This window comes from Neorhodopirellula pilleata (assembly GCF_007859915.1).
GTDB lineage: Bacteria > Planctomycetota > Planctomycetia > Pirellulales > Pirellulaceae > Rhodopirellula > Rhodopirellula pilleata.
On sequence record NZ_SJPM01000008.1, the window covers coordinates 34,188 to 149,530 of the forward strand.

General features: G+C 56.1%; 72 protein-coding genes and 1 tRNA gene (1 of these 73 only partly in view). 38 read left to right on the forward strand and 35 right to left on the reverse strand.

Features of this window, described 5'->3' with window-relative positions; translation table 11 throughout:
- The first annotated feature begins 467 nt into the window (after positions 1-467).
- The gene (locus Pla100_RS18155) at positions 468-2,864 is read left to right on the forward strand and encodes a sulfatase-like hydrolase/transferase (RefSeq protein WP_146579123.1); all 2,397 of its coding nucleotides are present in this window, start codon (positions 468-470) and stop codon (positions 2,862-2,864) included.
- Positions 2,865-2,903: 39 nt separating this feature from the next.
- Complete coding sequence (locus Pla100_RS18160) at positions 2,904-4,058, forward strand: sialate O-acetylesterase (protein ID WP_146579124.1); 1,155 nt, start codon at positions 2,904-2,906, stop codon at positions 4,056-4,058.
- Between the two features lie 324 nt (positions 4,059-4,382).
- Here the strand turns inward: Pla100_RS18160 and Pla100_RS18165 are convergent, their stop codons facing one another.
- Positions 4,383-5,459 carry a sialate O-acetylesterase gene (locus Pla100_RS18165; RefSeq protein WP_197168048.1) on the reverse strand — a complete coding sequence of 359 codons (1,077 nt, stop codon included), beginning with the start codon at positions 5,457-5,459 and terminating at the stop codon, positions 4,383-4,385.
- A gap of 176 nt (positions 5,460-5,635) precedes the next feature.
- Here Pla100_RS18165 and Pla100_RS18170 point away from each other — a divergent pair, with 176 nt between their 5' ends.
- Positions 5,636-7,795 (forward strand): FAD-dependent oxidoreductase, encoded by a 2,160-nt coding sequence (locus Pla100_RS18170; protein WP_231603187.1) that lies wholly within the window; start codon positions 5,636-5,638, stop codon positions 7,793-7,795.
- A gap of 453 nt (positions 7,796-8,248) precedes the next feature.
- On the opposite strand, the gene Pla100_RS18175 is transcribed toward Pla100_RS18170, so the two are convergent.
- Positions 8,249-8,334 (reverse strand) — tRNA-Leu (locus tag Pla100_RS18175).
- Between the two features lie 441 nt (positions 8,335-8,775).
- Positions 8,776-9,039 carry a hypothetical protein gene (locus tag Pla100_RS18180; protein WP_146579125.1) on the reverse strand — a complete coding sequence of 88 codons (264 nt, stop codon included), beginning with the start codon at positions 9,037-9,039 and terminating at the stop codon, positions 8,776-8,778.
- Positions 9,040-9,665: 626 nt separating this feature from the next.
- Here Pla100_RS18180 and Pla100_RS18185 point away from each other — a divergent pair.
- From Pla100_RS18185 to Pla100_RS18195, 3 genes are all read left to right on the forward strand, one after another.
- A complete protein-coding gene (locus Pla100_RS18185; RefSeq protein ID WP_146579126.1) occupies positions 9,666-10,676 on the forward strand; it encodes a DUF1559 family PulG-like putative transporter in 1,011 nt (336 codons plus the stop codon).
- Between the two features lie 339 nt (positions 10,677-11,015).
- A complete protein-coding gene (locus tag Pla100_RS18190) occupies positions 11,016-12,527 on the forward strand; it encodes a sensor histidine kinase (protein WP_197168049.1) in 1,512 nt (503 codons plus the stop codon).
- Positions 12,512-13,939, forward strand: coding sequence for a sigma-54-dependent transcriptional regulator (locus Pla100_RS18195; protein WP_146579128.1), 1,428 nt, complete (start codon positions 12,512-12,514; stop codon positions 13,937-13,939). The genes Pla100_RS18190 and Pla100_RS18195 overlap by 16 nt, the downstream gene beginning before the upstream one ends.
- Before the next feature lie 218 nt (positions 13,940-14,157).
- On the opposite strand, the gene Pla100_RS18200 is transcribed toward Pla100_RS18195, so the two are convergent.
- The 5 genes from Pla100_RS18200 to Pla100_RS18220 all read right to left on the reverse strand — a co-directional run bounded on the left by Pla100_RS18200 (position 14,158) and on the right by Pla100_RS18220 (position 23,510).
- Positions 14,158-14,580 (reverse strand): VIT1/CCC1 transporter family protein, encoded by a 423-nt coding sequence (locus Pla100_RS18200; protein ID WP_146579129.1) that lies wholly within the window; start codon positions 14,578-14,580, stop codon positions 14,158-14,160.
- Positions 14,581-14,704: 124 nt separating this feature from the next.
- Positions 14,705-17,815, reverse strand: coding sequence for an efflux RND transporter permease subunit (locus Pla100_RS18205; RefSeq protein WP_146579130.1), 3,111 nt, complete (start codon positions 17,813-17,815; stop codon positions 14,705-14,707).
- Positions 17,816-17,928: 113 nt separating this feature from the next.
- Positions 17,929-19,464 (reverse strand): efflux RND transporter periplasmic adaptor subunit, encoded by a 1,536-nt coding sequence (locus Pla100_RS18210; protein WP_146579131.1) that lies wholly within the window; start codon positions 19,462-19,464, stop codon positions 17,929-17,931.
- Between the two features lie 617 nt (positions 19,465-20,081).
- Positions 20,082-21,161, reverse strand: coding sequence for a fatty acid desaturase family protein (locus tag Pla100_RS18215; RefSeq protein WP_146579132.1), 1,080 nt, complete (start codon positions 21,159-21,161; stop codon positions 20,082-20,084).
- 786 nt (positions 21,162-21,947) lie between these two features.
- Positions 21,948-23,510 carry a BBP7 family outer membrane beta-barrel protein gene (locus Pla100_RS18220; protein ID WP_231603188.1) on the reverse strand — a complete coding sequence of 521 codons (1,563 nt, stop codon included), beginning with the start codon at positions 23,508-23,510 and terminating at the stop codon, positions 21,948-21,950.
- A gap of 439 nt (positions 23,511-23,949) precedes the next feature.
- Between Pla100_RS18220 and Pla100_RS18225 the strand changes: the two genes are divergently transcribed.
- The 3 genes from Pla100_RS18225 to Pla100_RS18235 all read left to right on the forward strand — a co-directional run bounded on the left by Pla100_RS18225 (position 23,950) and on the right by Pla100_RS18235 (position 30,445).
- Positions 23,950-25,941, forward strand: a complete 1,992-nt coding sequence (locus tag Pla100_RS18225) for a preprotein translocase subunit SecA (RefSeq protein ID WP_390620626.1) — start codon at positions 23,950-23,952, stop codon at positions 25,939-25,941.
- Positions 25,942-26,567: 626 nt separating this feature from the next.
- Positions 26,568-27,476: a hydroxypyruvate isomerase family protein gene (locus tag Pla100_RS18230; protein WP_146579134.1), complete on the forward strand. Its 909-nt coding sequence runs from the start codon at positions 26,568-26,570 to the stop codon at positions 27,474-27,476.
- Complete coding sequence (locus Pla100_RS18235; protein WP_146579135.1) at positions 27,476-30,445, forward strand: hsp70 family protein; 2,970 nt, start codon at positions 27,476-27,478, stop codon at positions 30,443-30,445. Before Pla100_RS18230 ends, Pla100_RS18235 begins: the two co-directional genes overlap by 1 nt.
- A 300-nt stretch (positions 30,446-30,745) precedes the next feature.
- Here the strand turns inward: Pla100_RS18235 and Pla100_RS18240 are convergent, their stop codons facing one another.
- A complete protein-coding gene (locus Pla100_RS18240) occupies positions 30,746-31,684 on the reverse strand; it encodes a DUF4261 domain-containing protein (protein WP_146579136.1) in 939 nt (312 codons plus the stop codon).
- Positions 31,685-31,729: 45 nt separating this feature from the next.
- Here Pla100_RS18240 and Pla100_RS18245 point away from each other — a divergent pair, with 45 nt between their 5' ends.
- Complete coding sequence (locus Pla100_RS18245; RefSeq protein WP_146579137.1) at positions 31,730-32,746, forward strand: YdcF family protein; 1,017 nt, start codon at positions 31,730-31,732, stop codon at positions 32,744-32,746.
- Here Pla100_RS18245 and Pla100_RS18250 read toward each other — a convergent pair.
- Positions 32,712-33,515, reverse strand: coding sequence for a hypothetical protein (locus Pla100_RS18250; RefSeq protein ID WP_146579138.1), 804 nt, complete (start codon positions 33,513-33,515; stop codon positions 32,712-32,714). The two genes, Pla100_RS18245 and Pla100_RS18250, sit on opposite strands and share 35 nt — an antisense overlap.
- Before the next feature lie 166 nt (positions 33,516-33,681).
- On the opposite strand from Pla100_RS18250, the gene Pla100_RS18255 reads away from it, so the two are divergent.
- The 6 genes from Pla100_RS18255 to Pla100_RS18285 all read left to right on the forward strand — a co-directional run bounded on the left by Pla100_RS18255 (position 33,682) and on the right by Pla100_RS18285 (position 41,027).
- On the forward strand, positions 33,682-34,269 hold the full coding sequence (locus Pla100_RS18255) for a hypothetical protein (RefSeq protein ID WP_197168052.1): 588 nt from the start codon (positions 33,682-33,684) through the stop codon (positions 34,267-34,269).
- A 143-nt stretch (positions 34,270-34,412) separates the two neighbouring features.
- Positions 34,413-35,309, forward strand: a complete 897-nt coding sequence (locus tag Pla100_RS18260; protein ID WP_146579285.1) for an AAA family ATPase — start codon at positions 34,413-34,415, stop codon at positions 35,307-35,309.
- Between the two features lie 9 nt (positions 35,310-35,318).
- Positions 35,319-36,710: a DUF58 domain-containing protein gene (locus Pla100_RS18265; RefSeq protein ID WP_231603190.1), complete on the forward strand. Its 1,392-nt coding sequence runs from the start codon at positions 35,319-35,321 to the stop codon at positions 36,708-36,710.
- Positions 36,707-39,244 (forward strand): transglutaminase TgpA family protein, encoded by a 2,538-nt coding sequence (locus tag Pla100_RS18270; protein ID WP_146579139.1) that lies wholly within the window; start codon positions 36,707-36,709, stop codon positions 39,242-39,244. Before Pla100_RS18265 ends, Pla100_RS18270 begins: the two co-directional genes overlap by 4 nt.
- A 35-nt stretch (positions 39,245-39,279) precedes the next feature.
- Positions 39,280-39,957, forward strand: coding sequence for a (d)CMP kinase (gene cmk / locus Pla100_RS18275; RefSeq protein ID WP_146579287.1), 678 nt, complete (start codon positions 39,280-39,282; stop codon positions 39,955-39,957).
- Between the two features lie 332 nt (positions 39,958-40,289).
- On the forward strand, positions 40,290-41,027 hold the full coding sequence (locus Pla100_RS18285; protein ID WP_146579140.1) for a DUF2293 domain-containing protein: 738 nt from the start codon (positions 40,290-40,292) through the stop codon (positions 41,025-41,027).
- A 109-nt stretch (positions 41,028-41,136) separates the two neighbouring features.
- Here the strand turns inward: Pla100_RS18285 and Pla100_RS18290 are convergent, their stop codons facing one another.
- On the reverse strand, positions 41,137-46,464 hold the full coding sequence (locus Pla100_RS18290) for a protein kinase domain-containing protein (RefSeq protein WP_146579141.1): 5,328 nt from the start codon (positions 46,462-46,464) through the stop codon (positions 41,137-41,139).
- A gap of 273 nt (positions 46,465-46,737) precedes the next feature.
- On the opposite strand from Pla100_RS18290, the gene Pla100_RS18295 reads away from it, so the two are divergent.
- The 3 genes from Pla100_RS18295 (at position 46,738) to coaE (ending at position 59,987) form a co-directional block, all read left to right on the forward strand.
- Entirely contained in the window at positions 46,738-57,882 is an 11,145-nt protein-coding gene (locus Pla100_RS18295) for a dockerin type I domain-containing protein (protein ID WP_146579142.1), read from the forward strand.
- A 90-nt stretch (positions 57,883-57,972) separates the two neighbouring features.
- A complete protein-coding gene (locus Pla100_RS18300) occupies positions 57,973-59,316 on the forward strand; it encodes a hypothetical protein (RefSeq protein WP_197168053.1) in 1,344 nt (447 codons plus the stop codon).
- 8 nt (positions 59,317-59,324) lie between these two features.
- Positions 59,325-59,987, forward strand: coding sequence for a dephospho-CoA kinase (coaE, locus tag Pla100_RS18305; RefSeq protein ID WP_146579143.1), 663 nt, complete (start codon positions 59,325-59,327; stop codon positions 59,985-59,987).
- Between the two features lie 48 nt (positions 59,988-60,035).
- Here coaE and Pla100_RS18310 read toward each other — a convergent pair whose 3' ends face one another.
- On the reverse strand, positions 60,036-60,902 hold the full coding sequence (locus Pla100_RS18310; RefSeq protein WP_146579144.1) for a thiazole synthase: 867 nt from the start codon (positions 60,900-60,902) through the stop codon (positions 60,036-60,038).
- Positions 60,903-61,216: 314 nt separating this feature from the next.
- On the opposite strand from Pla100_RS18310, the gene Pla100_RS18315 reads away from it, so the two are divergent.
- Genes Pla100_RS18315 through Pla100_RS18325 form a run of 3 tightly spaced genes read left to right on the forward strand, consistent with a single transcriptional unit; the run spans position 61,217 to position 66,984 of the window.
- Complete coding sequence (locus tag Pla100_RS18315; protein WP_315853483.1) at positions 61,217-64,078, forward strand: secretin N-terminal domain-containing protein; 2,862 nt, start codon at positions 61,217-61,219, stop codon at positions 64,076-64,078.
- Positions 64,075-65,766 (forward strand): GspE/PulE family protein, encoded by a 1,692-nt coding sequence (locus Pla100_RS18320; RefSeq protein WP_146579145.1) that lies wholly within the window; start codon positions 64,075-64,077, stop codon positions 65,764-65,766. The genes Pla100_RS18315 and Pla100_RS18320 overlap by 4 nt, the downstream gene beginning before the upstream one ends.
- 6 nt (positions 65,767-65,772) lie before the next feature.
- Positions 65,773-66,984 carry a type II secretion system F family protein gene (locus tag Pla100_RS18325; RefSeq protein WP_146579146.1) on the forward strand — a complete coding sequence of 404 codons (1,212 nt, stop codon included), beginning with the start codon at positions 65,773-65,775 and terminating at the stop codon, positions 66,982-66,984.
- Positions 66,985-66,992: 8 nt separating this feature from the next.
- Here Pla100_RS18325 and Pla100_RS18330 read toward each other — a convergent pair whose 3' ends face one another.
- The 8 genes from Pla100_RS18330 to Pla100_RS18365 form a co-directional block, all read right to left on the reverse strand.
- Positions 66,993-68,249 carry a cytochrome c gene (locus Pla100_RS18330; protein ID WP_146579291.1) on the reverse strand — a complete coding sequence of 419 codons (1,257 nt, stop codon included), beginning with the start codon at positions 68,247-68,249 and terminating at the stop codon, positions 66,993-66,995.
- Between the two features lie 128 nt (positions 68,250-68,377).
- The gene (locus tag Pla100_RS18335) at positions 68,378-69,655 is read right to left on the reverse strand and encodes a 1-acyl-sn-glycerol-3-phosphate acyltransferase (protein ID WP_146579147.1); all 1,278 of its coding nucleotides are present in this window, start codon (positions 69,653-69,655) and stop codon (positions 68,378-68,380) included.
- Between the two features lie 284 nt (positions 69,656-69,939).
- A complete protein-coding gene (locus tag Pla100_RS18340) occupies positions 69,940-71,265 on the reverse strand; it encodes a hypothetical protein (protein WP_231603193.1) in 1,326 nt (441 codons plus the stop codon).
- 50 nt (positions 71,266-71,315) lie between these two features.
- Positions 71,316-71,876 carry a ribosome recycling factor gene (gene frr, locus Pla100_RS18345; protein ID WP_146579149.1) on the reverse strand — a complete coding sequence of 187 codons (561 nt, stop codon included), beginning with the start codon at positions 71,874-71,876 and terminating at the stop codon, positions 71,316-71,318.
- Between the two features lie 24 nt (positions 71,877-71,900).
- Positions 71,901-72,677: a UMP kinase gene (pyrH, locus tag Pla100_RS18350; protein WP_146579150.1), complete on the reverse strand. Its 777-nt coding sequence runs from the start codon at positions 72,675-72,677 to the stop codon at positions 71,901-71,903.
- Between the two features lie 201 nt (positions 72,678-72,878).
- On the reverse strand, positions 72,879-76,124 hold the full coding sequence (locus Pla100_RS18355; protein WP_146579151.1) for an efflux RND transporter permease subunit: 3,246 nt from the start codon (positions 76,122-76,124) through the stop codon (positions 72,879-72,881).
- A complete protein-coding gene (locus Pla100_RS18360) occupies positions 76,121-78,067 on the reverse strand; it encodes an efflux RND transporter periplasmic adaptor subunit (RefSeq protein WP_146579152.1) in 1,947 nt (648 codons plus the stop codon). Before Pla100_RS18360 ends, Pla100_RS18355 begins: the two co-directional genes overlap by 4 nt.
- Position 78,068: 1 nt before the next feature.
- Positions 78,069-78,860: a CerR family C-terminal domain-containing protein gene (locus Pla100_RS18365; RefSeq protein ID WP_146579153.1), complete on the reverse strand. Its 792-nt coding sequence runs from the start codon at positions 78,858-78,860 to the stop codon at positions 78,069-78,071.
- A 291-nt stretch (positions 78,861-79,151) separates the two neighbouring features.
- Between Pla100_RS18365 and Pla100_RS18370 the strand changes: the two genes are divergently transcribed.
- The 5 genes from Pla100_RS18370 (at position 79,152) to Pla100_RS18390 (ending at position 85,401) form a co-directional block, all read left to right on the forward strand.
- The gene (locus Pla100_RS18370; protein ID WP_231603194.1) at positions 79,152-79,892 is read left to right on the forward strand and encodes an SGNH/GDSL hydrolase family protein; all 741 of its coding nucleotides are present in this window, start codon (positions 79,152-79,154) and stop codon (positions 79,890-79,892) included.
- 221 nt (positions 79,893-80,113) lie between these two features.
- Positions 80,114-82,246 carry a type II secretion system protein GspD gene (locus tag Pla100_RS18375; protein WP_146579155.1) on the forward strand — a complete coding sequence of 711 codons (2,133 nt, stop codon included), beginning with the start codon at positions 80,114-80,116 and terminating at the stop codon, positions 82,244-82,246.
- Positions 82,247-82,423: 177 nt separating this feature from the next.
- Positions 82,424-82,873: a type IV pilus modification PilV family protein gene (locus tag Pla100_RS18380; RefSeq protein ID WP_146579156.1), complete on the forward strand. Its 450-nt coding sequence runs from the start codon at positions 82,424-82,426 to the stop codon at positions 82,871-82,873.
- On the forward strand, positions 82,870-83,682 hold the full coding sequence (locus Pla100_RS18385) for a hypothetical protein (RefSeq protein ID WP_146579157.1): 813 nt from the start codon (positions 82,870-82,872) through the stop codon (positions 83,680-83,682). Before Pla100_RS18380 ends, Pla100_RS18385 begins: the two co-directional genes overlap by 4 nt.
- 9 nt (positions 83,683-83,691) lie before the next feature.
- Positions 83,692-85,401 carry a helix-hairpin-helix domain-containing protein gene (locus tag Pla100_RS18390; protein WP_146579158.1) on the forward strand — a complete coding sequence of 570 codons (1,710 nt, stop codon included), beginning with the start codon at positions 83,692-83,694 and terminating at the stop codon, positions 85,399-85,401.
- Positions 85,402-85,465: 64 nt separating this feature from the next.
- On the opposite strand, the gene Pla100_RS18395 is transcribed toward Pla100_RS18390, so the two are convergent.
- A complete protein-coding gene (locus tag Pla100_RS18395) occupies positions 85,466-87,037 on the reverse strand; it encodes a GspE/PulE family protein (protein WP_146579159.1) in 1,572 nt (523 codons plus the stop codon).
- 394 nt (positions 87,038-87,431) lie between these two features.
- A complete protein-coding gene (locus Pla100_RS18405) occupies positions 87,432-89,921 on the reverse strand; it encodes a cytochrome c peroxidase (protein WP_197168056.1) in 2,490 nt (829 codons plus the stop codon).
- Positions 89,922-90,547: 626 nt separating this feature from the next.
- On the opposite strand from Pla100_RS18405, the gene Pla100_RS18410 reads away from it, so the two are divergent.
- From Pla100_RS18410 to Pla100_RS18430, 5 genes are read left to right on the forward strand one after another with little or no spacing between them, the layout of a single operon-like run.
- Complete coding sequence (locus Pla100_RS18410) at positions 90,548-91,582, forward strand: type II secretion system F family protein (RefSeq protein WP_197168057.1); 1,035 nt, start codon at positions 90,548-90,550, stop codon at positions 91,580-91,582.
- A gap of 58 nt (positions 91,583-91,640) precedes the next feature.
- Positions 91,641-92,105, forward strand: coding sequence for a type II secretion system major pseudopilin GspG (gene gspG, locus Pla100_RS18415; protein ID WP_146579162.1), 465 nt, complete (start codon positions 91,641-91,643; stop codon positions 92,103-92,105).
- A gap of 5 nt (positions 92,106-92,110) precedes the next feature.
- Positions 92,111-92,587 carry a prepilin-type N-terminal cleavage/methylation domain-containing protein gene (locus Pla100_RS18420; protein ID WP_197168059.1) on the forward strand — a complete coding sequence of 159 codons (477 nt, stop codon included), beginning with the start codon at positions 92,111-92,113 and terminating at the stop codon, positions 92,585-92,587.
- A 4-nt stretch (positions 92,588-92,591) separates the two neighbouring features.
- Positions 92,592-94,076 carry a hypothetical protein gene (locus tag Pla100_RS18425; protein ID WP_146579164.1) on the forward strand — a complete coding sequence of 495 codons (1,485 nt, stop codon included), beginning with the start codon at positions 92,592-92,594 and terminating at the stop codon, positions 94,074-94,076.
- The gene (locus tag Pla100_RS18430) at positions 94,073-95,149 is read left to right on the forward strand and encodes a hypothetical protein (RefSeq protein WP_146579165.1); all 1,077 of its coding nucleotides are present in this window, start codon (positions 94,073-94,075) and stop codon (positions 95,147-95,149) included. Before Pla100_RS18425 ends, Pla100_RS18430 begins: the two co-directional genes overlap by 4 nt.
- Here Pla100_RS18430 and Pla100_RS18435 read toward each other — a convergent pair.
- Both Pla100_RS18435 and Pla100_RS18440 read right to left on the reverse strand, forming a co-directional pair.
- The gene (locus Pla100_RS18435; protein WP_146579166.1) at positions 95,122-96,573 is read right to left on the reverse strand and encodes a hypothetical protein; all 1,452 of its coding nucleotides are present in this window, start codon (positions 96,571-96,573) and stop codon (positions 95,122-95,124) included. The genes Pla100_RS18430 and Pla100_RS18435 overlap by 28 nt on opposite strands.
- Positions 96,574-96,800: 227 nt before the next feature.
- A complete protein-coding gene (locus Pla100_RS18440) occupies positions 96,801-98,246 on the reverse strand; it encodes a 3-keto-disaccharide hydrolase (RefSeq protein ID WP_231603195.1) in 1,446 nt (481 codons plus the stop codon).
- Positions 98,247-98,522: 276 nt separating this feature from the next.
- Between Pla100_RS18440 and Pla100_RS18445 the strand changes: the two genes are divergently transcribed.
- The 3 genes from Pla100_RS18445 (at position 98,523) to Pla100_RS18455 (ending at position 101,177) form a co-directional block, all read left to right on the forward strand.
- A complete protein-coding gene (locus Pla100_RS18445) occupies positions 98,523-98,861 on the forward strand; it encodes a hypothetical protein (protein ID WP_231603196.1) in 339 nt (112 codons plus the stop codon).
- 67 nt (positions 98,862-98,928) lie between these two features.
- Positions 98,929-99,243, forward strand: a complete 315-nt coding sequence (locus Pla100_RS18450; protein WP_231603197.1) for a DUF2853 family protein — start codon at positions 98,929-98,931, stop codon at positions 99,241-99,243.
- A 377-nt stretch (positions 99,244-99,620) separates the two neighbouring features.
- On the forward strand, positions 99,621-101,177 hold the full coding sequence (locus Pla100_RS18455; protein ID WP_231603198.1) for a sensor histidine kinase: 1,557 nt from the start codon (positions 99,621-99,623) through the stop codon (positions 101,175-101,177).
- 403 nt (positions 101,178-101,580) lie between these two features.
- On the opposite strand, the gene Pla100_RS18460 is transcribed toward Pla100_RS18455, so the two are convergent.
- The 10 genes from Pla100_RS18460 to Pla100_RS18505 form a co-directional block, all read right to left on the reverse strand.
- Entirely contained in the window at positions 101,581-102,528 is a 948-nt protein-coding gene (locus Pla100_RS18460; RefSeq protein ID WP_146579168.1) for a dihydrodipicolinate synthase family protein, read from the reverse strand.
- A 6-nt stretch (positions 102,529-102,534) separates the two neighbouring features.
- On the reverse strand, positions 102,535-103,839 hold the full coding sequence (locus Pla100_RS18465; RefSeq protein WP_146579169.1) for an NAD(P)/FAD-dependent oxidoreductase: 1,305 nt from the start codon (positions 103,837-103,839) through the stop codon (positions 102,535-102,537).
- Positions 103,840-103,850: 11 nt separating this feature from the next.
- Positions 103,851-104,840 carry a proline racemase family protein gene (locus Pla100_RS18470; RefSeq protein ID WP_146579170.1) on the reverse strand — a complete coding sequence of 330 codons (990 nt, stop codon included), beginning with the start codon at positions 104,838-104,840 and terminating at the stop codon, positions 103,851-103,853.
- Positions 104,837-106,987, reverse strand: a complete 2,151-nt coding sequence (locus Pla100_RS18475; RefSeq protein WP_231603199.1) for a prolyl oligopeptidase family serine peptidase — start codon at positions 106,985-106,987, stop codon at positions 104,837-104,839. Before Pla100_RS18475 ends, Pla100_RS18470 begins: the two co-directional genes overlap by 4 nt.
- A gap of 153 nt (positions 106,988-107,140) precedes the next feature.
- Positions 107,141-107,986: a hypothetical protein gene (locus Pla100_RS18480; RefSeq protein WP_231603200.1), complete on the reverse strand. Its 846-nt coding sequence runs from the start codon at positions 107,984-107,986 to the stop codon at positions 107,141-107,143.
- Positions 107,983-108,651, reverse strand: coding sequence for a MotA/TolQ/ExbB proton channel family protein (locus Pla100_RS18485; RefSeq protein WP_146579173.1), 669 nt, complete (start codon positions 108,649-108,651; stop codon positions 107,983-107,985). The genes Pla100_RS18480 and Pla100_RS18485 overlap by 4 nt, the downstream gene beginning before the upstream one ends.
- Positions 108,652-108,829: 178 nt before the next feature.
- Positions 108,830-109,825 (reverse strand): WD40 repeat domain-containing protein, encoded by a 996-nt coding sequence (locus tag Pla100_RS18490; RefSeq protein WP_146579174.1) that lies wholly within the window; start codon positions 109,823-109,825, stop codon positions 108,830-108,832.
- 112 nt (positions 109,826-109,937) lie between these two features.
- Entirely contained in the window at positions 109,938-110,930 is a 993-nt protein-coding gene (locus Pla100_RS18495; RefSeq protein ID WP_315853486.1) for an extracellular solute-binding protein, read from the reverse strand.
- A 79-nt stretch (positions 110,931-111,009) separates the two neighbouring features.
- Positions 111,010-111,492 (reverse strand): tRNA adenosine(34) deaminase TadA, encoded by a 483-nt coding sequence (gene tadA, locus Pla100_RS18500; RefSeq protein WP_146579176.1) that lies wholly within the window; start codon positions 111,490-111,492, stop codon positions 111,010-111,012.
- The gene (locus Pla100_RS18505; RefSeq protein WP_146579177.1) at positions 111,489-112,253 is read right to left on the reverse strand and encodes a family 16 glycoside hydrolase; all 765 of its coding nucleotides are present in this window, start codon (positions 112,251-112,253) and stop codon (positions 111,489-111,491) included. Before Pla100_RS18505 ends, tadA begins: the two co-directional genes overlap by 4 nt.
- A 112-nt stretch (positions 112,254-112,365) precedes the next feature.
- Between Pla100_RS18505 and Pla100_RS18510 the strand changes: the two genes are divergently transcribed.
- The 3 genes from Pla100_RS18510 (at position 112,366) to Pla100_RS30930 (ending at position 114,494) form a co-directional block, all read left to right on the forward strand.
- Positions 112,366-112,809, forward strand: a complete 444-nt coding sequence (locus tag Pla100_RS18510) for a VanZ family protein (RefSeq protein WP_146579178.1) — start codon at positions 112,366-112,368, stop codon at positions 112,807-112,809.
- A gap of 252 nt (positions 112,810-113,061) precedes the next feature.
- Complete coding sequence (locus Pla100_RS18515) at positions 113,062-114,264, forward strand: DUF1559 domain-containing protein (RefSeq protein ID WP_146579179.1); 1,203 nt, start codon at positions 113,062-113,064, stop codon at positions 114,262-114,264.
- A 62-nt stretch (positions 114,265-114,326) separates the two neighbouring features.
- Positions 114,327-114,494, forward strand: coding sequence for a hypothetical protein (locus Pla100_RS30930; RefSeq protein WP_197168061.1), 168 nt, complete (start codon positions 114,327-114,329; stop codon positions 114,492-114,494).
- A gap of 136 nt (positions 114,495-114,630) precedes the next feature.
- Here Pla100_RS30930 and Pla100_RS18520 read toward each other — a convergent pair whose 3' ends face one another.
- A protein-coding gene (locus Pla100_RS18520; protein ID WP_146579180.1) for a TatD family hydrolase crosses the window boundary here: on the reverse strand, positions 114,631-115,343 show its 3' portion. Its footprint extends 97 nt past the window's final position; only the last 713 of its 810 coding nucleotides appear in the window; its start codon lies beyond the right edge, outside the window; it ends in the stop codon at positions 114,631-114,633.

Below are 115,343 nucleotides of genomic sequence, written 5' to 3' on the forward strand. Positions count from 1 at the left end.
ATCTGCGAGCCGCCGTAATCAGCGACGGCAGCGAGCTTGCCGACCACTTTGCGGCTCGCCCAGGAACCCACTACACGCGACAATCCAAGAAAGATAGGCTGCCTGCGATGACCTAGTCACCGATTAGCGTGCCTGCACCCTACGCAGCGGGTTTCGAAAAAAGTGCAACTCCAAAAAGCGTGAGCGAGGGATATATAAAGAGGATTTAATGGCGTTTGATCCCTCGCTCACGCTTCGGGTTACGATTAAATCAACCCGGCTCCAGCCACGGGCCTCGTAGGGTGGCAAGCTGACCAATTGCTTTGGCGGCATTCCTTCGCACAACGGACACCCAATGGAGCCCGCGTTTCCGTTACACTGCTGCCCTTCGACTAATTTACGTGCAGGGGCGTCGGTTGTTAGCCAATTTCCGGACGACTTCGACTTCGTGTTCTGCGTTGCGATCCATTACCAATGGGTATTCTGTCATGAGACGACTTCTGTATCTACCAATCTTGTTATTCGCCCTCTCGGCGTCAGGTTTTGCGTTAGAACAGGGAGAGCCGACCAACGCGGAAGAGGCGGCCGCGCAGAAAGCCAAAGCTGCCGCCGAGTTGGATGCGAAGTATCAGGCCTGGGTCGAAACGCTGACACCTGAACGACAGGCTTGGGAACGGGTACTGCAATCGGAATTAGGGGGCTTCTACTTGCCAATCCACCAGCGGCAGAAACTGGCCGGACAGTCCAATGCCTGGGACTACGTCGAGGACGACCCAACTTTGCCCCGGGTGCTCTTGATCGGCGATTCCGTTTCCCGCGCTTACACCGAAACGGTTCGAAGGGAGCTCGCGGGCAAAGCGAACGTGCATCGCGCCCCGGCCAACTGCGGCCCAACGAGCACGGGGTTGAAGAAGATCGACGTGTGGATGGGCGACGGCAAGTGGGACATCATTCATTTCAACTTCGGCATCCATGATCGCAACACGCCGATCGCCGACTACGCCGATCGGCTCGAGCAACTCGTGCAACGCATGAAGCAGACCGGCGCAACGTTGATTTGGGCGAGCACGACGCCGCTTCCCGACGTTCCCGGCCAATACACGGCCGAGTCGATCATCGAACGCAACGCTGCGGCGGCAAAGGTGATGGCCGAGCACAATATCGCCATTGACGATCTCTTCGCCGCGATCACCCCGCAAATTGATGAGTTACAAAATCGAAACGATTGTCACTTCAACAGTCCCGGGAACGCTTTGCTTGGTGAAACCGTGGCACGCTTCATCGAGCAACGCTTGGCTTACCGGAACGACCTCTCTTATTACGCCGAACCGAAAACATTGACCGCCGCCATCGCCGATGGTTCAACGCAAAAGCCGAACATCGTTATCCTCTATGCTGACGATCTCGGTTATGGCGATGTCCAATGTTACAACCCGGAACGCGGCAAGATTCCTACGCCGCACATCGACAAGCTCGCGTCGCAAGGGATGCGTTTCACCGATGGGCATTCGTCGTCGGGCGTCTGTTCGCCGTCGCGTTACACTCTGCTGACCGGACGTTATCACTGGCGCACGCGATTGCAATCCGGGATCGTTCCCCTGTGGGGATCGCCTTTGATCGCGCCCGATCGCGTCACGATCGGAACACTTGCGAAGCAGCACGGCTATCGTACCGCCTGTGTTGGCAAGTGGCATCTCGGTTGGCAGTGGCCGATCCCATCGGATCGCTCGAAAGTCTTCAAGGAAAAACCCAAAGGCCAAGCCGTTGCCACCGATGCCCATCGCGAAGTGTGGCGCGAGACGTTCTCACAACCGATCGCCGGCGGACCGACGACGCGTGGTTTTGATGTTTACTTCGGAACCGATGTCCCCAACCATCCGCCGTTTTGTTTCATCGAAAACGACCGCACCGTAGGAATTCCGTCTGAGTTCCTGGATGCCGAATTGTTCAAGAACAACCAAGCGAGCGTGCAAGGGCCGGCGCTGGAAGATTGGACGCTCGAGCCGATCCTGCCCGCATTGGCTGATCGGGCGGTGAAATGGATTGCCGATTCCGCTGCGTACGAAGAGCCGTTTCTTTTGTACATGCCCTTCACCTCGCCTCACACACCACTTTCGGTCAATGATGCTTGGAAGGGCAAGAGTCAACTCAATCTTTACGCCGACTTTGTCATGGAGACCGACGCCGTCGTAGGACGCGTGCTTGATTCTCTGGATGCAAGCGGTGCCGCCGACAACACGATCGTTGTCTTCACGTCCGACAACGGTTGCGCACCTTATATCGGTGTAGGCGACCTCGAGAAAAAGGGGCACTACCCGAGCGGGCCTCTTCGCGGATACAAGGCTGATGCCTGGGAAGGTGGGCACCGCGTTCCCTTCATCGTGCGTTGGCCCGGAAAGGTGAAGCCGGGCAGTGTTTGCGATCAACTCGTGCAACAAGCCGATCTGATCGCGACCTTCGCCGATGTGCTCGAAACGAAACTCCCGGACAACAGCGGCGAGGACAGCTTCAGCTTGGTTCCGCTGCTGTTCGGTGAAGATCGACCCGTTCGTGAGACGGCGGTGAACTGTTCCATCCGTGGTATCCCATCGGTACGTCAAGGTAATTGGAAATACATCGCTGCACCTGGATCGGGCGGTTGGGGCAAAGGTGGCGATCAATCGCAACCCGAGCAGTTTTATGATCTCAGCAAAGATCTTGGGGAAACTCAAAACCTAGCAGCCGCGATGCCCGAGAAAGTTGCCGAGATGAAAGCATTGCTGGAAAAGCTGATCACCGACGGCCGCAGCACTCCTGGCAAGAAACAAAATAACGACATTAAGGTTACACGCCACCTCACGGGCAGAGTCGCTGACGCGAAGACGCAATCCGGCGGCAACCAGTAACATCATCATGAAACACCCCACACCGATGCGTTGAATCCCATGAATTCGGTACATCAATTTGTCTTGCCTTACGCCGCCCTCATCGCATGGTCACTCTTACCAAGGGCGGAATTGCACGCGGTCGAGTTGCGTTTGACGTCCCCACTCGAATATCAAGTCGTTCAGCGATCGAGCCCCGGTGCGGGAACGCTGCGGATCACGGGTGAACTGCCCGAGGAACTGTCGGATGAACTATCGAAGACGGACTCCACGATCGAAGCACGGTTCGCCAGCGAGTCCGACGAGACGTCTTGGCAACGCGTGAGCGGTTCGGTATCGGGGCGAACCGTCCAAGGAACCGTCCAGACGCCCGCCGGTGGATGGTGGCGACTCGAAGTGAGGGTTTCGCAGGCCGGGAAAGCGGTCGCCAGCGGCTCGGTCGATCGGGTCGGCGTCGGCGAGTTGTTTGTCATCGCCGGTCAATCGAATTCGGCCAATCACGGCGAAGAAAAACAACGAACACAAAGCGGCCGCGTTGCCGCTTTCGATGGCAAGACTTGGCGGATTGCCGACGATCCGCAGCCGGGTGCCAGCGGAACCGGAGGCAGTTTCATTCCTCCATTCGCCGATGCGGTCGTCGCGACACAAAAAGTTCCCGTGGGCATCATCGCTTGCGGTATCGGCGCGACGAGCGTGCGCGAGTGGCTGCCTGAAGGGGCGACTTTCCCGAATCCGCCCACCATCGAAAGCCGCGTCGAGCGACTCGCCGACGGATCATGGGCCAGCCGAGGTGCTGCATTTGACGCATTCGTCTCACGGATGAAACCGCTGGGGCCGCACGGCTTTCGAGCGGTGCTGTGGCACCAAGGCGAAAGCGACGCCAATCAGAAAGACCCATCACGCACGCTGTCGGGCGAGCTTTACCGCGAGTACCTGGAAACCGTTATCCGTGAATCTCGACGCGCGATCGGCTGGAACGCCCCCTGGTTTGTCGCACAAGCCAGTTATCACGTCCCCGGCGACGAAGGGAGCGACGAGATCCGCGCCGCTCAGGAGTCGCTGTGGCGGGACGGCGTCGCGCACCAAGGACCAGACTCCGACGCGCTCAAAGGAACGCTTCGAGAACGCAATGGACAAGGGATCCATTTCAGCGGCCCGGGTCTGCGCGAGCACGGCGCGAGGTGGGCGGAGAAGATAATCCCGTGGATGGATTAACAACGGACTGCGCCGGAGAACGTGGGCGGTGGCACGCTGTGGTGCCGGTACGAATCACTTGCGTAATGTCACAGTATCGGTTGGGTGAACCGCAACGCCCGTTCGACAAACTCCAACGTTTGGGATGGCGTGCTCGACGAATCCCGATGGGGAATACCGTCGCCGCAACAGGCCGTTGGACGTAACTGGGACTGGCTGATCAACGACGCCTACCCCCGCGATTGGCAAGCTTTCCAATAAGACGGGGAGAGTGTGTGAACGTGGCATCGGCTTCCAGACTGTGTGGCGACAAACACAGACTGGAGGCCTATGCCACCTTAGACGTCACTCGGCTGCGAGCAGCTTCACCATCGCTTTTCCCATCGCTTCGCCAACATTCATATACGTTTCGGCGTTTCCACCATAATGGCTTCCTGAACTGCCGCCTTGCGAAAGCGGATGGGTGTAAACGGTCGCGACGTTTCCTTTGAACTGCGGGTACTTTCCCGACTCGCCATCGACAGCCATCATCGCGTCGAGAATCTTGCCGCCGTTGTCGGTTGAACCTTGTTGCGTTTGCCCGAGCGTCGCACAAACGAATTTCGCGTTCGGCGAATCGAAATCTTTTCGTAGCTGTTCAATCAAATGGACGAGGTTCTGCTCGTATCGACTTGAAAGAGCCGCACTACGACTGTCCCGGTCGCCCTGCCACCAGAAAAACCCAGCGACCTCGTACTCTTTCGCGTCGGGGTAATACTGATCAAGCTCGACAAGCACGCCTTTGGCCCGAGCGATGTCGCCGTCGTACTGCATGCCCGCGTACCAATTGATCTGTTTTGGCTCGGAACCTTTCTGCCAGCGCTCGGGAGTTTCTTTGTACCCGGGATGAATCCAAGTGACGCCGTCCTCGTCGGTGAACTCAAATCCCTCGCTCTCCGGCGGCAGCAAATCCCAGCCGAGCGCTCGGTTGCCGATGCAACTCTTCAAGATCAACACCGGCGCGGCGATCGCGGTACCCAAGTGATGCCCGATACCGATCTCCGGTCCGATCGCCTTTCCTTTGATTGTCAACCACTCGTTGTTGAACAATTTCATGCCGCCTGTGCCGCTTCCCATCACGCGGACGTTACGAACATCGTTTCGCTCTGTCCAGTCGCCGTTGTCATCGACAAGATAAGGGTAAAGCTGCTTTTCGCGAACGGCATGTTCGAGTGAACCTTCGCCGCCATTGATCTTGCCAAAACCGAGCATGTTGGATTGACCAAGCAGGATGTAGACCTGGACCGGTTGGCTCATGTCAGCCGGCTTCGAATCAGGATCGGGAATCTGACCTTGCTCGTCGGCGTAACCTGCGTGTTGACCGAGCAGAACGAGTGTGATGAACCAATTGAATACTGATGTGGACAGAAAAGTTCGGGGCATGGGTATTGATTTCAAGAAGGTAAATGAGTTGGCCGCGTTGAGCTATCATAATAGCCCAAGGTTGATCGGAAAGTTATCTTGCGCCCGATTCCATCAGAGATCCCGTTTCTCACTTTTGGGAGGATCGGGGTTTCGGATCCGCCATTCTTCGTAATTCTGCACCAGGACAAACGCTCATGCCAAGTTTCGTTATCAATCGAGCCATCTCGCGTCCCACTTTCACTGCCTTCTCTACGCGATGGATGTTGGTACCGATTTGGATGCTGATGACGGTCGCGGTGCTTCCGGCTCACCCAACCGAGCAGCGTGGGAATTCTGAGTCGGGTGTCGCGATCGAATCCGATGTGATCGTTTATGGTTCGACGCCCGGCGGGTTTTGTGCCGCGATCGCTGCGGCGCGCGAAGGGGCATCGGTCATTCTGCTCGAACCGACCGACCATGTGGGGGCGATGAACACGGGTGGGCTTAGCCATTGCGATTCGAACCAAATGGTCCGCAGCACGGTGATGGGTTTGTTCGATGAATGGCACACACGCATCGTCAAGGACTACACCGATCGCGGCCTCAAGGCACCCTACAATCCGGCAAAGAAAGATCAATCGGTTTGGACGTTCGAACCACATGTTGCGATGCGCGTAACGATGCAAATGCTTAACGAGGCCGGCGTTGAAGTGCTGACCGAACGATATCTGAGATCGGTCAGCAAAGTAGGGAAGCGAATCACCTCAGTGGTGACGACCAACGGGACGTTCACCGGTCGAGTCTTTGTCGATGGCACCTACGAAGGCGACCTGATGGCCGCCGCCGGAGTCGACTGGACGATCGGTCGGGAAGGCCGTGACGAGTACGGCGAGTCGCTCGCCGGCAAGCAGTATCCCAAACGCAAGATGAACATCAGCGGCTTTGACGACGACGGCAACCTGTTGCCGCTGCTCACCGGTGCGGACAGCGGCCCAATCGATAAGAACCCAGATGAAGCCGGTGATAGCAACATCATGACTTACAGCTTTCGCCTATGCCTGACCGCAAAACCGGAAAACCGCGTCCCGATGCCCAGGCCGGACCACTACGATCCGGCGAGATTCGAAATCATCCGTCGCGCGTTGCAAGCGGGAGAGAAACGCGTCGGGTTTGATCTCTATCCGTTGCCGGGCAACAAACTCGACGGCAACAACTCGATCGGTGGTCAATTCTCGATCGGTCTGGTCGGTGGCGGAACCGAATGGCATTCGTCCGACGAGTCTGAAAGGAAGAGGATATGGGAAGCGCACAAACAATACACGCTCGAGTTTTATCAGTTTTTGACGACCGATCCGGCGGTCCCGACGCCCGTTCGCAATCAGTTCAAGAACCTTGGCTTATGTGTCGACGAATTCGCCAACTACGACCATTTCTCACCGGCGCTATACGTCCGCGAGTCGCGTCGAATGAAAGGAATGTACGTGATCAGTCAGCAGGATATTCTCGAATCGCCCGAGAAAGAGGATCCGATTGCCATCTCATCCTTCCCGATCGATTCGCACGACTGCCGGCGAATCGCACTGAAGGACGGAGGCGTCATCAACGAAGGAACGATCTTTCCCGTTCGACGTTCCGATCCGAAACAGGGCTATGCGTACCATGTCCCATACCGATCGATCCTGCCGAAACCGGATCAGTGCGATAACTTACTCGTGCCGGTAGCGCTATCATGCACCCACGTTGGCATCTCGTCGCTGCGAATCGAAGGGACATGGATGATCATCGGGCAAGCCGCCGGGATCGCTGCGGCGTTGTCTGCGGACCAAGATGTGCCCGTGCAGACGTTGCCCTATGAAAGACTCCGCAAACGATTGTTGGCTCAAAAGCAAATCCTCGAGTTGCCGGTAGTGGCGGATTCACCGACGACGAATCGTTCCATCGACATGGAGTCACTCAAAGGCATCGTGCTCGATGACGCGGCTGCTGAACTGCAAGGCAACTGGTCGCGATCGACGAACTTCAAACCGCACATCGCCAGCGGATATCTCTTCACCGGGGAAGAGGACTCCCAAGCGAGCGTCGAAAGCACCGCCATCTTTCGTTTCAGGGTTCCCAAGTCAGGACGATATCAATTGCTGATGGCTTATTCGGCCCATGAAACCAGAGCAAAGAATGTCCCTGTCAGTATTGTTTCGGGATCGCACCATAAAACATTCCAAGTCGATCAAACCGAGTCGCTGCCGTCTGGAGAACACTTTCGTTTGATCGACACCATCGAATTGCAAGCCGAAGTCGATTCCCAAATTCAAATCAGCAACGCCGACACAACCGGATTCGTCATCTTGGACGCCCTGCAATTGCTTGCCGTGGAATGAGGGCAGTTAATAGGCGCACCGCAATCATTTCTTCCGGTCGTCCAAGTTCCAAGACGGCATCCGCGATCGAGTTGTTGTACTTCAGCCGTAACAAAGGAGTCAGTTTGCCTTGGTCAGATTCCCGAACACCTTCGGAGACATCGTGGGCCAGCACAAGGTCCAGAAATGCTTGGTGTTTGGTGTTGAAGGAGACGGTGATGTCGGTCTTTGCCTGAGCCGCAAGTTCGCCCCGCGTCTTGGTCGGGGCGGCCTAGGCCAAGTAAAATAGGACGTCAAACAAGTCACTACCTTTGTGCTGGCTCGATCTATCGATTGAATTCCCTGCAAATCCGGTGCGGAAAACGGAAAGCGACCACACCGACACGAAAAAACGCCAACGGAAACGAACCGTCGGCGTTATCGAAAATCGTCAAAAAGGCTGCGTTTTAAGGGTTAAAACGCTCACGACTAGAGTACCCAGGGCGGGACTCGAACCCGCAAGGCCGTATCCGGCCGGGGGATTTTAAATCCCCTGTGTCTGCCAATTCCACCACCTGGGCAGGTGTCGTGATTTACGATGTATTTGTCGATTTCCGGGCTGGAACGACGCTGCCAAAAACCTTCGTGGTGACAGATTCGGCACCATCGCTGCACGAGCCTTCGACTTGGCTCCAGTAAGATAGCCTGCCAGATCGACATGAAACAGTGGTGAGGCTCACCCAGCAGCGGCTTTTTCCGCTGGGTCATTTTCTACGTTCATCATCTGGCCAATCTGACTCGCTGCATCCTCTGCCTGACCGGGGAAGAGATGGCCGTACCGGTCCATGGTTGATTTTCATTTGATCACTAGCGGTTACGTTTTGATCCGGATTTCGCATGTAATTCAACAGCAGTTGGACGAAACGCTACAACGCATGTCGCGTACGGGCGTGATGGTGCTGAATCGCTTGGACAATCCGGCCGAAATCGCCGCCGACGATCGAGCAGCAGAATTCACGACGTCAATCGGTGAACCTCGACAGATCATCCACATGGAGGAACCCGCCCATGTCTAACACCAAGACGATTGAAACCCCGACGTCCAGGGTCTGAGCATCCACGACCCGAGCCAACGGCACCGGATCAAGTCCCTGCCCGGTGAGTACACCTCCCTGCGTCTCGTCACGATCATGTACGCCGCCTTCCAACAATTTGCCCCTGGCACCGACGTCGGCATTGAGCTCGGCAGGGAGTAACAACTCGTCAGCGACAGTGAGTGACGCCACGATCGCCGGCTCCACAACCAAGCTCGGACGCTGCCAACCCAATCGGCACCTAGGATGAGCTGCTGGCAATTGATTCCAACGCAATTGCTCTAATTCAACCCTCGGCTGAAGGCAACAGCGTCCCTAGCGGGCTGTTGATTTAATCGTAACCCGAAGCGTGAGCGAGGGATTCATCACCATTAAGTCCTTTGTATGTATCCCTCGCTCACGCTTCGGGTTTCGATGAGGACTAAACCGACAGCCCGCTAGCCCTGGGTGTCGCCAAAAAGCTATCCCAAGTTCGATGGCGTCGTACTTCAACGATGGTGAATCGGTTTGCTTGCCGTAATGGAACCAGCATGCGGAATCGAAGCGAGCGGAAAAACGTTGTCTCGTGCAAAAGTTTGTTGCTAGATCGTGGGTAGGTAAACTCGTCGGACAAGACGCAGCCCGGACACTTTTCCGCCGACGACGATGGGAATTCCGTCGAAGCAAACGCCGCTTAGATTCGAAAGGCTGGCATTTCGTTAGAAAAACAAGCAAACACGCAGTTGGAATGAACGTTGCGTAGGTGATGTGAAGCACGGAATGTGCCGTGATCCGGGCCTGATTATCACTCCAACACTCAAACCTCGAAAGAACCTTCAATGCGACGTCAATGGAATGGATTCACCCTGGTCGAATTGCTTGTGGTGATTGCGATCATTGGTGTGCTCGTCGGCCTGCTTCTGCCCGCGGTTCAGTCGGCTCGAGAAGCCGCTCGCCGAATGCAATGCTCCAACAACCTGAAGCAAATCGCATTGGCATGCCACAACTATGAGAGTGCGTTTAAGAAGTTCCCACCGTCAGCCGTTTTGGACTTGAGCGTCAGCAGCACTGCCAACAACGGGTCATGGGGCGTGCATGGTCGAGTCCTTCCGCAACTTGAGCAATCCAACCTGTATGAGCGAGTGGACTTGTCGACCGCGTGGGACGGGCAACGTTCGATTCACGAAGTCAAGGTTCCAACGTTCGCTTGTCCGAGTGATCCTGGGACCGACCAAGTTCGTGTCTTCAGCGACACTCGTCCGTCGCTGTATCCGACAAGCTATGGATTCAATTTCGGGAGTTGGTTCGTTTACAATCCAACAACCCGCAAGGGCGGTGAGGGAATGTTCTATCCGAATTCGTTTCTTGGATTCCGAGACTGTCTCGATGGGGCTTCCAACACACTATTGATCGCCGAAGTGAAAGCTTGGACCCCCTACACTCGCAACGGTGGGCCAGTCACGACGGTGATTCCGACCACGCAGGCCGAAGCCGAAGCCATCGTCGCGAGCGGTCCCGACTTCAAAGACACCGGCCACACCGAATGGCCTGACGGTCGCGTGCATCACACAGGTTTCACCACGACGCTAACGCCCAATACGAAGGTTCGCTACACCACAGGCGGTCGAACGTACGACGAGATGGATTTCAACTCCTGGCAAGAAGGCAAGAATGGTTCTGCGGGTCAACCGACCTATGCGATGATCACTTCCCGCAGTTATCACACCGGCCTGGTTCAAGTCGCCCTGCTCGATGGCTCCGTACGCAGCGTTTCTGACTCAGTCGATCTGACGGTGTGGCGCAGCGTCGGAACGCGAACTGGTCATGAAGTCGTCAACCAAGATTGGTGATTGGGACCGTTTGTCAATTGTATCTGGCGTTCAGCGGACAACTTTCAGGTAATCCGCGTCGCGAAACCTTCTCAAAAGGTGGAGACGGAACCTGTTCACTTAGATGGACAGATTCTTTCCACAGTTGTCTCTGCCACAATGATGGAAAACAGCTACCGACGCGTGAAAGAGCGGTGTTCACTGCAATTGGGGAATCGGATGCGACAGATCGGCGAACGTGACATCATCGGCACGTGTGTTGCTTAGCTACGCAAGTCGGTGCGGGGGTTCGTCTGTATCGCCGCCGAAAACACTGGCTTTCAACCTCGATGTTGATTGCCACACTCGATGAGATGTCCCGTGTCGAAATCGCTGATAGAATGGTCCGCTTCCGGCTGCTTTGAGCAGACTTATGACCATGGACGTTCCGGTAATGCGAAGCCTTCGGGCGAAGATTCGCCGCGTTTGATCCCACCGGAGACGTTTTACTTTCCCAGGCTCGACCAGTTCTTGCGTATGTCCAACCGTGTTTCAGCTCTCTCCTCGATCCTTCGCTCACCGGCGCGGATTCTGGGCATTGTGTTGATGCTGGTGTTCATCGCCGAAGTCGGTGTCATGTTGGTGCTGCCGCACTTGATGCCGAAATTCCTCGGCGAAACGGGCAAGGCTTTTTTGGACGCGGTGCTGCTGACGTTGGTTTGTGCACCTGTTCTGTGGTGGGTCATCATCGGTCCGCTTCGGCGAATCGCGATCCAAGAACACAGGCGCAGCGAAACGATCGTCGCGAACGCCAGCGAAGGAATCGTCACGTTCGACCATGCAGGCATGATCCTGTCATGCAATCGGGCGATGACAGACTTGTTCAGCGCCGAATTGGATGACTTGGTTGGCAAGACGGCGGCTTCATTCTTGCAGAGCCTGCCGCGTTCGTTCGACTCGCTTCCGGCATCGTTCCGACTGAGCGCACGACGATTCGACGGAACCACATTCCCCGTCGAAGTATCGGTCAGCGAGTACCCGTCGGAATCTCGCCCCCTGCGGATCGCAATCATTCGTGACCTGACGGCGACCGAGCAAGCTGAGGCGGAACGTCTGACGATGGCTCGCGAAACCGAAGCACTGCGAGCACAACAAATGACGACGCTGGCTCAGCTCGCAACCGGCGTCGCGCACGAGATCCGCAATCCGTTGACGTCGATCAAGATGTTGATTCAAGTCAATCGAGGAAAGTTCGCCGACGAAGGCTTTCCCAACGATGACTTGGAGCTTGTCGAACAAGAGATCCGGCGGATGGAACGCAGCGTGAACAGCTTGCTGGACTATGCTCGGCCCGAGCAAGGCGAACACGCCGTCTTTCCTATTCAGTCGGTCATTCGCAAGACCGTTCAACTGATTGACGGTCGCTGCCAATCCAGCGGTGTCAAGCTGTCCGTCGACTGCGATGACGATCCGATCACGATTGATGGTGATCCTTCCCAGATTCAGCAGTTGCTACTGAACCTTTCGCTCAACGCACTCGATGCGATGCCAAGCGGCGGCAACCTCACCATTGCAGCCAAAACGACGGCCGGCGAATTGGAGCTTTCGGTCTCCGATAGCGGCGAAGGCATTCGGGATGACATGCTGGCGAAACTGTTCACGCCATTTTCCACTAGCAAGCCGACCGGCGTGGGACTTGGACTAGGCATCTGCCGCCGCATTGCTGTTTCGCATGGTGGCACGTTGACGGGCCGAAACCGCGTCACCGGTGGGGCCGAGTTTAAGTTGGTGTTGCCGATCGCCGGCGAATGTTTCCCGACCGAGAAATTGATCTCCAACTCCGCTGACCGCGGTGCGTTTGGACATACCGAGGCCTCATGCAAACCCTATTAGTCATTGATGACGAAGCGTCCATTTGCAAAGCCTTTGAGCGAGCCTTCACGAGCGACACCATCTCGGTATTGGCGGCAAAAACCGGAATCGAAGGCGAGCGGCTTTTCCTTGAAGCCAAACCCGATGTTGTGGTCATCGACTTGAGCTTGCCCGATACGAGCGGCTTGGAGTTGTTCAAGCGGCTTCGTGAAATCGACTCGCGAGTCCCGTTCATTTTCATCACCGGACATGGCACCGTTCAGTCGGCCATCGAAGCGACTAAGCTCGGTGCGTACGACTACCTGTTCAAGCCGCTCGAACTCGACGAGATCCGCACACTACTCGACAAAGCCTTCAATCTCAGTCGCATGGTGCGTGTGCAACCCGTGCTCGCTGAATCCAATAGCGACGAGGAGTCCTCGGGCGATGCGATTGTCGGACGCTGCAACGCGATGAAGGAAGTCTACAAAGCGATCGGTCGCGTCGCCTCGCAGAACCTGACGGTGTTGTTGCTCGGTGAAAGCGGCACCGGCAAAGAAGTCGTCGCTCAAGCCATCTATCATCACAGCGCTCGATCGACCGGCCCGTTTCAAGCGATCAACTGCGCCGCGATCCCCGACGCACTGCTCGAAAGCGAGATCTTTGGCCACGAGAAAGGTGCCTTCACCGACGCTCACCGGCAACGAATCGGGAAACTCGAACAAGCCGACGGCGGCACGTTGTTTTTGGACGAAGTCGGTGACATGTCGCCGATGACGCAGGCCAAGGTGCTGCGGGTCTTGCAAGACCAATCGTTCGAGCGAGTCGGTGGCAACACGCCGATTCAAGTCGACGTGCGAATCATCGCCGCCACCAATCACGACTTGAAACAGCTCGTATCCGAAGGCTTGTTTCGCAGTGATCTCTATTTCCGACTCAGCGTCGTCACGATCAACTTACCGCCGCTGCGTGATCGTGAAGATGACCTCAGAGTGCTCGCCGAGTATTTTCTGCGTCGATACAGCAGCGAGTTCGGAAAAGACATTCGCAGCATCGCGCCGGAAACGATCGAGACACTCAGTCACTATCACTGGCCCGGCAACGTTCGCGAACTCGAAAGCGTGATGAAGCAATCGCTGCTCACCGCCCGCGGCAATATCTTGCTGCCGGACTTCTTACCGCCTCTTGGTGACGGACACGGTGGCAACGGGTCGTCGAACGATCCCGATTTCCTGTCTGAAAAGTTCGTCGCCGAAAGACTCGAAGCCGGAACCGACAATCTCTATGCCGAAGCGATCACGATTGCCGAACGCCAGTTGCTCCGCCAAGTCCTCACCCACACCGGGGGCAACCAACTCAAGGCCGCCACGCTCCTGGGAATCAGCCGCGTCACCCTACGCAGCAAACTCAAGTCCTTGGGCATCGAAGCAAGTGATTTCAGTTCGTCGCGATGATCGCTTCGATTTTGGATTCCAGGGAATCGTGGTCGGAAAATCGTTTCCAAACATTCCGAGTTCTTTCTTCCAGCTACCTGCCAAGGGGTGGTTGAAACGCTTGATGGATGAAGCCCTGCAACTCGTTTGAAGCAGTGTCTTCGAGTGGTGCGACCGTCCCGAATTCCATCAGAAGGAGAGTAACATCGTCGGTTTGTTCAGCGGTCCACATTGCAATTTCACTTGTTTAGACGGCAACGCCGAACAGGTAGCCGATGCCGGCAGTGGCGAGCATGGCGATGGCTCAGTTGCTTGGCGACCTGTTGAGCGAGCGATTCATCAAGGCCGCGGTCAATGTAGATCGCCGTCAGTTCTTTCAGTTCGGCTTCCGGCTTAGTGGCGAGTTCTACGCGTTCACGTTGGATGTCTGCGTTCTCGGTGTCGGATTGCGAACTCACCGAAACGTATTCACCGGCAGCCATCGACATCGCGCCGGCGACCAAGCCCGCGACACCGGCGAGCAGGATGCTCCCGCGATTCGTTTCCGCCGCCGCGACACCGACGACCAAACTGGCCGTCGAAACGATTCCGTCATTGGCTCCCAGGACCGCTGCTCTTAACCATCCGATTCGGTCGGTTCGGTGTTTCTCAGAGTGTCGCATGACAGATCTTCTCAGTAAAAGGTGGTGGGCAGGGGCTCTCATCCGGGATCCATTTGAGACGGCATTCACGAACAAGATCACCGATCGGCGAAGCATCGATCGCTGCCCACCGTGGTTTCAAGCATCAATCGAGCATTGGATTTGGCTCGTCATGATGCGTAAGTTCAATGTCTTTGAGTCCTCGTGCGAACCACGGATAGATCGTTGGAATCACCAGCGAAGTCAAAAGCGTCGATGTGATCAAGCCACCGATCACGACAGTCGCTAGCGGACGCTGCATCTCGGCACCGTCACTGGTCGACAATGCCATCGGCAAGAACCCGAGGCTCGCGACCAAGGCCGTCATCAACACGGGACGCAGGCGAACGAGCGCAGTGTCGTAGCTGACATCTTGCAGCGGCATGCCTGACTTGCGGGAATGCTCGGCAGCGCTGACCCACACAAGACCGTTGAGTACCGCGACGCCGAACAGGGCGATGAAACCAACGCCTGCGGAAATACTGAAGGGCATCTCACGGAAGTACAACGCGATGATTCCGCCTGAAGCTGCCATGGGAACGGCTAGGAAGATCAATAACGCCAGCCGCATCGAGCCAAGACTGGTATGCAACAGCAACATGATGATCATCAGCACAATCGGTGTGATGATGGCAAGACGCTTGCTGGCGGATTGCAAGTTTTCAAAATCGCCACCCCACTTCACTTCATATCCGGGTGCGAATTCAACCTTCTGGGAAACGGCTTTTTGAGCCTCCGTCACAAACGTTGCCACGTCGCGTCCGCGAACGTTGGCCGAGATGAATGTCCGCCGGCGGTTACCTTCGTGTTCGATCGTGGGCGGAGTTTCCTCCAAACGAATGTCAGCAAGTTCCTTCAGCGGAACCGCTTTGCCGTTGGAGTCCGCGACAGGAACCTGTTCCAGCAGCGTCAAGTTCTCTCGCCACTGCTCGGGTACTCGGACCATGATGGGATAGCGTGCTCGGCCTTCAAAAATCTGGCCGACTTGGTGGCCGCCCAGCGACGATACAACATCGAGCACGGTTTGGGCGTCAATACCGTACTGGGCGAGTGCTTGTGGCTTCGTCTTGATGGTGAGCGTCGATAAGTTGGCTTGGTAATCGGCCTTCACGTCCACTGCGCCGGGGATCGCACGCAAAACGGCTTCGATCTCTTTCCCCTTCGCACCGAGAATTTCCATGTCGTCGCCGTACAGCAGAACCGCCACGTCGGCTTTCACGCCGGCGACCAACTCGTCGACTCGCATTTCAATCGGCTGAGTGAACCCGAATGCAACGCCGGGGACATTGGCGTTGAGTTCTTCGGACATCTGTTCGATCAAGTCGTTGCGAGTCTTCCCATCGGGCCAATCGTGGACGGGTTTCAACAGCACCCACACGTCGGTTTGGTGAACGCCCATCACATCATTGGCGATTTCAGGGCGGCCGGTTTTGGAAAATACCGTTTCGACTTCGGGGTATGTCTTAAGAATCTTCTCAATCTGAGTCGACATCTCGATCGAGCCTTCCAGCGTTGCGCTGGGCAAACGCGAGGCTTCGACCAGCAAGTCACCTTCTTCCAGTCGCGGCATGAACTCCGCACCCAGGTTTCGGGCCATCGGTAAGCTCAGCGCGAACACGGTCAGTGCCATCGCCACCGTCACGTAAGGATGCTTGATCGCTCGTGTCACTAGCGGTTCGTAGAAAAACTTGACGATTCGCACCACGAACACGTCGTCTTCCTTCATTTTCTTTGGCAGGAAGATCGACGCCATGGCGGGCATGAACGACAGTGACAGGATCATCGAACCGCCCAAAGCAAAAAGCACCGTGAGGGCCATCGGACGAAACAGCTTGCCTTCGGTGCCTTCGAGCATCAGAATCGGCAGGAACACGACCGCGATGATCAACTCGCCAAACATGGTCGGCTTGCGAACCTCGACGGCGGCGTCGCGGATCACATCTTCATGCTTCGCGTCACCGTTGTCATGCGATAGTTTGCGAATGCAGTTCTCCACCATGATGACACTGCTATCGACGATCAAGCCAAAGTCGATCGCCCCCAAACTCATCAAGCTGGCCGTCACCCCGGTGTAGGCCATCACATTGGTCGCGAACAACATCGACAACGGAATCGCAAGTGCGACAATGATGCCGGCTCGTAGATTTCCAAGCATCAATAACAGCACCACGATCACCAACATGCCGCCTTCGGTCAGGTTCGTGAGAACGGTCTTGAGCGTCCGGCCGATCAAAGCGGCTCGGTCATACGTCACCTCCAGATGCACGCCCTCAGGCAACGTGACTTCGATTTCTTTGAGTCGAGCTTTGGCAAGCTCGACTACTTCGCGAGAGTTCTCGCCGATCAGCATCATCACCAAGCCGGTCACGACTTCGCCGCGTCCGTCGCGAGTGACCGCGCCTTGCCGCGTCATGGGCTCGATGCTGACCTTGGCAATGTCGCCCAGCAGAATCGGATTTCCGTCGGGTTCGCGGCGAATGACGACGGACTCGATGTCTTTTTCGTTTTCGAGCAAAGAGACGCCGCGAATGAATCGTTGTTCACCGTGGTGAATGACGTATCCGCCACCCGCCGTATTATTGTTCGCTTGCAACCGCTGAAAGAGCAGTTCCATCGGGATGCCGTAGCTGGTCATCCGATCGGGATCGGGTTGGACCTCAAAAGTTTTGTAGTAACCGCCGTGCGTGTTGATTTCGGTGACGCCGCTGACTTGTCGTAACTTGGGTGAGATTTCCCACTCCAACATCGTTCGCAATTCCATCGGCGAATGACGGTCGCTGCGAACTTCAAATTGCAATATCTCGCCGAGCGCGGTGGTCAGTGGGCCGACCGTTGGCGTTCCGTATCCGGGCGGAATGTTTGCGGCCGCATCCCCAAGGCGTTCGGTGACGAGTTGCCGAGCACGATAGATGTCGGTTCCTTCCTCGAACACGATCGTGACGACGGAGATGCCGAATTTAGAAACGCTGCGCAGTTCTTCGACGTCGGGAAGCCCACCCATCGTATTTTCGACCGGATAGGTTACATAACGTTCGACCTCGACTGGCGAAAGCGAACCCGCATCGGTGACGACTTGGACCTGGACGTTCGTCATATCAGGAACGGCGTCGATCGGCAGATTGAGTGCCGAGTACATACCCGCACCGGCCATCAGCAACGTCATGATGATAACGAGGCCGCGGTTGATGAGCGAGAATTCAATGATCTTCGTGAGCATGATGGAGCGATCCGAGTTGCGTTCGTGCTGGCTAGACGCTCAACGCAGTTGTTTGATGGGGCAAGTGTTGAATGAGGCCAGAGAAGGATCTTTGGCCAGCGGCGAGTGTTTCGCTATTCGCCTTCGCCCTGGAGCAACAACTCCGACTTCAGCAAGAACGCTCCGTGGGTCACCACCAATTGTCCCATAGAAAGGCCCTCTGTTACTTCGACCCAATCCTCGGAGGCTTGCCCCGTGGAAACTCCCACGCGTTTGAAAGCACCGTCGTTCATGTCAACGAAGACGAACTTCTCGTTTTCGTGTTGAAGAACCGACTCCGGTTTGATCGACAACGCTTGTCGGGCCTCGCCGATCGGGACGGTGACGCGAACGAACATGCCGGGACGAAGCAATCCTTCGCTGTTCTCGATCCTCGCAATTAACGGAACCGAGTTGGTGTCCGCTTGAACTTCGCGACCGAAGTAACGCACCTTTGCGGTGAACACGCGGTCGTCCAGGGCCGGCACCAGGACAGAAACCTCAGTTTCCGGCTGCAAAGCTACCGCCGACCAATCGCTCTCGCGGATACTGGCTTCAACCGAAAGCGAATCTGTATTGGCGAGTACCACCAAGGAGTCGCCTCGCATCACGCGTTCGTTGTTGGCAAACCCCTGCGATTCGACACTGCCGCTAAACGGTGCTCGGACTTCCAGTCGTGATAAGGCGTCTTCATTGCTTAGATTGACCGTGTCTTTGTTCTCTTTGTATCCCAACAGCGTTTCAAGGGATTGCCAAGCAAGGTTCAATTGCCGATTGGCTTCGGAGACATTCGCTTCGGCTTTCATTTTGGACTGCTCGATTGCAAACGAAGCTTGGTCGCGTGCGGTGCGGAAAGAAGTCTCGGCAAGCTGCCGTTCTCCTTCGCGTTCACGAACCGTCCGTCCTGAAACTGCACCTGCGGCAACCAGTGGGCGAATGTTGGCGATCAATTCGTCAGCTAACCGCATTTTCGAATACGCTGAAAGGATCTCTTGACGGTAGGCACCGAGTGCCCGATTCGAGAACGCGGAATCGATCTCGTCAACCGATTTTCCTAGGTCGAGCATGGCCGAAACCGCTTGAAGGTTTTTGGCAAGCGTCAGTTCACGTTGCAGGATCTGCTGAGCAATATCACGTTCCTTTTGACGCTTCAGGATTTCAGCCCGAGCTTGCCCGATCTCAGGACTGCGAAGCACTGCGATCAGATCGCCGGTTTCGACATGTTCACCGGGCGTCACAATCAACTCCGCCAAGATACCGTCCATGGGTGCTTTGACATCGACGTGCTTGGTTTGGTCATAGCGCAATCGTCCTGGCACGGTGTGGACGTGCTGAACGTTCTGAGCTTGTGCGGCAACGCTTTGAAACTTCGCTGCATTGAGCTTCCCCTCGGGTAGCACGAGAGTGTCGCTTGGCGCAGTTGCCTCGGCGACTTCAAAAAGCTCTTCGGCGCTACTGCCGCCCGAATTGATATGGTGCATGACCATCCAACCGCCTCCCATCACGGCGAGCACCAACAGCGTTGGCAGACCCTTCAACAACGATGACGCGACGCCTGTCTTGTCCTCGCGACCCTCGACATGAGTCGCACTGGACGGAGATGAAGTTGTTGGCTTTTGATGGTCAGTCATCGTGTTTGGCAATTCAAAATTGGTGAATAATCGATTGGTGTCCTCTCTTTAAGCACGAACTATACCAAAGTTAAAAAACGCCCATATTCGCCGTGTTTTACGGCACTTCTAAGTTTTGAAGCTAATCTACTCTCGCTTGTACGAAAAGACATTCACCAGGTCCGTGGACAGATTCTGTCCATGCTAAAAGTCCGTGTGCTCTACGCCTAGCTCGAGCCAATCGCGGAGCACAAAAAGAACCTAACCGGAAGATCTGCTCCGGTCATTCCTCAATGACCACAAGGGTTCGCTCCGACCACGAAAGCTGCTGGGTTTGAAGCATCTGTTTCTTGGAACGGAACGATTCAACTTCTTAGTCGCCATCACGGATCGCGGCGAGATCAAGCGAATCCGATGCGATCCCGCCGAACTCGTCAATGCGGATCAAGTCGCATCGAGAATCGAGGATTTGATTCGCCGAAGGGACCGTGCCGCCGGTGCGGCAGGCTTTACGAGAGAACTACTCGCAGACAAAGAGACGAGTCAGCGGATAGTGGACGACCGCATTTGGGCATTCACCGATGACGAGCGGTCGTTAACGCGAATTGGCTCTCGGCATGGTTCGGCGTCGAAACGGGCTATTCCATCCCCATTCGGCGCAGCCAGCGAAAGTGTGACCTCACGGCGGCGCTCAAGGATTCGTGCTGCTCGTAATTGACACCGAATTCGCGGCACGTCGTCTCGACCAGCGGTGCGAGGCGACGGTAATGGATGTGACAGATTCGCGGAAACAAATGGTGCTCGATCTGAAAATTCAACCCGCCGATAAACCAGGAGAGGACGCGGTTTTCGCGAGCAAAATCTACGGTTGTCTCAACCTGGTGCACGGCCCAGCCGGAGTCCATTCGACCAGTCTGCTCGTGCGGCATTGGAAAGGCTGCATTTTCCACGCAGTGCGCCAACTGAAACACAATGCTGAGTACCACGCCCTGCACGAACGACGCCACGAAATACAAAGACAGCACGGCCCACGCCGGATGCAGCCATAAGGGGACCAGGAAGGCAAGCGAGAAGAAGATGATCTTGCCGCCGAATAAAACGACAATCTCCCATCCTTTCGGCCGAGGAATCCGATGTCCGCCTATTCGGCCGGTAATCAGGTCCCGGAAGTCGTCATAGAAATGCCATTTCACCGGTAGAAAGCCGTAGAGCACCCACAGGTAGTAGTGTTGCAGTCGGTGAAAGGGCAGGCGTCGCTGGTGCGGCGACAACCGACCAAGAATGCCGATGTCAATGTCATCGTCATGTCCTGTGATGTTGGCAAAGCTGTGATGAATCACATTGTGTTTGCGGGCCCAGCCATGCGAACTGCCTCCCAGCAGATCCAGGGCCATTGCCATGAACCTGTTGATCCAGCGATGGTTCGAGTATGCCCGATGTCCTCCATCGTGCATAACGTTAAAACCGATGGCGGCCATCGACAGACCGAGGGAAATCGCCAGCGGAAACGCCAACCACCACGTCGTGGCGCAAAATAGAAGCAGCGTGTAAGACACTGCCGTCCAGGCGAACAAGATGGCCGTCTTCACATACATCTGCGGACAGTCGCGTTGCCGCAGCCCGGAGAGTTCGAAATACTGGCTGACCCGCCGTCGAATCTCGCGATGAAACTCATCACTTGCGGCAAACTTCAACTCGCCGGGTTCAACCGTCTGCATGACTTCACCTTTAGGACATTCGCGAACGCGCACTGCACTCACCTGCGCAGGAGTTTCGCGGCTCGCTGCGTTCCGCTCAAGGGGTAGCAAGCCATTGAGTTTTTCACCAATCCCTCGCTGACGCTTCGGGTTCCGATTCTCATGCTCGATGCAAATATCGAAGTTATTTCCGAACAGTTCCTTGGAGAGGAGACCAGCCGGATGTTCTTTCTATGAAATCTCGATAGCAAACCTGGATCGGTCACTCAAACCGCGGTGGTTTCAATGACCCCCGGTGTACTTGTTTTGTGTCCCTAATCGATGCTGGATAGCGGCGAGTGAGTTTCCCTGACACGCCTCGACTCGATCCCTTCGAACTGTTTTCAGTTGGACCAAATGCAAGCTCGGAGACCCAAACGGGGCGTCATCATCTTGCTGGGGCAAGTCCGCTTGGTGAGGTAAGTCCGCCACATGGTCAGGAGTATCGGATCCCTGCAGTCTGGCACTCGCTCTTTCCTCTAAATCAGCGCGAGACCCGCGAATCAATCGATCATTGATTCTTTTGCGACCGAATCGCCGGATTGAGCCCGCAATTCGCCGTGGTTTGGCACCGCGGTTCTGAAATTGAAAAAGCGTGGTGACTCTTTCGAATCACCACGCTATTGTTGGTTTGGTCTGACCGTTTCGAAGCATCGATTGCGGGCGACCGTCGTTCTGTTGAGCCGAGGGAAATCGGACTCGGGAACCCGGACTTATGGAGCCGGATTTCACCCGGCAAAACCTTCCGCCTGGAGTGTTTCGGCTCGCTTAGAACTCGATGACCGCACCCAAGTCCAACCCGTGGACGAAGAACGAATCGGTTTTCAGACCTGTGTCGAACGGGCGAACCACGTTGTCGTAGTTGCCACCACCGTCGGGAACCAAGGCTCCGAAGTTGACGTTACGGTTGATGTTGTCGCCGACCATCAGGACGTCGTTCCACATGATAAAGGAATAACCAACCGAGAAGCTGACGTGTGGCCGCATTTGATAAGCCATCTTCAGGTTCACTTCAGGAGCGAAGGTGAATTCGTTGTTGGTTTCGTCATTCACACCCACGGTGAGGATACCACCGGGAGTCGGCGCGGTTACCGGTGCGGTAACACCAGCAGCGTCGAACGTGCGGCTTCCGCGGTTGATCAACGTTTGCTCCATGTCTCCCAAGTGGACCTTGGTCAATGCGGACAGCTTCCAGGCTCCGTGTCCGACTTCGGTCAAGAAGCCGATCTGGCCGCCGTAGAATCGGTTCTCTGCTTCCAGGTCGTCGACAAAGCTGAATTGGTTGTCGATGGCAGGGTCAAGTGTTGCATCGAGACTTTCGAATGCGGTGACGGTTTGGGTGAATCGCTCGTCGATCCCGAAGTGTGAGAAACCGCCGATAAAGTCGCTGCGGTAGCCCTTGCCTTCGAGAAGCCGGAGTTTGCCATATCCCTCCGCACCATAGACGTCCAAAGTCAGACGTGAGTTGACGCTGCCAATGAAATCGGTCACGAGTGGGTTGCCATTATTGAACGCAACCCGCACGGAGTTTTCCGCTGCGACAGCGGGATCGGTATCAAAGAAAGGCACGCCGATCGATCCGGTCGTCCCGTCACCTTGATTGGCGTACGTGTCCTCACCTTCACCGAGAAACCAGAATCGGCCACCGATCCCGAAATCCTCGCTTAACATAAATCCACCATCAAGACGGAAACCGGCTTGCAGGTCGCCACCGAAGGCATCGTTACCGCCAAAGGCGACCACGGAATTGGGGACAATTGCGGGGTCCAGGGTAGGATCATTGCCAGCGGTCGCGTTGGTGGTGACCAATGGCGGCGTCGACCGCACTTCGGGGAACCACAACAGGGCTTCCGCAGTCATCCATGCTTGAGCACTGCTCAATACGGTTCGCTGCGTCGGGCGTCGCACCATTCGCGAGGCACGGCTTTGAGTTTGGTAGCCGGTCCCGTGCGATGCGGTTCGGGCGGGAACGCCGCTGCCGACGCCGGGCGAGTGGTAAGATGCCTCATCACCAACGTAGGCGACCGGTTCCACTTCTTGATCGAAGTATTCCGTCTCGTAGGCTTGGTCTTGCACGCCCATCGCGGCCTGGTTCAAATCGGCGACATAGGAGTCGTCGTAGACGGCGGGAAGCGATTCGACGCTGCGGGCCGAACCGATCTTGTCGGTGGACGCCTTGTCGTCGTACAGGCTCTCGGCGTAGTTGCTACTACCGGCGAAGTACGCGTCTTCGTCGTACGCGCCTCCTGAGCCGTTGTCAGCCGCCGAAGCGGAGGTCGTGGTCGCTGACAGCATCGCCGCCAGGGTCAGCATCTTCCATTTAGTTTTCATTTGGTTCTTCATTGGGTTTCTCGTGTAGTCCGGGAACACGGGATTGATCTGAATAATGGAATCGACCATTTCATTCGGACTATTCAGCACGAAAGGCAACGTAGGAACAAATAACGCAGATTGCCCGATTTGAATCCAATCGCCGGAACATCTTCGCTACCCTGCCATCAATCCGGCTAAAATGCAGTTTCACGCGTTTTCCAGCTCGCCCTTTTGTTGGTGCAGCACGTAAAACATTCCGAGAAAGCCGTTCATTTTCTTCCTTCGACGAAACGGTCGCCTCATCCCGACCGTCCCAACGATGTCCGACTCGACCGTGACGAACCCCAACGAAAAACCTCCAGCTAGCGATTCCGATCCGAGCGCTGCGTCCAATGCGGAATCAAGCGGTGGCATGATCGATCCGAACGAAGCCGTCTCGCCGGTCGCCGAGATCGCGATGGCCCCGGACGTCGCCAACGTGCGCCGCTCGTCCGACCCCAGCGCGGGTAAATCTCAATTGACGTTGAGTAACCTGCGGCCGCGGATGGTGCGCTGGCGGCGACAGCTCGCTCGTGTCAATGATTTTGAACCGATCCTGCAAAAGGAAGACGACGCCACGATCCGCAAACGCAGCTTGGCGCTTCGCTACCGGGCGATGGCGGGCGAGAAACTCAGCACACTGTTGCCGGAAGGCTATGCACTATGCCGCGAAGCTGGTCGGCGTGCACTCTCGATGCGCCATTACGACGTTCAAATCGTCGGGGGCATTGCTCTGTTCGAAGGCCACATCGCCGAAATGCAAACCGGCGAGGGCAAAACGTTGACGGCGACCCTGCCGCTGTATTTGCATTCGCTCACCGGCAAAGGAGCACACTTGGCCACGGTCAACGATTACCTCGCCAAACGCGACGCCGAATGGATGATGCCTTTGTTTGAAATGCTCGGCGTCAGCGTCGGGATCATCCAAACCCCAGACGACCAAGGTGCCCGGCGCAAGAGCTATTCTGCCGCGATCACCTACGGGACGGCGAAGGAGTTCGGTTTCGACTTCTTGCGTGACCGATTGCTGTTACGCGCTCAAAATCGGATGCAAACCGAAATGCTCGGCGGCGGCGACGGCGGGTTTTCCGATTCAGGCGATCAGGTCGTGATGCGCGGGATGCATTTTTGCTTAGTCGATGAAGCGGACAGCATCCTGATCGACGAAGCACGAACGCCGTTGATCATCGGCAGTATCGAAGACAACGTACGCGATCAGATCATCGAAACCTATTCGTGGGCCGCCGACCACGCGACCGACTTCGAACTCGATGAACATTTTGAGATCGATGACGAAACGAAACGTTATGAGTTGACTGCGAAGGGACGTTCGAAAGTCCGCGCCCTACCCAAAAGCGATCTAGTCCGCACGATGGGATTGGTGGACTTATACGAATACATCGAACGTTCGATCAAAGTCCATCGGGAGTTCTTGCTCAATCGTCAATACGTGATTCGACCAAGCGAGAAGGATCCGAAGATTGATGAGATCGTGATCGTCGACGAGTTCACCGGTCGTTTGGCCGAGGGACGTAAATGGCGAGACGGGATTCACCAAGCGATCGAAGCGAAAGAAAAGATCGAGATCAGCGTTCCCACCGGCCAAGCGGCGCGGATCACGGTTCAAGACTTGTTCTTGCGTTATCCGCACCTCGCCGGGATGACGGGAACGGCGGCGACGAGTGCTCGCGAACTTGCGCGGATCTATCGCACGCCCGTCGTTCGCGTGCCCACCAACCGACCTCCGCAACGCAAGCAATTGACCTCACGCGTTTTCGGAACCCTGCAATCCAAGTTCGAAGCGATCGCCAAAGAGGTCGCCGAAGTTCACGCGACGGGGCGGCCCGTTTTGATCGGAACTCGCTCGATCGACAAGAGCGTGTTGTTGTCCAAACTGCTCGATGATCTGAACATCGAACACGAAGTCCTCAACGCGAACAACGTCGAACGCGAAGCCGAAATCGTCGCCGCCGCTGGAGGCATCGGCAAAGTCACCGTGGCGACCAACATGGCCGGCCGTGGAACGGACATCAAGCTCGCCGACGAAGTCGAATCGTTGGGCGGCATGCACGTCATCTGCACCGAACTTCACGACGCCGCTCGCATCGACCGCCAGTTAATCGGCCGTTGTGGTCGCCAAGGGGACCGCGGTTCCTACCGTCAGTACTTGTCGCTCGATGACGACATTCTCAAAGGCGGTTTCGGTCAGGTTAAATACGACAAGCTGAAAAGTCGCGGTGAAGCCACCAGCGGTAGTGCGGACCAATTGGCCAACATGTTCCATCGCGCTCAACGAAAAGTCGAACGCCGCCACTTCCGCGACCGGATGGTACTAATGCACCACGAGAAAGAACGCAAAAAAATGCAGCGTGAGATCGGACAGGATCCCTACCTCGACACGCCCGACTGATGGGTTTCATCGGCGAACAAACCGTTTACAATTGAAGCTTCCGTCCCCGATCAAGCCCAGCCAATTCTTAAACTTAAACTTAAACTTAAACTTAAACTTAAACTTAAACTTAAACCTAAACCTAAACCTACCCCGGAATCTTTCGCGGCACTCAGAAGTCCTCAATTCGACCCCGAAGCGAACCGGCACGTTCATTCAATGAGCCGTACCGCGATAGCGGCTTGTTGATTTAATCGTAACCCGCTGCGTGAGCGAGGGATAATTTGATTTAATCGTAACCCGATGCGTCAGCGAGGGATAATTGATATTGACTCATCCCTCGCTTACGCAGCGGGTTACGATTAAATCAACACGCCGCTAGCTCCGTCGGCTCACTCAAACAACAGCCGTTAGCGGCGGTTCGCCAACCGGGGCTAACGCCCTTCGGCTAATTGTCGTGTTTCCGAATTTGAATGATTCAACTAGCCCGCAAGCGAATGTTGCTGCGGTACTTCAACGAGTGGCATCCCGAAGCGGTCCGGTGTGGGGGCTTCGGGCGGGTGGTTCGAGTTTAAGTTTAAGTTTAAGTTTTGTTGGACGGCCTTGTTCGCAATACAAACCCTTGCTCTGATACGAAACAATCAATCATGCCCGCTGAATCCGACCCCATTTCCCGTCGCAATATGTTATCGAAGTCACTCGCTACGGCCGCCGGGACCGCTGCGATCGTTTCGAGTTCATCTGCGAAAGCCGACGAAGCTATGCCAAACACCGAAGTCCAACCTTCCACCACGGATGCGAAAAAGGGTCGACTGAATCAATCCGTCTGTAAATGGTGCTACAACAAGATTCCGTTGGCTCAGTTCGCCGCTGACGTGGCCGCGATGGGGCTGGTCGGCATCGACCTGCTTGATCCGCCGGACTTCCCGACGCTCAAAGAACACGGGCTGGTTTGCACGATGGTGCAGTCGCACTCGCTGACCAACGGTTTGTGCGATACCCAATTTCACAACGAAGCGTTGGAAAAGCTCAACGTTGCCATCGAAGCGACCGCCGCCGAAGGTTGGAAGAACGTGATCTGCTTCAGCGGCAACACGCGGGGCATTGATCGTAAAACGGGCATGAAGAACTGCGTCGACGCGCTCAAGAAGATCGTCCCGGTGGCCGAGAAAGCGGGCGTGACGTTGCAAATGGAATTGCTCAACAGCAAAGTCAACCACGCCGACTACATGTGCGACAATAGCGAGTGGGGCGTCGAGCTGGTCAAGCAAGTCGCCAGCGACAATTTCAAACTTCTCTACGACATCTATCACATGCAGATCATGGAAGGCGACATTATCCGCACGATCGAAAAGAACCACGCCTACTACGGTCACTACCACACTGCCGGTAACCCCGGACGCCACGAACTCGACGACAACCAAGAGTTGCTCTATCCACCGATCGCCCGCGCGATCGCCGATACCGGGTTCACCGGTTATTTCGCTCACGAGTTCATCCCGGTCCGTGATCCGATGGCCGGTTTGCAAGACGCGATCCGCCAGTGCGTCGTGTAATGACACCTCAAAGCGAGGAGAAGTACTGCATCGGGATCGACCTAGGAACGACCAATTGCGTGCTCGCGTTCATTCGTCCCGCCGTTACCGAACAGGGTCATGGCGAACAGGGTCATGGCGAACAGGGTGAAGGTGGGCCGAGCGGACAGCGAGAGGTCGAAGTTTTTGCCGTTCCACAGTGGGTGGATCTGGGAACGATCCAAGCTCGCACCACTTTGCCGTCATTTCACTACACATTCACCGACGCCGAACGCACCGCGTTACCGTCGGGCGGCGTGCCGTCGTTTTTAAAAAAATCCCCTAACGTGTGCGTCGGCGAGTTCGCCCGAATTGCCGGAACGAATCATCCGGGACGCTTGATCGCATCGGCCAAAAGCTGGCTCTCGCACGAAGGCGTTGATCGAACGGCCGACTTGCTGCCTTGGCATGGCGACGAGGACGTGCCCCGGCAATCACCCAAGTCGGCGTCGGCCAGTTATCTCGACCATTTGCGACGAGCGTGGGATGCCGCCCATCCAGAACATCCGATGGCCGAGCAGGACGTCGTGATCACGCTGCCGGCCTCATTCGACGAAGTCGCTCGCGAGCTCACCGTCGCTGCGGCGGCCGAAGCCGGGTTACCAAAGATCCAATTAATCGAAGAGCCCCAGGCCGCTTTCTATGCGTGGTTGGATCGCAATCAATCGGATTGGACGCATCGTGTTCGAGTCGGACAGTCGATCTTGGTCTGCGACATCGGCGGTGGCACGACGGACTTGACGCTGATCCGCGTTCGAAAGGCGACGACCGCAGCGGCTGTCGGCACGAACGTCCTCGACGCACGCAACGCAGGGCAACCAGATTCTGCACCGGAGGCTAGCAGCGAAAGTCAGACGTTGCAGTTTCACCGCGTCGCCGTCGGCAAGCACTTGATCTTGGGCGGTGATAACTTGGACCTCGCCGTAGCAAAGCTCGCCGAATCCAAGCTCGCCGCCCCGTTGGCGGCCCGCCAGTGGCAACGACTGGTCGCAGTCGCCCGCGATGCCAAAGAAACGATGCTCTCTCCGGGACGCCCGACCGCGACGACGTTGAACGTTGCCGGTGAAGGAGCCTCGTTGATCGGCGGATCGGTCTCGGTTTCCTTGACCGCCGATGATATCGACGAAGCGTTGCTGGAGGGGTTCTTTCCCCCGGTCAGCTTGGACTCGCTCGTCGATCAAGAGCAAAGCGGTTTTCAAGAACTCGGCTTGCCGTACGCCACCGACCCGGCGATCACCAAGCACCTGGCTCAGTTTCTGCGTGACCACCGCGAAACCGGGCGGGACGATCCGGAAGTCGATTCCGATCGCGTCGATCTCGTACTCTTCAATGGCGGCGTTTTGCGATCAAACGCCATCCAAGACCGAGTGATCGGTTGTTTGGCGAGTTGGTTTGCCGGCGATGTGTCCGATTGGAAACCGCAGGTCCTTGCGGCGCCTCGCTTGGACTTGTCGGTCGCCCAAGGTGCCGCCTATTACGCTCTGGTGCGGCGCGGCGAAGGTGTTCGCATCGCCGCCAATTTGGCCCGCACGTACTTCATGCAAATCAGCCAATCGCCACCGAGGGCGGTGTGCGTGATCCCGGCCGATGCCCAAGGCGGGCAACGCTATCGCATCGATTCACGGCCTATGAACTTGCGTGTCGGAACGCCGGTGCGGTTTCCACTTTGGGTCAGCAGCACGCGTTTGGTCGATCGACCGGGTGACGTCGTCGAGATCGACGAATCAGAGATGACGGCACTGCCTCCCATCCAAACCGCTCTCCGCGATCAAAAACGTCGCAAAGAAGCATCGATGGAGATTGTCATCGAGTCGGAACTTTCTGAAATAGGAACGATCGGATTGTTTTGCGTGGCGGTCGATCGAAGCCGAGGCGATGATGGTTTGCGCGTTACCGAAGAGGTGAAACCGAAGCGTTGGAAACTGGATTTTGATATTCGAGCGACATTGGAAACCGACCGTGTATCCCACGAAGGATCCGGGGAGGCGTCGGGTATCCTCGATGAAGCAACCATCGACGCTTGTATCGCCGATATCCACGCCGTGTTTATCAACCAAACCGAAAAACCGTCGAAGCTGGTGAAACGTTTGCAAGCGACGTTGGAAACCAAACGCGAGCATTGGCCACCCGTTTTGTTGCGAAAGATCTGGGAAGGTTTGATCGCGGTCGAACCCGCCCGGCGGTTGTCCGCGTCGCACGAAGCCCGCTGGCTGAATCTGCTTGGTTACTCACTGCGGCCAGGGTACGGCGTCGCCGTCGACGATTGGCGAACGAGCCAAACGTGGCGATTACTGCAAGGTAAGATCGCCCACGATGACGCACAAACTCGCGCCGAAACGATGATCCTGTGGCGTCGCATCTGTGGCGGGCTGACCGCCGGACAACAGTCCCAATTGTCCGCCAACCTGCGCAAGAACGCTTTGACCGGCGCGCGAGCCGAATCCGGGGAAACATTGGAAGCTTGGCGACTGGCGGGATCGCTGGAGCGTTTGCCGCAACATGAAAAACAAGACCTCGCTCATTTGGCCATCGAACAGTTGCAGCGCAAGAAAGCCTTGCCGATTTATCCGGCGCTCTTTTGGGCGGTTGGACGTATTGCCAGTCGCCAACCCGGCTACGGCCCGATCAACCTTGCCGTTTCGGATCGGGAGGCCGCCTCGATTGTTTGTCGCTTGTTGGCGTTGCCGATCATGCAAAACGTCGGTGACCAACGCTGGACCGACGCGATGAGGTCGTCGGCTTCGCTCGCCTTGACGCAAATCGCACGTCGTTGCCACGATCGGTTCCGCGACCTCGACGATGAGATTCGCGAAGAAGTTTTGCGGCAATTATCTTTGCTGGACGCTCCGGCGCACTGGCACCAACTCGTCCGCGAAGGCGGTCAGTTTGATCACGAAGAACAGGCCGCAATCTTCGGTGACTCATTGCCTTTGGGGATTGAGCTTTCTTAAAAGCCAATACAGAAAAGTACCGGGCGGCATCCGGCTGGCGGCTTGTTGATTTACTTAACCGTACCGTGTTAGCGGCGGTTTCCACGTCCGTTAACCGGGGTTAACGGGCTGTTGATTTAGTTTGCATCGAAACCCGAAGCGTCAGCGAGGGATCCTTCAAAGAGAATTAATGGCGATGAATCCCTCGCTCACGCTTCGGGTTTCGATGAGGACTCAATCAACAGCTCGCAAATTTCGCTAATGTTAAAGTTAAGCAACTTGACGCGGGAGTTTTGCAGCGGCCCATTGGGGAGTTTCTGTTTAGACGACGGCACACTCGGGCGGCACATCGCGGTCGTCTTGGGGAAGGCATCTTAGGACTTGTCGGGGGGGCGATACGATCGCGTCGTCACATAGAAAGACTTTCCAAATAACGTCCCCGGGGCCTTCCATCGAATCGCCGCTTTCGATCGGCTCTTCGCTTTCCTCGAGATAGCAGGTCACCAACCGCAAAAAATGTTCGACCTCGGCGAATTCGTAGGACTCGGCGTGAAAACAAGCCTCCACATCGAGCAGATCCAACTGCGAATTGCCGACTGTATCCATGACGGTCCAATCGTTCTCAAGTTTGAATAAACGAACGTTCGACCACAGGTCTAACGGAGGAAAGTCGCCTTCTTCGGCGAGTTCAAAACTTTCATTCAGGGTTTTGAGATCGCGGAGGACTTCGCCGTTGGGGTTGAAGTAGCAGATCGCCTGGGGCAATTCGGTTAGCGCGGCGGCCACTTCGGTGACCAGTGCCAACTCATCAAAAGCCTCATATCCCTCAGGAATGACGGGCAGATCGTCATCGTCTTCCCCGAGCACATAGGACGAACGCACCCGCACGAAACCGATCGGAGAATCCCCTAAATTGCGGCCTTCTTCCCAAACCCACGATTGTTCGCGGGCGCGGTCCAGGCAGCCGGGGTAGGTGTGCGGGCCGAAGCTACCCAGTCCCCAGCCGGCAAATAGCTCGGGGGCAGTGTCCGGATCGCCCATTGTGTCGGGCCATGGCTGATCAACGATGTCGACGACTACCTTGCCGCCTCCGTCTTCGTCCATGTTCAACAGCACCGCAGGGCCGAGGAACGTCCAGTCCTCGGACGGTTCGATCGGATCGGATGGGAAAAAGTCGCTAAGGCAATCGGCGACCTCTTGGATCGACACGGGCTGTCGCAGTAAAACCATGATGCCTTGGGTGAAGAGTCCCTTAGCCATACTTAAGTCCTTCGAAAAGAAGTTGGAAATCCACCGGGAGTTTAGGTGTTCAGCATTCCGCGAGAAACCGGGGCAAAGTCGACGTCGTCGGATTCGCCGCAGAAAATCGAAAATTCCGATTCCCAATTAGCGCGACGGGATCCGCCGACTCGCCCCGACGCACCCGTTCGACGGGGAAGGCTCCGCCGATGGCGGCTGATCGGATGGTTGGCATTAACGGCACTATTACCAGTTAGCATCTTTCTGGTCACGTATTGGCAGCAGGGATTTGTCGCCGCCGGCCGCGCCGGGACCACGATGGTGATGCCGGTCGGCTGGGTTTGGTTATTTTTGTGGGCGGGGACGACCTATTTCGGATTGCTCGGTCAACGCCGGCAATCGATCGGCTGGGTGTTTTTGTTCCTGATCTGGACTGCTGTGGGCAATGGGCAAGTCGCGGGCACGGTGCTTGGATGGGTCGAGTCGCCGCTGCCGACCGCATCCGATCCTGCTTTCGAGAAGCGAGGTTTGGATGCAAGACTGGACGGGCTGGTCACGCTCGGCGGATCGGCGAACTGGGTCGTGGAAGATTTTCCGGAAGTGAACGGGGATGGCGAGCGGATTTTGTCGGCCGCCCAGATCTATCATGCTGGGATGACTCGAACGATTATCACGACGGGTTCATCGACCGATGGAATCGCCCATCCATGCGAAATCGCGAAAGATTTATTGATTTCTCTGGGCATTCCTGACGAGCGTATCTTTTTGATTCCAGGGGTCAACACGCAAGCCGAGATGGAATCCCTGGCCGCGTTTTTGGAAGCTCCGCCGACAGCATGGCGAGACTTGGTAGAGAGCCCCACCGATCCGAAGATGGGATTGGTGACCAGCGCGTTCCACATGCCAAGGGCGTTGCGATTGGCGCAAGATCATGGTTTAGACCTCGTCGCGATCCCCTGCGCTTTTCGAGTCGAGTACACGGAGCGGCCTTGGAAAGCAGCCGATTGGATCCCCACGTCGGAAAACCAATCCAAGCTCGGGCTGGCGTTCAAGGAGGCGATTGCGTGGACGCTCGGGCGATGATCGGATGCCATCGTAGTACGTACAAGGCGATGAGTTGAGCGACCGTGAAACTGGCCGTCATCCCGATCAAAAGGTTGACTCCAAGATGATTCGACAGCGGCAAACCGAGCAACGCCCAGGTTGAAAAACATCCCGCCGAGAGAGCCAGCAATCCGATCGCCGATTCGCATCCGTGGGCGGCCCAACGCAGATCTTGGCGATGCACGGACGCTCTCAAAAATCCCAGCAAGGCTGCTTCACCGATCAACCAAAACGCGTAAAGAACGGCCAAAAATAAGGTCAACAAATTCATCGAGAACGCACCGCCATGGACCCTGCTGAGGACGCGGAAGGCGACCGCGACCAGCAGAACCTTGCATACATTGGCAATCCACAAATAGACGCGTTCCCGTCGCGGCGTGAAACTGCACAGCACGCCTCCGAGTAGTCCGATCGAAATCACGCCCAGTAAAACTTGGCAACGTAGTTCATGAGATTGAATGTATCGCGATAGGCTTCTTCCCGAATTTTGACTTGGCCGACCCAGCATTTCCGCCGTCATCGAGAATCCGAAGTTCAGCGATGTGTCTTGGTGAAATGAGTAAGCGAGCGCCAGCCAAACGATCGGGAGTATCACGAAATAACCTGTCAAAACGAAACGCCCCGCTTGGGAAATCCGCCGAGCTGACTCCGGAATCATTTCATCGAGTTTCAAGCTGTCGGGCTGCGAAACTTCGTTTGTCGCCGGCGACTCGATCAGGTGACTGGATTGGTAGGGATTGGCGTTCACGGACGAAAATGGCCCCAGGGAAGAAAACCGGTCGGATTTTTGGAATTATCCGCAAGATCGTCACAGTTTGACACGATACAGGTACTACGCAAGCGAACCGTTTGTATTGCCTCAACAGGTTTGGGCCAACGCGATGAACACGACGAAACCACGGAAGGTTGCTCGGATGACCCGGAAATTAAACACGACCCAAACTCGCCTCACATTCACGATGATGGCGATACTCGCGATCACCTCCAGCGGTTGCTACGGCCTTGGCGGCAGCAACATCAGCTTGGGCTTTTTGGAATTCCCGATTCCGGTCAGCCCGGCCCAGCAATTCGAGTTGGAACAAAAGTTCCACAATAAAGAACGCTATGACCGCGTCCCGATTTTGGGCCCGACTACATCAGGTGGTGCTCCCGTGGCGCTCGATCCGCCTAGCGACGACGAAGTCATGGTGGCATTGGAACAGGCACGTCCGGTCAACGGCGGAATTCCGTTGTTCTGGGAGACCCAACGTAACGACGTTCGGATCATTAAAGAAAAAATTGCCGACTACGTGGATCCACCCCGGTTCTACCCTTTGATCGGCCCGGCCCAACTGCATCATGCTCACTACAAATGCACGATCTATTTCGACGAGGTCACGATCATCGGCTACCCCGTTCCGCACACGCTGCACGACCGCGAATCGATCGAAGTGGTCTACATCGACCACAACCACTTCCACATGGTTGGCGACGTCGAACCCTACACGACGCCTAATTTGTAGGCGTCCGATAGGATTTTGAGCCGTCAGACACTAAACTTGGATTTGACAATCTTCTCTAGCTCCTCGATCCAGTCAAATCCATGGTCCAACGGGACGCCGTCCAACGCGACGCCTTTGAAACGTGCAAAATCCTTCGTGACAATATCGGCAAAGTCGTCTTGGGCAAAGACGAACTGATTGATTTGCTGATTGTCGCGACGATGGCTGGGGAGCATGTTCTGCTCGAGGATGTTCCCGGCGTCGGCAAGACTTTGGCGGCCAAAGCTCTCGCCCATAGCCTCGACGGCAAGTTCGCGCGATTGCAGTTCACCCCGGATTTGTTGCCCAGCGATATCACCGGCAGCATGATCTATCGCGCCGCGTCGGGCGAGTTTGAGTTTTCGCCAGGGCCGATTTTTGCGAACGTCGTTTTGGCCGATGAGATCAACCGCGCCCCGCCACGGACCCAGTCCGCGTTGCTCGAGGCGATGAGCGAAGGCCAAGTGACCGTTGACGGGGTGACTCACCCGCTGCCCAAGCCTTTCATCGTCATCGCCACGCAAAACCCGTTCGAGTACGAAGGCACGTATTCGCTGCCGGAGAGTCAACTGGATCGGTTTTTGTTGCGAACCTCGATCGGGTATCCGGTTCGCGAAATTGAGCGGGAAGTGATGACGACCCACCGTCGCGGCGAGCCGGTCGATCAATTGCAAAGTGTTCTTTCGTCCGAGGAGATCCTGGCGGTTCAGCAAACCGTCGGCGACGTTCGTTTTGACAGTTCGTTGACCGATTATCTGCTAGATATCGTCGCGGCGACTCGCCAACACGAGGCGTTTCAAGTCGGTGTCAGTACGCGGGGTGCATTGAGTTTTTATCGGGGTTGTCAGGCGCTTGCGGTCCTGCGAGGCCGCGACTACATCATTCCCGATGATATCAAGCGGCTCGCAGTGCCCGCGTTGGCCCACCGTGTGCTCCCCGAAGGTGTTTTTCAAGGCGGAAGCCGCTCGGTCGTTGAGCAACAATTGGCCGACCTGATCGAGCCGATTCCTGTCCCAGTATAATTGAATCCCATGGATCGACGCAGCACTCGCCATCGACTGACGCGGCTTGGCTTTCAAGTGATGTTGATCGGTTTATTCGGAATGCTCGGTGGGTCACTTAATGGTTTGAACCTTTTGATCGTCGTCGCTGCGATGGTCCTGGCGACGCTGTTCACTCAGTGGCGGATGAGCCGAGCGATGATCGATTCGTTGCGGATTGATCGGCGGATGCCAGCGGAAGCTTTTGCGGGAAAGCCGGTTCGCATTCGTTATCAAGTCAACAACGAGAACCGCTTGATGCCGCTTTGGTTGATCCGGCTTGAAGACGGGTTGCAACGCATCACCACTTCGCAGAACGAGAACGAGACGAACTCTTCGATCGGCATTCGTAGCGGCAACACTGCGAAGAGGCGGGGCCATGTTGAAAACGGCGGTGGCTTTCGCGGAACCATCGAGCGTTTACTGAGTAACCGTTCCGGAACTGCCGAAGATCCAGGATTCCAGCGAACATCGACCAGCGTTGGGCTGTTGATGCCGGGCCAAACCACCAGTGCGTTCTACGACATCACAACGTATCATCGCGGGCGTTACCGCCTTGGCCGTTGGCATGTTTCGACGTTGGCTCCCTTCGCACTTTCAAACGCATACCGCGAGTCGATTCGTGAAGAAGATTTCATGGATGTGTACCCGAAGTTGCTACGCCTTCAGCGGACTTGGCAACGATTGATGCCCAGCCGGATCGGGAATGTTTCCTCGACGGCCCAGCGTCAAGGACCGTCCGACGATGTCTTTTTTGGCCTTCGCGAATACCGCTATGGCGATAGCCCCCGACATATACACTGGCGAACAACGGCGCGTTTGGGCGAACCGGCCGTCAGGCAATTCGAACAACAACGTCAATATGACTTGTGCTTACTCGTGGATGCGTGGTCGTCCTCGACAGACGACGATGCCCGCAAAAAGCCGATCGCGTTGAATGCTAACGGGACGAGCGTTGAGTCCGATGAAATGGCTGAGCGGGCGATCAGTTTGGCGGCGTCGGTCCTCGTTGAACTCTCCCAAGGCAGCCACAGTCGCGTGTTGTTGGTGGTGGCGGGCAAGGAAATCGAGGTGGTCACCAGCGGTGCATCGCAGGCCGGCTTGAGACGCATGCTGCAATCGCTCGCGCGGGTTCAAGTTGCTTCCCACGTTCCACTGAGTGATGCGATCTTGCAAGCGTCCTCAGCAGTGAAACGATTGCCCGACATGGTCGTGATGAGTTCGCGATCGCAGACCCGCGCTGTCGCATCCGATGCCGCCACTTCGTTATCACTGAAACGATGGAAAGCGCGTTCTCAGTTAATTTGGGTGGACGTCACTCACAAAGACTTTTCCCGATGGGCCGTTGATGGACCGTTTCATGGGGCTTTGAGTAATCAATGAATTCCTCCCTATCCCAGAATGCATCATCCCAGGATGCATCGCCGAGTGTATCCAGGCCGCCAACCGGCACGGCTTGGCTGGTTGCAGACACTCCGATTCGATTGCGAACTAAGTTCACATTCGCGTTGATCACCGGATTGGGCGGGATGGTTGTTGGAACAGGTGCGGAGACCGGATCGTTGTCGTTGGTAGTGGTCTTGTTTGCGGTGATCGGTTTCGTGTGCGTGGATTGGCAAAAGTTGTTTTCATTGCCGCCGATCGTGGCGTATGCGGCGATGGCGTTGACGGCGTTCGTTTGTGTGGCTGATTTCGTTCAAGAAGACAATTTGCTTGGACGTAAAATGGTCGCGGTGGCCCAGTTGCTCGCGGTCGCCCAAGCAATATTGATGTTGCAAGAGAAGTCGCAACGATTGTTCGAGCAGTTGCTCGTTTTTGCCTTACTGAATTGTATCGTCGCGGCCGTTTTCAATGACGCGTTCAACTACGCGATTTGGTTTCTGCCTTTATCACTAGCGTCCGGTTTGGCACTCGCATTCCTCGCCGCCGACCAAACGTCTGAGGCGGTCAAACCAGATAGCCGATCTGTAGGCTCGAAGTGCTTTGCGTGGAACAATGCCGCCGCGATGCAGTCGCTCGGATCGGTTTCGTTGAAGCTGCCTTGGATCAGTTTGCTGGTACTGATACCGGCGATCGCCTTGTTTGCTTGTACATTTTTCTTCGCCCTGCCGCGGCGGATTGACCCCCAACGAGGATCGCCCAATGCCGCATTGGTGGGATTCAGCGATCAGGTTCGGTTGGGCGATGTTAGCCGCATGCAAATGACCGATGAGCGTGCGTTACGGGTCCGGCTGAGTTCCGCCGACACTTTACGTCCCTATCCGGTCGTTGATGGAATTTACCTTCGAGGTTTAACCCTCGAAGACTATCATTCCGGAGACGTGATGGATGCAGGCGGTTCCTGGAAAACGATAACGGGTAAGCCCGCCGGTCCCGTTCGGGCGTTGCCTCTGCCGTTCATTCCCGATCGGCCGAGCGATTCGAATTTTTTCGATCAAGTTCACGCCGAAGTCACGGTGGAATCGATTCGAACTCCCGCCCTTTTCGCACTGGTCCCTTATCACGGAATTCCGGGTAGCGAGTCGCTCGTCCATCATCCGATGCAGCGGATTCTGGGACGCCGAAAGATGTCGACATCGGATTCGGGCATCGGCTTTCCGCGTGCCAAGTATGCGTTCGGCACCCATGCGTTCCGCAACGGAATCCAAACCGATTGGATCGCACACCGTTACGCGTTCGAAGCCGAAATCATTACCGGCGGATCTGAAGATGACTCGTCTTCATTTCAAATGACGCAAACTGAAATGAACTACAACGATCAGTTATTGGATTTCCCCGAGCAAAGTCTTCCGAGTGCGCGGCGTTTAGCCGAAGAGGTGATCGCCACCATCCCAGGGAACCAGCGAACTTCCGCAAAGATCGCGAGAAGCCTAGAAGCCCATTTCACCACGGGCGGACGTTATCAATACACACTCGATTTGACCACCCCGCCGATCGTGGGCATCGATCCGATCGAACAGTTTTTAAGTATTCATCGCCGCGGTCATTGCCAGTATTTTGCATCCGCTTTGGCAATGATGCTGCGAAGTCAAAACATTCCGGCACGTTTGGTCGTCGGCTATCACTGCGACGAGTTCAATGAACTTTCTCAAAGTTTTATCGTTCGTCAACGACACGCCCACGCATGGGTCGAAGCGTTAATCGATCGTGACGAGATGCCGCTGGGTGAAAGCATCTACGGCCAACCTGATGCCAATCAGTACTGGTTGCGGCTTGATCCGACACCCGGCGGCGGCCTCACGTCGACCCAACGCACCGGAGCATCCCAAATCGTCGACTTGGCCCAGAATTTTTGGAACGAACACGTCGTCGAAATGAGCGGCGAGCGGCAACGATCGGCGCTCACGTCGACCCCAGGTTTTTCACCAATGACGCAGTCATATCGGAGTTGGATCGAGACCGCACAAGCATTGGCGATTCAGATTAATGCGGGCGAAGTAAGGGGTTTCGGCGGCGGGCGGTTGTTCTCGCTTCCGGCGGCCGTCATCACCGTCGGGTTCTGTGTCTTTCTGTTCATCCTCCTTAAAGTCCCGATTGCCGTTTGGTTCAATAAACGCTGGGTTGATCGGAAAGATCGTCGGGCTCCCAAACCATCGATTGCGTTCTATGCCGAAACACTTGAACTTCTTGAACAAGTCGGCTTGCACCGCGCGACCGGGCAAACACCGCGGGAGATGGCCGAAACGATCTCCCAACCAAAACTCGCCCGACCGGTGGCGAACTTAACGGATTGGTTCTATCGTTTACGGTATGGACAATCCAATTGGGAGCTTGATCCGGATCGATGGGCATCGCGCCGATCAGAGTCAAGACGCTTGGAACCAGGACGCTGGGATGGGATCAACGATAGTGAAGCGTTGGATGAAATCGAAGTGTCGCTACAGTTACTCCGGGAACAAGTTCAACGGAATCCGTAATGTCTACAAATGAATACGAAATATCTTCGACTCGCATGATCGTAACCATTGATGGCCCCGCCGGAGCGGGCAAGAGTAGCATCGCCCGAGAAGTCGCGGCAGAACTCGGGTATGCGTTTTTGGATACCGGCGCGATGTACCGAGCAATCACTTTGGGGGCGATGCGTCGTGGCATTCCGTGGAACGATGTCGACGCTCTAGTCCGATATGCGCAAGAAGCCAGACTGAGTTGGAACGAAGACCGAATCGATTTGGATGACGAAGACGTTTCGAGTGAGATTCGGACTCCTGAGGTAACCGCGAATATCCGTTACATCGCCGACCCGCCTGAAATTCGGGATTGCTTGACGATGCAGCAACGCCGGATCGCCGAGGGCCGAGATCTCGTCACCGAAGGCCGCGACCAAGGCACCGAAGTCTTCCCCGAGGCCGAATGCAAAGTCTTCTTAACCGCGTCACCCGAGGAACGGGCCCGTCGGCGACAGCAACAATTGATTGCCGAAGGCAAACAGGTAACGTTCGAAGAAATCCTGATCGCGCAAAACCAACGAGACCTTGAAGATCGGATGCGTCCGGTTGGTCGTCTGCGAGCGGCACTGGACGCAGTCGTGATTCAAACCGACGGGATGAACAGCCAGCAGGTCAAGCAATCAGTCCTCGATTCCGTACGTTCGTGCGTGCAGTCGTTAGCGACCTCCGACGATCCCGCGTAACCGACCGCTCACTTCAATCAAAACCCGTCGCGTGACGGCTTGTTGATCTAATTAGCCCTACAGCGTTAGCGGCGGTTAACCGGACGCCAACCGGGGCTAAGCATCGCGTGAACAATAAGTGCTGGATTCTTAACGTGGCGTCGACTTTCAGTCGACGTTTCAGGGTTTGGCGACTGAAAGTCGCCACCACTTAATGTTCCCGCGATGCTAACGCCCATCGGCTAATTGCTGTCAATCGGGTTACGATTAGATCAACAAGCGGTCACCCGTCCGGTTGAGATTGAGAACAATTCAATACGCCGAAATCAATCAGTTAACGTTTAGAACATTCAATGCCTACGGAACCTTCCCCCGCCGACTTGCCGCGCGTTGACGCACCATTCGCTGAACAAACCCTTGAGGTGGCTCCTGGGCCGCGTGCCCGCACGGTGAAATTGATCAGCGGTGAGGTCGTCGACGTCCCCGCGAACTGGGAACTATTGCCGCCGGGCGACGCGGGGGTGACGCGACGGGTGAAAGCCGCCGGTCCGACTTGGACGATGAAGGAGAAGAAAGGACGTAAGTCGTTCTCGCAAGGCTTATGGGCGGACGCCCAACAGATCGATCAAGCCAGGGCTTCGATGGAGGCAACCCGGTCGACGGCGAGTTACGCCAAGGCACAAGTCAACGCGAAGAAACGCCGCGAAGTAAAGCAGAATGAATACGTGGAAGATTTTCATGCGGCGGTTGTTGCGTTCTTGAACTTCGATCCTGTTTATTCGGCGATGGCGGTTCGTTTCGCAACCGCTGTGACAAACCATGCTACTCCCGTGGGCAGCGGCACAGTGGCCCGGACACAACGGATTCCGATTGAGCGACGGGCGGAGTCCGCCGTGATTGCGTGGATGCGACATCAAACAACAGGTTACGATGACATGGCGATCGCTCGTGTCAAAGGCGAACGTCGCGAGGTGCGACGACAACTCGCGGCTCAGTCTCGCAAACTATTAGCCAAGTACCGAAGCGGTGCCCCCGATGCGATCAAACAATGCCCCCTGGCACGTGCGTTGAGATCGACTAGCGTTGATTAAACAGCTAGCTCACTTGCAATCCAACGAAGTTTTCGTGCGATGGTCATATCGTCGTTCATGAAACTGTTAACCGCAGTAAGGATACCCGAATCGGAAAGCTAAAATGTGTTTATGGCGCGGGCAGCGTTCTTAAAATCGTTTCGTAATCTTCAGTTTGCAATTCATTGAACCCAATGGAGTTCTTCAGAATTGTTAGTTGTTCCTTTAGTCGTTCACGATCGGCATCGACGATTTGAGGGAACTCGTTGTTGGAGATCTCATCGAATGCTTGATTCTCCTCGGGCGTCATCGGATAAAGCAAAATGGCAAAGGTGTTGAGCAAGGCGAGCCTTGCATCGTTGAAGGCTGCGGAGAGATCACTTGAAGGCGCGCGGATCGACACCAAAACATCCAGGTAATTGTGCAGCCAGTCGGCGAAGCCGTCGGTCCGTTCGCCGTAGAGTGGAATCAAACGGAGAAGTGTTTTTGATTCCGCAGGCAGCGAGGTTTCTCCAACGACCGCGTTGAGTGTGTCCAGAAGTTGGCGGATGGTTTGGTCGGCATCCGTTGCGTTGACCAACGGTTCTCCTTCATTCAAAACGCCTTCCTGCGCTGCCGACCGAATCCAGTACGCAAGTTTGGCTGCATGAACGAGTATTGCATCGCCATCGACTTTCCAACCGGTCGCCCAAAGCTCCCGCTGAGATCCTAGTATCCGTTCATTCAGCTCTTTATCCGCGCCGGTTGTATGCAGAATTTCGGTGGTCAGCACGAATGCCTTCCACGCCGTCTTGGGGCTTTCGTTGAACTGAATCGAATCAAGAAGCTCTTTCGCCTCGAAACGCTTCGCCCGACTTTCTTCTTGACCCAATAAGTTTGCGTAGAGGAACTTGATTTCGTCTCGTTGAATCGCGGAGGTCGTTGAGCTTTCGGCCAGTTCTCGTGCCCGCTCGGCATTTTTGAACGCGCCGTCGCGGTCACCCATCGCCAGCCGGACAGCGGACGACCAAACGAAAAACTCCAACTGATCGCTTAGCGAACCGGTCACGTTTCGGGACGCCAACTCATTGAGAACCCTGTTCGCTTCACTTAGATCGTCGTTTCGTTGAGGATCGATCAAATAGGAGCGAAACAAACACCTTGCCAATGAATATGTCGCCTTGAGGGGATTGGACTCCCTGGTTTCGTTAACCGCTTCTTCGAACGCCGCAACGGCTTCGTCGAAATACTTTCGGTGGTCTTCCTTGTCGTCCCAGGGGCAAAAATAGGCTAGGTCTTCGGCCGCATTTCCTTTGGCCAACCATGCATGATTGGATACGGTTTGTCGCGGCAAACGGCGGATCAGTTCGGTTGCGAATTGAGCGCTTCGGTACGCCTGTAGCAACGTCGCTTTCTTGTTGTTCTTCGGTTGTTTATCGGCTAGGCCGACCAACAAATTTGCGTGCCGCCAACAAGCGTTATAAAGCTCCACCGACGGCTTTTGCTCACGTCCAAGTTCGATCACGTCGCCTAATTTGGTTGCCGCGACTTCCATCTTGGACACATCGCCCGCCGCAAGGGCCGCGAAATAGTCGGCAAACGCGTCTTTGATCGCAACCTCGAGGCTGTTCGGATCGGCCAGACGTGCCCGCTCGATATAGAATCTCAATTGATCCAACCGATCGGTAGTCCAGATGGCACTCACTTCGGCCACACCGTCCATCAACTCGCCCGCCGCTTGTAACCAATGGTCTTCGAAAGCGTCTTCGGGCACCTCTTTGCGAACCTCATTGGCCAACGTCGCGTGACAGAACTCTTTGATCTCGAAAAGAATTGTTTCACCCGGTTTATTTTTACCCGACGTCGATTTTTGCGAGAGGACCGCGAGTTGATCTCCCAAAAAACTCACTTCACTGTATTCCAGAGTATGCATGACCAATCGGTTTAACGTGGCCGTCGACACGCCATCGGGTGTCCGCCATCCGGTCGACTGCTCGAGATCTCGTTGGACTTGACTGAACCAATCAAACAAGGTCGGCGCGGTCACGGCATCAATCCATGTTTTCGATTTCGCGTTTTGCTCGCCCGCGTCGTCGAGCATTAACACGAATGAGCCAGTGCGAGAGACTGGTTTGGCGGTGTCCCGTTCCGCGTTGGCCTCGAATGTCAAACGCACGATCAAACGTTCTGTGGGAGTCAACGAAGCCGGGATCGGATCGGCCAACAACCTTTGGATCTCGCGATCGAGTTCGGCTCGAGTCGTCGGGTCCGGGTCCCATTGATCGCCGGCACGGAAGGCATCGGTTGCTAACTCAAGCCACTGAAGGGTTGCCGATCGCCTGGGCCGATCGCCCTTTTCTGATGCGGCATCGTGCCAATCCGAAATCTGCTTGATGAGGTCAGAATCGATTCGCAGTTCGTTTGCCGGCCGCACAAAGAAAGTGGCGCTTGCGGTGTTGAGTTTTTGATGAACGAAATCGATCGATGTTTCGGCGATCCAAGCGGCGCGGGTCGGTCCCAAGGTTTGGATTGACGGGGCCGGCCGATTCAACATTTTGCCCCAATTTTGAATCGCGAGTTCGGTATCACCTCGGTGCCACTCGATGGCGGCTAATATGTGTTGTTTGAAAACATTACCGAACGTATTGTTTAATCCCGACGGCGCAGGCGAAGATCGCATGATCTGCACAAACCGATTCGCCTCCGTTTTTCCAAGACGCGAACCTTGAAGCCCCGCGCGATCCAACTCAGTCAAGACGGCAAGCGAGTCGTTAGCTTGAAGCAACCGGGTGCGCGACAGCCTGTGTCGATCACTAACCACCACTTCCCCTCCCGCTTGCAGATCGCTGAGCAGGACAAGCCGGTGCATGTCATCGGGTAGCGATCGGCCACGTCGTTGGCACAGGGCGTCACCGGCTTGAAAGAACCGCTCGACTTGATCAGGATCGAGTTGTTCGTGCGGCGATCCGATGACACGACGAGCTAGCTCCCCGATCCAGCCGGTAACACCTTCATTCAAAAGAGCGGTGGCGGAATTTCCTGCCTTTGGCGACTGTTCGTCGATTGCCTGAATCAGGGTCGCTAAACCTTCGGGACCGATTTTTGATTGCTCGAGACCGTCGACCAAATGCACCAAGAGATCCCAACGTTGGCGGAGCGAGCCTGGCTCGAGCGATTCGAATTTACCTTCGTTGCGGTGGGACTGAACCTGCTTTTGAAACGTGTCCCATTGCTGACGCAAGAAAATCTCTTGCATCTGACCGGCCTCGGATTCGAGCATAATCTCTGGCCAAGTGACGGCCACCAAGCGTCGGTCCTCCGCAGACAATGATGCATTTTGAAAAGCGTCAGCTAGCGTTCGAATGAATCCTTGATCACCTTCGCGCATCATGGACCATCGATCTTCAAGCCATGCCGCAATGGGAACATTTGGAGTGTCTCGCAATTCTCGCTCGGCCCGAGCGATGTCGCTCAATAGGGGTTGTGGATTCGAGGCAACCAAGGGGTCACTCGAGAGCGCAAGCAAAATGCTAGCCGACGGCCGATCATCGCCGACGATCGTCCCATCGACTAATTTTTCGCGGACTCGTTTGCGCACGATATCGATCGAATCCAACCCGGACATTGCGGATTCATCGTCGATCTTGATGTCCAAATGAAACATTGCCAAACGGACGATGTCCAATCGCATTCGCACCGTCGGAGCAACTTCATTGTCCGATCCAACCAAACCATCGTCATCCGCTCGGACGACCGCATGGATCTTGCGTAGATCTCCGCTGACGGCCTCTTCGATTTGCACGCGCGCGGTGTTCTCCCAAACGGAACTTGTCAAGACCTCGGACATAGCCTTGGTCAGCACCAACGACGCATCGAGCGCCGATCGCTGGTAGTCCTGGGCGGTTTCGTGATCGTCACCGGGATAGTTCCTGATGAGAAGGTTGAGGGCGGTGCGGAAAGGGTTCTCCAAGCTGTCGTATTTGGTCGTTGACGCATCCGATTGCAACAGAGCGACGGCTTGCTCGTGAGTTTGGCGAATCCGAGCCGAGTCGTCCGGACGAAACCAAATCACCGCCGCCGTGCCGAGCAAGATCGCGAGCACGACCGAGGCGGCGGCCCATTTCCAACTGCGACCGGCCGGAGTGTCGACGCCGGCGGCCAACGCCAACTCGTTGGCGAAATCGGTGCACGACGGATAACGATTCATCGGATCCGCTCGCATCGCTTTTCGCAACACGACTCGTTCGGCGGGCGTGAGTAAGTTCATTTCGAACTCCTCGCACGCCTTGGCTTTCATAATGCTGGTACGCGTGCTCGCATTGAAGGGCAAGATACCGGTTCGGAGTTCGTAGTAGGTCACCGCCAACGCGTATTGGTCGGCTGATTTGCTGTAGCCGGTACCGTCGAGCATCTCGGGCGGACCGTAAGCGGGCGAAACAAACGGGTGTTGGGTCTGACGAATGTCCGACTCGAGCTTATTGGCTAGACCGAAGTCGCAGACCTGAGCCTCTTCACCGACGAGCAAGATGTTTTGCGGTTTGATGTCGCCGTGCATGATGCTGTGTTTTTTCATCAGCAAGTCGATCGCCAAGGCCGCCGAGCGGATGTAACGGATCGATTCAGCGGCTTCGAGACCGAAGGGAACCTTTCGGTCTTCTTTGTTCTTTTGATTCAGTCCCTGCGCGGCACGAACCTCGATCAAACGGTCTTGAAGCGTTTGGTCACCCAAACTCATCACGATGATCAGGTGTTCGGCGGCGGCCCGGCGGACCGCCGACGTCCTGAGGTGACCAGAGGTTTTTGCGGACTCGGATCTCTTCGCCGAACCAGAGACGCTTCCCGATTGCTCCGAAAACTCCAACGCCTGAGTTCCGTTTGGATCAGAAACCAAACCCGACTCTTGCGTCGCCACTAAATCGACATTGTTGCGTTCGGTGTCGTCCGCGTTTCCAAGTCCGACTAAGGGTACCGCGGTGGTGGAATGTAAATCCGTCGAAGCAAAGATATCTTCGTCGCAATCATCGGCGTTGGACGCCTCCACCGATGCCACTGATGACCCGCCCAGACTCGTTTCGGCGGTATCGATCGGATCGGGTAGTTGGTCCGTTAATTCTCCGAGTTCCAACGATCCGTCGACGGGAATGATCGCTTCGCTTTCGCCGTCTTCAAGCAACCGTCCCTCTGCGTCTTTGACCCAAAAAGCGTGAATCTCGCAAAGGTTCGGATGCCGGACATTGCGAATCGTGCGAAGGGCTTGTAGTTCTTTGCGGCCACCGATTTTGCTCAGTTCGACAATTTTGACCGCCACCGAGGTCCCGCCGGCGCCACGTGCGGCCCACACCTCACCGGAAAAACCATTCCCCAAACGCCGGACGAGGCGATATCCGGGAACGACCATTTGGCCTTGATGATAAGTGCTTTCCCTAGTCAACAAAACAGACGCCTCGGATGGCAAAAAGAACGCGAACGGTCGACGCATCAGTGTAACCGATCAAAGCCAGAGGGGCAGTGCTCTCACCCGCAATCTTGAAACCCGCCAAGCGGATTTTGAAGGTCGGTTTCCGGTCGACCTGACCAAAGGGCTACCTCGACAAAGCCGATTCTGAGGATTGAAACGATTTGTCGAACATTCGGGCCAACGCGTCCTCCGAGGCTTGCTTTACGTAGTTTGCTCAGTTTAACTGTGTCGTGCTGGGGGGGCCCCCTCTGCAAGGCCGTTTTTGTGCTCTCGTGTTTCGTTCAAGGCGTCAACATGTCCCTGTCTCGCTGGTCGCGTCATTTCCAATCGTCCGCACGTCGCAAAAAGTCATCGCGAAGGCGATTGTCGATTCAGGCGTTTGAGAAACGTGAGATGCTCGCCGGCGACTTGGCGGTGATCGAGGGGCTCGCATTCATCGACACCAGCAACGATGGCGTGGCGGACGCTTCGGAGACTCGCCTGCAGAATGTGATGGTGTCGTTGTACTTAGATGACGTGAATCCCAACGGCCAAGTCGATCCTGGCGAGACGCTTGTTGGCACGATCACGACGGGGGCCGATGGCGCTTATCGGTTTGAGAATCTTGACGGAGCGGATGACGACGTCCCCGGCACCGCCGCAGCGACCGACGACGGGCTGTATGTGTTGTCGTTTTCACCAGCATTCGGCGGGATCCAAGACGCGGCAGGCACGCCGCTCGAGGGCGTGGTCCTTCCGAGCGATACCGGTGTTCTGATCGCTGATGATGCTGGCGTTCAAGTCGCGTTGATTGACGATTTTTCAGTGGGACAAGCAGGTGTGCCCGCCACGCTTTCCGGATTCTCGATCGGAATTGGTCGAAACTCACCAGCACTCAATTCGGGTGGAACCATCATCGGTGACTCACGAGACCTTGACTTCAATCGGTTCACCACAACTGGAACGGCGACATTCAACGTCGCCGGTGGCGTCGCCACTCTGAGTGGTACGGACGGAAGCGAGCACGACCTGGAGTTGATCTATGACGGTGTTGATGCAAGTTTCCCGATCGTTCCCGATGGTCTGGGCGGGATCGATTTCAGCAACGGCGAGGTCGCTGGTCTGCGGTTGGAGATTCAAAGCGACACTTTGGTCAGCGGTGGATTGCGGCTCGATGTCTTCACTGACACTGGCAACGCTTCATCGATCGTTTCCGATGTTCCCGACACGATGGGTGCGTTTACACCGATCTTCTTTCCGTTCGCGTCGTTCAATGTGATCAACGGTGCGGGCGCGGACTTCTCGAATGTCGGCGCCGCAAGAGTGTACCTCAATACAACCGGCGCTCCCGACGCAAACATTCAGATCGACGTGATCGAATCGCGGCAAGTCAATGTAACGACGGTTCTCGCGCCGTCGGTTGTGGGCGAGTTAACCGGCGTGGTTGGCGGCGACTTGGTCTTTACCGATTCATTCGACCGCGATGACGAGTTGACGATCGTTATCGACAATGGTGTTTATCGAATCACGTCGAACCAATTCTTGGCGGCGGGCGCGAGTGCAACCCAAATTAACCAGAACACCGTCACGATACCGATCGCGAGCGTGACCGGACAGATTCTGGTCAACGGCGGGGTGGGCAATGACCAATTGACGATTAATCGAGTCGGTGGCGATCTACCAAATGAGTTGATCTACGACGGCGGAGTCGGCGGCAACGATTCGTTGCGGATCGTCAATGGCACGGCGACGACGATGACTTTCAATGCGTTCAATGCGAATGATGGCGAGATCGACATTGATGGAGCATTGATTTCGTACACTGGGCTCGAGCCGATCACTTCGATCGTCACCGTGACCGACATCGTTTTCAATTTCAGCGCGGTCGCAGAAACGATCACTTTGTCTGATGATGGCTTTGCGGGGAACGATCAATCGTTCATCGACTCGACCGCGGCGGAGAACGTGACCTTCGTTAATCCGACCGGATCGCTAACCATCAATCATGGCGGGGCGGGTGTCGATACGATCGTGGTCGAAGGGTTGGATTCTTTCTTCGATGCCGATTTGATGATTGCAGGTGGCAACGAAGACGAGTTGGTCATCGAATCAACGGTTACGAACTTGGGTAGTGGCGACCTGCTAATCGATGTCGGTTCGGTCTTGTTCGACGATGGTTCACTGACGACCACCGGATCCGCCTCGATCTCGGCAAGCAGTGGTTCGATTGCGACAAGCAATGTTAATTTGATCGACCTGACGGCGTCATCGGTGGTGCTGAACGCGACCGACACCGTGGGCGCACCAGGGGCGGGTGGCGGGCTCGATATTCAGACAACCAACTTGGAAGGCACGTCCGGTTTGGGAGGATTCTTCGTCTTGGGTACTGGCGATTTGATGATCGGCGGCATTGGTCTCGTCGACGGTGTGCAGACTACCGGTGGGGACATCGAACTGTACAGCGTGGATGGCGACCTGATCATCAACGAAACCGTGGACTCAAACGGTGGAGACATCTCGCTCGAAACAGGCATTGCACCGCCCACAGGAGGCGATATCACGATCAACGCCGCCGTCTTCAGCGAAAACGGCCAAGTCGATGTTCTGGCCGATAACAACGTGGTCTTCACGCCCAACGGTTTCATCGATACCGAAGCTGGTAGCACGATCACGATTGCCGACATTTTGGCGGATACCCCGCAAGTGCGGATCGATGCTGACAACGATGACGATACCAATGGCGGCGTGATGATGGCCGACGGCTCGTTCGTCGATGCTTGGGGCGGCGACCTTACCATTGAGGCAAGCGACGATATCGTTATTAGCCTATTGCGTTCGTCGAGTCTGATCGTCGTGGGGGCAAATTCCGGTGCGCTCGTCGACGCCGACGGCACCACCGATATTGATATCGACGACCGAAACTCCGGCACCCTGCGGACCGTACTCAATGGCGTTGAGGGAGTGGGCACACCGACGGATGCCATCGAATCCCGTAGCAGTCAGTTGCAGTCGTTGGTCTTCGGCGCTGGCGGTGTGTTCGTCGACAATACGGGTGATCTGTCCTTGACCGATATCCTGGGGACACTGGCATTCCCGGTTCCATTAGATCTCGGTGCGCGGGCCGATAACAGCGTTGTTGTGACGACAACCGGCAGCATGATCATTAGCAGTGTGGTCACCTCTCTCAACGACAACGTCACCTTGACCGCGAACTTGGGGCCGATCATCACTCCTGCGGGAATCCCAGGGAGCAGTTTGATCTCGGCCGATACACTAACGATCAATGGACGATTGTCGCCGGGTGATGTCGTCGGCCAATTGCCGGTGGCGGCGGATATGCAATTTTCAACCGATGATGTCCTGGAGATCGCGATCGAAGGGCTGACGCCGGGAACGGAGCACGATCAGTTGGTTGTCACAGGAACGGTTAATCTCGATGGCGCAACGTTGAGTTTGAGTGGCGCTCTGGCACCCACCGCAGGTGAACAATTCACAATCATCGACAATGATGGTACTGCAGATGCGATCATTGGCACGTTCAATGGATTGGCCGAAGGCGACGCGATCCCGAATTTTCTGGGCAGCGGTCTTGCGGCAACCATCAGCTACGTCGGAGGCGATGGCAACGACGTGGTCTTGACGGCGGGTGACGAAGTTTCCGTCGCGGTCTCGCCGGCAAATGTCGACGAAGATAGTGCGGATAATCTGGTCTACACGTTCAGTCGCATCGGCATGGCGGGCGATTTGACGGTGAACTTCAGGCTCAGCGGCGCTGCCGTGATCAACAACGATTACACCGTCACCGGAGCAAACATGACCGGCAGTGTCGGCACCGTCACGATTCTCGACGGCAGCGACACGGCGACGGTGACGATCGATCCGACATCTGACACGATCGTCGAGCTTGATGAAACGGTGACATTGACGATCGATGCGGCGACGGTCTATCGCGTCGGAACGCCCGGCGCGGCGACGGGCACCATCGCCAACGACGACGCGACGACGCTGAGCATTAGTGATGTGATGCAAGCGGAAACCGATTCAGGTTCCACGATGCTGACCTTTACCGTCACGCTGGATGCGGCCGTCGACCGTCCGGTCAGTTTTGATTTCGCAACCGCTGACGGCACGGCGACAACGGCCGATGGCGACTACACGGCGATCCCCACGACGACGCGTACATTTGCGAGCACAACCGCAGGTTCCACCGAAACGATCACAGTCGAGGTAGCGGGCGATTTGAAAGTGGAAGCCGACGAATCGTTCTCCGTCCTTTTAAGCAACCTCAATGCCGGCGGTCGAAATGTGACCTTCGCCGATGCGATCGGAGTCGGCACGATTGTCAACGATGACTTTGACGTTCAAGTCGATGCCGGTGGTAACCTGATCATCGAGGATTCTGACTCATCACAAGATGACCAAATCACCCTGGTCATCGACGGAACCAATTATCGCATTTCCGATCCGGTCAATGGGATGACCGGCGGTCCCGGTGCGATCCAAGATGGCCCCAACGCGATCTTGGTGCCCATTGCCAGTATCACCGGTGAGATTCGAATCAACGGATCCGGCGGCGATGACACCTTAGTTGTCGACCAAAACGGCGGACGTTTCACGGTACCGATCAGCTTCAACGGCGGTGGACAGACCACTGCCGCAGGCGACATGCTGTCGATTGTCAATCAAACCAACCCCGCCATTACTCAGATCCTCAACTACACGACAGTCGGGATTAACGGGAAAGACGGCAACGTCGTGCTTGACGGAGTGACCATCACCTACACCGGTTTGGAACCGATCGTCGCCGGAAATGCGGCCGATACGATCCTGAATCTTCCCGATGCGGTCAGCAATAACGCCACACTCCAAAACAGTGTGAATGCGGGCGAGATCGAAATCATCGACAACGGGGCGACCTTTGAAAACACCGTCATCCCGAATCCGACTAATTCGTTGACCGTGAATTTAGGCGATCAAGGCGATACGTTGACGGTCAATCCTTTGGACGCCGCTTACGCCGCATCGACGATTATTAACGGTGGAACGGCCGCAAACGACAGCGTGCAGATTACGGCTGGCACGATCTTTGACACCGGCGGCAACGGTCGCGGTTTGGAAGTGACTGAGACAGAAATTTTGACTCTCACCGGGGCCACTATCCGGAACAATGTTGCCACCATCGGTGGCGGTCTGCATCTCGTTAACAGTGCCAATGCAACCGTCGCGACGCTCGATAACGTCACCATCGCAAACAACACCGCCACCGGCGGCACCGCGCCGCTCGATGGGGGCGGTGGGCTTTACAATAATGGTGCCACCGTCAACATCACCGGCGGCACGATCTCGGGAAATACCGCGATTGTCGGTCAAGGCAGCGGCGGCGGAATCTTGAGTCTCGGCACGTTGACGATCACCAACTCAACGATCACGAACAACGATGCCAACCGAGCGGGCGGCGGGATCGAGATAGCCGACGGTTCCGGCCCGACGACATTGACCGATGTGATGCTAACGCTCAACGATGCATTGGCGGCTCCTGGCAATGGCGGTGGGTTGCACCTCACCGGAGGCGGCAACACGCAAATCGTCCGCGGCACCGTCACCGGCAACACTGCCGCCTCCGAAGGCGGCGGCTTGTGGAACGGAACCGGCGTGATGTCGGTCAATGGCACCAACATTTCGAACAACACGGCCGGCGGAGATGCGGCCGACGACGGCGGTGGAGGGATCTTTAACAACGGCGGCGGCTTAACCATCACCGGCGTGACGCTGCGAGACAATGAAGCCGACGGGACCTCGGGCAGCGGCGGAGCCATCTTCTCGGTCGCCGGCGATGTGATCATCACCACCACGACCATCGATTCCAACTCGGCCAACCGCGCCGGCGGCGGGATCGAAATCATCGCGGGTAACCTCATCTTGACCACGGTGAACTTGATCAACAACGACGTCGACGGAGGTGGGACCACCGCCATCGCAGCCAACCCCGGAAACGGCGGCGGATTGCACGTGTCCGCCGGCGCTACCGTGACGATCGTCACCAGCACGATCACGGGGAACCTTGCCGCCGAAGAAGGCGGAGGACTGTGGAACAGCAGCACGGGGACCATGGTCGTCGACGCCACCACCATCGAAAACAATGTCGCCCGAGCCGCCGCAGGAACGACCGATCAAGGTGGCGGCGGCGTATTCAACAACGGTGGCAACTTGACGATCCGAAACAACTCGACGGTTAGCAACAACCTCGCCAATGAAAATTTGGGCAACGGTGGTGGTGTGATGACCGTCGGCGGAACCGTTACGCTTGAGAGCATCACACTGGCAAACAACGCGGCAGCGCGGGCCGGTGGTGCGATCGAGAACAACAATGGCATCGTGACGTTGACCAATGTTACCGTGAACGCCAATACGGCAACCATCAACGGCGGTGGTTTACACGCAGCCGGTGCAGCTAGCGAGACGACCGTCAACAACGGCTCGTTTACAGGCAATACCGCGGGCCAAGAAGGCGGCGGGTTGTGGAACGGTGGTGGCATGATGACCATCAGCGGGACCGCCATCACAAATAACACTGCCAACTCCGGCGACGGCGTCGCTCCCGATCCCAACGCGGCCAACGACCAAGGCGGCGGCGGCGTGTTCAACATCGGCGGCACGTTGACGATCAATGCCGCCATCATCACCGACAACAACGCGATCACCAATCGCGGCAACGGTGGCGGTGTCATGACCGTCGGCGGCAATGTCTTGATCGTCGATACCACGATCCAGAACAACGCCGCCGCACGTGCGGGCGGCGGTATCGAAAACAATGACGGCATGGTTGAAATCCGCAACCAAACGGTCGGCGGAATAATGGTCGCCCAAGGCAACACCGCCGGCATCAACGGCGGTGGCCTACACGCGACGGGAATTAATAGCACCACCCTCATCGACGGCGGAACATTCCAAAACAACATCGCCGGACAAGAAGGCGGTGGCGTGTGGAACGGTGCCGGAACCATGACTCTCGATGATGTCACAATCATCAACAACACGGCCAACTCCGGTGACGGCGTCGCTCCCAATCCGAACGCCGGCAACGACCAAGGCGGTGGCGGTGTGTTCAACATCGGCGGAACGCTGAACATCAATGCGGGAACGATTTCGAACAACGTCGCCACAGCCAACCTGGGCAACGGCGGCGGTATCATGACCGTCGGCGGAACCGTCACGATCGAAGACACCAACATTCAAACCAACCAAGCCGCTCGCGCCGGTGGAGGGATTGAAAACCTCAATGGCAACGTCACGCTGACGGACGTCACCGTCGGAGGCCTAAACGTCGCTGATGGCAACACGACTGGCATCAACGGCGGTGGCCTGCACGCGGGTGGCCCGAACAGCGTCACGACGATTAGCGGCGGATTGTTCCAAAACAACATCGCCGGCCAAGAAGGCGGTGGTCTGTGGAACGGCGGAGGCGCGATGTCCATTCAAGGAGGAACGATCGTTACCCAGAACACGGCAAACTCGATGGCGAATGCTGCCAGCGATCAAGGCGGCGGCGGTGTGTTCAACATCGGCGGAAACCTGACGATCGGTTCCGCAGAAATCACTAACAACATTGCCACCGCCAATGCGGGTAGTGGCGGCGGTATCATGACCGTTGGCGGTAGCGTCACGATCAACAACACGACCGTCAGTTCCAACCAATCCGGCCGCGACGGTGGCGGATTGCTCGCCGTCGGTACCAGCAACGTGTCCATTACCGGAGGAACCTTCCAAGCCAACACGACTCCGCAAGAAGGTGGCGGCATCTGGAATAGTACCGGCGTCTTGAATATCAACGGCACAACCATCACCGAGAACGTCGCCCTGTCGCAAGGCAACGCGGCTAATGACCAAGGCGGCGGTGGCCTATTCAACGATGGTGGAAACGTCACGATCGGCAATGCGACAATCTCAAGCAATCTCGCGAACGTCAACAACGGCAATGGCGGCGGCGTGATGACCGTCGGCGGAACCGTTGCGATCACTGGTGGATTGATTCAAAACAACACCGCGGCTCGGGCCGGTGGTGGAATTGAAAACACACGCGCGAATGTATCCTTGACCAACGTAACATTGGGCGGCCCTGCGGCCACCGACGGAAACCGCGCCGGCATCAACGGCGGCGGGTTGCACGCGACCGGTCTGAGCGTCACCACCATCAACGGCGGAAGTGTGTCCAACAACGTCGCCGATCAAGAAGGTGGCGGGTTGTGGGCCAGTTCCACCGGCACGATGTCGCTCTCCGGCGTGACGGTTTCGTTCAACACCGCCAATTCGTCCGATGCGGCCAATCAGGCTCAAGGGGGCGGCGGGATCTTCAACGACGGAGGTGTCTTGGCGATCCGTGACAACGTCAACATCACGAACAATATCGCACTCGATCCCGACGGTGCCACGACAAATGACGATGGTGGCGGCGGCATCTTGAACAACGGCGGCATCGTCACCGTGATCGGTGCCAACACCGTCATCCGTGACAACGTGGCAACTGATGGCGCGGGCAATGGCGGCGGCATCCTGAATCTCAGCGGCGAACTGACCATCGACTCGGCAAGATTGTCGGGCAACGCGGCTGCCCGCGCCGGTGGCGGTGTCGAGAACACGACGGGTATCTTGGTGCTCACGGACGCGAACTTTGGCGGTCCAGGTGCAAACGATGGTAACCGAGCCGGAATCAACGGCGGCGGCGTTCACGCGACTGGTCAAACGACCAACCACGTCGAAGGCGGCACGTTCCAAAACAACTCCGCCGGTCAAGAAGGCGGCGGCCTATGGAACAGTGCCGCAGGTTCAATGTCCATCGTCGGCACCACGATCCAAGGGAACACGGCGAGCGGCAACGCGTCCGATCAAGGCGGCGGCGGTGTCTTCAACGCCGGCGGCGTCCTTGACATCAGCGGCGCGACGATCACCAACAACACCGCCGACGGCACGTCCGGTAGCGGTGGCGGAATTCTCAACGACGCGATGGGCTCGCTTAGCGTCACGGATTCGACGATCACATCGAATCGTTCCAACCGTGCCGGGGGTGGGATTGAAGTCACCGCCGGAACAACGAATACGCTGACCAACGTCGTCTTGGACAACAACATCACCGGCGTCGTCCCTTCCGCAACCGCACCCGGCAACGGTGGCGGTTTACATATCAGCAATGACGCCGATGTCACGATCACCGGAGGCAGCATCAGCGGCAACACGGCGGCCCAAGAGGGTGGTGGATTGTGGAACGGCGATGGTACATTGATCGTCACGGGCACCCTAAATAACCCGGTCGAAATCAACAACAACCGCGCCAATGGAACCGCTGCCGATCAGGGCGGTGGCGGTGTGTTCAACAACGCGGGAATCACCTCGTTGCTATTCGTCCAACTCAACGGAAACGAAGCCGATTTTGGCGCCGCTGCGTTCAACCAGGGAACCCTGAACGTTCGCGGTTCGCAGATCGCAAACAATATCGGCGGCGGATTGCATTTCGCCAACATCGATGGAAGCTTGGCAAACAACACGGTCAGCGGGAACGCCGACGGGGGTGTCACGGCCTTAGTCGGTACACCTGGCAATGACTTGGTCGTGATCACATCAACGACGATCGAGATCAACGGTGACGTGCTTCGTTACGAAGGTGAAATCGATGCCTTCTCGATCTCCACCGGTGACGGCGACGACACGATTCAGATCCGCTCGACTTCGGCGGGTAGCCCGGTCACCATCGATACCGGGATCGGCAACGACGTCATCAACATCGCCTCCGACGCCCCGGAAAACAACGGTTCGCTCGGTAGCATCTTGGGCGCGATCAACGTGATCGGTGGTGCCGCCACGACCGGCGACACATTGCGAATCAGTGACGCGTCGGATTCGATGACGAATACCTATTCGCTCACCGCGACAACGTTCCAACGCACCGGTGCCACCGCGTCGGGTTTGATCACTTTCGATGGAATCGAAACGATCGAGATTCAAACCGGTATTGGGGCCGATACCATTAGCATCGCGTCGACACCCGACAACGCATCTGTCACGCTGCAAAGCGGTGCCGGAGACGACACGGTTTCGGTCGCGAACAGCGGCGCGGGTGGCAATGTCCAAATCATGACCGGACGCGGCAACGACACGGTGAACGTGACCACCACAGGGCAAGCTTCCACACTGATGGTCAACACCGGTGAACAAGCCGATGCGATAACGATCGACGATCGCGGTGCCTCGTCCGTAGTGAACGTGTTGACCGGCTCAGGCAACGACGCGATCACGATCGGCGACGCCAACAACCCCGCCGGTCCAGGCGGCACCCCGACATCGACATTGACCGTCGATGCCGGAGCCGGTGACGACACGTTCAACGTCAACGAAGTCTTCGCCGCCACGACCGTGTCACTCTTTGGTGGTGCCAACAACGACGTCTTCAATGTCAACGGAAACAACCTTCGACCGCTTTCGATCGACGGCGGAACGAACGGCAATGCGATTCGCACCTTCACCGAAGGATTCGCGATCGGAACCGACGGAGAGCGAAACGAGACCCAGGTTCGCAACCAAGACGTCGGCGACAAGGTCGTCATTGACGCTTCGGCGGCGACAGCCGCTCTTAATTTTGGCTACCGAATTACCGCCGCCGGACAGGGTGTGTTGTCGATCAACGCGGCGACGATTTTGAACTCGTCCGATGTCGAAACGATCGAAGTCCGTTCCGGATCGGGTAGCGATTCGCTCGCGATTACCAGCGACATCGCCTACGGCATCGCGTCCTCGCGACAAGCGATCGCGTTTGACGGGGGCGTTGGCGGGAACGATGTCTTGACGGTCCAAGGCACGGCAATGGCTGACCGCATCACGATTGGTGAGTTGGCCGGAGGCACGATCGAACCGATCGAAGCGGCCAACGTCGAATCCGTCACCGTCAACGGCGACGACGGCGACGATTTGGTCACCAATCGTCTGTCTCAAACCGCGACCATCAACGGGGGTGCCGGGGAGAACTTATTGCTTGGCGGCTTCGCGGTGGATGTCCTCGGAGCGGATTCGAGCAACAACCAGTTCTTTGGTCGACTCAACGGCGAGTTCATTCCTCAACGCGGCCAAGGCGAGATCGTTTTTGATGTCAACGGCGACGGGTTGATCACGGCGGTTGATCCGCTGCAGGTCATCAACCACCTCAACGCTCAAGAACGCAATCCATCAGGCGAGCCGACCGCCAACGCCGATCGCGGTTACCTGACGCAGCTGGATTACGCCGACGTCAACGGCGACGGCAAAGTTTCCGCTCTTGACGCATTGATGATCATCAACCGACTCAATGAAATGGAGAGTTCGTCTGAACCCCACTCTGCTCAGTCGACCGCGACCCCATGGTCCGCATCAGTCGACGATGCCTTTGGCGACGAGGACGACGACGGTTTCTGGGGTGATGAATCGTCGCTGTTTTAACGATCGTTGTCCCACTAGTTAATGCCGGGACGTTATTGTTTCCGCTCGATCTTCGCAGCTTTTTTAGTTGACTCTTTCAAGAGAAACCTCATGTTTCGTTTGGTTGTTTTCATCGCCGTCATGATCGGCTTGGGGATCCCGGACATCCTGTCGGCCCAGCAACCGCCGTACGATGTCGTTCCGGAAGCCGAACCGCCGTATTATCGCGTGCGATACGATGCATCAGCGTTGGAGGGCGAGCTTGATCTGCCGGTCAATTACACGATTTGGATTCCGCCTGCGGTCGAAACCTTGCGTGGCGTTTTGGTTCATCAACATGGTTGCGGTGAAGGCTCGTGCCGGTCAGGTCTGACCGGAGCGTATGACTTGCACTGGCAATCGCTCGCGACGAAACATCAATGCGCGCTTTTGTCGCCGTCGTATGAACAACCTCAGGACGCAGATTGCCAACGTTGGTGCGATCCCCGCAATGGTTCAGGGACGCGATTTCAACAAGCTCTCAACGATCTCGGTTCGGCCAGCGGTCATGCCGAGCTGGCAACGGTTCCGTGGGCGTTGTGGGGACACAGTGGTGGTGGGTATTGGTGCGGCATCATGACGTTGTTGCATCCTCAACGTGTCGCGGCGTCGTGGTTGCGTTCGGGCGTCCCCACCTTTATTCCGCGCGAAGACCGACCGTCGACCAAAGTCATCGCGATGCCGAACGAACCGATCAGCGTTCCCATCATGATCAACCTGGGAACCGAGGAAGGCGTCACGGTGACCAAAGGCAGGTTTTCGGGAGTGTGGCCGGCAGTCGAGCGATTCTTCGATCCGCTAAGGGCTCAAGGCAACTTGATCGGGATCGCCATCGACCCGGCGACGTCGCATCAATGCGGCGATCAACGATATTTGGCCATACCTTGGTTCGACGATTGTCTGAGTTTTCGTTTGCCACGTGATTCAGGCGGCTCGCTCCGCGATATGCCCGCCGATTCGGTTTGGTTGGCCGAAAAGATCTCTACTCAAGCCGTTCCCCGATCGCAGTTTAAAGGCGACTCGAGTGCGGCCATTTGGTTGCCGAGCGAACGCGTCGCCCATGCTTGGATGTCGTTTGTTCAAGGTGAACAGATCGATGACGATACGCCACCGCCCGATCCGACGAACTTGACGGTCGAGGATGGTGTGCTTCGTTGGGAAGCGACGGCGGACTTAGAAAGCGGAATCGCACATTTCGTGATCGAGAGAAATGGCAAACCGATCGCGACCGTACCAGATATGCCAAAGAATCCCTTCGGCCGACCGATCTTTCAAGGGTTGCAATACAGTGACACGCCTTTGCAACCGCTTCGAACGATGACGTTCGTCGATCCGGATTCGTCCAAACATCCCGGCGCAAAATACCGAGTCCGCACCGTCAACACGGCCGGGTCGGATTCCACCTCCTTACCGTAGAATTCGATATGACGTCAGATCCGCTTCCCATCCTTGGCATTATCGGGCCGCCGTGTAGTGGGAAGTCTACCGTGGCGGGGATTTTGCAATCGCGTGGCGGGGTTTGGATCAACGCCGACGTGATCGCGAAAGAACAACTCGGTGAACCAGAGGTCATTGAAGAACTCGTTGCATTATTCGGCGCTGGAATATTGGGACACAATCCTCAGCTACCCGATTCCTCTCGCTCTGAGCCGTCGCTATCTCGTTCGGCGATCGCCAATCTCGTCTTTGGTGACGACGAGGAATCTGTGAGGCGATTGAGGCAACTCGAGTCCATCCTCCACCCGCGAACGCGTCGCGAGATTGAAAGGCAGATCCAACAGTCTAACGAAATCGCTGATCACGATGATCGTCTCAAGCTGATTGTCTTGGATGTGCCGTTGTTGATCGAGAGCGGATGGGATGCGCGGTGCGATGAGGTTTGGTGTTTGAAGATTTCGCCGGATCGCCATGCGGCGTTGCTCGCGGTGCGCGGATGGACGAGCGACGAACTCACTCGCCGTCAACGACGTCAACTCTCGTGGTCGGAAAAAGAAGCTCGATCCACGCGAATCATTGAAAACGACGGATCATTGGACCAGCTCGAGCGGCAAGTCATCGAAGGCTTGAGCCGGCTTCTTTCAACTTGAAGACTCCAGCAACGCCGGGTGTTTGTCGCAAAGCCTCGTCCACCCAGCCTACTTGTTATCGATCGAGCTACCGTAAGGGCGTGTGCTGATGACTCCTTCGCTTGGACTGCTCGCGGTTCCGTAGAGTCGTTTTGGAATCCGTCCGGCGAGCGCGGCTTCATAGCCGGCGATCACGGCGTGTTTCATCGCCTTGGCCATGCGGACCGGGTCGCGGGCGTGAGCGATCGCGGTGTTCAACAAAACGCCATCGGCACCGAGTTCCATGGCGATCGAAACGTCGCTTGCCGTTCCCACGCCCGCGTCGATGATGATCGGGTAGTCGGGATCGTCGTCTTTGAGATATTCCAAGATGATTTTCAGGTTCCCTGGATTCAAAATACCCTGACCGCTGCCGATCGGGCTGCCCGCAGGCATCACGCTGGCGGCCCCGACTTTCTTCAATCGCAGCGCCGTCACCGGACAGTCGCTTGTGTAGCACAGCACCGTGAAGCCGTCCGCAGCGAGCTGCTCGCACGCTTTGACGGTTTCGGCCGGATCGGGCAACAAGGTTTTGGAATCGCCGAGCACCTCCAATTTCACCCAATCCGCACCTGGATTCCCGAGCGTCCGCAGGATTTCGCGACCGAGCTTAGCGGCGCGGACCGCATCGGTGGCCGTGTAGCAGCCCGCCGTGTTGGGCAGAAGGATGTATTTCGTGGGGTCGATGAAGTCGAGAATGTTTTGGCCGGTTTTGTCGTATAGCCGTTCTCGGCGGACCGCCACGGTCACGCAATCGCTGCCCGAAGCCTCCAGAGACGCTTGCATTTGCGGCATCGTGTCGTAGCGTCCGGTCCCCACGATCAGACGGCTGGCCAGGATATGACGACCGATCCGCAACGGCGGGTCCGAGGGTGGGCTAGCGAGTGCGGAAGACATAGGACTAGAGATGATCGAGAAACGAAAGCGAACCATCGCCCATTGTGTCACGAAAAACCGGTTTGCGGGAGGCGTTAGCGAGCGAAACCATCGCCCCACGCCGGGGTTTGCACACTATGGCGACCCCGATGACCGGTTCTGACTTGATTGACCGCCATTGGCTGGGGATTTCTCAAAGTTGAATTAGACTAGTCTCCTCGCTCCCCAACTGACTCATCTTTCCGGCTGAACGTCGACTCATCTTCACGGCATCACCCTACATGCTCGCAATTTCTCGCCCAAGCCGCTCGGCCCTCCTATTGGGGCTAATTCTGATGGCATCCATGCTTGATGTTTTGGCGCAAGAATCTGGAAAACCATCGGAGGGGCCGACGGACGCCGCCCCCAGTGCGGCGACAATCAACTCGGACGTTGTCCCGCAACCCCCAACGGTGAGTGCCCAAGCGGCACCTGCCGCGGCAACGGCCGATGCAGTACCCGCGTCAGCGCCAGCCCCAACGTCCGATGGATTGCGTTTCAATTTTGCCGGGGCGTCATGGAATGAGGTGTTGCGTTGGTTCGCCGAGCAAGCCGATTTGTCGCTACAAATCGACGCGGCGCCGGCGGGCACTGTCAATTTTTCAGACCCGACCAAGACCTATACAGTCTCCGAGGGCCTTGATTTGATCAATCGCTTGCTGCTCGATCGCGGCTGGGCCGTGGTTCGTCGGGGTCGGATGTTGTTGCTGGTCGATTTGGAAGCCGACAACGCCGAAAAGTTGATCAGCGAAATGGCTGAGTTGGTCACTCCGGAGGCCTTTGATCAACGCGGCAATAGCGACATCGTTCGCTGCGTTTTTCCCCTCGGTGGAATTTCGCCGGATCAGGCTCGCGAAGAACTCGGACAGATTATCGGTCCGTGGGGACGCGTCAATGTGCTCGCGGGTGCTCGCCAAGTCGTCGTGACCGAGACGATCGGCAAGTTGAAAGTCATCCAAGAAGTTTTGAGTGCCGCCTCGATGGCCCAATCCGCGGTAATCCAGATCCCCCTGAAACATCGAGCCGCCGAAGAGGTCCTGGAGATCGCCCGGCCTTTGTTGCAACTCGAACAAGGGATGAACTCGAATGACGAAATTCGTATCTCCGTTTCGATCTACGGCGATCAGCTATTCGCAACCGGATCGCCCTCGAAGCTCGACTTGCTGACCAGCATCATTGAGCGAGCCGACACACCGCCGCCGGGTGCCGATGAAGGCGAACCGGTCGAGCAAGCCGCTCCGGTTTTGAAAACGCATTCGGTCAAGGTCGCGAACTTGCAAAGCGTGTTTGACGTGTTGCAGACTTTGCTCAGCGGCTTGCCGGATGTTCGATTGGCGATCGACGAGAACCGACAAGCCATCGTGGCACTGGGGCGTCCCGAAACACAAGCACGAATCGAATCGACGATTTCCGAACTCGAAGGCAGTGGCGAAGATTTTGCGATCATTGACTTAAAGCGCCTCGAGCCGGCCAACGCGTTGCTGACGATCAACAAATTCTTCGGCGTTACCGAAGCCGATAGCGGCAAAGGCCCGGTCGTCGACGGCGACCCCGCGACGGGACGATTGTGGGTGCGGGGCACATCGGACCAAATCAATACCGTCAAACGTTTGATTAGCGAACTCGAAAACGATCCGCTCGCCGGTGGACTCGGTGACAACGTGCGGATTCTTCCCTATGCCGGCTCGTCCGCGATCGAAACGCTAAAACAAATCGAAAACCTTTGGCCTTTGACGGGACGGTCCAATAAACTCCGCTTGATCGTACCTTCGAAGGAATCTCCCGCCGAGGAACCCGGCTCGCCGCAACGAGATCGTTCTCCTCAGCCTTCCATCGATACGGAGGCTCACACGCCAACCACCCAACAGACCCTCGTTTGGCAAAACGACGCACCATTCGAAAACGAACCAAGCAACGAACCAAGCCGCGACGAACCAAACCGCGACGACGCCGAGTCCTCGAATGAGGAGACTCAGCCCGTTACCAAGGATTACACCGGAGATGAAGTCGTCATTCAGCTGACGCCCGCCGGGCTGGTGATTGCCTCACGCGACCAAGAAGCATTGGATTTGGTCGAGCAATTGATCGGCTCGCTCGGCACTTCCAATGCTGCTGCCAGCGACTTACCGACGTTGTTCTGGTTGAAGTATCTCAAGGCGGACGTGGCTGCGGAGATCGTCGCGAGTGTGTTGGGCGGTGTCGATTCGAGTGGCTCGGCCGGTTCGCTCGCCGAGAACGTGATGGGCGGGCTCGGCGGCGGAATGCTGGGTGGCTTGCTCGGCATGGGCGGTGGCGGCGAAGAGGCGTCCGAAAGTAAAACGATTCTGACGAGCCGGGGCAACGTGAACATCGTTCCCGACAATCGGCTCAATGCCCTGATCATTCAAGCCCCACCGGCCGACATGGACTTCATTCGCACGGTCTTGACGGAGATCGATCGCGAGGAAAGCCCTGAAACGATCCAAACGATCGCCCGGCCGCAATTGATTCCGGTCATCTATCAAGAGGCCGCCGACGTCGCCGTGATCGTCAAAGCGGTCTTTGGTGAAAAGGCCGCCGATCAACAACAAAGCAGTCGCGGTGGTGGTGGCGGTGGCGGCGGACAACCCCGCCCGGAAGATTTCATCGCAGCCTTGCGTGGCGGACGCGGTGGACGTGGGGGCGGCGAAGAAACACCGAAAAGCGAAGCGTCGAAGATCATCGTCGCCGTCGATGAACGCAGTAACTCGTTGGTCGTGACCGCAACCCCTCAAGACTTTGAAGCCGTTCGCGATCTCGTCGAGACACTCGACTTGCAAGGCATGGAAACAGAACAAAGCGTCGAAATCATTCCGATGGGCGGCAGCGTTAAACCGGAAATCATGCAGCAAGCACTCGAGTCGGTTCTCGGCAAGAAAACGTCGACCGCATCGAGCAATTCGGGCTCGAGTTCCGGTTCATCCTCGAGTTCATCGGGGGATTCGAATTCTTCTAATTCGATCGGTGGTGGTTCATCGCCAGAAGAGATCCAACGCCGCATCGACTTTTTCCGCTCCCGCTTCGGTGGCGGTAGCGGCGGTCCACCGAGCGGTTTCGGCGGTAGTCGCGGTGGCGATTCAGGACGCGGCGGGGGCGACTCCGACCGCAGTGGCGGACGTTCCGGAGGACGAGGACGATGATCATGCACGCGGGTGAAATTCTACAACGTCGCGGTCTGCTGACCAGCGAACAGTTACAGCAGAGCCGCAACGGGGACGCGTCGGCGATCGTGGAGAACGCGGTCACGCTCGGTTATGTTTCGGCACGGGATGCCTTGTCAGCGATCGCCGACGAAGTCGGTTTGGACTTTGTCGATCTGCGGACGACGGAAACCGATTTGTCGGCGCTGGAGGGCTTTCCGCAAAAGCTGATTTATCGCCATTCGCTCTTCCCGATCGGTTGGCAAGACGGATGTTTGCGTGTCGCGACGCCCGACCCCTTCGATCTGTACCCGCTCGACGAAGCCTGCGCGGCGACGGGCAAAACGGTGACGCCGGTGATCGCCGAACGTGCCGAGATCAGCCGTTTGGTCAAGAAACACTTGGGCGTCGGTAGCGAGACCGTCGAAGGCCTCGTGGCTGCGGCCGGTGACGATGACGTCGAATTACTCGAAGGCATCGAAACCGACGGCAGCGAACTGAGCGAGATGGCTCAGGAAGCTTCCGTCGTGCGTCTGGTCAATGAGATCTTGATCGAAGCGGTCGATTCGCGGGCAAGTGATATTCACATCGAAAGCCAATCCGATGGACTGGTGATTCGGTATCGCATCGACGGCATCTTGCATCCACAACCGGTGCCACCGGAAATCAACCGTTTTCAAGCGGCGATCATCAGCCGTTTGAAGATCATGGCACGATTGAACATCGCCGAAAAACGATTGCCGCAAGACGGCCGAATCAAACTGCGTGTTCACGGACGTGAGGTCGACATCCGCTTGAGCGTGATACCGATGATTCACGGCGAGGGTTTGGTCATGCGGGTGCTTGATAAGTCGTCGATGAAGTTCGACTTGCAAGGATTGGGCATGTCGGCGGAAATCTACAACCGTTTCCGCGAATTGATTCGGATGCCGCACGGGATCATCTTGGTCACCGGTCCGACGGGTAGTGGTAAGACAACGACGCTGTACAGCAGCTTGTTGGAAATCCGCAGTCCCGAGAACAAGATCATCACGACCGAAGACCCGGTCGAGTATCAGCTCGACGGCATCAACCAAATTCAAGTTCACACCAAGATCGGGCTGACGTTCGCGGCATCATTGCGAAGCATCCTGCGACACGACCCTGACATTGTGCTCGTGGGAGAAATCCGCGATTTGGAAACGGCCGAAAACGCGACCCAGGCTTCGTTGACCGGTCACTTGGTTTTCAGCACCTTGCACACCAACGACGCCGCCGGGGCCTACACGCGGATGGTCGACATGGGCGTCGAGCCGTTCTTGGTTGCCGGCACGGTGGAGGCCGTCATGGCCCAACGCTTGTTGCGCCGGTTGTGTATTCATTGCAAAGAAGCCTATCATCCCGAACGCGATGAATTGCCCAAGGATTTCCCTTATGATGATTTGCAGGGCAAGCCGCTGTACCGCTCCGTCGGTTGCCGAGAATGTCGCAACGTCGGTTACTCGGGACGGCTGGGGATCTACGAGTTGATGGTGACCAGCGAAGCGATTCGGGAACTCGCCCAGAATCGAGCGAGCAGTTGGGACATTCGCCGCGTGGCGGTGACCGAAGGCATGCGTACCTTGCGAATGGACGCATGGGACAAAGCCACCGCAGGCGTTACGAGCATCGACGAAGTCTTGCGAGTGACCAAAGGGGAAGCACTCTAAACCGCCATGCCATCGTTCTCCTACACCGCTCGCGACCTTACGGGCAAAGCCGTGACGGGCGTCATCGAAGCGGCTTCGGCCCGCGAAGCGACGACGCTGTTGTCAGCCAAAGATTTGTTTCCGACCAAAGTGACGGAAAAGTCCGGCGGCGGGCTGAACTTGTTCCCTGGAAGAAAGAAGAAGGTCAAAGGCCAAACGATGGCCGTCTTCTATAGCCAACTGGCGTCGCTATTGCGAAGCGGCGTGCCGATGATTCGCTCGTTGACTTTGCTGGGTAACCAATCCGCTGCACCGGTGCTCGGCGAGGTTTTGACCGAAATCAAGTCAAGAGTCGAGGACGGCGAAACGCTAGGCGACGCGATGGCGCGTTATCCAGGCGTCTTCAGCGACATGGGCGTCAACATGGTCCGCGCGGGTACCGAGGGCGGGTTCCTCGAAGACGCACTGGACCGGGTCGGCGTGTTCACCGAGTTGCAAGAAGACCTCAAAGGACGCACCGTCAGCGCGATGGCCTATCCCACGTTCTTGTTCGCGGTCGGGACGGTCGTGATCTCGGGATTGCTTGTATTCTTCGTTCCCAAGTTCGATATGCTCTTTGACCGGCTTCGCAAAAAAGGCGAAATGCCCGCGATGACGGAGTGGTTGTTGCTCTTTAGCAATTTCCTGCAATCGTTCGGTTTGCTGATCCTCATTGCGATGGTCGTGGTTTTCCTTCTGATCCGCATGCACTTGCAAACCGAGATTGGCAAAGACCGGGCCGACCGATGGAAGCTAAAGATCCCCGTGCTCGGTGATATTCTCATGAACCTCTCGGTGGCAAGATTTTGCCGGGTGCTTGGGACCTTGCTAGGCAACGGCGTGCCGATTCTTAAGTCGCTCGACATCAGCCGCAGTGCGACCGGCAACCGCTTGCTTAGTCAATCGATCGGCGACGCCACCGAGAACATTCGCAGTGGCGAGAGTCTCGCCAAACCGCTCGGAGATTCAGGCTATTTTCCGATGTCGGTCGTTGAGATGATCCGGGTCGGCGAAGAAAGCAACTCACTCGACCGGGTCCTACCCGACATCGCCGATTCACTCGAAAAGCGAACCTTCCGCCGTCTCGATTTATTCGTCCGGTTGTTGGAGCCGCTGATGTTGTTGGTCATGGCGATCCTGGTGCTCGCCGTCGTGATGGCGTTGTTGATCCCGGTCTTAAAGAGCAGCACGACGCTTTAACAGGAACTCTAAGTCTGCGGCTGCTCTTCGAGCTTCTTGAGCGATCGAACGTAGTTGATCAGGTGCCAGACGTCGTCCTCTTCAAATTCACCATCGACGAACGTTACCGCCGGCATAGGTGAGCCTTCGATGCCTTGCGTGATTCGCCGAAACAGGTCTTCAGCCTTCTCGCCGCCGTGGAAGGCGCCGAGTTCGAAATTGCGTGGCTTGGCGTTGACGGGAGGCAATGCACCTCGGGCCATCAATGAAATCAACTCGTCGCGGTTTTCGGGCTTCAAACCGATCCCCAACGTCCATTCCTTGGTCCAATCGTCGTAGTCAGTGTTCTGGCCGTCGCCTCGGCCTTTTTCGCCGTGGCATTTGCTGCATGCGGCGATCTTGCCTTTGAATAACTCGCCGCCGCGAGCGACCGATGCCGCGAGCACAGCCGCTTGGTCGCCCGACATCGCGACCACGAACTCTTCGTACGAATCAGGCACGACGAAATCAGCGGGAGGTTCAGGGACTTCGGCGATCGCATCGGGAGCTTCCAGCCACGCTTCGGCAATCTCGACGGCAAAGTCTTCCGCTAACTCCCATGAGTCTTCGAATGCCTCTTTTTCTTCCTCGACCACGGAGGATTGAAACGCCGGGTTGATGATCCGTTCGCCTTCTTCGAAATCGAGTTCGTAGATCGCGTCGTCGATCAGCATGCGTTCGAGTTCCCCACGCCACGATAGGTAAATGACATAGTCGACGAGGGCCTCGACGTCTTCCTCGGTCAGATTGGGAATGGCGACCATTCGTGAACCGTTGATACCGTTCTTGATCAGTCCGGCAAGATCTTCACGTGTGGGTTTTTCGCCCCGTTCGGTCGATTTGAATTTGAAGACACCCTTGCGATAATCGCGAGGATAGGGGCTCATCGTCGAGGAAAGTTCGCCGCGTCCGTTGCCGGTCACGCCATGGCAGGTTACGCAGTGGGTTTGATACAAACCTCGGCCTGGCTCGCCGATCTTGCCGGACGCCTTGACCAAGTTTTCGACCGACACCAACGACGCCAAGTCTTCATCCTCGGTCACGATCGTCGGAAGTTTGGGCTGGTCGGGCGTGCCGAACATTTCCGTCACGATCCAGAATGCGTCGTCGCTGGCTTGTTCCATCGGCACGCCTTCTTTGATTTGGTACTTCATCGCGTGAACCAAGTTGGGTTCGAACGCGAGCGGTTTGGGTTCACGACTGCACCCGGTGAGGACCATCAACGCGACAACGGAAGCAGCCACCATCCACACGACCAAGTAGGACTGAAACCCGGGGCGGTGAATCGACTTGGCTTGAATGTGCGGCAATGTCGCCGAATATACGGTTGATAAAGAAGTGGTCGGTTCCGGACGCGTTACAGAGTTGAATCGATTCATGAGATCTTCAGTGGTCGTGACGGAGGCACATCAATGGCAACAGACGGCGATCCAAAGCTCCGTGCTTCTTTGGAAAGTCGTTCCAACATTGTACGTAACCGGGCATCGATTTGGCAGAGCAACGGGTCGGTCTGGCCTCTCGGGCCGCGTTCGGCGGGGACCTCGATCGCTTCATCGACTTCGATGACAACCTTCATCGGCATCGTTTCGCGTACTTTGCCGTAAATCGCTTCCTGGATTCGCTGGATCGTTTCGACGATCCGCGTGTCCGTAATTTGCCCGGGCAACAGGTATTCGTCGGGAAATGAAAGCAGGAACTGCGCCAAGTCGGCCGCTTCGGCGTCCCGGTGATACGGTTGAGGGTCGCGTTCGGTTTCCGGCAATGCGAAAAACTGGCTCGATACCGCTGTGCGGATTCGCCGCACCCGATCTCGAACGCCGTCACCTGGATTGGCGACCAAACCGCGATTGGACTCACACTTTGACAGCAACGATTCGATCAATGCATCACGTCGCGGACGTAAGTCACCCGACGACGCTTTGCCGGCGTGTTCGATTTCCTTCAAGGCCAGGTATGCCTCGGATACCCGCAGCAGTCGTCTAAGCAATATCTCGGGATCCGCACTCGAATCGCAGGGCTGCCAACTTAGAACGATTTCGAGTTGACGCAGTTGCTCGTCCGCCCAACGCGAAACATCGCCCAAGCACAGATATTTCAGCCCGATCGGATGAATCACGACTCGGCCTGAACCTAACTTCTCGCGTTTCTTGGCCGCCGTGCGAGCGATGAAAGTTACCCCGTCGAGCAATGGTTTGAGTAGGTCATTAGTCCGATTGGTCGTGCCTTCGGGGAACAATATTAACGGCCGTTCTCCGCTGACAAGAATGTCGATCGCCGTCTCAATCGCTTGTCGGTCATTACCCTCGCGAAAGATACTGAAGGCACCCATTCGCCGCAGCGCGAACGATTCAAATGCGGTGGTATTGAACAAGTGCCACGACGCCATCGCGAATAAATGGGTAGTCGTCTGGCGTGACAACCATCCCAGCACGATGGGGTCGGCGTAACGGCAATGGTTCGGTGTCAAAAGTATCCCGTGTCCGGCCGCGATGGACTCGTGAAACCTTTCGAGATGGCGAATTTCGTAGTCAACGACGTGTTCGCGCCGAGCAAGATGCCAGTCGATCAGCCTTAGTTTCTGAATCATCGTCGGCCAAAGATTACCGTGGTAAGGCGGCACAAACTCGTAGGGCCGATCGAGAATAACGGTCATGGACGCCGAGATGAAAAAGTGGGTAATAGGTGAAGAGAGAGTCTATGGTAGCGAAACTCGCCACGAGTTTCGGTCTTGGACACGAAACACCGAAAGTCTTGGCGGATTGTCGATTTAATCGTAACCCGACGCGTCAGCGAGGGATGCCGTACTCTTATCCTGTTCCAGAGAATCCCTCGCTTACGCATCGGGTTACGATAGAGACTGAATCGACAAACCGTTGGCGACTTTCGCTAGTGCGCCTAGCCTCAAGTTAAACCAGGACCAAGCGATCGTGTTCAATCTCATTGGACACTGTCCTTGCGTTCGGAATCGCGAACTTCGTTGATGTTGTTTTCCTTGGGTTTGGAATTAACCGATTGTCCGATCGCGTACGCCAGCCGACCAAGCATCGCGAAGTAAACAAACGTAGCGCCGACCCCAAGAAAAATGCTGAGCACGGCCGCTGACGGCGGTGCCATCCCGCTGGCGAACGAAAACACGAGAAACACGGCAACGAAAATTAGCCCAGATGAAAAATAGAATCCGCCCCAAGCTTCTTCACACCGCGTCACACTTCGTCCCACGTCGGGCGAAAATGGTATGAACAGGTTCTGCATGTCGAGCATCGACAACAATACAAATGGGAAAATGGCAAAGATCGACATCATCGAGAGGCAGACCGTCGTGAGGCTATTGCCAAAGGTCACATATCCAGCAAACCAGCCTGGGAAGATCGCCAACGCGGCTGCCGCAATGCAGAACATCGATGGTGCCAACCATTCCATCGGCTCCAACATGACCGGCCATTCGGTGACGGATTCCTCTTCGTTGGCAACCGACTGCATGATCGCGAACCCACACGATAAGACGACCGCAGCGAACATCCCGCCACTGGCGAACAAGCCGACCACCAAGATCGGATGATCAATTGCCAAGGCGACAAAGGCGATCGCTGACGCGAGCGAGGACAAGATCAACCAGTGCGCCATCACACCAATTTGGAAGAAGATTCCGAACACGGCTTCGACCCAATCTCGAACCTTGGGAACGTCGTGGTCGGGCTTCGGCTCGTCTTCTTCGACCTTGGATGCTTTGGCGAGCAATTCGTCGGCCGACTTTCGGTATGGATCGGGCGGGCGGTCTTGCCCTGCCGCGTTATCGGAAAACTGGAATACCGGTGCCGAGTCTTGGTCCATCTCCACTTTTTTGAGAACCCGAGGCGGTTGTCCGACACGAATCCAATTACGACAATCTCGGCATTTGATCTCTTGACCGGCTTTGGCTGCCTTGACCACCGTTTGCGTCCCGCAATGCGGGCAACGAACTCGGTACTCGGTGGCGTACATGGTCGACTTTTGCGGAGCCGAGTCCATCGAAGCGGCGATGTCACCCTCGACCGTGTCATCGGCACCAACGTCATCAATAATTTCCACGTCGTCGACGTCCAACACGTCGTCGTTCAGATCGGCGGGCGTGGCGTAAGGCGATTTCTTGGGCTTGATCGGTGCGAGGGCCGGAAAGTCGTCACCGAGCCAATCGTCATCCTTCGCGGCGGCAAACCCCGGCACAATGAACGATTGATCGCACGCCGGGCAATCAACGCGACTGCCCCCCGCATCGTCGCTCACAGAGACGGCAGCCTGGCATCGCGGGCACTGCACCGATTGTGGCAAAGTCTTTAATCCTCCAAAACTTCGGCTTCGCGATTCTTGGCGGCTTCGCTGACCGACGCTTCGAATTTCTTGGTTAGTTCTTGAACTTGTTCTTTGCAACGATCGCGATCGTCTTCGCTCATCTCTTTATCCTTTTCGGCCGTGTCGGCGGCCTTGTTGGCATCTCGGCGAATGTTGCGAATCGAAACCTTGGCTTCTTCACTGAGTTCCTTGATCCGCGAAACCATTTTCTTGCGAACTTCGGTCGACAACGGAGGCACGTTCAAGCGGATTACGCGGCCGTCGTTTTGGGGATTCAGTCCGAGATCGCCGGCGACGATCGCTTTCTCGATGTCCTTGATTGTACCTGCGTCGTACGGGCGAATCAAAATTTGTTGCGGTTCCGGCGTCCCGATCGACGCGAGTTGTTTCAGCGGCGTGTACGAACCGTAAGCTTCGACTTTGATCGAATCCACCAAACCGGGGTTAGCGCGGCCGGTGCGAATGCCCGCTAGGTTGTGGGACAGGACCGCCACGGCTTTGTCCATCCGCTCTTCGGCGTCCACGAGGATTTCATCGCTGGTCATCTTGGGTATCTCCTAAAGGTGGGGTCATGAACGGGAAGTTTGAGCGTCAGCCGGATCTCCGATCCAGGTACCGACGGTTTCACCGCGGACGGCTTTGACGATGTTGCCGTCGCGTTTGAAATTAAACACTAAAATCGGCTTGCGATGTTCACTGCACAAAGCGATTGCGGTCGCATCCATCACGCGAAGATTTTTCGACATGACGTCCTGGTAGGTGAGTTGATCGTACAGCACCGCGTGCGGATTGGTTTCCGGGTCGTCGCTGTAAACCCCGTCGACTCTCGTCGCCTTCAAAATCACGTCCGCATCGACTTCGAGTGCCCTTTGGGCAGCGGCGGTGTCGGTCGTCACATATGGGCTGCCGATGCCGCCCGATAGGATCACAATTCGGCCCTTTTCCAAGTGCCGGATCGCGCGTCGCCGGATAAACTTTTCAGCGACTCGATCGACCGGCAAGGCACTCATCACTCGCGTCGGCAGCCCGATGTGTTCCAACGCGTCCTGGAGCGCAAGCGAATTGATCACCGTGGCGAGCATCCCCATGTAGTGAGCGGTCGCTTCATGGACGGCATGATTGGCCCCCGAAAACTGGGCACCTCGAAGGATATTGCCTCCGCCATTGACGATCGCAATTTGGCAGCCGGTCTCGTGAGCTTGCTTAATTTGGCGGGCGATCGTCGACATCTCCGCCCCGCTGATGCCGCGTTTACCCGACTCGGCGAGGCTCTCACCGCTGAGTTTCAAAATGACGCGGCGATAACGTAAGTCAGACGGCGGAGAGACGGGCGGGTTTTCGGACACGGGTGGGGTAAATCAAAAAACGAGGGAATGGGTGAATCGCACTGCAATCTATAACCATAACGCGTTGATCGAAAATTTAGAACATGGGCTCCGTAAAACTAGTCGCCTGTTACGGCGTAGCTCGCGCGCAGCGAAACTCGCCTAGAGAGCTATTGCCGGGTCTTCGCTATCGCTGCGACCCAGCCTACGTTTCGGCTCAGCCTATTCCTGGATCTCGACGAACGAAATGCCCAGGGATTGCAGGGCAAAAAGGTAAAGCATGTACAAGACCGGTACGAGCAACAGCACCAATACCGTCGCGACCATCAAACCGAACGCGAGACTTGTCGCCATCGGAATCAACAGCTGAGCCTGAAACGAAGTCTCGGTCAGTAGCGGCATCAATCCCGCGATGGTCGTCAAACTCGTTAACATGATCGGACGGAAACGACGCCGACCGGATTCCAACAATGCCTCAACCGGTTTCACCCCGGCTCGTACCCGCGAATTAATAAAGTCGATCAAAACGATCGAATCATTGACGACGACTCCCGCGAGGGCGACCAAGCCGAACATGCTAAACAGTGTTAATGGCAAACCCAACAACGCGTGTCCCCAAACCGCACCGATCATGCCGAACGGAATGATCGCCAAGATCAACAGCGGCTGCGCGTAAGAGCGGAACTGCAAGACCAACAACACGAACATGCACAGAATCGCGACCGTGAAACCGACCATCAAACTGCCCACCGATTCGCGGCTCTGTTCCTGTTGGCCTTCCCAACGCAACGATACATTGGGAAATGCCCGACTGAACTCGGGAAGATAATCGGATTTCAATTGGGAAATGATCAAGTCAGCGTTGGCGGTCGTTTCATCCAGGTCGGCCGCGATTGTGATGCTGCGTTGTTGATCGACGCGATTGATTTCCGAAAAACCTCGCTCCAGATCAATCTCCGCCAGCTCACCGATGGGACGCTGCATTCCGTCGGCACCACTGACTTGGATTTCGCGAAAGTTGACCAGCGATGCACGTTCGTCTTGCGGATACCGAACCATCAACTTGACTTCGTGGCGACCACGTTGCAAACGCATCACCTCGGCCCCGTAATAGGTATTGCGAACGGTGCGACCCAAGTCCGTCGGCGTAACACCGGTCGCGAGAGCCTTATCTTTGACACGAAACTGAAACTCCCATTTACCGGGAGTATTGTCGTCGGAAATATCGTAAACGCCTGCGAACTGCCCCAGACGGCTTTTCATCGTTTCGGTGGCCTTGAGTAACTCGTTGACGTTTTCACTCGAGGCGAGCAATTTAAATTCAATCGGTTTGCCGCCCGGCCCAACACCAACGCTTCCGAACGTCATCTTTTCGACGCCGGGAATCTCGCCGACCGCAATGCGCCAACGATTGAGTAGCTCATCGCTATGAATGTTGCGAATCTTGGTATCGTGCAACTCGACGAACAACTGACCCGCGTTACTGCCGTTGTTGTTCTGGCCACCCATCGGACCTTGCAGATTGGCGATCGCGCCGACTTCGCGAAACGCCAATCGTACCGGACCGACATAGCCTCCTTGGGGCGGCGGATAGAGGGCCTCGATCGTCGAGTTTTCTGCGTCCGCCCGTTCGGTTGCGATCTCGCGACTCACCTGAGCTAGCGCCTTCTCCATTCGGCGGGTCGCCAATTCGGTAGCCTTCGAGGGCGTGCCGTTGGGAAACACGACGGTGGCCTGCAGGTAATTGTTGTCCGATTTGGGGAATAGAATCGTCTTGACGATCCCGCCGCGAACCATCCCGAACGTGCCAATCAACATCCCGATCGCAACGGCGATGGGGAGCACGGGATTTCTCAATCCGAAGTGCAAGGAGGGGACGTAAACATGTTCGGCGAACCATTCCATCGCGTCGCTGGCATGAGAGTTGATCCAAACCAACAACAGCATGAACGGTCGCAACGGATAGGTGATGATCGCAGCCAAACGAAAGAACCCCGAGTGCGAGTGCGCCAAGTGGCACGGCAACACAAACGTGCTTTCCCACAGCGAGATGATCAACATCGCGATCACCGCGAACGGGATCACAGCCATGAACTTGCCCATCACCCCGGAAACAAAGAACATCGGCGAGAACGCGATCACCGTCGTCGCGATCGACGCGGCCACACTGGGCAACACCTCGGTCGCGCCGTCGACCGATGCCTCCATCATCGACTTGCCCATTTGTCGGTGTGCGTAGATGTTCTCACCGATCACGATCGCGTCATCGACCACGATCCCGAGCGCAATCAAGAAAGAGAACAGCGACAACATGTTGAGCGTTTGTTCGCCGTAAGCCAAAAACGCGCCGGCACCCAAGATCGAGATCGGAATCCCCATCGCGACCCAAAACGCCAATCGAACCTCGAGGAAGAACGCCAATACCAAGAACACCAACGCGAGACCCTGGGCACCGTTTCGAAGCAGCAGCGACATGCGGTCACGGACGTCGGTGCTGGTGTCGCCCCAAACCACGAAACGGTATCCCGGTGGCAGCTCGGCTTCGTCGACGTAGCCACGCACGTCGTCGACTAATTCCAATAAGTCTTCACTCTTGGTGCGTTGAACGTTGACGATCACGGCGGGTTCACCATTGATCTCGCCCGCCGCCGTAATGTCTTCAAACTCGTCGCGCACTTCGCCCAAATCGCCGACCGTCAGAACAACGCCGCCGGCTTGCGTGATCAATGGGATTTTTTCAATGTCGGGACCGATTCGTCCCTTGTTCTTGGCCCGCAAGAGGATCTCTTGGCCGCGTGACTTCAACTGTCCGCCCGGTAATTCCACGTTATGACTTCGAATCATCGCGGCGACTTGCTCGAGTGTTAAGCCATAAGAACGCAGCGTCGCCTCGGGGATCTCCACGTCGATTTGATAAGGTCGCGTCCCCATCAATTCGGCGACCGAAACCGACGGCAGCAATAACAACTCCGAACGAACCTTTTCGGCCACTTCACGAAGCGCCAATTCGCCCCGGCGGGTGCGATCGTCCGGGCCAACGACTCCAACGCGGATCGCCGTATCGCGGAATGTAATCTGCTCGACTTGAGGGTCCTCAGCCAAGTCAGGAAAACTCGGGATCCGATCGACTTCGCGGTCAATTTCCGCCATGACTTTTTGGACGTCTTTAACGTCGGTACGCAATTCGGCGAGAACGTAGCCGGTGCCCTCCATCGCGATCGACGTGACCTTCTTGATTCCGTCGATCGATCGGATGGCCTCTTCAATTTTTTGACAAATGGCTTCCTCGGTGTCTTGCGGTGTCGCGCCAGGATAGGGCACCGACACCATCACGACTTCCAATTCGAATTCGGGAAACACCTCCCGACGCATCGAGTAGAACGCGCCAGCGCCGATCAACATCAACGCGAGCATCAACACGTTCATTCCCGGTGCGTTGTGGATCGCCCATGAAATGGCACGTTTCATAATTGCGGTTCTCCGGCTTGAATATCGCTCGACGAGCCGTTTTCGCTACGGCCGTTCTCGCTGCGCTCGACGATGTCCGACGAAGCACGAACTGGCAACGTGTTGGATTGCAAACTGCCCAACGGCGAGACGATCACATACGAACCATTACCGAGTATATGGCCTGAGTCATTGTGATTGGGGTCATTCATCTTGGGAACTTCGCAGATCCAAAACTGAGGTTCCGACTCGTTGTCAATGAAGGCGTCCGGAGCTGATTCAGGCACGAATCGGTCCACGGGACGGACATCCTGAACGATCTGCAATTTTCCGGGAACCCATTTGGTGGGATCAAATCCTTTCTCCGCAAGAGCATCCGCCAAGGCTTTCTCGTCATCGGCGGTTACCGCTGGTACCAGTTCCTTCACCGGAGCCTCAACGTTGATGGATGCTTCGCCGCTTTCCACCTTTTCGGCGACTTCCGCTTGCGATACGAGCGTCTCCAGGTCCAACGATACATCGAGGACGGATGCATCGGGAATGAATTGCCAAACGCGGTTTCCAGGCTTAAGCGATTCGCTGGGCAAGACGACCAAATCCATCGCCGGCGACAGCTCAAGACTCAAGTTCACGAACATCCCGCGAACCAACGTCGTCGGACCGGCGACATTGGCTTCGCCATGGGTGCCGATCACTTTGCCATTGCGTTTGACGATAAATTGTTGCGGATGATCGACCACAATCCGCACCGGCACGGTACGGGTGGTTTCGTCCAATCCGATTCCGTCGTAGCCGATCAGTTGGCCTCGCCATTGATAAGTCAAATCATCGCGACCGGACAACTGGTATCGCACTTGGACCGGGGTGGGCGGCAGTTGATAACCGCGAACCTGAGTTCCATCGGGTTGGGCGAGCACGAGATCTTCCGATCGGTTTTGGTTCAAAACCCAATACAACTGATCCGTTCGCAGGCTCGCGGCGACTTCGACTTTGGATGTGTCTTCCATCGTCACGACGGCGCTGCCGCGGGCGACGAAGGTATTTAACTCGGCCTGCTCGCTGACGATCACGCCGTCCATGGGTGCCTCGATTCGGGTCCGTTTCAAGTTGTTCTCGGCGGCCTCGAGCTGCATCTTGGCAAGCTGTTCGGCCGATTGCAAACGAATGCGACGCTTCTTGGCCAGTTCCATCTGATTCTGTAGCTGCAACAACTGCTGCTCCGCTTGCAAAAGCGCGCGACGAGCTTGGTCGAGTTCGCCTTGGCTGGCGAATTGGTCTGGCAACGCTTGACGTCGTTGCAATTCCCTTTGTTGCAGCTCGATGTCGGCCATTGCGAGCTCCTTGGACTTATCGGTGTTGGCCATCTCTTGGTCGATTTCGGCCAATGCCTCGTATTCCTGTTGTTGCAATCGCCGCAACCTCTTGACCTCCAACTCATAATCGGTCGGGTCGATCACCATCAACATGTCGCCTTGCTTGACGAACTTGCCGGCTTCGCATTTCGCCGATTTCTCAACGATCTGGCCGGCAACCTCGGTTGCCAAGACGATCTCGCGATAGGGGACGACGGTGCCATCGGTGGTCAACTGCAGTTTCTGGCCGGTGCTCTCAAGCGAACGAACCGCTGCGACGTCGACCGCCGGTAAGGCAAACAGTCGTCCGGCCATCGTGTCATCGATCGGCGGACGCGATGGCGACTCGTCAGTCCCTAAGCCGACGACCACTGCGGCGGCCACCCCGAGCAGAACGAACGGAACCACGAGATTGTAAAGCAGCCACACGGGTAAGTTACGAGTCGGCTTGATCGGTAGATCCATCGCCGGAGTCTCGCCATTGGCGGATACGCTCGGGTTTTTCACATCGGCGGGATAAGGCGAAGCCGGCTTGACCGGCGATCGCTCCGCTTTAGGTGCCGACTGTTGGGCGTCGCCGGCCATTCGTTCTTGAGTCGATTCGATGCTCATGTCACGGACAATCTTTCGTCGAGTTGCGTTCTTGAATTTCTATCGTTTGGCGAGTTTCAATCCGCTCGCCGGATTCCATCGCGGCGCGGTGTTCAGGCAAACTTCGGTTGCCGCAAGCCGCCAAGGTCGTCGCCGTGATATGGCGACCGAGTGATTCCACGGTATAATGTCTCGCCCGGATCTCCGGTGCAATCAATTGTTCCATTACGGGGCGCCCGATCCGGTAATACAAACACTGCCCGACCACCCCGAGTGCCATTTGAGGCACCATCGCCTCGGTACGCCAAGCGTTCGCCGAGACTTTATCCTTATCCTTGACCTCAATGGCGGGTAACAGGTCACCGATTGTTTGGCAGAGGGCGTCGTAGAGCGGTTGAAAATATTCACGCACCATTTCTTCCAAGGCCGCTGTGGGGTGCTGCATCTCTCGCATCATCAGCTGCGCCTCCCAGCCCTTCTCATCACCCGCCAACATGCGTGACAAGAGGGTGCGAACGAGCCGAAACAACGTTTCTTCGGCGGGGGCTTCGCCCAAGATCGGCGCGGGAAACTCCCGCTCCCGCTGATGTCGGATCTTGGCGATGACGGCGCGATAAAGCCCCATCTTATCGCCGAAGTAGTAACTCACCGCCGCCACATTCACGCCAGCACGTTTGGCAATCTCTCGAACCGGTGCCCGATCGAAACCGCGATGGGCGAACACGGGCCCCGCCGCGACGAGCAAACGCTCGGCAGGATCAGGAAGCGTCGCGGACGCGTTTTGCCGGGAAACGGTGGTTTGCGAGGAAGGCAAAAGAAGAGTGAGGAGTGAGGAGTGAGGAGTGAAAGCTCTGGCAGTTTGACTGAAATACGCCAAAAGTTAAACACCTGTTTGAAACAATTGTTTCGAAACGTCAAGTTCGTAGGCTGGGTCGGAGCCGCTTCGGCGCAGACCCGGCACTAGCGCTGCAAAACTGGCTGGCTGGACCAGCCCCCTTAGGAAGCGTTTGCGCCTACAATGCCGCAGTTGTGATTTCCGTGTTACCGTTCGAAAGTGAGAGTTGAGATGATCCAAATAGGTTCGAAATTTATTCGATGGTCCGCCTTGGTCCTACTTGGTCAAGCGTTTCTGGCGACATCTGGAACGGCCGAACCTCCCCAAGCGACCCAGCCCCAGCCTGTGAAAGCCCAACCCGCGAAAGCCCAGCCTGCCAAACGGGCTCCCAATCCGGCGATGACGCTGCCAAAGGTCGATCCGTCGTTGCCCAACGTGTTGTTGATCGGCGACAGCATTTCGATCGGTTACACCGTCGCCACCCGGGAGGCTCTCCAGGGGGAGGCGAACGTTTATCGCCCCTTAACCAATTGCGGTCCCACCACCCGCGGACTCGAAGGGCTCGATAAATGGCTGGGCGATACGAAGTGGGACGTGATCCATTTCAACTTCGGTTTGCACGATTTGAAGTACATGGGGCCGGGCGGGCAAAACTTGGCGGATCCGGATCAGCCCAACAGCCACGTGCAAGTCGGCATCGAAGACTACGAAGCGAACATCGAAACGATCGCCCGCCGCCTCAAAGCCACGGGTGCGAAAGTGATTTGGCGAGAGACGTCGCCGGTCCCCGACGGCGCCCGCGGTCGCATCGTCGGCCAGTCACGCCAATACAACGAGGCGGCTAAACGGGCGATCGAACGGGTAGGGGGAATCACGATCGATCCGTTTTATTCCTTCGCAGTCGAACATGCCGACTTGCAAAAGAAAGCCGACGTGCACTACACGCCTGAAGGCTCCAAAGTCTTGGGTGATCATGTCGCCGAAGTGATTCGTCAATCGTTAAAGAAGTGATATTCACGGGCACTCGCGGCGCTCTACTCCAACCCGCTTCGATAGCGGGTTTCGCATTTTGGTTTTTCTAGGAATCAGGGGAACTCGCGTCCGACAGCGTTTTGAAACGCTGATGACGCCTGAATTTAATAAAAATATTGAGTCGAGTGAATTCTTGTCCCTCTGATACCGATTAGCAGTGATATGCGGGTCTTGTGTTCACTGTCTTAAGAAATGCGTAGATGCGCTCAAAGCAAACATCTTTTTATGGACCGAAGCTCGCCTCGACGCTTTTTGCGATCATTTTGATTGCAGTTCCTCGCGCGCACACCCCGGCGCAGGAGAGTGTCATCTCCACAGACAATTCATTATCGCCCAATTCGTTATCCCCCAATTCGTTATTGCCTAAGCCGGTCGCCCCCGAGGAAGTGCCGCCTCAACAGGCAACGCTTTTCGAAGAGGTGGCAAGTTCGGATGCGGCAACAGGGGGCAATGGTGCGTCTGCGGTTGCGTCCAACGTCTGGACATTCAATTTCAACCAAGCTCCCTGGGGCGCCGTGTTGCAAGAGTTTGCCCGGATGATGGATTACTCGCTGACGATGCAAAAGGAGCCGAGCGGGCAATTCACGTACTATGACTCTCGCTACTATACGATTCAGCAGGCGATCGACATTCTCAACGATCATTTGGTTCCGCAGGGATCAATTTTGGTACGCAAAGGCGATCGCCTGATCGTCCTTGATACGCAACAGCCGATCAATGACCAACACGTCCCCTTCATTCCCGTCAATCAGATCGAATCTTTGGGGCGCAGTGAGATCGCCGGAGCCGCCATTCCCGTCAACGGCATGGATGTGCGGCTAGCGATGGAAGAGGTCAACGCGCTGATCAGTCCGCTCGGGCAGGTTCGCCCGATGTCCCACTCTGGCCGCATGTTGGTGATTGATACGGGAACCTATCTCAAGCGTATTCGCGACCTGTTGATGGAAACCGGGTTTGCCAACAGTGAACTGGTCACGCACGTGCACGCGTTGCATCATGCCAAAGCGGACGACGTCGCCAAAGCCATCAACGACTTCCTTGCCGATGAAAACAACGGTGGAACCACCGCGAGCAACCTCATCACGCGTGGCCAACCTCATGTGACTCCCGAAGCGACAACGAATAGTCTGTTGGTCCGCGGAAACTATGAGAGCGTGCGGATGCTCGAAGAGCTGATCATCGGTCTGGATCGCTCGCCGCGTGAAGTCTTGCTGCAGGCTCTGATCGTCGAAGTCGCACTGGGTGACACGCTCGAGACCGGCGTAGAACTCGGTTTTCAGGACTCGGTGCTTTTCGACCGTAGTATCGTTGATAGCATCCAAACGATTAACGAGACGGTGACTTCGGCCAATGGTGTGCAAACGACCAATCAGCGAATCCTCTCGCAAGTGTCATCACCGGGCTTGAACTTCAACGGCCCCCAACTCGGCAACAATGCGGTGCGCCCGAGCACGATCGGAACGCAGAGTCTTTCGAACTTTGGGATGGGACGGGTCAATGGCGACCTCGGTTACGGTGGACTGGTCTTGGCGGCGGGTTCCGAGTCTGTGAACGTCTTGCTGCGAGCACTGGACGCGAAGTTCAAGATCAACGTGCTCAGTCGACCCCAAGTGCGAACCGTCGAGAACGTCGAGGCGTTCATGCAGGTCGGACAACAGGTTCCCGTCGTCGACGGCGTCACGGTCAACTCCGTCGGAAGCGCCAACCCGGTGATCCGTCAAGATAAGGCTGGGATTATTCTGCGAGCGACCCCGCGCATCAGCCCGGACGGCAAGGTGCAAGTGGTGGTCGAAACCGAAAAGAGCGCGTTCAACTTGGCTCGAGGGACGGGCGTTCCGATCTTCACCGACACGACCAATGGTCGGGTGATCGAGGCACCGGTCAAGGACATCACCACGGCGCAAACAACCGTCAGTGTCCAATCCGGCGAAACGATCGTTCTGGGCGGGATGATCACCAGTTCCACGAACGTGGTGAACCGAAAAGTCCCGATCATCGGCGATATTCCCTATCTAGGCCGGCTGTTTCGATACGATCTTGATCGTTGCGAAAAACGAGAACTGCTAGTGTTTCTAACGCCGATCGTGCTGAACTCGCAGGAAATGTCAGACGCGCTGATGCAGGAAGAACTCACCAACTCGGCCGTGCACTGCCTCCCGCAGAATCAATTGATGCGTTGGCAGGGTATTCGCGAAACCATTGTCGAGCCGTTGGGTACACCAATGGAATTCAGCTTGATCGAGGACGGACAGGCACTCCCGCTAAGCGATCTCGAAGTCTCTCGTTCGCAAGCACCGACGTCCGTCGAGTGGGGCTTGCTTTATCAAGACTGACGGCCCTAACCCGGCCTAATCCGGTTAACCGATTCAGCCCGCAGCAAAGCGTCCGTTGATAGAAATCGGCACCGGATCCCCCCTGACTCGGACACTTTGCATCAGGGAAGAAGCTAATCTTGGGTGAATACTCGATTACGCTTTCGTCCGGCCGTTGCCCCGATCCGATTCATCAAGATGAGACCTCTTCGCGCCCGACATCGAGCCGGCTACTCGTTGCTCGAGACCATGATCGCGAGTTTCGTTTTGCTGATCTCGCTCGCCGCATTGGGGCTGCAAACTTCGGTGGGTACGAAGGCGGCTCGGCGAGCACAGTTGCAAACGCAATCAGCCATCTTGGCCGCGTCGAAACTAGACGAGTTGGTCGCGACGCGTACGTTCGCGGTCACCACCTCTCCCCAGCCTTTCGGTGACCATCCCGAATGGAACTACACGGTTTCCCTCGAATCCGTGGATCGTGTAGGCCAGCTTGCCGACATGGGCGACCCGGCGAACTTGATTTTGTTATCCATCGCGACGTGGAAGACCGGCGGTGAAGCGCACCAATCCCGGACAACGTTGCGAAAGATCATTCGTCGGTCTATTTCGTCGGATTGGGATGCCCCCATATCGGGAACGGCTCGATGAACCAACGATTGCACCGACCTGCGGTTGCTAGAACTGTTCGAGTTCACCCCGGCTTCACGATGATGGAAGCACTGCTGTCGATGTCCCTGATTTCGCTGCTGATGGTCGCGATCCTCGCCAGCACCACGTTGTACGTCCAGTATCGTAGTCGAAGTATCCACGGCAATCGCGCGGCGGTCGTATTGCGGGGAACGCTCGATGACATTCAAAACGATTTGCGTTCGTGTTTGCCGGCGCTCGCGACTTGGCATACGTCTAGCCCGATCGCCGGGGAACTCAACGTGACGACCGTAAGTGACAATTCGATCGGCGAACGGGTGCTTCAGGATGACCGAAGCGAAGAGGCATCTCCGGTCCACTTTGTCGGTCGTCGCGACGCACTCTTGTTGCTCCGTGCCGGACTGAACCCACGGTTTCCTAGTGAGCACGATGTTAAACAGGAGCAAAGCCCCCGTGGGTCGCAGGTGTTATGGCTATCGCCATCGCGATCGGAGATTAACCTGCCCGTCAGTCGATACGGCGGACGAGTTGTCACTAAAAGGTTTCGCACGAACGAATCGACGCCGGGGCTATGCCGAGCCACGCTGTCGCATCGCGACGATTCCGGACCGATCTGGGATGTCAATTCAGAAGTCGTCGCGATTCAGTTTCGATTTTTTGATGGTAACGATTGGTTGGCCATGTGGGACAGTCATCTAAGAAATGAATCCTTGCCGGTCGCCGTGGAGTTGACCGTGGCCTTTCGAGAGGATCCATCGAACGCTTGTCGGATTGTCACTTATCTTCCTTGTGGTCAGCCGACGGAATAACGAACCATCATGAGACGATACTTTCGATCCAAAAATCGCGGCGTTTCGAGACCGGTGCACGCTCGCCAAGGCGTTGTCTTGATTCTCGTCGTCGTCGTCGTGGCGGCGTTCAGCGTGGCCGCGTACTCGTACACGCGTTTGATGTCGACCGAGTTTGCGATCGCATCTTCCCAGCACAAACTTCGTCAGCAACGGTTGCTCGCCGAATCCGCTTTGGAACAGCTGTTGAGCGCCCAGCCCCACTCGCTTGCGACATATTGCCGACCGCCTGCGCCGGCGCGAGATCGCCTGACGAACCGCTTCATGCAAGACTCGGCCATGGTGGGACGTCTGACGTCCACGCAGCAGCCTTCGTTCCAAGGGACTTATGCGATTCTCACCGACGTGCCCCGGACGAACGTTCCGACGGGATTCGGACTCAATAATGAATCGGCCAAACTCAACCTCAACGATTTCTCGCAAAGAGCGATCAAGCGCAAAAAGGTCATCGCGAAATTAATGCGGTACGACGGGCTCAATGAGGCGACCGCCCGCGGGATCGCGGATGCGTTAGGAGTCTTCGAACCCGAAAAAACGACGGGTTCCGTCAAGACCTCGTTATCGCACAACGGATCGCTCACCTCGCTCGATCAACTGCTTGAGGTCGCCGGTGTTACGAAAGAAAAACTCTTCGGCGAAGATCACAACGGAAACGGACGTTTGGACCCCAACGAGAACGATGGTGATGAGAGTTATCCGCCGGACAATGCCGACGGAATATTACAGGCCGGCTGGAGCGGACACTGGACATTGACCGGTGCCGAGTCCAATTTTCGCGACGACGGTTCACCGAAATTGAACTTGAACCAGCCCGATCTGGTTGCTCTGTATGATTCCTTGCTCGACTTCGCGACGCCCGAACAGGCAAAGTTTGTCGTCGCTTGGCGAATCGCATCGGTGACTTACACGGACGATCCGTCGAGCGGAGGTTCGTTGACCCGCGAAAACATTCAAGACCAACGGAAACAAACCGCTCAGGATCGAGTTCGAAAACAACTCGGTGGCGGCTCCGGCGAGGCTGCCTCGGATCAATCCATACCCTCTTCCGTCACGACGCCGAACCCCGAGCGCATCAGCACCCCGACCAACCGATCAGGAACCGTGCGTTCGGGGATCGAATTGAGCGGTGGAGGAGGACGCCGTTTTCGTTCGCTATTGGACTTGGCATCGTGCCAACTGCAACTCATCATTGATGGCGAAGACACCATCTTGGTATCGCCCTTTGCAAACGATCCAGACGGACTAGCGGGATGGTTGCCTCGATGGGAAAGGATGACCACGACGACCGACGGACCGTCTCGGACCGATCGGATCAACATCGTGCAAGCGTCTCGGGAAACCTTGACCACCATCGACGGCATCACCCCGGAAGTGGCCGATCGAATCGTGGCGGCACGAACGCGAATGGCCATGCAAACGGGCGATGCCGAGTTCGCTTCGCTGACCGTCGGTTGGTTGATCGAGGCCGGGCTGATGAGCACTTCGGAGCTTCGTGCAATAGCCGCCGAGATCACCGTCGGCGGCAGTGTTTTCGCGGGGATCGCGTTGGGCCAATTGGACGATGGTCAAACGGCGTCGGCGATCGAGTTCGAAATCGACGCTTTGCGGCGATCACCACGATTGAGGAAGGTCTTAGATTTACCGCCACTTCCCAACCAACAACGGCTAGAGGCGATTTAAATCAACAGCCTTGACGTTCGTTGAAACTGGCTCTGGCGACGCGATTTCTGGGTCGTGTTGCGGATCACGCCGGCGAGACACGGAACATTTCGGCAACGGTTGTTTGGCCTTGTTGCACGAGTTCCCATGCGGAGGCGCGGAGCGTTTGGGTTCCGGCCGCGACGGCCGCTTGGCGTATTTCGTCCGCTGAAACGTTCTCCTGGCATAGTTTGCGAATGTTGCTATCGGTTTGCAGGAGTTCAAAAATGGCTTGGCGACCACTGTACCCGGTCCCATGACAATGGCGGCATCCGACGGCTTGATAGATCGTCGCGTCATCCCGTAAGTACAATCCGTTCGGCACTTCGGCTCGCCCGAGAGCTTCTGGTTTTCGACAAGCTACGCACAAACGGCGCACCAAACGCTGCGCCAAAACCGCCTCGACCGTACTAGCCACCATGTACGGTTCGACCCCCATGTCGACCAGCCGCGTGTATGCAGAGGCGGCGTCGTTGGTATGCAAGGTGCTAAACACTAAATGGCCGGTCATCGAGGCCTGCACTGAGATTTTCGCGGTTTCGGTATCACGAATTTCACCGACCAAGACGACGTCGGGATCATGTCGTAGAAGACTCCGCAACCCTCGGGCGAACGTGAGTCCGATCTCAGGTTCGACTTGAATTTGGCTGACCTGGCGGAGCTTGTATTCGATCGGGTCTTCGATTGTTGTGATTTTGGTGTTCACGCAGCGAATCGCCGCAAGCGAGCTGTAGAGCGTGGTCGTCTTGCCGCTGCCCGTCGGGCCCGTCACGAGCAGCAAACCGTTGGAACGACGAATCAGTTTCTCCCACACGATTCGAATGTCTTCGGGCAGGCGTAACTGGTCGATTCCCAAGTCGCTTTCGCCACCGCTGAGCAATCTCAATACAATGCTCTCGCCGTGATGGGTCGGGATGACCGAGACCCGCAAATCGATTTCACCATCCTTGAGATTCAAGTGGATACGACCGTCCTGAGGCAGTCGTCGTTCGGCAATGTTCAACTTTGCCATGATCTTGATCCGACTAACGATCGCCGATCGAAAACGCTGGATCTCGACCGGAACATGCTGCTGTTGCAGGACGCCGTCGACCCGAAACCGAACGATGAGCTCGTCTTTTTCCGGTTCGATGTGAACGTCGCTCGCCCTTTGGCTGACCGCCTCGACGATCAGCTCGTTGACCAGTTTTACCACCGAGGACGCTTGTGACTTGTCATCGATCTCGTCACCGGCCGCTTCACAGAGTTCGTCCACTTCATCGTTGGATCTAGCAACCAAGTCGCGAACGGTACTGCCTCCGACGCCCAGCAAGCGATGCAGGTGACGACGAATCGGGTCCGGTTCCGAGAGCACCGTCACGATCGGCCATCGGCACTGCGCGGCGAGTTGCTCGATGCCCTCGAGGCGTTTCGGATCCGAGACGGCGACGAAGCATTTTCCACCGTTCACCTCGATCGGCAACATGTTCTCGCGAAATAGCAACTGACTCGGGAAAGTCGCTACCAACTCGGCGTCCACCACGACATCCTGCAGTTCCCAGGCTTGCATGCCAAAGAACTCGGCCTGTCGAATGAGTTCCTGGTTCTCGGTTTCGAGACGGGAGTTTATTGAAACCATGAAGACATTCCTATCAACATTCTAAAAAGGGCGGGCAAGCTACGCCGGGCTTGCCCCTGGCTGTTCAAAACTTGGTGTGGCGACATTTCCGTTCTCCGCAACTTCCTGTCACCTCTCCCGGCGAAGCTGGGGGAGGTCGGATCGAGCGAAGCAAGATTCGGGAGGGGGCATCCCCAGGGCAAACCAAGCGAATGCATCGAAACAACGCCCGTGCCCCCTCCCTCGCGTACTCCTGAACGTCGTCGCTCGACCTCCCCCAAACTGCGTTCGGGAGAGGTGACAGGTGGACGAGCAACTGCTGAACAAAAAGGGTGAAACAGCGAGTCAACACCACATTTTGAAACGTCCAGACCTGCCCGCCCCGAACAGACTGACTCGGTCAGTCGAAAGCAACCTACTGCACGATTTCCTCAAACGCCCGGATACGCTCGCCACCGTCTCGGCCCACGGCGGGGATCTGGATGATGACGTCCTTGGCGATTCCGTTCTCGACACCGGAGTGACCATCAGGAACGATCAATTCGGGGTGGTCAAACGGTGCTTTTTGAAAGCGAACCCGATCATCGGTGAGACTTTTCATGAAGTTCACGATGTCGTCGATGCCTTGCGGATCCGCGTCGTCTTGCAACTCGGGGATCCCATCGACATCCGGATCGATATCCTGTTGGTTTTCTTTCCAAAACGTACCACCACGGACATAGAACTCGACGGTCTCTTTCAACGTGCGATATCCGCCGGTGTGAAAATAGGGTCCGGTTAGCTCGATGTTACGCAAGGTGGGCGTCTTGAAACCACCATCGACGGTGATGCGACCCGAGACGGTGTCACTTTGGCCGATATCCCGTCCGTTTTGACGCTGCTTGGTATAAGACAGCGGGCCGAACGTTGGATGGTCGGCGCCCACCGCAATGTCTTCTAAAGTCGGGCGAACGCCGATATTGTAGAAACCATTGTCGTACCAAGCCTCTTCACCATTTCCCATCACCATTCGCTCGATCAGCTTGATCGAATCGCCGTTTCGGATGTCGCTGATCGTCGCACCAGCAAACTCCGGCCCTCCGTGACAGTTGATGCATTTTCCTTCATTGAGAAACAGCTTCAATCCGCGTTTTGCCGATTCGCTCAGCGCGGACTCATCGCCATTGGCCCAGCGATCGTAAGGGGCATCGTCGGATACCAAAGTCGACTGATAGAGCATCAACGAAAGTCCCCAAAACAGCGAGAAGTTCGATTCCATTTGTGTGTAACCTTCGTCGGTGACGTTCGGTGACGACCACCAATGATCGACAAACGCCTCACGGACCAAATCGCTGTAATTTTGATTCAAACCATTCGCCGAACCGTGTCGGAAGTTTGCCAGCACGCTGTCGGTCGGATGAACATTCTGGAGGGCGAGGGCACGCAACAACAACATCTTGCGACCAATCTCCTTGAAATCACGACCATGCCATGACATCTCCACTCCACTGAGTGGCGGCCCCACGGCTTGCGAAGCCAATGCCGCGTTGTTGAGCAATATCTTGGTCGGCTCAAGGTTATCGATATGAACCGTCGTTTGGGTCGGTCCCCAAGCCCAGTATTCGAAAGAACGCCACCCGAACCACCAATACCGTGCCGTCGCACGATACCAACCCCACGTGGTTTTGGTTTCGGATCGCTTGACGTGTTTGAGAACACGAGCGGTCGGGTCCAAGTCACCGAAAGGATTGACGCCGTTGAAATGGTGGTTGGCACGACCATCCCAAAACAAACGATCAAAGAAAACCGCGTTGATCGTTGTCGGTGTGTCGCGGGCGGTCACCTGCCTTGCGTTGGCTCCGCTGAGATTGAACACTGGATCAAAGACAAGGCTTCCTTCATCGATCGGACTGCCCTCGTTGATGCGAACGAAGTCCTTGCGGACGACCCCGGCGGAACCGAAGACTTGTTTGGAATCTCGCACAAGACGGTTGTCGAAAATGCTTCGCGTATCGTCTTCGAGTTTGGAAAGAGGGAAGTCAGCAGCGTTCACGCGAGTGTTGATTTTATTGTCGGCTTTGAATTGCGCGATCGCGTCGGCGAGTAATTCTGCCTGTCCGTTTCTCTGAGGACCGAACACGCTGCCCGGTGCCCCCGGATTGACAACGTTCACCAATCGCTGGTCGATTCCGGCCGGGGCGTGACACGTCGCGCAGGCCGTTCGGCCATCACTACCGACTTGCATGTCCCAAAACAAAGCCTTCCCCAGCGCGATCGCTTTGGAGCGGTCTTTGACGAAATGATCTAGATCTTTGGGTAGCGGTACGGGGATCGATGAGAGTGCCGGCGGCGGCGAAGCCACATCGGGACCGACAACGTCGGCGGCGTCCCATTCGACAACATATCCCATCTTCCTGCCTAGAGATTCATCGTCCCAGCTTCCCGACCACCAATACATTTTCAGATGGTGTTGCCCAGCCGCATAATTATTCGGCTCTCCCGCTGCAAAGTTGGCATAGGCACCGCCCACGGGCTGACCATTTGCGGCGCCTTTCCAGAATTGAGCGCCTGTTCCCTCCGCCTTGGCCCAACGCCAAGTTCCTTCACTCCCGATATCGGTACCGGCCAACCACACATCGCGGCGATAGGCTCTCGAAAGTTCATAGACGGCGGCATTCTCTTGCTGATTGCGAATGCTCGCCAATCGTCCGACCGCTCCATTGAATTCATGGACCGTTCGCGCACGGACTTCTGATTCTTCCCACGTAAACTCCGTGTGATGAATCCCAAAGAAACGGTCCGTCTCGGGTACGTAGCGCAGCCAATGATTCGCGCTCACGAGGTCTTGGATTTCTACCTCGCGAGCGGAGGGCGGCTCGGCCTTCGTCGGAGTCGTGGTGAGCACCATCGCGACGGTGCAGAGCATGAACGTTGTTGAACGCCGCGAATACGTTCGAGATCTTCCAAGTTTCCACATGGGTTTGCATTTCCTGTTTGAATAGACAAGTAGCGAGTTGTTCGGTTTTCCCAGAAATGGGGACGTGAGAATCGCTCGCCCTTGACGAAGCGTCTCCCTACCTTCTAACCGAGCCATCGCGAGCCAAATGGGGACAGCTTGGCGGAAACAATCTTGGAAATTTCTTTCAATTCCAACTGAGCCGAAGTAAGGACCACCCGAGCAGCGTTTAACGATTCGGTCCGACGCAAAACAGGGACAGGTTTTGATCTGAAGCGGATCCAAATTCTTCAACGCCCCCGTCAAGCTCGCTCCGACGCAGAAAATTGCGAACTTTGTTAACAACGGAAACGAAACCACCTCATTTTGATCGTTGTTTCAGATTCGGATCGATCCGGTAAGCAAAATCGGCCACCGCAAATAGCATGATCCGGATGAAGAACTTCCGGTACAAAGCTGTCGATCAAAACGGGCGAGTCGTCTCGGCGACTTGCGAAGGGGATTCACGTGCGGACGTGCTCGCATCGCTGAAGTCTCAAGGCTTTTGCGTGTTGAAAATGGAGGAGATAACACGCCGCGTATCGAAATCACCGACCATGAATCGTGTCTCCACATCACGTTTCTACACCATGCTCGGCGACCAGTTGCAGGTCGACGTTCCGCTCCTCGAAGCAATCGAACTGATCGCCAAACAAGAGAAAGATCCTTCGGCCAAACAGTTGATTAGCGAGATTGCGAAAAAAATCGAAACAGGTGAGTCGCTGAGTCAATCGCTCGCGAGTTATCCCGCCATGTTCTCGGACGTCGAGCGGAACCTCATTCGTTCCGGTGAAGAAGGTGGTTTCTTAGCCGACGCGGTCGAGAACATCAGCCAAATGCGAGATTGGCAGCACCAGCTGACGAACCATGTCTGCGGTGCGGTCGCCTATCCCTTGTTATTGATTTCGGTCGCGTCCCTTTTGGTACCGGCCGTCTTGATCTTTCTGGTTCCGAAACTCGAACCGATCTTTGAGTCACTTCGTCGCGATGAACAACTGCCTTGGCCGACCGCAACGCTACTCAAACTCAGCAGTCTGACTCAGTTATACGGAACCACCGTTGTTGGGTTGCTATTGATCATCCTCGTCTCGGGGTACCTATTCATTCCTCGCAAACGCATGATCGAAACACGGGACCGATCGATTCTGCGAGTTCCATTGATGGGGGTACTCGTTCGGGAGTTTCTGCTGGCTCGTTTTTGTCGCGTGCTGGGAACTCTACTCCAGAACAAAGTTCAGGTCATTCGTTCATTTGAAATTGCATCCAAAGTGATCGGAAACCAACACCTTACGCGAGCGATATCAGCGGTTAGCGACGACATTGCGGCGGGACGATTGCTTACCGATGCTTTGGAACGTTCCCACGAGATGCCCTCGGATTGCATCGCGATGCTCGGCGTCGCGGAACGGTCAAACCGATTGGACAGCGTACTCATACGAGTCTCATACCAACTCGAAGCTCGAACGAATCGACGTTTGGAAATGATGGTGAAAATGATCGAACCGGTCCTGTTGCTCGTGATGGCAGCGTTTGTCGGATTCGTCGTGCTCGCCTTACTGTTACCAATCTTTGAAGGACAAACGCTTGGCTAAACGACTTGTCCGCATCCTATACCAAACATCCTCAAAACCACATCCTTGGGAGAGTACCATGCTGCCCTTTTCGCTTACTAACTATTTTTGCCACGCTCGTCGGTTTTCAATCAGAAAAGAACGAACACGAGGATTCACGTTAATGGAATTGCTTCTCGTGCTCGCAATCTTGCTCGTGATGGCCGGTCTCGTGCTCCCGAAGTTAATGGGACGACAAAAGAACGCCAATATCGATGCGACTCGAATCAGCATCGAAGGACTTAAGCAAGCGATCGAGATGTATGCCGTCGATCATGACGGAGAAACGCCGAGTTCGTCCGAGGGACTGTCCGCCCTGCTTCAGAAACCTGGAAACGACCCCAAATGGCGAGGGCCCTACCTCGACCGCGCTCCCAAAGACGCCTGGGGGCATGAGTTTCAATATCGCTACCCGGCCACGAAGAGCACGTGGGAATTCGACGTCTTTTCATCCGGGCCGGATCACCTCTTCGGCAACGAAGACGACATCGGAAATTGGGATTGATGTTCATGAAACGTTATGCCGCCTTCACGCTTTTTGAGCTCTTGCTGGTATTGGCGATTCTGTCAACGCTTGTCGGCACGGCGATGCCCACACTTCAGGGCTGGATGACGCGGGCAAGAACGGATCGCGACGCCGGTACGTTGGTGTGGCTCGTCAGTGAAGCGCAACGGCGATCGAGTCGAGACGGACGAGAATGGAGCATTCGATTCCAACCGCGACCGTGTGCGTTGCGTTTAGAAACCGACTCCTCAATCCAAGTACATCGAAATGCGAACGTTCAGCGACCGATGATTCACACGCTCGACGCCCGGACCCATGTTGAATTTCGACACATCCATTCGGGGCAGATTGTCGATCGATTGGTGGTCTCACCCGGTGGCGTTCTATCGGCGATCCGCGTCACGGTCCAATACGGCGATGGGTTGGCCGATCACTTCGAAGCCGACCGACTGACGAACCGACTCGTCCAATCCAAGGAATGACAAAATGAACCTGAAACGAAACAACCATCAAGTGACTCCTGACTGTTTGATTGAATTCTCGCGTTACGGGATTGGGATCGTCACTCAATCATCCGATGAGAGACTTGCAAGTACCGCCTATCAACAGTTTACCGAAGGAAGCCTTGATTTCACGGACACGAACGAGGTGGCGAAATGGTTACTTGATGGCTTGAAAGCTGCCGGCGTGAACGCACCGTCGACCGCGACCGTCTGCATTCCGCGTCATCTTGGCACGATTCGTGTATTGGAAGTTCCAGTCTTGGCCGACGTTGATCTAGGGTCAGCGATCGAGTTGGAGTTGGAATCCATCCTCGGCGATGAACATGAACTATTCGATTTTGATTACGTTGCCTGTCCCACCGAACTGTCGTCGACGAGCCAGTTCGTCGTGGTTTTCACGGTTTCTCGGACATTGATCGATTCGATCAAGTGCGCCTTTCAGGCGGTCGGAATCCGTCCGGCACAAATCACCTTGAGTGAGTGCATGTACTGGAAACCGGCTCCGCGAAACGCAGTCATGGCCGATGAGCTATCCAACGCGATCGTGGTGCGTCACGATCGTGTCGATCTAGTGGTCAGATACCGTCATCAATTGCTTCAATCACAAAGCTTGCCGCTCGATCTGGTTGAACCACCCAAGGTGGATCATTGGATCGCTGCGTTGCGACGATTGACGGCGAGTCTTCCGAGTCCGCTCGCCGGTTTACCAAGCCATTGTCAGTTACTCATCGATCGCGACGATCCGGGTTTGGACGTGGACGCCTTGGCGGTGCACGCGTTCGGGCAACAAGTCGCTAACCAAGCGAGCGATCAATGTATCGAGGTCGTTGATTTCGAATTTAGTTCCGTTCTTTCGACCAATCCCGCCGTCCGTACCGCCGGCTTCAATCTGGCGTCTCCATACCGATCGCGTCCGAGCGGTTTCCCGAACCGGGCCAAGGTAGCGATGATCGCGACGGTGTTCGTGTTGCTCGTCGCGGGTCACCAATTATACGTGCGTTATCGGACCGAGCAGTTATCGATCGAGCTCGCCAACCTCCGCGACCGCTCTGCCGAGGTCGATCGTCAACTGGTTCGGCTGACACCCGAATGGACGGCCGCGAATCATTTGCAACGATGGCTCCAATCACGAGTGGCATGGAACGAAAGTATCCGCGAGATAGCGACCGAGTTTGGTAAGTCGGAGAACCTGTACGTGGTGAGAATGCAAATGGACGACCCGACCAATAGCGATCAGGGAGCGATCACGAGGGTGGAGGGGCGTGCTCGCAATACGGCCGATGTGTTGGATCTAACCCGTCAACTCGCGGCGGAGTATCCCTGGCTTTCGGTGATGCCCAACGGCATCGAGCCGAGCCGCGTTGATCCTCAGTTCGGATCGCAGTTTCGGGTCGAGATTGTCGGCACGTCGATCGAGCGCGCGTCGATCGAGGTTCAATCCAACAACCCGCCAAAGGTGCTTCCATGAGTCGTTCCGTAAGAATGCTGTCGGCGGCATTGGTCGCCTCTCTGTTATTTGGCCTCAGTAGTTCCGGCCCGATGGATTGGATCACAGGACCAATCGCCCATCAGCAGGTTTTGTTGACGGACGCGAAGAACAGTTTGAGGGCGAAGGAACTGGAAATGCGCCGGGCGGAAATCTCGATCGCTCAATTGCAGGACAAACGATCCGAGAGTCTCCATCGCGATCCGTCGAAGGCGCAGGTCAGCTACCAGGAGTATTTGATTCGAATGAGCGATCGTTTCGGATTGGAATCGGTGGTGGTTTCGAGTGGACAACCCGAAGCGGTCGAGGGGCTCGGTCATCTCTTACACTTCAACATCGAGGGGGCGGGGGCGACGTCGTCGATCGGCAAATGGATTGATGGGTTCTTTCGTACTGAGACGTTGCACCGGCTCGCACGGTTGCAGGTTTACCAATCGCTTGGGCCTGATTCGCCGACGCACCGATTCGCGATGAATGTCGAAGTGCTCACGCTCGCGAGTGGCTCGGACGGTCCAGATGTCCTACCGGTCAGGCTTCCGCCGGTCGGAGTTGCAGACGATCTATTCGCGTCCCACGATATCTTTCGACGACCGCAACCGAAGATCGCCAAGGCGGTTGAAACGTCGCCATCGACCGCTTCAATCTGGGGCAACTTCCTGGCACAGTTGCCGAAATCGTCCGAACCTGATCCAGAACGAGCGGCCCCCAAGACGAAATCGAATCCACCTGAACCCAAGCCTGATCCGCGGAAGTCGGTTCGATTCGTTGGTGTGATCGGCAACGGCAACTCCAGAGTTGCGATGTTCATGGATTCTCGCAATGGTAAGCGTTTCGCACTTGGGCGCAACGAGACCTTGACAAGTTTCGGGATCAACTCCGAGATCGTGCAGATCCAAAGCAACTCGATCGTACTCGAAGGAACTGATTTGCACGAAGGTCACGCCGAGGAAGTAAACGTTTCGGATGCGGTTTGCTTATACAATCTTTCGCTCGGAGCTCTACTTGCCGAGGCAACACTGCAGCCCGTCTACGGCAAGTCACCTGGCGGGCGGTAGCGCAGCGTGGCGCTCATCATGGGAATGGTATCTCGCTCGAAATTGGTTTTCGTTACATTCGCTTCGATTCGTTTGCTGCTCTTGCCAACAATCAGACCTCTTGTGACGAGGTGTCCTCGCGTGTCCAACTGTGACTTCAATGCACCAAGAGTGCTGGGGGATTTCTCGGGATGCATCGCTTCGTTGAGTAGGGCGAAGTCCTCTCCGTCAAAAAGACTTGAGAGTGTTGTTTCGGACGTGGTGTCGACGTTCGCTTTGGATGAGGCGGTACCGTCAGACTTTCGTTCAGGGAAAACCGTGATCGAAATCGTTCCGGCGTGTTGTCCGTAGTCGATTTCTTTTGCCGCGGATTCGGTTTGGGACAAGACTTGAAAGGGTTCGCGTTGATTGTCCTCCATCTGAAACCCTTTGATACCGAAGATATCCATCGTCGGTTCAAAGACCCATGCTCCGCACTTGGCGTCAGGCAGTGTTTGTTTGCGAAGCGTGTTCTCGCCATTGACTTTCACGACAACGGCCAGTCGTGGACGTTCGCTACCGGCACGCGTCACGACGAACTCAACGGATTGGCCGGTTTCAGGCTCGGCAACGAACGCTTGGTCGCCTTGAAAGGTAATCGTTTGTGGTTTGCCGTCGTAACGAACCTCAAACCGGATCGGTACATCGGGGTGATCCGGGGCCAACGGATGAGGTTCTTTATCGGCGGATTTCGCCTCGGATTCGTCTTCCTTGGTGGCCTCGGCGTCAATCTTCAGCGACGTCAATACGGCTTCTTCGGTTGCTTGATCTTTTCGTTCTGACTCGCTGAGATTTAACTTCGCATCATCAAAAAGACCTCGCACACGGAAGCTTTCTCCTGCGTCGAGGAGATCGTCAATGTCGGGTTGAATCTCCAGAATCTTGACCGGAGTCAGTGTGCTGATTTTCGGATCGACGACTTGAATCATCATCGTGATCTTGGAAAGATTGCGGTGAATGACGGCGGTTCCGGTGTAGAACGCGTCCAACTCTTTCTCCTGATCTCCCCAAGACATGGGATAGGGCTTGGTAAACAATTTCTGGCGACCCGCGACGCTCAGGTGACTCGCTCCATTGATTATGGCGGCATGCTCGCTGGCTTGTTTGGCGATGCCGATCTCGTTGGACAGTTCGTTTTTAAGGATCAACGCCATTTCCAGCTTGTCCGCCAAACGCCGACCGAGTGCCGAATCGGTGGTGCCATTGCGTTCGTTTCCAACCCGAAACTTCAAAACACCAATGTTTCGATAACCCGAATTGCGAGCGTGCTCAAGGATCTCGGGAGCCACACTGATCAGCTTTTTTTCGAGATCGTCGGCGGCACGGGCATTGCCAAGCGTCAGCAACAGCGTCGCCAATCCGATCGCAATCAACCGCGACGGGGCAAAGAAAATTTGAGATCGCATGAAAACTTAGACTCCATGAAGTGGACTGGCTAGCACTTTGTCAGCCATTCAATTGCGGCGCGGCGTGTAGCGAAAGTCGCCGAGACTTTCGGTGATCCGAAACCCAAGCCGAAGCTCTTGGTGAGTTTCGCCAACATATATTGAATGGGAACAACGAACCGAGGACAGTGTGACCGGATCGTACAGTCTAACAGGATGCACACGGCTCGTGAGCGGACACAAAATTGTTATTGGACCGGTGCCAAAATTTCCAAACTCTTGAAGTCGACCGCGAGGTCTTGATTGCCATGCAGTTGCAGAGCGATGACTCCCGAATCCGCCAGGTCCTCGACGACGGCGTCGGTGACAAGACATCCGTTCAAATGCGTAACGATTCGTTTGCCGTGGAATGAAACGACCATCGTTTGCCAAGGAGAATCATCGATCGATTGATTCGATGATTCCGTGGTTCCTTCGGGTTGTTTTTTCGGTTTGGCTTTCATGTCGTCCAACGGGATACCGGCGCGTGCTTGCGTCCAACGAGATCGCACGACATCTCGCCGATCCGGTGGGAATTGTTTCTCGAGGTAATGCAGTGGCTCGGCGACCCAACCTTTGCCACCTGTTTGGTACAAACCCCCGACCTGTTCGCTACCGTCGATCTCGCACTGGACTCCCTTGACAAACGGCTTCGCTTCAGTGATCTCACTGCGGACAAAGAACCCACTGTTGCCTTCGGCGAAACGATATACGATTCGGAAAGTCGCGTCGGTGTATTGCTTGGTCGAATACAGCATCCCGTTGGGTTCGTTCGCTTCGCTGCTGGCGCGACCCTGCAAGATTCCGTCGACGACCGTCCATACCCCGCCGCCGACGGATTTAAATCCGGGGATTGTTTCGCCTTCGGGAACAGATCGGCCGAGGATTTCGGAGTTGAAAATCGGCTTCCATTCATGTCGACCGAGCTCTTTGACTGTCAAATTGCGGAATCGATAGGTTTGATCTTTTTCCCCGTGGTGTTGCAAGGCAATGTGACCAGACAAATCGACGGGGTCAAAATAGTCGGTCGTCGGCACGTCGTTGACGAAGAACTGCAGATGATTACCGACGCAGCGGATTCGGTAGCGATTCCAGCGATTGCGATCAAACGCCGCTTGAGCTTCGGGTTGGTTCCAAAGCGGGTTGAGCCATTGACGGCGGCCTTCGTCGTACAACCCACCGGACCAACGTCGGTCCGTCGGGTCGGCCTCGGCTTGATAACCAAAAACGCGATTCGGTTCGACTTGGCCACGGGCCATGAATCCGCTGTTTGACTTGCCTTCGGGTAATTTCAGTTCGCCTTCGAATTCGTAGTCGTGATAAACCTTATCAGTGACAAGGAAAAACTTCTTATCGGCGGTCAGTTTAATTTCGCCATCAATGATCTCGATCTTGCCCCATTCATAGGGGTTCTTCCAGCCGTCAAGCGTTTTACCGTCAAACAAAGAGCGGACCGTCGATTCAGGCTGCGGGGCTTCGGCCGGTCGATCCGTTTGAGCCTTCACTTCCGACGGAGCAGCCGAATCGCTCGGTGGCGAAGCGGTTTGAGTGTCGGCGAACAGGGTCGCAATGGGCGATAGAGCGATCGTCCCCATTAAAGCGAGTAGACCTGCGGTCATCGGCCTGCGAATTTGGCAAAACAGAAAATTCATCATCACGGATCGGTAGGAGAGCTGGGCTCGGTGGGAGAGCGGGGCAAAGAGAATCCATTCACGGAATCTCGGTCGGACAAACGCCGCCGAGTTAGTATACTCCGACGATGTTCCATTTCAGAGAACCCCCAGGCCGACATGCCCGACTATTCTCGATTACTAATTCGCGTTTTACGAACCACGTTGGCCACGGTCGATCGATCGCGGCAGGAGGGAGATGAATCATCCCGTTCGTCGCGGCGGAAACCGTCGAGTCCGGAACGGCCAGCGACATCGGACATGAGACGCCCGATCGCCGGGATTTTGGCTGCAATGATGCTCTCGCTCGCAGCGGTCGCTTCGGTTACGCCGTGGTTGACGGATTGGACGGGATCAGAATCGACCCGCGACTTCCTCATTTCGGCGATGACGCGGATCGGCCTCGTGATCGGCGCGATCTGGTTGGCATGGGACTCGATGCGCCGTCCCGCCCGCTGGATTCCCCCGGGGCTCGCTGTCGCGGGCGTGGTCGGCATCATCGTCATCGCCGCACAGCCCAAGTTAATTTTCGCGATCGTTCCGCTACTAGGCGGATTAGCGGTCTTGACGTCGATTGTCCGAGTCATCCGACGCCGTTAACCTAGGGATACGGAGCCGCTGCGTTTCCATCTCAATCCCTTCCGAACGATTCGCCAAAGGAATTTCGATGTCGCCTTATCTTGAAAACGTCAAGAAGTATGTGGATTCACCCAACATCGAAGCCGTCGCCGCCCTCGAAGGACACTTGGGTTTGGCACTGGAAAGCCACGACTCCGCATTGGTTGCCGCCAACGACCCCGAAGAAATCGCCAGCATCAAAAGCGGATACTGTTCCAAGACGTTGGACCTCAGTGACGAGCAAGCCGACCGCGCCATCGCGGCCGTTTGCGAAAAAATGAAAGGCGATCACGCCAAGTGCCGGGTGACTTTCTATTATCTCTTGGCGCAAGAAAGCAATTCCATGGACCGACTCGTGGGTTAGTGCTTGCGGCGAGTTGATTTAATCGTAACCCGAAGCGTGAGCGAGGGATAATTGATATTGACTCATCCCTCGCTTACGCGTCGGGTTACGATAAACCAATGCCACAGGCAAAATCGCAACTTCAAATCTCACGCTTCGGGTTACGATGCAAATTAAATCAACAGCCCGCTTGCGTCCGGAGCTGGATCGGTTGCTGTTCGAGCCTTGTGCCAGCCTAGCGCCAACGCGCGTCCATCGACCGAAATTTCGTTTCAATCGCTACGGTTCACCAAGACCAACGAGCATGTTGATCGGTGGCGGGATTTCGTTTGAGTGACCGGCGGGGAATCAGTCGACCCTAATCAGGTTGTCTCCGGTTCGCTTCAGGTCGCCAGCTCATGTTCTCTCCCGACGATATCAACTCCGCATCCAACCACAGCATACCGCAACCGACCGCGACGAAATTGATTCGTCCCTACCGTGTGCGTCAGGCGGATGCGGCCGCAGCGTCGACGCAGACGTCGTCGACGAACTCAACCCGAATGGTTCGCCGCGTCGATCGAAACACGGTTCGAACCGTCCGAAACCTTTCAATGACAGCTGCGGACGGTCGGGTCGAAACGGCGATCCGATTGATTAGCGAAACCGCACACGACATGCGATCACCGTTGGCCAGCGTTACCGCTGCGATCGAGATGCTCGGCGAAGGCGTCTTCGGCGACCTCACGAACGAGCAAACCGAATGCTTGCACGCGGCACTACGCCAGTGTGGTTATCTCAACACGCTGGTCGGTGAAATGATGCACGCCGACGGATTGATCAACGGCATGACATCGCTCCGCCGCGTCGCTGTCGATCGTCGCCAGATTCAAACCATGGTGAAGGATGCGACCGCAGCAATTCTCGCAACCAAACGGATCGAACTTCTGTTCGACGGTGTCCATGAAAAGACTCCTCCTGTTTACGCCGACCCCGCCGTGTTGTGTCGTTTGCTTGTCAATTTGGTCGTTAACTCGGAACGAGCCAGTAGCGAAGACCGCCACATCCTGATCCGTGTTAAAGACGACATTGATGCGGGCGTTGCCCGATGGTCCGTCGTCGATTACGGACGTGGAATGTCGCCAGACCAATTGGCGGGATTACGAGCAGGTTTGCACACCGAGGGGACTCAGGGAACCGGACTGGGGCTGATGATTTGCCGACAGCTCGCCACCTTGCAGTTTTCCGATTTAACGGTTCGTTCGCGACAAGGAAGCGGCACAGATGTCACGTTCACAACGCCGCTGGCGAACATCAATGCCATCGCGACCGCCTACGCGAAGTTCCGCGCCAGGGTCTTGGCGATGAACGAACCCGTTGTTGATCACAATCAGTCCGATCAAGACACAACGCTGACTCGCGTGTCGAACTGGTCCGAAACGTCGCTCGGTTTCACCGGCAACGGCCCACAACGAATCTCGCGAGTGGCGATCGGGACGCTTTCGATTTCCCCAGAGGCATCGCTGGAAGAAACGGAGCGGTTTGATCAATGTTTGCAACGTCGCTTGGGACGATTCGAATTAACTTATCAAACGTCCCGTCGCGGATGGATTTGGGTATTCGACGCGGACCATCGAGGTATCGAAGACCGAATCAGTCAGATTTCCAGAGCCTTCGAATCGGAATTGCCACGATTGAATTACGTCTGGGGTGAACCGTCGATCGCTCCGGTGCATCAACGTGGTTTACAGCGACTGTTGATCGACCGGATGACGAAACAATCGCTTTCCGCAGCGGTCAATGCTAACGGAGGTGCGGTCGACCAAGATTCCGTTCGTTTGGGAACGCAACCGATCACAACCACCCAAGTCGCATCGAGTCGTTTGGACGAAGAACTGCGACGACTTTCGGCCCGATTGCGAGGGCAATCAAAACAATTTCGTCATCAAGCGGCTAGCCTGCGACCACCCGCCTAGGAACGACTCGAAAACAACTTCGGTATTTCAATCGAGCAAGAGATTCATAACCCGAAGCGTCAGCGAGGGATACGCCGTTTAACCTTATCCCTCGCTGACCGGCGTGTTGATTTAGTTCTCATCGAAACCCGAAGCGTGAGTTTTGAAGTTGCGCTTTTTTCGTAACCCGCTGCGTAAGCGAGGGATAATTGATATTGACTCATCCCTCGCTTACGCTTCGGGTTACGATAAACCAATGCCACAGGCAAAAGCGCAACTTCAAAAAGCGTGAGCGTGGGATACTTAAAAGAGAATTAATGGCGATCAATCCCTCGCTGACGCATCGGGTTACGATTAAACCAACACGCTGTGACGCGTCGGGTTACGAAATCAGGAGGTTATCTCTGAACAGTTCCTTTGTGCGTCAATGATTGGTTTCTTTCCAACTCGCATACCACGATTGGAACAATAACAACTGATCCATTGCATAGCGTTTTTGGGCATCGCTGAGCCGATCGTCGGCGTCGATCGGACGAGCTAGTTCCGGGTTGCCGGTCAATGAAGCGATCAGACGGTAATAAAGCGTCAGGTCTGGACCCTCGTCGAAGGTCGATAAAACCTTCAATGCTTCGTCGAGCTGTTGCGCTGCGACACGAGCGGACGGATCACCCGCCGCCGCACGTTTGCTCAGCGAGAGCAAATGCAAGACTTCCTTGGGCAAACAGTTGCCGATTCCGGTGATCGCTCCGACGGCACCACAGTGCACGACACCGTAGTACACCTGCGTGTCCACCCCAACAAGCAACATTCCGCCGTCGGGCGACGAAGTGATGTGCTCGGCCGCGTATCTCAACGATTCACTGCCACCGAACTCTTTGAAACCGACCAAGTTGGCGTGTCGGGCACGAAGATCAAAGTATAAATCAGCTTTCGTCTGATAACCGTAATACGGGCTGTTGTAGATCACCGCCGGCAAATCACCGCCAGCATCCAAGACTTTCGAGAAGTGAATCGCTTGGGCGGCCGATGAGATTCCACGTGAGAGTAACCTGGGGATCACCATCAACCCGGCCGCCCCGACACTCGCGGCATGGCTTGCGTGTTCGCATGCCGACGCTGTGTTGACCGCTCCGGTTCCGACGACAACGGGGATCCCCGCTTCGACCAGAGCCGCGACGCCGCGTCGACGCTGATCGTCGGACAGCAACGGCCAGTCGCCCATCGATCCGCAATAAACGACCCCGCTCATTCCGGCTTGCATTAGCGATGACGCCTTCGCGACCAGCGCCGTTTCATCGACTTCCCCGCTCAAGGTCCATGGGGTCATGATCGCGGGAATGCAACCGTGGAAAATGTCCGTGCTTAAAGTCATGAAGGCTTAGCTTTCGCGAGAGAAACGTTTCAGAGAAAAGGGAGCGGCGTCGATCGAAGTCGTCTCGCCACAGATTAATTCGGCGATCAATTTACCCGTTCCCGTGCCGGTCGATAACCCGATCATTCCGTTGCCCGAAGCCACATAAGTGTTGTCAACACGCGGCGAACGACCGATGCAAGGTAAGTCGTCATGAACCATTGGTCGCCACCCGGTCCAAGTCGATATTGGCGTGTTCGGCAATCGATAGCGAAGATAGGTTTGAGCGTCGTCGCGGATCATCTTGATTCGGTCGGCGTCCAATCGTCGATCATATCCCGCCAATTGCATGGTCGATCCGACGCGAAATTGATCCCCGAGCGGTGTTACGGCGACGTGACTGTCTTCGAAAATGATGGGAGTTCTCGGAGGTGGAGACTGTTCAGGTCCGTGTTCTGTTTGGGAAGCGTCGATCTGATACGTCATCGAATATCCTTTGCCCGGAACGATCGGGATTTGACAACCGAGCGGTTTGGCGAAAAACGGTGATTCCGCTCCGGTGGCCAAGACGAAAACATCCGATCGGATCCGACCCTGGCTCGTTTCGATCGCACGCAATCGACCACGTTCGACATCCAAGCACCGGACCTCGGTTGATTCGCGAATCGTCACACCCGACTGGACTAGTTTTTCTTTGAGACCGCTCATTAACTGAGATGGGTTCAAGTGCGAATCGCCCGAAAAATGCCACCCTCCGGCCAAGCCTTCGATCAAGCCGGGTTCAAATTCGGCGAGCTGGCTCGAATCGTACCGATCCGGACGGATCCCGTATTCGGACTGCAAATGATCGGCGACTTGTTCGAACGCATCAAACGAGCGTTGACCGCGATGAACGGTCATCAAACCGGCGTCTTGCCATTGGCACTCGATCGGCGAATGTCGCAAAAAGTCGCGGTAGGCATCCATCGACAGTTTCAGCAAATCATGACGCGCTGCGGCGGCGTGAGTTTGATGCGACGACGTGCAGTTCCAAAAAAAGCGATACAGCCAACGCCACAACACCGGGTCCAAACGCAACGGAATCGAGAGGGCTCCTTTGCGACTCAATAGCTGCGGCAACGAATGCAACACCGCGCCGGGTTGGCATAGCGGCATCACGTGACTCGGACACACATAACCACAATTACCAGTCGATGCTCCCGAGCCGATCGAATCGCGTTCGACGATCGTCACCGTGCAACCACGCTGATTCAAATAATGAGCGGCCCAGCATCCGATCACACCGCCGCCGATAACCGTTACGTCAGGCCGATAAGAATTGGATTCGTTCATCGACTGTCTTCCTAGTGCTGGATGCCGAATCGAAACGGGTCATCGTTATCGAAGACGCATTTCGTTTCTCCGTTGACGAAAGCGCGGCCGGTGACGGTTACCTTAGTTTGGCCATCGAGGATGCGGTATGTTGCGGAAAATCGACTGCCGATAACGGACTCTTGAATCCATGCGTCGCCGGGTGCCAAGTCTCCGTCGTCGACCAAGCAAGCGACTTTGGCAGACGTGCCGGTGCCACACGGCGAGCGGTCATAGTGTCCGCCGGGACACAACACAAACGTCTTGCCGCCGCTCGGTTCGTCTTTCAACGGTTGGCACAACTCGATATGGTCGATCTCCGCGCCGTCGGCGCCGGTGATTCCATCTCGTTGTAACGCCGATTTGATGGCGAGACTGTATCGCATCAGCATCGCCAATTCGTCCTGACGGACCGCTTCCACTTTGACGAGGAAGAACCAATTACCGCCGTATGCGATGTCGCCCACGATTTCGCGTGAAATGGATTCACCACTCGCCGAGTCACTCGCGGGTAAATCAATGCGGATGGGGACGTTCTTGCGATCCCGGTAGCTCGGAACGTTCTCGAACGAGACCCGATGATCATCGTGCAGCGTCGCGACAATCAAGCCCGCCGGAGTCGCAAAACGGTGCTCTCCGGGCAACAGATCGCCGCGGTACCGCATCGCCTCGACCACCCCAATCAGTCCGTGACCGCACATGCCGAGGTAGCCCGTGTTGTTGAAAAACACGATCGACGCTTTCACGTTGTGACCGTTCGTATCGTCCGACTCGATCATCGTCACCCAGGCTCCGACCATCGATTCACTGCCGCGCGGCTCCAACAAAACCGAACGTCGAATCCAATCGGCATCGTCGCGCAAGCGGCGTCGCATTTCATCGGCGTCGTTGCCCGCAACCTCGGGCAAAATCGTCCCGTCGTTGAATACAACACGGGTCGGTTCGCCACCGGTGTGGGTGTCAATCAAGGAGATCGGTTTCATGGGCGGAGTTTTTCAACGAAGAAAGATCTGGTTTTCTGGCGACCGTACGACCCACCGTCGCTATGACCGAGTCCGGGAATCATTAGGAAATCAAAGTTTTTGTCGGCTTCGATGAGCGCATCTACTAAACGCAAAGTCGATTCAGGAGGCACATTGGAATCAAGTTCCCCGACCAATAGCAATAGGTCACCCTGCAAACGATGCGCGTTGTCGATATTGCTCGACGCGGCGTAATGATCGCCAACCGGATACCCCATCCATTGCTCGTTCCAGGACGCTTTGTCCATCCGGTTATCGTGGCAACCACACGACGCCATTGCCGCCTTGTAGAAATCGCCGTGGAACAACAACGCACCGCAGGCATTTTGGCCACCGGCGGAGGTTCCGTAAATTCCCACCCGGTCCAGGTCCATTGCCGGATGTTCTTTCGCCGCCGCCTTCATCCAAGCGATCCGGTCGGGAAATCCGGCGTCCTTGAGGTTATGCCAACAAACATCGTGGAACGCTTTGGATCGATTTGCCGTGCCCATGCCGTCGATTTGCACAACGATGAACCCGAGCGAGGTCAATTCCGCGTGCCACTCCGTTGACCGATATCCTTTTGGAACATGTGAATCGTGCGGCCCCGCGTAAATCGCTTCGATGACCGGATAACGTTGGTCTGATGTCGGGTCGTATTGATCGGGAAAACAAATGTGTCCCCAGATGTCCGTTTCGCCGTCGCGTCCGGCAGCGCTGAAAACCGTCGGCAGTCGATGTTTCGTATCGTCGTCACCAAGTCGCGCGGCGGTTGCCAACGTAGCGATCCACTTTCCGTCCGACGTGCGCACCAGGGCATGAACCGGAGGAGCGTCGACCCGACTATGCGTCGTCACGACGTATTGCCGGTCCGGCGAAAACTGTCCTTCGTGATCGCCGTTGGCATGAGTCAATACGGTCAAGTCATTGCCATCGAATCCGACCCGAATCAAATGACGATGATACGGATCCTGATCGTCATGAAACTCTCCGACGACCAAATCCAGCGATCGGTTTGCTTCGTCGACGTGCAAGATTTCACGGACCAAGTAATCACCATTGGTAATCGCGCGGGCGGGCTGTTCGCCACTCAGGTCGATCCACTCCAGATGACGCCAGCCACTTGATTCGGTCGCGTGGATGACCGCGTCGAACTCGTTGAGATAGGTTACTTTTCGCATCGTGGGGCCGTGACTGGTCCAGATGAACGTGCTGGAGGTTTCGTCGATCGGCGTGTGGATCGAATTGTCGAGCGGGTTGATTACGAACAGTCGAAACCGCTGGTGACCGCGATCCACTTTTTCGACGATCAACTCATGACCACGGCGCCATCTTGTCTGCGGTCTGCCGAAATCGATTACCGGCATCTCGGTCGATAGAACTTCGCCGGTTTCCCCATCGCACGCGATCAATTCGTATTGATCCAGACGGTCGCCCGGTAGCGGATAAACTTGCGAATGCAACCGAGCACGACCGCCTTGATCAGGAGACGATTCGATCCGATGAACTTCCTTGTTATCACCGGGGGTGAATTTCCAAGCGACGAACACCTTGTTGTCAGGCGAGTACTCGGGATATCGCAGTTCGACACCTTGATCGAGCATCGACTTGATTGCGGCGATGTCGCGCCAACGCTCATCGGTCGGTGTCGGACGCCGCCGCGGTGGCTTCTTATTGGAACGACGATCGAACTTCTCATCGATGTTTACCTGGGAAGATATGCCTACGCCGATGATCGTCCCATAAAACGCGTCCTGATCTCCGATGATGCGCCATGCATGACCCACATAAGTATGTTGACGGTGCGTTTGTCCCGGATCGATGGCACCGTAGGAATGTTGGCCGCCATTGGCATCGATCCAAAACAGTCGAACGGTTTCATCGGTCTGGTTGGTTAACACGATTTCGGTTTCGGTGTCCGATGCCCGTGACGAGCGGACATCGTATCGGTCGCTCAATAAAACGCTGCTTTGCGTCGATTGATCGGCCCCTTTGGGATCACGTACCGTCAAGGATCCCGCCACCACGTCGACATCGACAATTTCAGTTTGAATCTCATCTGTCGACCGATCGATGACTTGTCGCGTGAACCAAAAATGATTCGCATCATCCCAATGCGGGTCGATCATTTGATTGATCGTGACAGAGCGTTTCGGCGTTTCCGCAAGAGCAGAGCCCATGGCAGCCATGAGAGGGAATAGAAATGATAAAAGGTGAATGGGGTTACGTGGGGCTAGAAACATGATGAAAGTCAAAGGTTGAAATGTCTTGCCAGATAATGCTCAATCGGCTTGCTCGGCTGAGTTTATCGGATTCGGCGTGGGACCCAAGACGGTGTATTCGAAACGGCTCTCAGGTGTGTCCGCTCGCAGGCGCTCGAGCGTGGACGGGATCGCGTCGATCAACGGTTGGTAAACTCCAGCGACGCTTTGTGGATCGAACGAGACCAGCAAAACGACCAATCCTTTTGGCTGAGGAAATTGTTTGTAGGCCGCGAACAATCGATCAGCGACTTCGGTGGTGCGGTCGGTTTGGGTCTTGGATTCTAGTCGAAAGGATGCTTCTTGCTGGCCGGCCTGGATTCGGATTCGTCGAGTCTCGTCGGCGTGGACTGTCCAGATTTCAGCCCGTTTGAGCAGTTCGGCATGGCCGATCAGGAACCGAATCACCGCATCGGGCGAGCTATCGGCCAGTGCGGCGGCGCTTCGAATCGCTTGCTCGACGGGGTATTCGTCGGTTGCATCATCAAGCGGGGTGGTACGGGTGATCGCCGACTCGTCGATCTCGAAGTACTCGGTAATCATGTCCATCGCGACCTGCATTTCCGAGGCTTGAACGCGGGCTTGTTCGATCGCGTCGTCGCGTGAAGCCCGAGCCTGATCGCGTTGTCGTTCCAGCTCCGCTTGACGCTGCCTGACGGCCTGTTGAATTCCCGCTAACTCGGATCGCTCCCGGGCAATTTGCAACGTTAGTTTTTCCCGCTCGCTCTGTAATTCGAGGGTCTGTTGCTGAGCCGTTTCACGTACGTCGAGGAACTGCGCGAACACGATGATCAGCAATAAATCCATCAGCGGCGTTAATTGAAATCGGACTCGCCGCGACGCCCACGTTTCGGACAATCGCATCATGTCGACGACTCGCCGGTTGAATCGGCCGAAGATGCCTTCGACGACGACTGTTCCGCCGTTGTTAAATCCCGTTTGACCTTCGCCGCCATTTCACGAACGTCCGATCGATTCTCCGACAATCTCGCAAAACCGGGTTCGGTAAAACTGCCAATGAACATCAATCCGATCGCCGCTACCAATCCGGCAAACGTGCTCCAGATCGCATCGCCGAACCGCGTCACGATCACACTGACGGAGGCCTGATCATCGGCGGCCAACGCGGCCCCGATCGCGAGGATCGTTCCGAGCACGCCGGCGAGCGGATAGGCTTCGATCATCGTGCGGGTGACGTTCCATGCGGTCTCGAATCGCAACGATTGCAAGTACTCGCGACGTTCATCGAGAATCCTCAAACGCTGAGCCAATTGCAATCGATCGGGCGAGCCGTTTGGTTGGGACATTACATCTGCAATGTCGGCCAAGAACGCTTTGATCTGATCCGAAAGATGGGCGTCAAAATCCATCCGACTGCGGTGCGGCAAACCGTCGGTGAATCGTTCCAACGTTTGAGCGATTCGTTGGCGATCACCGCGAGCCCACTTGGCGAGGAACGCGAACACGACCAGATGGACGATCGCAGCCAACGTGATCGCAGCCGCCGAGTAGGAGGAGATTAGTTCCAGCATTAAATCATCATTCGGCGCAGGGCCAATTGGTGCAGGGTAATTGAATGACGACTGTCATTGTGGCCCAGAACGCGGGCCCGTGTCACCTCCCCTCAACGTCTCTGATCGAACATGTCGGCTATTTAACCCGACCCGGTATTTGGCAGGTCAGTTCTTCCCGCCATGCAAAACGATTGGACTATTCAGGTGGGGCGTTCCAGCGGCGGATTTGAGGAATCGGTTGCGACGCGATCGCAATCCATTTTCCATCATGCGACCAATCGGCACCGAATACAATCCTGTCTGACGGAGCTGATGAGAGAGGAATCGGGGCTCCGGCCTGATCAACATCCAGCAGAAACAGCTGCCGCCCGATTGATCCAGGCTGATCAATCTGAATCAAAATCCGATTCCCGTCTGGCGACCAGCAATGGTCAACATGCGAGTACCGCAATCCACTCAAAAGAACTTTAGGGGGCTGCGGTTTTGAGAGCGATGTCACCAATAATTGGCGTTTATTTGATGAACGATCCATCGCGTTGAAAGCGATGCGTTGACCATCGGGCGACCAATCCAAGTTCCAGAAAACTTGAGTCAGCTCATTAGTAACGGTGTCCGAAAATAAGGAGGTTTGTCGTCCCGTGGACACATCCAATCGGATTAATTTGCGATAGTTGCTAAAAAACAATTCGCTTGGGTTGGGACTCCAGATAAGTCCCCAGCCATGTCGTTCGAGGATACGACGCTCCGAGCCATCCGAATTCATGATTCCGATTCCTTCGTTGCGTGCCGAGAACGCAATCTGTTTGCCGTCGGAAGAGAAGTCGGGAACCGTGCCGGCACCAAGATCTGTCACCAGGCCGCCTTCAACCTTGACCTTCTTGATGCGGGATAGATCGACGTCGCCTGGAAATTGCTCGAAGGCGATGAACAGATCGTCGGGGGACCACGCCGGCGAGGCAATGCGCTCGGTCGAGTCATCGAGAACGACAAGATCTCGCAGTTCCGACCCATCCACTCGAAAAATCGAGAGTGTCATCGGCATGGTCGCCTTTTCTGGCGGACGATAATTCAGTTCGTCGGCACCCAAACGCATCCGTTTCCAAACAATCTCTGTTTGACCGCGTCCTTTGACGATCGAGGTAAAACGTAAGCCGCCAACATCATCGTGATCGTGGTCGCGCACCTTGCCCAAAACTTCGACAGTCGCGGCCGGATCGGACGATCGCGAGAAGTTCCAAACATGACGCGATTCCTGGGTCGGAGGGTGAGATCAAACGTGTGCTTCAGAACATGATAACACGTGTTCATTTCTGCGAGTAAATCGCCGCGACGTCGTTCGCCCATTCGTCCCAGTCCTCGGCGGCGGCTTCGAAATCTGCTCGCATCCATCGCACCGGTTCGGCGGGCAAGACGGCGGGCGGAAACTTGCTCTCCTTGCTAATCGGCATTTGGTGACTGCGGCCCATCGCGAGGCGATCTTCCGTTTGAGGCGTCATCAAGTAATCAGCCAATCGCCCTGCGGCAACCGGATGCGGCGCGTTCTTCAAAATCGCCAGTGTGTTGGGGATCCGCAACGTGCCGGGTTGATCCGGTTGTTGGTCAGGAAAGACGATCTCGACCGGGTAACCCATGTCTTTTTCGATCATCGCGTCGTCGGTGTCGGTCAATCCCCACGCCACCCGGCCGGACGAGACGGCTTGGGCGACTTGTTTGTTTCCCGACAAGATCACCGCATTGTCGGCGATCGCTTGAAGCTCCGCCAAGGCAGCCTCCCGACCGAGTTGTTCACGCATAACAGCCCAGTGTGTGGCGGTCGTTCCGAACAGGGGCCTTGCCATCGCGCAGTTTTCTTTCCACTTCGGATCGGATAGTTCACCGACGCTACTGGGCATCGAGTCATCGCTCGCGAGTAACTTGGTGTTGATCAATAACACCCGCGCCCGAGCGGCAAAGCCGCACCATGTCGAATCGCTCGCAATCAACTCGCTCGGCCAATCTGCCGGCACAGGCCAATCATGCGGCTCCAATAAACCGAGTTTCTGCAAGCGCACGGTGTGCATGATCTCGTTGTTCCAAAACAAATCACAGCGTGGCGAATTCTCTTCGGCGATCAATTGATTGACCAAACCAACCGTCTTGGTCGACTCGACATCGAACTTACTGACGACGTTGATGTCGTAGTCCACCTTTCGCTCGAACGCTTCGAGGATCGGGAAGGCGAAATCCTCGTCCAACGCCGAGTAGACCACCACGTCTTTTTCCGTACGCGGTACGCAACCGGTCATGCAAAATAACATGACCGTTAGCAGAATCTTTATCGCCTTCGGAGGTAGCGCCGCCGAGTACCAACGTCGATCCATCGAATAATATCTCACTTTACTTTTTTCCCATCGCACGTTTGGACGCAAAGAACTCGGTCAGCATACGTCCGCAACGATCCGCCATCACACCTGAGGTCACTTCACATTGATGATTCAACCGCGGGTCGTTGAGCACTTGATACAAGCTCGTCACCGCGCCGGCTTTCGCATCACTGGCACCGAATACGACACGCGGCACACGGGCTTGCAAGATCGCGCCGGCGCACATCAAACAGGGTTCCAAGGTCACGTAAAGCGTGGCCTCTTCGAGTCGCCAATCTTCGATCGCGGCAGCGGCCTGTGTGATCGCGATCATTTCCGCGTGGGCGGTCGGATCGTGCAGGCATTCGCGTTGGTTCGCCGCGCCGCCGATCATCATCCCATGACGGACGATCACGGCTCCTACCGGAACCTCGTCGGCCATCGCGGCGGATTGTGCCAGCTCAATCGCCCGGCCCATCCAGTGCAGGTCATAGTCAATCAGAGGATCAGTCATCACGGCTTCAGCTTGCGAATTTGAACCGATTTGATTTCGCTGGTGCATTGAAAATTCGCAAGCCCCAACGGCAGACACGGGTCCATCTCGATGCGAATGTCGAAACTGTTGCGATCACGTTCGACGTTGGCCCATTCTTCGTCGTCGATCCAGCAAACGATTGCTTTTTCGTCGACACGGATTCGAACTTGATACCACTGGCCATTCTTAAAGTCTTTGTACTGGGTCGTTTCGTTGTTCGCCGCATCGTCCCCGTTGATGCTACTGATTCCTAGGATCCCGCCGCCCCAACCGCCCAAAACGAACGAGCAGTGTTCTTGGCCGACGGGGAAAGTCACCGCGACAAAGAAATCGAATCCGTCGACGCGGCGAGCCTGCATTCGCAATTCATAGTTCTCTCGCGGCAGTGGCCCGGTCCAACGAATCCCGGTCAAGGGATCGCCGGCGGCGAATACGATCAATTGGTCGTCGTGCTTGGCGTCGTCCGCCTTTTTTATTTTCTTGAACTCGATCGCCCCATCGCCTCCGAACGACGCGGCTTCCCAATCTTGGATCAACGGCCGAAACTCGCCGTCCGAAATTTCGGATTTACCCGCGTCGGGGGCGGTGGCCGTAGGTTTGTCGGAGGTGATCGAAGGAGCTTCGGGCGAAGTCGCCGGCTCGTCGGCTTGGGTGATTGGGCTGTTTGCAACGGTCAGGAGAAACAGTAAAACGATAGGAAGATTGGCGATCGCAGCGTGTTTTGCGGTGGGTCGTCGAGTCATGGAAACGGTCGGCTCTTGTCAAAAAGGGATGGGCGGATGATTTTCCGTCGGCAATGGGCGGCCGGGCACACGATATAGGAACGGAAGACCTTCCTTTTCATGAGCATGACTGATGCAGCCGGTTTCGGGAATTCGCCTGTTCGGAATCCGTTTGGGGATTCTACTCTTAGCCGCCTACTGGTGTGTCATTTTCACCGGTACGCATCTGCCACCGATGCCGACGGCAATGCCGAAATACAACGACAAGCTGGCTCACTTTAGCGCGTTCTTCGGTCTCGCGATGCTTCTGTGCTATTGTACAAATTCCAAGAAGCTCGCGCGGCGTTTTGCGACCATCGCGATCATTTGTGTCGTCTATGGGGCGATCGATGAGTGGACGCAGTCGTTCGTGAGAGGCCGCCAAACCGATCTGAAGGACTTGTTCGCCGATACGATTGGCACGGTCGCTGCCATCGCCGTCTATGCGATCGGACGAATGGTCTGGGCCCGACGAAAACGCGGTCTGATGTCGTTGACCAAGCCTTCCAACAGTGGTCGCCATTCCTGCATCCACTAGTCCTGCCTGGGAAGTTGGGGCGTGTTCACGATGGTCGGCACGGTTCGAAGTCATCCGTTCGAGTCGGCATCTCCATTGAACGGCTTCGCCGGTGAGTCTTTCTGGTCATTCGGTTCATTCGCCCGATCGACGCGCCGGTAAAAATTCCACCACTTCCCAAGCACGGGGGGGCTGTCTATCATCAAGGCCGATTGTGTTCAGTTTGCATGATTTTTTTACTTACTGTCGATTTCTTTTCAATTGGAAAGTCCCATGACCAGAAAGAGCCTAGGATTCACGTTGGTTGAACTTTTGGTGGTGATAGCCATTATCGGCGTTCTTGTTGGCTTGCTATTGCCAGCCGTTCAAGCAGCGAGAGAAGCAGCTAGGAGGATGAGTTGTAGTAACAATTTCAAACAAATCGGATTGGGGTTGCACAACTATCATTCCGCCTACCAACAGCTTCCGACCCAGGGACAAGGCACAGACAACATTTCTAATGCAGCATTCGATGGCTTTGGAATGAACGGCAATACTCGTCATGATCTGAGCATGTTAGTCGGTTTGACGCCTTTTATCGAGCAGCAAGCATTGTGGGAACAAATCTCCAATCCCGCCGATCTCAATGGCGACGGAATGGTTGATGTTCAGTCAATGGGCCCAAGTCCGCATCGAACCTTAACGCATCATCAAAGTAACGGCCGCTATGAGCCCTGGCTCACAAACATCGCGAGCTTTCGTTGCCCGAGCGATCCCGGGGTCGGGTTGCCCTCGCAGGGACGCACGAACTATGGGGCTTGCAGTGGCGACGCCATTGACCAAAACGCCGATGGTCCGATCGATGATGATGGTAACCCTCAAAATGCACAGCGTGTTCGAGCGGCGCAGCGCGGCGTGTTCGTTCACCGTCAAACCATGCGGTTTCGGGACATACTTGATGGTTTGGCAAACACCATTTGTGCAGGTGAAATGATTACCGATTTAGGTGATCGCGATATTCGTTCTCATGCTGCCAATAGTGGTGCGACCGCCGTAGTTAGCGTTGGCAATAATCGCACATGCCAACCGATGCGAGATACCGCGCGTCCCCAGTTCTGGGGCACCTCCGCTACGCTGACCGGTGGCGCTGAGGAACGACGAGGATACAAGTGGGCATTTTCGCGTCCGCTTTATTCGCAAATCACTACGGTTTTGCCTCCCAACAATGAAGTCTGCGTCGGTACCTCAAATCATGAGGGCCAGGCGATTGTGCCGCCAAGTAGTCGCCACCAAGGTGGCTGTCATGTTTTAATCGCCGACGGTGCGGTTAAGTTCATCACGGACTCAATTGATACTGGCGATCTCAATCGTGGCCAAGTTGGAAATCAAGCTAGTCACAATGATCCTCTTTCCGTACCCGGCGCTAAAAGCCCCTACGGGCTTTGGGGGGCATTGGGGACACGCGCATCTCGCGAAACGATCGATCAAGAATTTTAGTCGATTGCTTCTCGGCAACGAGCCAGTTTTATTTTCCAACCCTTTGACGCCAAGGCAGATTGATGAGTCGATTGATAATGATTGTTGGAATCGCTCTCTTGTTGGCCCCTGCGATGGGGTGCGGCGGAGGCAATTCGGTGCCTGACCAGGATGAGTTGAGCGATTTTTTGGGCGAGCACGGCGACCAGACCACACCCGAGGAAGAGCTAGCCGAAACCGACGGTTTCTAAGCGAGAAGGTCCTGGTCTTTCGGGCAGTCGCACTCGATGTCTCAGCGGTTACCCCGACGTCAACATTGATGATCGTGATCATCCCGTATTTGTCATCGTGGAAACGATGGCAAATGGAGGATGGCGAGGCTAGCGATTACCTTGACGGCGCTCGAAACTTGCCGCTTTTGGAGAAGAACTCAACCGGGTTGTCGTAAACGACTCTTTGTATCATCGATTCTTGGTGACCGCGTCGTCGCATCTGAAAAATCAGGTCTGGGACGGCCGTCGGTTTGCTAACGCCCCAATCGCCAGCCGAGTTGGCGAGCAACCGCTCACCGCCAAAACGCTCGATCATGTCGGCGGCCCGGTCAGGGGTACACTTGGTCACGGGGTACAAGGTCATCCCCGCCCAGAAGCCTCGATCGAGCACTTCACCGATCGTATGCTCTTCGACATGGTCGACCAAAACACGATCGGGATTGATCCGCGAATCATCGCACAGCATGTCCAAGATCATCCGCGTGCCTTGGTATTTGTCCTCCAAGTGCGGCGTGTGGATTAGGATCGGTTGGTCGTGCTTGATCGCCAGTTCAAGATGTTCCAAGAACACGGTAGCTTCGTTCTTGGTGTTCTTGTTCAGGCCGATTTCTCCGATACCCAAGACACCGGGACGATCCAAAAACTCGGGAATCATCGCGATCACTTCGCGGGACAGGGAAACGTTTTCGGCTTCTTTGGCGTTGATGCACAACCAACAGTAATGCTCAATGCCGAACTGTGCGGCGCGTTTCGGTTCGACGGCGGTAAGTTGCTCGAAATAATCGCGAAACCCATCGACGCTACCCCGGTCGAATCCGGCCCAGAAGG

What these genes read in the sequence shown, in the direction of transcription:
- Pla100_RS18435 (WP_146579166.1), bottom strand. Translation starts at nt 96,573, where the DNA reads ATGCGATCTCAAATTTTCTTTGCCCCGTCGCGGTTGATTGCGATCGGA.
- Pla100_RS18310 (WP_146579144.1), bottom strand. Translation starts at nt 60,902, where the DNA reads ATGTCTTCCGCACTCGCTAGCCCACCCTCGGACCCGCCGTTGCGGATC.
- Pla100_RS18220 (WP_231603188.1), bottom strand. Translation starts at nt 23,510, where the DNA reads ATGAAAACTAAATGGAAGATGCTGACCCTGGCGGCGATGCTGTCAGCG.
- Pla100_RS18380 (WP_146579156.1), top strand. Translation starts at nt 82,424, where the DNA reads ATGAGACCTCTTCGCGCCCGACATCGAGCCGGCTACTCGTTGCTCGAG.
- Pla100_RS18295 (WP_146579142.1), top strand. Translation starts at nt 46,738, where the DNA reads ATGTCCCTGTCTCGCTGGTCGCGTCATTTCCAATCGTCCGCACGTCGC.
- Pla100_RS18470 (WP_146579170.1), bottom strand. Translation starts at nt 104,840, where the DNA reads ATGAAACCGATCTCCTTGATTGACACCCACACCGGTGGCGAACCGACC.
- Pla100_RS18315 (WP_315853483.1), top strand. Translation starts at nt 61,217, where the DNA reads ATGGCATCCATGCTTGATGTTTTGGCGCAAGAATCTGGAAAACCATCG.
- Pla100_RS18385 (WP_146579157.1), top strand. Translation starts at nt 82,870, where the DNA reads ATGAACCAACGATTGCACCGACCTGCGGTTGCTAGAACTGTTCGAGTT.
- Pla100_RS18330 (WP_146579291.1), bottom strand. Translation starts at nt 68,249, where the DNA reads ATGGTGGCTGCTTCCGTTGTCGCGTTGATGGTCCTCACCGGGTGCAGT.
- Pla100_RS18485 (WP_146579173.1), bottom strand. Translation starts at nt 108,651, where the DNA reads ATGCTGGAACTAATCTCCTCCTACTCGGCGGCTGCGATCACGTTGGCT.
- Pla100_RS18425 (WP_146579164.1), top strand. Translation starts at nt 92,592, where the DNA reads ATGAACCTGAAACGAAACAACCATCAAGTGACTCCTGACTGTTTGATT.
- Pla100_RS18215 (WP_146579132.1), bottom strand. Translation starts at nt 21,161, where the DNA reads ATGCAGACGGTTGAACCCGGCGAGTTGAAGTTTGCCGCAAGTGATGAG.
- coaE (WP_146579143.1), top strand. Translation starts at nt 59,325, where the DNA reads ATGACGTCAGATCCGCTTCCCATCCTTGGCATTATCGGGCCGCCGTGT.
- Pla100_RS18505 (WP_146579177.1), bottom strand. Translation starts at nt 112,253, where the DNA reads ATGACTCGACGACCCACCGCAAAACACGCTGCGATCGCCAATCTTCCT.
- Pla100_RS18185 (WP_146579126.1), top strand. Translation starts at nt 9,666, where the DNA reads ATGCGACGTCAATGGAATGGATTCACCCTGGTCGAATTGCTTGTGGTG.
- Pla100_RS18155 (WP_146579123.1), top strand. Translation starts at nt 468, where the DNA reads ATGAGACGACTTCTGTATCTACCAATCTTGTTATTCGCCCTCTCGGCG.
- Pla100_RS18480 (WP_231603200.1), bottom strand. Translation starts at nt 107,986, where the DNA reads ATGATGCGATTGTCCGAAACGTGGGCGTCGCGGCGAGTCCGATTTCAA.
- Pla100_RS18430 (WP_146579165.1), top strand. Translation starts at nt 94,073, where the DNA reads ATGAGTCGTTCCGTAAGAATGCTGTCGGCGGCATTGGTCGCCTCTCTG.
- Pla100_RS30930 (WP_197168061.1), top strand. Translation starts at nt 114,327, where the DNA reads ATGAGTCGATTGATAATGATTGTTGGAATCGCTCTCTTGTTGGCCCCT.
- Pla100_RS18235 (WP_146579135.1), top strand. Translation starts at nt 27,476, where the DNA reads ATGACACCTCAAAGCGAGGAGAAGTACTGCATCGGGATCGACCTAGGA.
- Pla100_RS18165 (WP_197168048.1), bottom strand. Translation starts at nt 5,459, where the DNA reads ATGCCCCGAACTTTTCTGTCCACATCAGTATTCAATTGGTTCATCACA.
- Pla100_RS18200 (WP_146579129.1), bottom strand. Translation starts at nt 14,580, where the DNA reads ATGCGACACTCTGAGAAACACCGAACCGACCGAATCGGATGGTTAAGA.
- Pla100_RS18300 (WP_197168053.1), top strand. Translation starts at nt 57,973, where the DNA reads ATGTTTCGTTTGGTTGTTTTCATCGCCGTCATGATCGGCTTGGGGATC.
- Pla100_RS18290 (WP_146579141.1), bottom strand. Translation starts at nt 46,464, where the DNA reads ATGCGTCGACCGTTCGCGTTCTTTTTGCCATCCGAGGCGTCTGTTTTG.
- Pla100_RS18205 (WP_146579130.1), bottom strand. Translation starts at nt 17,815, where the DNA reads ATGCTCACGAAGATCATTGAATTCTCGCTCATCAACCGCGGCCTCGTT.
- Pla100_RS18495 (WP_315853486.1), bottom strand. Translation starts at nt 110,930, where the DNA reads ATGTTATTTTGCATGACCGGTTGCGTACCGCGTACGGAAAAAGACGTG.
- Pla100_RS18225 (WP_390620626.1), top strand. Translation starts at nt 23,950, where the DNA reads ATGGCCCCGGACGTCGCCAACGTGCGCCGCTCGTCCGACCCCAGCGCG.
- frr (WP_146579149.1), bottom strand. Translation starts at nt 71,876, where the DNA reads ATGACCAGCGATGAAATCCTCGTGGACGCCGAAGAGCGGATGGACAAA.
- Pla100_RS18335 (WP_146579147.1), bottom strand. Translation starts at nt 69,655, where the DNA reads ATGACCGTTATTCTCGATCGGCCCTACGAGTTTGTGCCGCCTTACCAC.
- Pla100_RS18255 (WP_197168052.1), top strand. Translation starts at nt 33,682, where the DNA reads ATGACCCGGAAATTAAACACGACCCAAACTCGCCTCACATTCACGATG.
- Pla100_RS18405 (WP_197168056.1), bottom strand. Translation starts at nt 89,921, where the DNA reads ATGCTCTGCACCGTCGCGATGGTGCTCACCACGACTCCGACGAAGGCC.
- Pla100_RS18325 (WP_146579146.1), top strand. Translation starts at nt 65,773, where the DNA reads ATGCCATCGTTCTCCTACACCGCTCGCGACCTTACGGGCAAAGCCGTG.
- Pla100_RS18455 (WP_231603198.1), top strand. Translation starts at nt 99,621, where the DNA reads ATGTTCTCTCCCGACGATATCAACTCCGCATCCAACCACAGCATACCG.
- Pla100_RS18230 (WP_146579134.1), top strand. Translation starts at nt 26,568, where the DNA reads ATGCCCGCTGAATCCGACCCCATTTCCCGTCGCAATATGTTATCGAAG.
- Pla100_RS18160 (WP_146579124.1), top strand. Translation starts at nt 2,904, where the DNA reads ATGAATTCGGTACATCAATTTGTCTTGCCTTACGCCGCCCTCATCGCA.
- Pla100_RS18515 (WP_146579179.1), top strand. Translation starts at nt 113,062, where the DNA reads ATGACCAGAAAGAGCCTAGGATTCACGTTGGTTGAACTTTTGGTGGTG.
- Pla100_RS18285 (WP_146579140.1), top strand. Translation starts at nt 40,290, where the DNA reads ATGCCTACGGAACCTTCCCCCGCCGACTTGCCGCGCGTTGACGCACCA.
- Pla100_RS18510 (WP_146579178.1), top strand. Translation starts at nt 112,366, where the DNA reads ATGCAGCCGGTTTCGGGAATTCGCCTGTTCGGAATCCGTTTGGGGATT.
- Pla100_RS18270 (WP_146579139.1), top strand. Translation starts at nt 36,707, where the DNA reads ATGAATTCCTCCCTATCCCAGAATGCATCATCCCAGGATGCATCGCCG.
- Pla100_RS18360 (WP_146579152.1), bottom strand. Translation starts at nt 78,067, where the DNA reads ATGAGCATCGAATCGACTCAAGAACGAATGGCCGGCGACGCCCAACAG.
- Pla100_RS18390 (WP_146579158.1), top strand. Translation starts at nt 83,692, where the DNA reads ATGAGACGATACTTTCGATCCAAAAATCGCGGCGTTTCGAGACCGGTG.
- Pla100_RS18355 (WP_146579151.1), bottom strand. Translation starts at nt 76,124, where the DNA reads ATGAAACGTGCCATTTCATGGGCGATCCACAACGCACCGGGAATGAAC.
- Pla100_RS18460 (WP_146579168.1), bottom strand. Translation starts at nt 102,528, where the DNA reads ATGACTTTAAGCACGGACATTTTCCACGGTTGCATTCCCGCGATCATG.
- Pla100_RS18170 (WP_231603187.1), top strand. Translation starts at nt 5,636, where the DNA reads ATGCCAAGTTTCGTTATCAATCGAGCCATCTCGCGTCCCACTTTCACT.
- Pla100_RS18445 (WP_231603196.1), top strand. Translation starts at nt 98,523, where the DNA reads ATGAGACGCCCGATCGCCGGGATTTTGGCTGCAATGATGCTCTCGCTC.
- Pla100_RS18420 (WP_197168059.1), top strand. Translation starts at nt 92,111, where the DNA reads ATGAAACGTTATGCCGCCTTCACGCTTTTTGAGCTCTTGCTGGTATTG.
- Pla100_RS18395 (WP_146579159.1), bottom strand. Translation starts at nt 87,037, where the DNA reads ATGGTTTCAATAAACTCCCGTCTCGAAACCGAGAACCAGGAACTCATT.
- Pla100_RS18265 (WP_231603190.1), top strand. Translation starts at nt 35,319, where the DNA reads ATGGATCGACGCAGCACTCGCCATCGACTGACGCGGCTTGGCTTTCAA.
- Pla100_RS18195 (WP_146579128.1), top strand. Translation starts at nt 12,512, where the DNA reads ATGCAAACCCTATTAGTCATTGATGACGAAGCGTCCATTTGCAAAGCC.
- cmk (WP_146579287.1), top strand. Translation starts at nt 39,280, where the DNA reads ATGATCGTAACCATTGATGGCCCCGCCGGAGCGGGCAAGAGTAGCATC.
- Pla100_RS18320 (WP_146579145.1), top strand. Translation starts at nt 64,075, where the DNA reads ATGATCATGCACGCGGGTGAAATTCTACAACGTCGCGGTCTGCTGACC.
- gspG (WP_146579162.1), top strand. Translation starts at nt 91,641, where the DNA reads ATGCTGCCCTTTTCGCTTACTAACTATTTTTGCCACGCTCGTCGGTTT.
- Pla100_RS18375 (WP_146579155.1), top strand. Translation starts at nt 80,114, where the DNA reads ATGCGCTCAAAGCAAACATCTTTTTATGGACCGAAGCTCGCCTCGACG.
- Pla100_RS18240 (WP_146579136.1), bottom strand. Translation starts at nt 31,684, where the DNA reads ATGGCTAAGGGACTCTTCACCCAAGGCATCATGGTTTTACTGCGACAG.
- Pla100_RS18440 (WP_231603195.1), bottom strand. Translation starts at nt 98,246, where the DNA reads ATGATGAATTTTCTGTTTTGCCAAATTCGCAGGCCGATGACCGCAGGT.
- Pla100_RS18450 (WP_231603197.1), top strand. Translation starts at nt 98,929, where the DNA reads ATGTCGCCTTATCTTGAAAACGTCAAGAAGTATGTGGATTCACCCAAC.
- Pla100_RS18210 (WP_146579131.1), bottom strand. Translation starts at nt 19,464, where the DNA reads ATGACTGACCATCAAAAGCCAACAACTTCATCTCCGTCCAGTGCGACT.
- Pla100_RS18465 (WP_146579169.1), bottom strand. Translation starts at nt 103,839, where the DNA reads ATGAACGAATCCAATTCTTATCGGCCTGACGTAACGGTTATCGGCGGC.
- Pla100_RS18410 (WP_197168057.1), top strand. Translation starts at nt 90,548, where the DNA reads ATGAATCGTGTCTCCACATCACGTTTCTACACCATGCTCGGCGACCAG.
- Pla100_RS18475 (WP_231603199.1), bottom strand. Translation starts at nt 106,987, where the DNA reads ATGATCGACCCGCATTGGGATGATGCGAATCATTTTTGGTTCACGCGA.